The 115,343-nt window shown below is 43.5% G+C and carries 113 protein-coding genes, 1 pseudogene, 1 riboswitch and 1 other annotated feature (2 of these 116 cut by a window edge); of the genes and pseudogenes, 97 read left to right on the forward strand and 17 right to left on the reverse strand.

Going from position 1 to position 115,343, the window contains the following annotated elements:
* The 3 genes in view from MHB50_RS00285 to MHB50_RS00295 are tightly spaced (at most 5 nt apart) and all read left to right on the forward strand, a layout consistent with a single transcriptional unit that may run on beyond the window.
* Positions 1-297 carry the 3' portion of a molybdenum cofactor biosynthesis protein MoaE gene (locus tag MHB50_RS00285; RefSeq protein WP_077109680.1) on the forward strand. It extends 168 nt beyond the left edge of the window, so the window shows 297 of its 465 coding nt (coding positions 169-465); the start codon falls outside the window, past its left edge; its stop codon occupies positions 295-297.
* Complete coding sequence (moaD, locus tag MHB50_RS00290; protein WP_077109679.1) at positions 290-523, forward strand: molybdopterin converting factor subunit 1; 234 nt, start codon at positions 290-292, stop codon at positions 521-523. Before MHB50_RS00285 ends, moaD begins: the two co-directional genes overlap by 8 nt.
* A gap of 5 nt (positions 524-528) precedes the next feature.
* Entirely contained in the window at positions 529-1,557 is a 1,029-nt protein-coding gene (locus tag MHB50_RS00295; RefSeq protein WP_077109678.1) for a ThiF family adenylyltransferase, read from the forward strand.
* A 423-nt stretch (positions 1,558-1,980) separates the two neighbouring features.
* Here MHB50_RS00295 and MHB50_RS00300 read toward each other — a convergent pair whose 3' ends face one another.
* Complete coding sequence (locus tag MHB50_RS00300; protein WP_077109736.1) at positions 1,981-2,301, reverse strand: general stress protein; 321 nt, start codon at positions 2,299-2,301, stop codon at positions 1,981-1,983.
* 152 nt (positions 2,302-2,453) lie between these two features.
* Between MHB50_RS00300 and MHB50_RS00305 the strand changes: the two genes are divergently transcribed.
* The 3 genes from MHB50_RS00305 to MHB50_RS00315 all read left to right on the forward strand — a co-directional run bounded on the left by MHB50_RS00305 (position 2,454) and on the right by MHB50_RS00315 (position 3,862).
* On the forward strand, positions 2,454-3,134 hold the full coding sequence (locus MHB50_RS00305; RefSeq protein ID WP_077109677.1) for a uracil-DNA glycosylase: 681 nt from the start codon (positions 2,454-2,456) through the stop codon (positions 3,132-3,134).
* An 80-nt stretch (positions 3,135-3,214) separates the two neighbouring features.
* Complete coding sequence (locus MHB50_RS00310; RefSeq protein WP_077109676.1) at positions 3,215-3,472, forward strand: YwdI family protein; 258 nt, start codon at positions 3,215-3,217, stop codon at positions 3,470-3,472.
* 18 nt (positions 3,473-3,490) lie between these two features.
* Positions 3,491-3,862: a DUF423 domain-containing protein gene (locus MHB50_RS00315; protein ID WP_077109675.1), complete on the forward strand. Its 372-nt coding sequence runs from the start codon at positions 3,491-3,493 to the stop codon at positions 3,860-3,862.
* A gap of 44 nt (positions 3,863-3,906) precedes the next feature.
* Here the strand turns inward: MHB50_RS00315 and gerQ are convergent, their stop codons facing one another.
* The gene (gene gerQ, locus MHB50_RS00320) at positions 3,907-4,338 is read right to left on the reverse strand and encodes a spore coat protein GerQ (protein WP_339161022.1); all 432 of its coding nucleotides are present in this window, start codon (positions 4,336-4,338) and stop codon (positions 3,907-3,909) included.
* Positions 4,339-4,461: 123 nt separating this feature from the next.
* Positions 4,462-5,214: a hydrogen peroxide-dependent heme synthase gene (gene hemQ / locus MHB50_RS00325; RefSeq protein WP_339161024.1), complete on the reverse strand. Its 753-nt coding sequence runs from the start codon at positions 5,212-5,214 to the stop codon at positions 4,462-4,464.
* A 166-nt stretch (positions 5,215-5,380) separates the two neighbouring features.
* Between hemQ and pta the strand changes: the two genes are divergently transcribed.
* Positions 5,381-6,361, forward strand: coding sequence for a phosphate acetyltransferase (pta, locus tag MHB50_RS00330; RefSeq protein ID WP_339161027.1), 981 nt, complete (start codon positions 5,381-5,383; stop codon positions 6,359-6,361).
* A 31-nt stretch (positions 6,362-6,392) separates the two neighbouring features.
* Positions 6,393-7,232 carry a lipoate--protein ligase family protein gene (locus tag MHB50_RS00335; protein ID WP_339161030.1) on the forward strand — a complete coding sequence of 280 codons (840 nt, stop codon included), beginning with the start codon at positions 6,393-6,395 and terminating at the stop codon, positions 7,230-7,232.
* Positions 7,233-7,623: 391 nt separating this feature from the next.
* Here MHB50_RS00335 and MHB50_RS00340 read toward each other — a convergent pair whose 3' ends face one another.
* A complete protein-coding gene (locus tag MHB50_RS00340) occupies positions 7,624-8,343 on the reverse strand; it encodes an RsfA family transcriptional regulator (protein ID WP_339161032.1) in 720 nt (239 codons plus the stop codon).
* A 1,069-nt stretch (positions 8,344-9,412) separates the two neighbouring features.
* Between MHB50_RS00340 and MHB50_RS00345 the strand changes: the two genes are divergently transcribed.
* Both MHB50_RS00345 and MHB50_RS00350 read left to right on the forward strand, forming a co-directional pair.
* Complete coding sequence (locus MHB50_RS00345; protein ID WP_339165551.1) at positions 9,413-10,714, forward strand: HD domain-containing protein; 1,302 nt, start codon at positions 9,413-9,415, stop codon at positions 10,712-10,714.
* A gap of 60 nt (positions 10,715-10,774) precedes the next feature.
* Complete coding sequence (locus MHB50_RS00350; protein WP_205178882.1) at positions 10,775-11,284, forward strand: YwgA family protein; 510 nt, start codon at positions 10,775-10,777, stop codon at positions 11,282-11,284.
* Between the two features lie 88 nt (positions 11,285-11,372).
* Here the strand turns inward: MHB50_RS00350 and MHB50_RS00355 are convergent, their stop codons facing one another.
* Complete coding sequence (locus MHB50_RS00355; protein WP_077109666.1) at positions 11,373-11,558, reverse strand: 2-hydroxymuconate tautomerase; 186 nt, start codon at positions 11,556-11,558, stop codon at positions 11,373-11,375.
* Positions 11,559-11,703: 145 nt separating this feature from the next.
* Between MHB50_RS00355 and MHB50_RS00360 the strand changes: the two genes are divergently transcribed.
* Positions 11,704-12,357: a site-2 protease family protein gene (locus tag MHB50_RS00360; RefSeq protein ID WP_205178884.1), complete on the forward strand. Its 654-nt coding sequence runs from the start codon at positions 11,704-11,706 to the stop codon at positions 12,355-12,357.
* Positions 12,358-12,380: 23 nt separating this feature from the next.
* Positions 12,381-12,890: a YwhD family protein gene (locus tag MHB50_RS00365; RefSeq protein WP_077109664.1), complete on the forward strand. Its 510-nt coding sequence runs from the start codon at positions 12,381-12,383 to the stop codon at positions 12,888-12,890.
* A 763-nt stretch (positions 12,891-13,653) separates the two neighbouring features.
* Here MHB50_RS00365 and MHB50_RS00370 read toward each other — a convergent pair.
* Positions 13,654-14,064, reverse strand: a complete 411-nt coding sequence (locus MHB50_RS00370) for a VOC family protein (RefSeq protein WP_077109663.1) — start codon at positions 14,062-14,064, stop codon at positions 13,654-13,656.
* Between the two features lie 100 nt (positions 14,065-14,164).
* On the opposite strand from MHB50_RS00370, the gene MHB50_RS00375 reads away from it, so the two are divergent.
* Both MHB50_RS00375 and MHB50_RS00380 read left to right on the forward strand, forming a co-directional pair.
* The gene (locus MHB50_RS00375; protein ID WP_077109662.1) at positions 14,165-15,892 is read left to right on the forward strand and encodes an ABC transporter ATP-binding protein; all 1,728 of its coding nucleotides are present in this window, start codon (positions 14,165-14,167) and stop codon (positions 15,890-15,892) included.
* A 56-nt stretch (positions 15,893-15,948) separates the two neighbouring features.
* Positions 15,949-17,715, forward strand: coding sequence for an ABC transporter ATP-binding protein (locus MHB50_RS00380; protein WP_077109734.1), 1,767 nt, complete (start codon positions 15,949-15,951; stop codon positions 17,713-17,715).
* A gap of 308 nt (positions 17,716-18,023) precedes the next feature.
* Here the strand turns inward: MHB50_RS00380 and MHB50_RS00385 are convergent, their stop codons facing one another.
* Positions 18,024-20,078, reverse strand: a complete 2,055-nt coding sequence (locus MHB50_RS00385) for a PBP1A family penicillin-binding protein (protein ID WP_077109661.1) — start codon at positions 20,076-20,078, stop codon at positions 18,024-18,026.
* Between the two features lie 326 nt (positions 20,079-20,404).
* Here MHB50_RS00385 and MHB50_RS00390 point away from each other — a divergent pair, with 326 nt between their 5' ends.
* From MHB50_RS00390 to MHB50_RS00415, 6 genes are all read left to right on the forward strand, one after another.
* The gene (locus MHB50_RS00390) at positions 20,405-20,836 is read left to right on the forward strand and encodes a DUF1934 domain-containing protein (RefSeq protein WP_083717229.1); all 432 of its coding nucleotides are present in this window, start codon (positions 20,405-20,407) and stop codon (positions 20,834-20,836) included.
* Positions 20,837-20,844: 8 nt separating this feature from the next.
* Entirely contained in the window at positions 20,845-22,515 is a 1,671-nt protein-coding gene (argS, locus tag MHB50_RS00395; RefSeq protein WP_077109659.1) for an arginine--tRNA ligase, read from the forward strand.
* Between the two features lie 1,278 nt (positions 22,516-23,793).
* On the forward strand, positions 23,794-24,912 hold the full coding sequence (locus MHB50_RS00400; RefSeq protein ID WP_340084686.1) for an HBL/NHE enterotoxin family protein: 1,119 nt from the start codon (positions 23,794-23,796) through the stop codon (positions 24,910-24,912).
* A gap of 27 nt (positions 24,913-24,939) precedes the next feature.
* A complete protein-coding gene (locus MHB50_RS00405) occupies positions 24,940-26,130 on the forward strand; it encodes an HBL/NHE enterotoxin family protein (protein ID WP_321189651.1) in 1,191 nt (396 codons plus the stop codon).
* Positions 26,131-26,383: 253 nt separating this feature from the next.
* Positions 26,384-27,463 carry an HBL/NHE enterotoxin family protein gene (locus MHB50_RS00410; RefSeq protein WP_339161050.1) on the forward strand — a complete coding sequence of 360 codons (1,080 nt, stop codon included), beginning with the start codon at positions 26,384-26,386 and terminating at the stop codon, positions 27,461-27,463.
* 425 nt (positions 27,464-27,888) lie between these two features.
* Entirely contained in the window at positions 27,889-28,038 is a 150-nt protein-coding gene (locus MHB50_RS00415; protein WP_171973787.1) for a hypothetical protein, read from the forward strand.
* Between the two features lie 478 nt (positions 28,039-28,516).
* Here MHB50_RS00415 and cls read toward each other — a convergent pair whose 3' ends face one another.
* Positions 28,517-29,719 (reverse strand): cardiolipin synthase, encoded by a 1,203-nt coding sequence (gene cls, locus MHB50_RS00420; RefSeq protein WP_236017005.1) that lies wholly within the window; start codon positions 29,717-29,719, stop codon positions 28,517-28,519.
* Between the two features lie 108 nt (positions 29,720-29,827).
* A riboswitch (cobalamin riboswitch) is annotated at positions 29,828-30,036 on the forward strand.
* A gap of 130 nt (positions 30,037-30,166) precedes the next feature.
* Between cls and MHB50_RS00425 the strand changes: the two genes are divergently transcribed.
* From MHB50_RS00425 to MHB50_RS00500, 16 genes are all read left to right on the forward strand, one after another.
* Positions 30,167-31,135, forward strand: coding sequence for an ABC transporter substrate-binding protein (locus MHB50_RS00425; protein WP_077109730.1), 969 nt, complete (start codon positions 30,167-30,169; stop codon positions 31,133-31,135).
* Positions 31,098-32,159 (forward strand): iron chelate uptake ABC transporter family permease subunit, encoded by a 1,062-nt coding sequence (locus MHB50_RS00430; protein WP_077109656.1) that lies wholly within the window; start codon positions 31,098-31,100, stop codon positions 32,157-32,159. The genes MHB50_RS00425 and MHB50_RS00430 overlap by 38 nt, the downstream gene beginning before the upstream one ends.
* A 380-nt stretch (positions 32,160-32,539) precedes the next feature.
* Positions 32,540-34,651, forward strand: a complete 2,112-nt coding sequence (locus MHB50_RS00435) for a 4Fe-4S dicluster domain-containing protein (protein ID WP_205178888.1) — start codon at positions 32,540-32,542, stop codon at positions 34,649-34,651.
* 241 nt (positions 34,652-34,892) lie between these two features.
* Positions 34,893-35,066 carry a hypothetical protein gene (locus tag MHB50_RS00440; RefSeq protein WP_339161055.1) on the forward strand — a complete coding sequence of 58 codons (174 nt, stop codon included), beginning with the start codon at positions 34,893-34,895 and terminating at the stop codon, positions 35,064-35,066.
* Positions 35,067-35,728: 662 nt separating this feature from the next.
* Entirely contained in the window at positions 35,729-36,919 is a 1,191-nt protein-coding gene (locus tag MHB50_RS00445; RefSeq protein WP_077109653.1) for an acetyl-CoA C-acetyltransferase, read from the forward strand.
* A gap of 13 nt (positions 36,920-36,932) precedes the next feature.
* Positions 36,933-37,784: a 3-hydroxybutyryl-CoA dehydrogenase gene (locus tag MHB50_RS00450; RefSeq protein WP_077109652.1), complete on the forward strand. Its 852-nt coding sequence runs from the start codon at positions 36,933-36,935 to the stop codon at positions 37,782-37,784.
* Between the two features lie 32 nt (positions 37,785-37,816).
* Entirely contained in the window at positions 37,817-38,953 is a 1,137-nt protein-coding gene (locus tag MHB50_RS00455; RefSeq protein WP_340084687.1) for an acyl-CoA dehydrogenase, read from the forward strand.
* A gap of 13 nt (positions 38,954-38,966) precedes the next feature.
* The gene (locus MHB50_RS00460; protein WP_077109650.1) at positions 38,967-40,103 is read left to right on the forward strand and encodes an acyl-CoA dehydrogenase; all 1,137 of its coding nucleotides are present in this window, start codon (positions 38,967-38,969) and stop codon (positions 40,101-40,103) included.
* A gap of 24 nt (positions 40,104-40,127) precedes the next feature.
* Complete coding sequence (locus tag MHB50_RS00465) at positions 40,128-40,778, forward strand: TetR/AcrR family transcriptional regulator (RefSeq protein WP_171973785.1); 651 nt, start codon at positions 40,128-40,130, stop codon at positions 40,776-40,778.
* Complete coding sequence (icmF, locus tag MHB50_RS00470; protein ID WP_340084688.1) at positions 40,775-44,041, forward strand: fused isobutyryl-CoA mutase/GTPase IcmF; 3,267 nt, start codon at positions 40,775-40,777, stop codon at positions 44,039-44,041. Before MHB50_RS00465 ends, icmF begins: the two co-directional genes overlap by 4 nt.
* A 75-nt stretch (positions 44,042-44,116) precedes the next feature.
* On the forward strand, positions 44,117-44,314 hold the full coding sequence (locus MHB50_RS00475; RefSeq protein WP_077109647.1) for a hypothetical protein: 198 nt from the start codon (positions 44,117-44,119) through the stop codon (positions 44,312-44,314).
* A 162-nt stretch (positions 44,315-44,476) separates the two neighbouring features.
* A complete protein-coding gene (locus tag MHB50_RS00480; RefSeq protein WP_205178894.1) occupies positions 44,477-45,553 on the forward strand; it encodes a Fe(3+) ABC transporter substrate-binding protein in 1,077 nt (358 codons plus the stop codon).
* Between the two features lie 64 nt (positions 45,554-45,617).
* Positions 45,618-47,246, forward strand: coding sequence for an iron ABC transporter permease (locus tag MHB50_RS00485; protein WP_328799780.1), 1,629 nt, complete (start codon positions 45,618-45,620; stop codon positions 47,244-47,246).
* A complete protein-coding gene (locus MHB50_RS00490) occupies positions 47,247-47,984 on the forward strand; it encodes an ABC transporter ATP-binding protein (protein ID WP_205178896.1) in 738 nt (245 codons plus the stop codon).
* Between the two features lie 202 nt (positions 47,985-48,186).
* Entirely contained in the window at positions 48,187-48,726 is a 540-nt protein-coding gene (gene rpoE, locus MHB50_RS00495; RefSeq protein WP_205178898.1) for a DNA-directed RNA polymerase subunit delta, read from the forward strand.
* Positions 48,727-48,885: 159 nt separating this feature from the next.
* Complete coding sequence (locus MHB50_RS00500) at positions 48,886-50,487, forward strand: CTP synthase (protein ID WP_205178900.1); 1,602 nt, start codon at positions 48,886-48,888, stop codon at positions 50,485-50,487.
* A gap of 39 nt (positions 50,488-50,526) precedes the next feature.
* Here the strand turns inward: MHB50_RS00500 and MHB50_RS00505 are convergent, their stop codons facing one another.
* Complete coding sequence (locus tag MHB50_RS00505) at positions 50,527-51,048, reverse strand: DUF2529 domain-containing protein (RefSeq protein ID WP_205178902.1); 522 nt, start codon at positions 51,046-51,048, stop codon at positions 50,527-50,529.
* A gap of 221 nt (positions 51,049-51,269) precedes the next feature.
* On the opposite strand from MHB50_RS00505, the gene MHB50_RS00510 reads away from it, so the two are divergent.
* The 41 genes from MHB50_RS00510 (at position 51,270) to MHB50_RS00710 (ending at position 88,300) form a co-directional block, all read left to right on the forward strand.
* Positions 51,270-51,629, forward strand: a complete 360-nt coding sequence (locus MHB50_RS00510) for a response regulator (protein WP_077109640.1) — start codon at positions 51,270-51,272, stop codon at positions 51,627-51,629.
* A gap of 150 nt (positions 51,630-51,779) precedes the next feature.
* Entirely contained in the window at positions 51,780-52,643 is an 864-nt protein-coding gene (gene fba, locus MHB50_RS00515; RefSeq protein WP_340084689.1) for a class II fructose-1,6-bisphosphate aldolase, read from the forward strand.
* A gap of 117 nt (positions 52,644-52,760) precedes the next feature.
* Positions 52,761-53,414: a fructose-6-phosphate aldolase gene (fsa, locus tag MHB50_RS00520; protein ID WP_205178904.1), complete on the forward strand. Its 654-nt coding sequence runs from the start codon at positions 52,761-52,763 to the stop codon at positions 53,412-53,414.
* Positions 53,415-53,527: 113 nt separating this feature from the next.
* Positions 53,528-54,814 carry a UDP-N-acetylglucosamine 1-carboxyvinyltransferase gene (locus MHB50_RS00525; protein ID WP_205178912.1) on the forward strand — a complete coding sequence of 429 codons (1,287 nt, stop codon included), beginning with the start codon at positions 53,528-53,530 and terminating at the stop codon, positions 54,812-54,814.
* A 122-nt stretch (positions 54,815-54,936) separates the two neighbouring features.
* A complete protein-coding gene (glpX, locus tag MHB50_RS00530) occupies positions 54,937-55,902 on the forward strand; it encodes a class II fructose-bisphosphatase (protein ID WP_205178914.1) in 966 nt (321 codons plus the stop codon).
* Between the two features lie 245 nt (positions 55,903-56,147).
* Positions 56,148-57,398, forward strand: a complete 1,251-nt coding sequence (gene rho, locus MHB50_RS00535) for a transcription termination factor Rho (RefSeq protein WP_077109728.1) — start codon at positions 56,148-56,150, stop codon at positions 57,396-57,398.
* Between the two features lie 139 nt (positions 57,399-57,537).
* On the forward strand, positions 57,538-57,738 hold the full coding sequence (rpmE, locus tag MHB50_RS00540) for a 50S ribosomal protein L31 (protein ID WP_205178925.1): 201 nt from the start codon (positions 57,538-57,540) through the stop codon (positions 57,736-57,738).
* Positions 57,739-57,812: 74 nt separating this feature from the next.
* Positions 57,813-58,412, forward strand: coding sequence for a thymidine kinase (locus tag MHB50_RS00545; RefSeq protein WP_205178927.1), 600 nt, complete (start codon positions 57,813-57,815; stop codon positions 58,410-58,412).
* Between the two features lie 126 nt (positions 58,413-58,538).
* Entirely contained in the window at positions 58,539-59,606 is a 1,068-nt protein-coding gene (prfA, locus tag MHB50_RS00550) for a peptide chain release factor 1 (protein ID WP_339161080.1), read from the forward strand.
* A gap of 3 nt (positions 59,607-59,609) precedes the next feature.
* The gene (prmC, locus tag MHB50_RS00555) at positions 59,610-60,476 is read left to right on the forward strand and encodes a peptide chain release factor N(5)-glutamine methyltransferase (protein WP_340084690.1); all 867 of its coding nucleotides are present in this window, start codon (positions 59,610-59,612) and stop codon (positions 60,474-60,476) included.
* Between the two features lie 70 nt (positions 60,477-60,546).
* Complete coding sequence (gene spoIIR / locus MHB50_RS00560; RefSeq protein WP_339161084.1) at positions 60,547-61,605, forward strand: stage II sporulation protein R; 1,059 nt, start codon at positions 60,547-60,549, stop codon at positions 61,603-61,605.
* A gap of 504 nt (positions 61,606-62,109) precedes the next feature.
* Positions 62,110-63,171, forward strand: coding sequence for an L-threonylcarbamoyladenylate synthase (locus tag MHB50_RS00565; protein ID WP_340084691.1), 1,062 nt, complete (start codon positions 62,110-62,112; stop codon positions 63,169-63,171).
* A 71-nt stretch (positions 63,172-63,242) separates the two neighbouring features.
* Positions 63,243-63,788 (forward strand): manganese efflux pump MntP family protein, encoded by a 546-nt coding sequence (locus tag MHB50_RS00570; protein WP_205178946.1) that lies wholly within the window; start codon positions 63,243-63,245, stop codon positions 63,786-63,788.
* A gap of 244 nt (positions 63,789-64,032) precedes the next feature.
* A complete protein-coding gene (locus MHB50_RS00575) occupies positions 64,033-64,467 on the forward strand; it encodes a low molecular weight protein arginine phosphatase (RefSeq protein WP_077109725.1) in 435 nt (144 codons plus the stop codon).
* A 58-nt stretch (positions 64,468-64,525) separates the two neighbouring features.
* Positions 64,526-64,966, forward strand: a complete 441-nt coding sequence (gene rpiB / locus MHB50_RS00580) for a ribose 5-phosphate isomerase B (protein ID WP_339161089.1) — start codon at positions 64,526-64,528, stop codon at positions 64,964-64,966.
* 14 nt (positions 64,967-64,980) lie between these two features.
* Positions 64,981-65,553, forward strand: coding sequence for a TIGR01440 family protein (locus MHB50_RS00585; protein WP_340084692.1), 573 nt, complete (start codon positions 64,981-64,983; stop codon positions 65,551-65,553).
* Positions 65,554-65,676: 123 nt separating this feature from the next.
* Entirely contained in the window at positions 65,677-66,939 is a 1,263-nt protein-coding gene (gene glyA, locus MHB50_RS00590) for a serine hydroxymethyltransferase (RefSeq protein WP_340084693.1), read from the forward strand.
* Positions 66,940-67,309: 370 nt separating this feature from the next.
* Positions 67,310-67,939 carry a uracil phosphoribosyltransferase gene (upp, locus tag MHB50_RS00595; RefSeq protein WP_077109629.1) on the forward strand — a complete coding sequence of 210 codons (630 nt, stop codon included), beginning with the start codon at positions 67,310-67,312 and terminating at the stop codon, positions 67,937-67,939.
* 14 nt (positions 67,940-67,953) lie between these two features.
* A complete protein-coding gene (gene wecB / locus MHB50_RS00600; protein WP_340084694.1) occupies positions 67,954-69,102 on the forward strand; it encodes a UDP-N-acetylglucosamine 2-epimerase (non-hydrolyzing) in 1,149 nt (382 codons plus the stop codon).
* Positions 69,103-69,387: 285 nt separating this feature from the next.
* The gene (locus MHB50_RS00605) at positions 69,388-69,609 is read left to right on the forward strand and encodes an AtpZ/AtpI family protein (protein WP_339161097.1); all 222 of its coding nucleotides are present in this window, start codon (positions 69,388-69,390) and stop codon (positions 69,607-69,609) included.
* 4 nt (positions 69,610-69,613) lie between these two features.
* Positions 69,614-70,021, forward strand: coding sequence for an ATP synthase subunit I (locus MHB50_RS00610; RefSeq protein ID WP_339161099.1), 408 nt, complete (start codon positions 69,614-69,616; stop codon positions 70,019-70,021).
* A complete protein-coding gene (gene atpB / locus MHB50_RS00615; protein ID WP_339161100.1) occupies positions 70,011-70,724 on the forward strand; it encodes a F0F1 ATP synthase subunit A in 714 nt (237 codons plus the stop codon). Before MHB50_RS00610 ends, atpB begins: the two co-directional genes overlap by 11 nt.
* Positions 70,725-70,793: 69 nt before the next feature.
* A complete protein-coding gene (atpE, locus tag MHB50_RS00620) occupies positions 70,794-71,006 on the forward strand; it encodes a F0F1 ATP synthase subunit C (RefSeq protein ID WP_077109624.1) in 213 nt (70 codons plus the stop codon).
* A gap of 286 nt (positions 71,007-71,292) precedes the next feature.
* Positions 71,293-71,820 carry a F0F1 ATP synthase subunit B gene (gene atpF / locus MHB50_RS00625; RefSeq protein WP_340084695.1) on the forward strand — a complete coding sequence of 176 codons (528 nt, stop codon included), beginning with the start codon at positions 71,293-71,295 and terminating at the stop codon, positions 71,818-71,820.
* Entirely contained in the window at positions 71,817-72,353 is a 537-nt protein-coding gene (locus MHB50_RS00630; protein ID WP_340084696.1) for a F0F1 ATP synthase subunit delta, read from the forward strand. Before atpF ends, MHB50_RS00630 begins: the two co-directional genes overlap by 4 nt.
* A 30-nt stretch (positions 72,354-72,383) precedes the next feature.
* Positions 72,384-73,892 (forward strand): F0F1 ATP synthase subunit alpha, encoded by a 1,509-nt coding sequence (atpA, locus tag MHB50_RS00635; protein WP_339161106.1) that lies wholly within the window; start codon positions 72,384-72,386, stop codon positions 73,890-73,892.
* Positions 73,893-73,985: 93 nt separating this feature from the next.
* Complete coding sequence (atpG, locus tag MHB50_RS00640) at positions 73,986-74,843, forward strand: ATP synthase F1 subunit gamma (protein ID WP_339161107.1); 858 nt, start codon at positions 73,986-73,988, stop codon at positions 74,841-74,843.
* A 216-nt stretch (positions 74,844-75,059) separates the two neighbouring features.
* Positions 75,060-76,481: a F0F1 ATP synthase subunit beta gene (gene atpD, locus MHB50_RS00645; protein WP_077109619.1), complete on the forward strand. Its 1,422-nt coding sequence runs from the start codon at positions 75,060-75,062 to the stop codon at positions 76,479-76,481.
* Between the two features lie 22 nt (positions 76,482-76,503).
* Positions 76,504-76,905, forward strand: a complete 402-nt coding sequence (locus MHB50_RS00650) for a F0F1 ATP synthase subunit epsilon (RefSeq protein WP_339161109.1) — start codon at positions 76,504-76,506, stop codon at positions 76,903-76,905.
* Positions 76,906-77,001: 96 nt separating this feature from the next.
* The gene (locus MHB50_RS00655) at positions 77,002-77,241 is read left to right on the forward strand and encodes a DUF1146 family protein (protein WP_077109617.1); all 240 of its coding nucleotides are present in this window, start codon (positions 77,002-77,004) and stop codon (positions 77,239-77,241) included.
* A gap of 174 nt (positions 77,242-77,415) precedes the next feature.
* Positions 77,416-78,135, forward strand: a complete 720-nt coding sequence (locus MHB50_RS00660; protein ID WP_339161111.1) for a YwmB family TATA-box binding protein — start codon at positions 77,416-77,418, stop codon at positions 78,133-78,135.
* Between the two features lie 32 nt (positions 78,136-78,167).
* Complete coding sequence (gene murA / locus MHB50_RS00665) at positions 78,168-79,484, forward strand: UDP-N-acetylglucosamine 1-carboxyvinyltransferase (protein WP_339161112.1); 1,317 nt, start codon at positions 78,168-78,170, stop codon at positions 79,482-79,484.
* 549 nt (positions 79,485-80,033) lie between these two features.
* Positions 80,034-81,056, forward strand: coding sequence for a stage II sporulation protein D (gene spoIID, locus MHB50_RS00670; RefSeq protein WP_339161113.1), 1,023 nt, complete (start codon positions 80,034-80,036; stop codon positions 81,054-81,056).
* A gap of 159 nt (positions 81,057-81,215) precedes the next feature.
* Positions 81,216-82,175, forward strand: coding sequence for a peptidoglycan DD-metalloendopeptidase family protein (locus MHB50_RS00675; protein WP_339161115.1), 960 nt, complete (start codon positions 81,216-81,218; stop codon positions 82,173-82,175).
* A gap of 876 nt (positions 82,176-83,051) precedes the next feature.
* Positions 83,052-83,312 carry a sporulation transcriptional regulator SpoIIID gene (gene spoIIID / locus MHB50_RS00680; protein WP_077109611.1) on the forward strand — a complete coding sequence of 87 codons (261 nt, stop codon included), beginning with the start codon at positions 83,052-83,054 and terminating at the stop codon, positions 83,310-83,312.
* Positions 83,313-83,995: 683 nt separating this feature from the next.
* Positions 83,996-84,997 carry a rod shape-determining protein gene (locus tag MHB50_RS00685; protein WP_339161116.1) on the forward strand — a complete coding sequence of 334 codons (1,002 nt, stop codon included), beginning with the start codon at positions 83,996-83,998 and terminating at the stop codon, positions 84,995-84,997.
* Positions 84,998-85,012: 15 nt separating this feature from the next.
* On the forward strand, positions 85,013-85,792 hold the full coding sequence (locus MHB50_RS00690) for a flagellar hook-basal body protein (RefSeq protein ID WP_340084697.1): 780 nt from the start codon (positions 85,013-85,015) through the stop codon (positions 85,790-85,792).
* Positions 85,793-85,810: 18 nt separating this feature from the next.
* Complete coding sequence (locus tag MHB50_RS00695) at positions 85,811-86,641, forward strand: flagellar hook-basal body protein (protein WP_340084698.1); 831 nt, start codon at positions 85,811-85,813, stop codon at positions 86,639-86,641.
* A gap of 32 nt (positions 86,642-86,673) precedes the next feature.
* On the forward strand, positions 86,674-86,949 hold the full coding sequence (locus MHB50_RS00700) for a DNA-directed RNA polymerase subunit beta (protein ID WP_340084699.1): 276 nt from the start codon (positions 86,674-86,676) through the stop codon (positions 86,947-86,949).
* A 447-nt stretch (positions 86,950-87,396) separates the two neighbouring features.
* Positions 87,397-87,822 carry a 3-hydroxyacyl-ACP dehydratase FabZ gene (gene fabZ, locus MHB50_RS00705; protein ID WP_340084700.1) on the forward strand — a complete coding sequence of 142 codons (426 nt, stop codon included), beginning with the start codon at positions 87,397-87,399 and terminating at the stop codon, positions 87,820-87,822.
* A gap of 190 nt (positions 87,823-88,012) precedes the next feature.
* On the forward strand, positions 88,013-88,300 hold the full coding sequence (locus MHB50_RS00710) for a hypothetical protein (protein ID WP_339161123.1): 288 nt from the start codon (positions 88,013-88,015) through the stop codon (positions 88,298-88,300).
* 27 nt (positions 88,301-88,327) lie between these two features.
* Here the strand turns inward: MHB50_RS00710 and MHB50_RS00715 are convergent, their stop codons facing one another.
* Positions 88,328-88,768, reverse strand: coding sequence for a YwpF family protein (locus tag MHB50_RS00715; RefSeq protein ID WP_339161124.1), 441 nt, complete (start codon positions 88,766-88,768; stop codon positions 88,328-88,330).
* Between the two features lie 270 nt (positions 88,769-89,038).
* Here MHB50_RS00715 and ssb point away from each other — a divergent pair, with 270 nt between their 5' ends.
* Entirely contained in the window at positions 89,039-89,422 is a 384-nt protein-coding gene (ssb, locus tag MHB50_RS00720) for a single-stranded DNA-binding protein (RefSeq protein ID WP_340084701.1), read from the forward strand.
* Positions 89,419-89,604 (forward strand): hypothetical protein, encoded by a 186-nt coding sequence (locus MHB50_RS00725; protein ID WP_339161127.1) that lies wholly within the window; start codon positions 89,419-89,421, stop codon positions 89,602-89,604. Before ssb ends, MHB50_RS00725 begins: the two co-directional genes overlap by 4 nt.
* Before the next feature lie 198 nt (positions 89,605-89,802).
* Here MHB50_RS00725 and MHB50_RS00730 read toward each other — a convergent pair whose 3' ends face one another.
* Both MHB50_RS00730 and MHB50_RS00735 read right to left on the reverse strand, forming a co-directional pair.
* On the reverse strand, positions 89,803-91,329 hold the full coding sequence (locus tag MHB50_RS00730) for an alkaline phosphatase (protein WP_339161129.1): 1,527 nt from the start codon (positions 91,327-91,329) through the stop codon (positions 89,803-89,805).
* A gap of 131 nt (positions 91,330-91,460) precedes the next feature.
* On the reverse strand, positions 91,461-92,534 hold the full coding sequence (locus MHB50_RS00735; RefSeq protein WP_340084702.1) for a LysM peptidoglycan-binding domain-containing protein: 1,074 nt from the start codon (positions 92,532-92,534) through the stop codon (positions 91,461-91,463).
* A 199-nt stretch (positions 92,535-92,733) separates the two neighbouring features.
* Here MHB50_RS00735 and megL point away from each other — a divergent pair, with 199 nt between their 5' ends.
* The gene (gene megL / locus MHB50_RS00740) at positions 92,734-93,921 is read left to right on the forward strand and encodes a methionine gamma-lyase (protein ID WP_340084703.1); all 1,188 of its coding nucleotides are present in this window, start codon (positions 92,734-92,736) and stop codon (positions 93,919-93,921) included.
* Positions 93,922-94,166: 245 nt separating this feature from the next.
* Positions 94,167-94,874, forward strand: coding sequence for a glucosamine-6-phosphate deaminase (gene nagB / locus MHB50_RS00745; RefSeq protein ID WP_339161137.1), 708 nt, complete (start codon positions 94,167-94,169; stop codon positions 94,872-94,874).
* 233 nt (positions 94,875-95,107) lie between these two features.
* Here nagB and MHB50_RS00750 read toward each other — a convergent pair whose 3' ends face one another.
* Entirely contained in the window at positions 95,108-95,512 is a 405-nt protein-coding gene (locus MHB50_RS00750) for a helix-turn-helix transcriptional regulator (RefSeq protein WP_339161140.1), read from the reverse strand.
* A gap of 187 nt (positions 95,513-95,699) precedes the next feature.
* On the opposite strand from MHB50_RS00750, the gene MHB50_RS00755 reads away from it, so the two are divergent.
* The 16 genes from MHB50_RS00755 to MHB50_RS00830 all read left to right on the forward strand — a co-directional run bounded on the left by MHB50_RS00755 (position 95,700) and on the right by MHB50_RS00830 (position 112,201).
* Positions 95,700-96,197 (forward strand): hypothetical protein, encoded by a 498-nt coding sequence (locus MHB50_RS00755; RefSeq protein WP_339161144.1) that lies wholly within the window; start codon positions 95,700-95,702, stop codon positions 96,195-96,197.
* Between the two features lie 240 nt (positions 96,198-96,437).
* A complete protein-coding gene (ilvE, locus tag MHB50_RS00760) occupies positions 96,438-97,337 on the forward strand; it encodes a branched-chain-amino-acid transaminase (RefSeq protein WP_339165552.1) in 900 nt (299 codons plus the stop codon).
* A 32-nt stretch (positions 97,338-97,369) separates the two neighbouring features.
* The gene (ilvD, locus tag MHB50_RS00765) at positions 97,370-99,034 is read left to right on the forward strand and encodes a dihydroxy-acid dehydratase (protein ID WP_340084704.1); all 1,665 of its coding nucleotides are present in this window, start codon (positions 97,370-97,372) and stop codon (positions 99,032-99,034) included.
* A gap of 3 nt (positions 99,035-99,037) precedes the next feature.
* Positions 99,038-99,285 (forward strand) — a binding site (T-box leader).
* 155 nt (positions 99,286-99,440) lie between these two features.
* Positions 99,441-101,162 (forward strand): acetolactate synthase large subunit, encoded by a 1,722-nt coding sequence (ilvB, locus tag MHB50_RS00770; RefSeq protein WP_077109594.1) that lies wholly within the window; start codon positions 99,441-99,443, stop codon positions 101,160-101,162.
* Positions 101,159-101,677, forward strand: a complete 519-nt coding sequence (gene ilvN, locus MHB50_RS00775; protein WP_077109593.1) for an acetolactate synthase small subunit — start codon at positions 101,159-101,161, stop codon at positions 101,675-101,677. The genes ilvB and ilvN overlap by 4 nt, the downstream gene beginning before the upstream one ends.
* Before the next feature lie 17 nt (positions 101,678-101,694).
* Entirely contained in the window at positions 101,695-102,729 is a 1,035-nt protein-coding gene (ilvC, locus tag MHB50_RS00780) for a ketol-acid reductoisomerase (RefSeq protein ID WP_077109592.1), read from the forward strand.
* A complete protein-coding gene (locus MHB50_RS00785) occupies positions 102,716-104,263 on the forward strand; it encodes a 2-isopropylmalate synthase (protein WP_339161149.1) in 1,548 nt (515 codons plus the stop codon). Before ilvC ends, MHB50_RS00785 begins: the two co-directional genes overlap by 14 nt.
* A 26-nt stretch (positions 104,264-104,289) precedes the next feature.
* Positions 104,290-105,390 carry a 3-isopropylmalate dehydrogenase gene (leuB, locus tag MHB50_RS00790; protein ID WP_339161150.1) on the forward strand — a complete coding sequence of 367 codons (1,101 nt, stop codon included), beginning with the start codon at positions 104,290-104,292 and terminating at the stop codon, positions 105,388-105,390.
* Between the two features lie 10 nt (positions 105,391-105,400).
* Complete coding sequence (leuC, locus tag MHB50_RS00795; protein WP_339161152.1) at positions 105,401-106,816, forward strand: 3-isopropylmalate dehydratase large subunit; 1,416 nt, start codon at positions 105,401-105,403, stop codon at positions 106,814-106,816.
* On the forward strand, positions 106,813-107,400 hold the full coding sequence (gene leuD / locus MHB50_RS00800) for a 3-isopropylmalate dehydratase small subunit (protein ID WP_339161155.1): 588 nt from the start codon (positions 106,813-106,815) through the stop codon (positions 107,398-107,400). Before leuC ends, leuD begins: the two co-directional genes overlap by 4 nt.
* Positions 107,401-107,798: 398 nt before the next feature.
* Positions 107,799-108,236 (forward strand): MarR family transcriptional regulator, encoded by a 438-nt coding sequence (locus MHB50_RS00805; protein ID WP_339161158.1) that lies wholly within the window; start codon positions 107,799-107,801, stop codon positions 108,234-108,236.
* A gap of 22 nt (positions 108,237-108,258) precedes the next feature.
* Positions 108,259-109,419 (forward strand): bis-aminopropyl spermidine synthase family protein, encoded by a 1,161-nt coding sequence (locus tag MHB50_RS00810; RefSeq protein WP_339161161.1) that lies wholly within the window; start codon positions 108,259-108,261, stop codon positions 109,417-109,419.
* 58 nt (positions 109,420-109,477) lie between these two features.
* Entirely contained in the window at positions 109,478-109,894 is a 417-nt protein-coding gene (gene speD / locus MHB50_RS00815; RefSeq protein WP_339161163.1) for an adenosylmethionine decarboxylase, read from the forward strand.
* Entirely contained in the window at positions 109,891-110,100 is a 210-nt protein-coding gene (locus tag MHB50_RS00820) for a flavin reductase family protein (RefSeq protein WP_339161165.1), read from the forward strand. Before speD ends, MHB50_RS00820 begins: the two co-directional genes overlap by 4 nt.
* Before the next feature lie 221 nt (positions 110,101-110,321).
* Positions 110,322-110,885 (forward strand): TetR/AcrR family transcriptional regulator, encoded by a 564-nt coding sequence (locus MHB50_RS00825; protein WP_339161167.1) that lies wholly within the window; start codon positions 110,322-110,324, stop codon positions 110,883-110,885.
* An 89-nt stretch (positions 110,886-110,974) separates the two neighbouring features.
* Positions 110,975-112,201: an MFS transporter gene (locus tag MHB50_RS00830; RefSeq protein ID WP_339161169.1), complete on the forward strand. Its 1,227-nt coding sequence runs from the start codon at positions 110,975-110,977 to the stop codon at positions 112,199-112,201.
* Between the two features lie 197 nt (positions 112,202-112,398).
* Here the strand turns inward: MHB50_RS00830 and MHB50_RS00835 are convergent, their stop codons facing one another.
* The 4 genes and pseudogenes from MHB50_RS00835 to MHB50_RS00850 form a co-directional block, all read right to left on the reverse strand.
* Positions 112,399-113,082 (reverse strand): hypothetical protein, encoded by a 684-nt coding sequence (locus MHB50_RS00835; RefSeq protein ID WP_339161172.1) that lies wholly within the window; start codon positions 113,080-113,082, stop codon positions 112,399-112,401.
* Positions 113,079-113,976 (reverse strand): annotated as a pseudogene (locus MHB50_RS00840) (ABC transporter ATP-binding protein). The gene MHB50_RS00835 and the pseudogene MHB50_RS00840 overlap by 4 nt, the downstream one beginning before the upstream one ends.
* A complete protein-coding gene (locus tag MHB50_RS00845) occupies positions 113,976-114,344 on the reverse strand; it encodes a GntR family transcriptional regulator (protein ID WP_339161175.1) in 369 nt (122 codons plus the stop codon). Before MHB50_RS00845 ends, MHB50_RS00840 begins: the two are co-directional and overlap by 1 nt.
* 166 nt (positions 114,345-114,510) lie before the next feature.
* Positions 114,511-115,343, reverse strand: the 3' portion of a protein-coding gene (locus MHB50_RS00850) for a YheC/YheD family protein (RefSeq protein ID WP_339161178.1). Its footprint extends 7 nt past the window's final position; the window shows 833 of its 840 coding nt (coding positions 8-840); the start codon falls outside the window, past its right edge — the gene reads right to left on this strand; it ends in the stop codon at positions 114,511-114,513.

Raw genomic sequence — 115,343 nt, forward strand, 5'->3', positions numbered from 1 at the left:
AAAAAGATGGAACAAATTGTCAAGGAAATGAAGGAAAAATGGCCTGTTGTCGAGGTGGCCATGGTCCATCGAATCGGCCGGCTTGAAATAACCGATATCGCCATTGCCATCGCTGTTTCCTCTCCCCATCGCCCGGAAGCATATGAGGCAAACAGATATGCAATTGAAAGAGTAAAGGAAATGGTTCCGATTTGGAAGAAAGAGCATTGGGAAGATGGGGAGGAATGGATCGGCAACCAACAAGGAACGAAAGAATATGCGACAGGGAAACCGAAGGAAGGTGATTTGGTTGAATAAAGTACTGTTGTTTGCCCAACTTAAGGAAAATGCCGGTAAAAGTTTCATAGAAATCAATGCGGCCGGCAAAACAGTCGGGGAATTGCGTGCTTACCTTGAAAAAAAAGCGTCATTGGGTAGTTTGGACGGTATTATGATTGCCGTCAATGAAGAATTTGCCAAAGATGAAAAGGTCATCGGGGAACATGACGAAATCGCGTTAATTCCTCCTGTCAGCGGAGGGTGATGATAATGACCACCCCAGCAGGCCGTTATTCTCGTCAGGAGTTATTTAAGCCGATTGGACCCACCGGGCAAAAAGAAATTCGGAACAAAAGCGCGATTATTGTCGGCGTCGGAGCGCTCGGAACAAACACGTCCGAACTTTTGACAAGGGCCGGAGTCGGAAAGCTGATTTTGATTGACAGGGATTATGTAGAAATGAGTAATTTGCAGCGCCAGCATTTGTTTACAGAGGAAGACGCCAGGAAAAAGTGGCCAAAAGCGGAGGCGGCAAAAGAGAAGTTGGCGCTTATTAATAAAGAAGTGGATATAACCGCGATTGTTGCCCAGGCAGATGCTCCTTTGTTAGAAAATGTGATAGATGGCGCGGATTTATTAATAGATGGAACGGATAATTTTGAAACAAGATTTATCATGAATGATTTGGCACAAAAATACCGGATTCCTTATTTATTCGGCTCCTGCCTTGGCAGCTTTGGCATGGCCTTTTCCATCATGCCGGATGTGACACCATGCCTTCAATGCTTGATAAAAAAAATCCCATTACAGGGACAGACATGTGACACCGTTGGCATTATCGCGCCAGCGGTTCAAATGGTAACAGCCCACCAGGGGGCGGAAGCGTTAAAAATTTTATCTGGCAATGTAGCGGCGGTTAATCAGGCGTACGTTTCCTTCGATTTGTGGGAAAACAACTACTTATCACTAAAGACGGATGCTTTAAAAGAAAGTGGCTGTCGTTCATGCGGAGAAGAGCCGGCATACCCGTTTTTGGACCCGGCCCATGAAATGAAGGTGGCTGTTTTATGTGGCCGTGATACGGTGCAAATCAGGCCGGCAGACCAGAGAGATTTTCCTTTGGAGAAAATGGTCAGGCAATGGCGTTCAGCGGGATATGAGGTAGGCGGCAACCCTTTTCTTGTTTCCGTTCGCAAGGGAGGAGCGAGAGCTGTCTTTTTTCGCGATGGCCGTGCGCTTATTCATGGCACAAGCAACCCAGATACAGCCCGCAAAATTTACCATTCTTTAGTAGGGTAGTAATAGGGCCGGTTTTTCGCCTCTGCGAGTGCGTGGATTGAAATACCATGGTTTAAGTCAAACCGCTCAGCCACTCTACATGGCGCGTGGATTGAAATCGTTTCAATGTCAATGTCTAGCGTCTGGCCTCGTACGTCACACTCTACCTGAGTGCGTGAATTGAAATTTGGCCAAAGCGCTTGTATTCGGCGCGCACTCTACATGAGTACGTGAATTGAAATAGCGATAGCCAAAGGTATTCCTATATCGAAGTCGTCTCACTCTATATGAGCGCGTGAATGGAGCATAAGCATTTTTTGATAATAAGTCGCACTTTAAAAGAGGTGACGGCTTCATCATTCTTATGGAGAGAAGACACCCTTTTCATCTCAAGAACTGCAAAAGCAGGTGAAGTGGTTCACCTGCTTTTAGCCAATCGATCTATTATTTTTTTGCTACCAATACGATTTCTCCGCCGTCCAATACTTTTTCATATTTCTCGGCTTCTATTTCGGTTAGCCCAACTGCTTCCAATTCGGAACGAAGCTCATCTCCTCTTTCGCGGAATACGTTTGTTACCGTGTTTACTAAGCCTTGTTCAGATATTCCGACTTTTCCCGTTTCCAAAGCATCCGCCAAATCCTTTTCCCGTTCCTCGCCGTGGGCAAATACATATATATTTTCCCGATCGTAGCCTTCGGCTGTTAACTGGTTAATGATTCCTTTTGCCTGTAACCCATTTTCACATACTTTTACTGTATTCATAAAAGACACCTCCGAAGTCTTTTTGGGGAACGAATGGATCCACCAGTATGTATATATCCGGGGACGTTTCACATCAAACATCATCATACGCATTTCAATTTCCTTCTCTTTGAAAATATGCAAGAATAAATGGGGATAAAGGAGGAGTTAGCGTGTCAAAAAAAATTTTGAAAAACGATTGGTGGCCGCTTTTAAAAGAAGAGTTTCAGAAACCTTATTATTTGAATTTGCGGTCGTTTTTGATTGAAGAATATAGAGAAAAAGTGATTTATCCATCCATGCATGATATTTTTAATGCTCTGCATTTTACCGCTTACAACGATGTGAAAATAGTTTTGCTGGGTCAGGACCCTTACCATGGACCGGGACAGGCGCATGGCCTTAGTTTTTCCGTAAAGCCGGATGTCCGCATTCCTCCATCTTTGCAAAATATTTTCAAAGAATTAGAGAATGATCTGGGCTGTTATATTCCGAATAACGGCTATTTGGTGAAGTGGGCCAAACAAGGAATCTTGTTATTAAATACGGTCTTGACAGTAAGGGCCGGACAGGCCCATTCTCATCGCGACAAAGGCTGGGAAATATTTACGGATAAAGTTATTTCGTTAGTGAATGAACGTCAAAAGCCGGTCATTTTTATCCTTTGGGGGAGACCCGCGCGAGAAAAGCTTCGTTTGATTGATACAAAAAAACACAAAATCATTCAGTCTCCCCATCCGAGCCCTTTGTCAGCAAGCCGCGGGTTTTTCGGAAGCCGGCCCTTTTCCAAAGCGAACGCATTTTTACAAGAATTGGGCGAAGAACCGATTGATTGGCAAATTCCCAATTTGTAACGCTTTTGATTTTTTGGCGAAATGTCCTTATGCTTGTAAGGGAGAAAAACCAATAGTGAGCATGTAAAGGGGATGTGTCCGTGTACGTTACATATAAAGCATTTATTGATAAAATGGAACAAGAGTTGTCAAAGGCGAAACAAGCAGAAAGCGCAAAAGAAATCCGCAGCCGCATGTCCGCTGTCAAGGCTCTTGCTGAATTGGTCCTCGAAGCTGGCGGCCAGGAAGTAAGCCAAGAGCAGAAATGTCAACAAGTTTCGCCGCAACCAATGAATGACCTTGGTGCCAAAGTTTTGGAAGATGAAGAAGCAAATGGAGAATCCATTTTTGATTTTTAAGGATAGGAGCGTAGGCGGATGAAGACATTCATTATTTTAGGAGCAATCAATGCATTTCTTTCTGTTGCACTCGGGGCTTTCGGTGCACACGGACTAGAAAATAAGCTTGAACCCAAATATTTGGAAATATGGAAAACGGGTGTTCAATACCAAATGTTCCATGCTATGGGTCTCATTGCGATCGGTATCATTTCCGGGAAGATTGGGGCAAGCTCTTTGCTTTCATGGTCGGGCTGGCTGATGCTGATTGGCATCATTTTGTTTTCCGGCAGCCTATACGTCCTCAGTACTTCGGGGATTAAGGTGCTTGGGGCGATTACACCGTTTGGCGGGGTCGCATTTCTTGTTTCCTGGGTTTTGCTCATCGTGTTTTCAATAAAATATGTATGACAAAAAAATCTCGGATCTGTACAGGTCCGAGATTTTTGTGCGTTTTAACGTGCCGTACCTGCCCCGAAAGGATATTCGTACTCAATTGGTTCGTCAAACGTGACATAATCAACGTACACCATCGGGATTAAATATCTTTTTCCTGTTTCCGGGTCACTAATAATGAGGTGATCACGACCGGCCGCCTCAATCAGTCCCCGAAAAATCATCGCGTTCCATTCCTTATTATTTTCAAATGTAGCGTGCACTTCAACAAGTTTCCCTTTGTTTATGCGAAGTATATTTTCAATGTATGACTGTTCTATTGGAAGCATACCGGGAACATCGATGCCACCTTTAGTCCCTGTTACAGGTGTTGGAACTTGGAGCGGCTGCGGCGCTTGAGGCGGCATCATTCCATAATAAGGCTGTTGGCGGTACAGCATTTGACCATGCGGGTAATATCCGGCCACTTGCGGTTGGTTTGGTTTAGCCAAAAGGACTCCCTCCTCCAAAAAAAGTGAATCATTCCTGAATGAAATGCTCTTTCATATGTATGCAAAGTGGAGGGGGAGCATGCCAATAAAAAACCCCCATCCAAGCAAATGGGGGGGATAGGTTCATTTTACATGTAAAAACTGATCTATTTGACTGTCTTCAAGCAGATGTCCAACAAAAAATGAACCGAATTCGCCATAGCGCGCACTTACTTCATCGAAGCGCATTTCGTATACAAGCTTTTTAAATTGCAACACATCGTTGGAAAAGAGGGTAACGCCCCACTCGTAATCGTCAAACCCGACAGAACCGGTAATAATTTGCTTTACCTTCCCGGCGTATTGGCGACCGATCATTCCGTGGCTGTACATGAGGTCTTTCCGTTCTTCCATTGAAAGCATGTACCAGTTGTCATTGCCCTCTCGACGCTTGTCCATCGGATAAAACGAAACGTATTTCGTTTTGGGCAAGATCGGATATAAACGGGAACGGACATACGGGTTTTCGTATGGGTCTTCATCAGAGTCGCCCGCCAGATAACTGCTTAATTCAACGACGGAAAAATAGGAATAAGCCGGCCTTGTGTATTCCGCGATTGTCAGTTTATTAAATTCGTTTTCAAGATTATTCAGTTCTTCCATAGTCGGACGTAAAATCATTAGCATGAAATCCGCTTTTTGACCTATAATCGTATACAAGGCATGGCTGCCTTCTTTGCGTTCCTGTACATGGTCAAGTTTGTCGAGGAATAATTTAAACTCGTGGATGGCGGCTTGCCGTTCATTATTTGATAATAATTTCCAAGCCGCCCAATCGATCGTCCGAAAATCATGAAGTGTATACCAACCGTCCAGTGTTTGTGCCGGTTCACTCACATTGATCACTCCTATACTTTATAATCCATTATTACTATAGCACAGTTTATCCATTTCCTGAATGCACATCCCTTTCACTCAAAAGGGAAGTTGGACAGGAATGGCTTTGTTGAAAGAGTGTAAAATAAATATGTGATCTTCGGATGATTCTCTTGGAGGGATAAATATGGAATCTTTATTTAATGAATTACGATTGAAAGCGGCCGGATGGGATAAAAAAATTGTTTTTCCGGAATCAACGGATCCGCGAATTTTGGCTGCGGCTGGTCGATTGGCAAGGGATAAGCTGCTTACACCTGTGTTAATCGGCGATAGGGAAGAGATTGCAAGCTGTGCCCAAAAATTAGATGTTTCCCTGCGGGAAATGGAAATATACGAACCACAAAACGCTGCCGACATGGATGAAATGATCGGCGCACTGGTGGAACGCAGAAAAGGAAAGTTGACGGAATCAGAGGCAGCGGATGTTTTGCTCAATGTGAACTATTTTGGAACGATGCTCGTTTATTTAAATAAAGCCCATGGCTTAGTGAGCGGCGCAACACATTCTACCGCCGACACGGTTCGGCCCGCACTTCAAATCATTAAAACAAGAGAAGGGGTCGGCAAGGTTTCCGGAGCATTTCTCATGATGAGGGATGAAGAAAAATATATCTTTGCCGATTGTGCGATCAATATTGACCCAACCAGCCGGGAGCTGGCGGAAATAGCAGTAGAAAGTGCCAAAACGGCCCAAATGTTTGATGTAGATCCCCGTGTCGCCGTCCTCAGCTTCTCAACGAAAGGATCGGCTCACTCCGAAGAAACCGAAAAAGCGGCAGAGGCGGTTCGTCTGGCTAAAAGCATGGACCCCGATCTTGTCATCGACGGTGAATTTCAATTCGATGCCGCTTTCGTACCGGCTGTAGCGGCTAAAAAAGCACCAGATTCGGTTATTCAAGGGGATGCGAACGTTTTTATTTTTCCGAGCCTGGAGGCGGGGAATATTGGCTACAAAATGGCGGAACGGCTTGGAGGCTTTGCGGCAGTTGGTCCAATCCTCCAAGGACTAAATGCCCCCGTGAACGACCTTTCCCGAGGATGCAGCGAAGAGGACGTATTTAGACTTGCGCTCATAACAGCCGCCCAATCAGCAGGGCAAACGTAATGGCATCAAGAGAGACAAGAGGAGAGAACTGATGGGAGAACATAAGTCTTTATTATACCAAGATCAATGGCGTTTCATTGATCAATCGGGGCTCGCCCCCCATTTTAACGCATTGGATTCGTTTGCGATTGATGATACCCTTTGCCAGTCGGTAGGTAGCGGAAATTCTCCGCCAGTTGTCAGAACATGGGTACATGATGATACAGTCGTGTTGGGGATTCAAGATACGAAGCTTCCACATCTTGAAGAGGGGCTGCGGTTTTTGCAAGAAAAAAATATAAAATGGATCGTGCGTAATTCAGGCGGATTGGCTGTGTTACTTGATGAGGGGGTACTGAATATATCTCTCATTATTCCGGATACAGAACGCGGCATTGACATTAATCGCGGATATGATGCCATGTGGGAGCTTGTTAAAATGATGTTCCACGAGTATTCATGCCGGATTGAGACAGGGGAAATCGTCGGCTCTTATTGTCCGGGAAGCTACGATTTAAGTATACGGGGGAAAAAATTTGCCGGTATTTCCCAGCGGAGAATCCGAAATGGTGTCGCTGTTCAAGTGTATTTGTGTGTTTCGGGCAGCGGCTCGAAACGGGCGCAGTTATTACAGGAGTTTTATACGCATGCAAAATTCAATGAATCAATGAAATATACGTTTCCGGCGGTTGAGCCAAGTGTCATGGCTTCTTTGTCCGAGTTGTTGAATCAGAGGCTTACAATAACAGACGCTATGCAACTGTTATTAACCACGTTAAAGAGGACGAGCGGTCAAATTTTTATGAGCAGCCTTCAAGGGAAAGAGCTGGAGTGGTATCCTCATTATTTTGAGCGGATGCAAGACAGAAACAAGAAATTTATGGGGGCATAAAGAGAAGGAGTTTACGATTGCCTAAAATGCGCTTTTAGGCAAGGTAAGTAAAGTTTAAAAGGAGACGACAATTTCCAATCCTGCGGGACAATCGAGAGTACGAATAGAGATGGATAGTGGCCATCTACCGCTTCAATAACGACCATGTGCTGTTTCTTCAAACTCTATGTCGCTCATTAAAATAAAAAGCTTCTCTTTTTCCTGCAAGCTAAAGAGACTGGTACATAAGCAAATACGAAATAGCAAAAACCGAACAATTCATTTAAAATTGTTCGGTTTATTTGTGTTAAAAAAAACCCTATCACCGCTACGTCAACATATTTCGCTTTCCGCGGTATCACTTCAGTTCAACTTGTACGTAAATGGAGCAAGGTATTTGCTTATGCGAGTATTACTCTGCTAGTTTCTCCAGATTGCCGTTTCGGTCCATTTTAAAGGTAGTGGCCGAGCGATCATCCTCGTCAAACAGGACAAGCTTCCTTGCGCGGTTCAAAATTTTCATCAATGTCTCATAATCTTCCTGCATTGTTACAGATGTGTTCTCCAGTTCTTCCACTTTTTGTGCCAGCTCTTTATTTTCGGCCTTTAGATCGTTCAATTCTCTTTTTAATCTCTCATTCTCACTTCTTACAATTTCAACATGAAATTCCGAATGATGGAGTTGCTGTAAATAGGCGATCACGTTGCCGAGATTTAATTCATTGCCCAGTGGGGTTGTCTGATCGTTTGATATCGTTTGGTCCTTAGTAACTTTTGATGCAGGTGTACCGATTATCTCCGTTCCTGCGCTTTGATCCGTCACCGGAGCTTGGATATCTTCCAAAGAAGGAACCGGCGGCTGATACAAAAGCTTTTTCTTTCCTCCCTGCTCTTTTCCTAACAGTCTTTGTCGTTGTTTTCGTTGTTTTTTGGCCAAATCAAGTGCTTTTTCATATTGTTGGCGGACAACAGCATTCCACCGGAATCCGCAGGCCGCGGATGTTCGATTTAATTTGTCCCCAACTTCTTCAAAAGCATTTAATTGTGTACTGCCTTCACGGACATGTCGAAGAACGGTCTCAGCCAAAAGCAAATCATTTTCTTCTGTCCAGGCATCTTGACGTGTTTTCATTATAACCAACTCCCTTTGAACTTTTTTGGTTAGTTAAAGCATGTACAAGAAAAATGGTTTTTATACCAAAATCGCAAAATAATAATAGTTTTTGATGAGACGTTCCAATTTAATCTTGCTTTCTTGTATAGAAGAAAAAATACGTTGCTTGGGAAAAAGCGCCTTTTTGGCGTCCGTAGGAAAGGACGTCTGGAAGGGCAAGGGGAAGCGACATGAAAATCGCCATTTAAGCTGGTCGAGGGAAAGGAAGTCTAAAAAAGGCAAGCGGTAGGGAAGTCGCCAGCTTGATTCTGCTGCGGGTAAAGAAGTCCGAGTGCAGGTGAAAAGAGAAGGAAGCCGCGCTTGAGTCAGCCGCTGGAAAGGACGTTTCGAGTGCAGGTGAAAAGAGAAGGAAGTCGTACTTAAGCCTGCCGCGGGAAAGGAAGTCCGAGTGCAGGTGAAAAGAGAAGGAAGTCGTACTTAAGCCTGCCGCGGGAAAGGAAGTCCGAGTGCAGGTGAAAAGAGAAAGAAGTCGTACTTAAGCCTGCCGCTGGAAAGGACGTTTCGAGTACCAGTAAAAAACAAGGAGGTTCCCGCTTAAGCCTGCCAAGTACAAGGCAAGCCGCCACCACAAGAAAGGATTCGTCAGCATCTCATCGCAGGAAGAACAAGCGCTGGTTTCGAGGACGTCGCCTAGTGCCTGCTATTCAGGGAAGTGCAAAGCGCTCGGGACAATTAGCATGATTACGCACAAAGAATGAACGCAGGCTTCGAGAAGGATGTGACGAAGAAATGATAGCCCCGGTTCCCATGGCTGACTTATCTTTATGCCCTGAGTATCACTGATCCCATCATGAAATAGTGTTAACCCGCTGAAGAAACTGCACGAGTTTCACACCCACTTTCCTGTTTTAGACTTGCCTTGGTGCGGGGATTGATAAGTGTGGCTTAGTCCAGAGGTGAATGTGGAAGGAGCTTGCGCTTGGCTATTCTTTTATAAAAAGGTGAATTTTTCGGTAGCCGGGTGTTCTTTCTTTACTTGTCGAAAACCGCTATAATAAAAACATGATAGATAGGAAGAGGAGAGCCGATAGTGGATTCCAGCATTAAATTAAGCGAGGAAAAAGTGTTTAAAGATCCCGTTCACGGATACATACATGTCAGGGATAAGCTCATCTGGGATCTGATTGGAACTAGGGAATTTCAGCGGCTGCGCCGTATTAAGCAGCTTGGCACGACTTATCTCACCTTTCACGGGGCTGAGCATAGCCGGTTCAGCCATTCGCTTGGGGTGTATGAAATTGTCAGAAAAATTATTGATGAAGTTTTTGAAGGACGGCCGGAATGGAATGCGGATGAACGTTTGCTGTCACTTTGTGCCGCCTTGCTCCATGATTTAGGACATGGACCTTTTTCTCATTCATTTGAAAAAGTGTTTCGCCTTGATCATGAGAATTTTACAAAACAAATTATCCTCGGAGATACAGAAGTTAACGAGGTACTTACATTTATTAGTGACGACTTCCCGCAAAAAGTAGCTGAAGTTATTCAAAAAACGTATCATGATAAGCTTGTGATCAGTTTGATTTCCAGCCAAATCGATGCAGACCGGATGGATTATTTGCAAAGGGATGCTTATTTTACCGGCGTAAGCTACGGCCACTTTGATATGCAGAGAATCATGCGTGTCATGCGCCCTCGCGAGGATCATGTCGTGTTTAAATGGAGCGGCATGCATGCGGTTGAAGATTATATTATGAGCCGGTACCAAATGTACTGGCAAGTTTACTTTCATCCGGTGACCCGAAGTGCCGAAGTGATTTTAACAAAAATACTCCAAAGGGTAAAAGCACTGTACAAATTGGGGTATTCCTTTAAGAAAGAGCCCTTACACTTTCAATCTTTATTTGAAGAAAAAGTGACACTCGCCGATTACTTAAAGTTGGATGAACCGGTCATCTTGTATTATTTCCACATGTGGGAAGAAGAGGACGACCCTATATTATGTGATTTATGTCACCGCTTTATGAACAGAAATTTGTTTAAATATGTAGAGTTTGATCCGGCCCAACAATATAAGGTGCTACGTGAACTGGAGGATTTATTTCGGGATGCGGGCATTGATCCGGAATATTATTTGGCGATTGATTCATCATCAGATTTGCCTTATGATTTTTACCGTCCGGGAGAGGAAGAAGAGCGCTTGCCGATTCATTTATTGATGCCTAATGGCGAACTTTCCGAGCTTTCCAGGGAATCGGCGATTGTCCAAGCGATTTCGGGAAAAAGGCGGACCGATCATAAATTGTATTATCCCAAAGATTTGCTCCAACGCATGTCTGGGGAAAATAAAAGTGCTGAGCGCATTCTTTCTATCCTGCATAGATTTTAGAATGCAGACAGATACGAATGAACGTATTGGAAAAACTGTAGCGGGGGTTGAACGATATTTATGCTTCACGATCATCAAAAATTAATGGCGGTTTTTGCTAAGGCCGGTGAAATTGTCGGCAGAAAAAAACTGCAAAAAATGATATTTATCGCAAAAAAAATGAATTTTCCCTTTGAAGAAAAGTTTGAGTTTCATTTTTACGGGCCTTATTCTGAAGAATTGACGCTGAGGGTTGAAGAACTTTGCAATTTTGGCTTTATTGAAGAAAAGAAAGAGGATAAGGGAGGATACAGCCAATATCGTTATATGATCACGTCATCGGGTCGTGAATTTTTGGAATCCGAATCGGTCAATATCCCCCTTCTTGAAGAATGTTTGACCGATATGAACGAACAAAGCGCCCGATTCCTCGAGCTTGTTTCGACTATATTATACTTCGAACATCTTCCTAAAAATAAAGTCGCAGAAAAAATTGCCGAGCTAAAAGGAAAACAAAATTACTCCTTGGAAGAGATTGACGAGGCTTATGATTATATACAATCATTGAAAAAGACAGTTTATCCGAATTAACATTCGGAAAGACTGTCTTTTTTTTAGCGTTGGAGGTTACATAAGCAAATAACAAGTACATCTGGGCAGACACTTTCCATTTAAACGATTAAAGGTCGCTGTATCTTTTGCCTCCAACGGCATAATGGTTTTTCGTCATTTCTTCTATTACAATCGTTACGGAATCAGCCGAAGCTCCCGTTGTTTCCGAAATGGCTTCCGTTACTTTTTCCACCAATGCTTTTTTCTGTTCTTCTGTCCGTCCTTCAAACATTTTGATGGTTACCAATGGCATTGTTTGTTCCTCCCCGAAAATATGATTCTTATGAAAAAGTGTATGCTTTTCACTCGCTCCTTTCAAGCAAAGAAACACAATGAATGAGTAAAGTTCATTTATTTTGTATAATATGAACAATAGACTTTAAAAAGGGGCTGGATACGTGGAAAGATTTTTAAGGTTTCCGCTGGAACAAATTCCGATCGTGGCGGCGGTATTGCTCATAGCTTTTACGGTACATGAATTCGCGCATGCCTATACCGCATATAAATTTGGAGATCCGACGGCAAAACAACAGGGCAGACTTACATTGAATCCTATGCACCATCTTGATCCGATAGGGACATTACTTATCTTTATTGCCGGGTTTGGCTGGGCGCGCCCAGTGCCAGTCAACCGCTATTATTTTAAGAATCCCCGGCTTGCGGGCATTATTGTTTCATTGATGGGACCGGTGAGTAATTTTGCCCTTGCTGTTCTCGGGTCTGCCATATTTTTCATATTGATGGTGACGGGTGTTTCTGCGCAACTGCCCATCTTTGTAATCCAATTTTTCAACCTGTTTATTTGGATGAACGTCTTGCTGTTTGTGTTTAATTTACTGCCCCTTCCGCCGCTTGATGGGTATCGTATTGTGCAAGACCTTGTTTCACCGGGCGCAAGAGCAAAAATGACGCAATATGAGCAATACGGTTCAATCATATTTTTAATTTTAGTCATTACTCCACTGTCACATTATACAATTCACCCCATTTTAAACACGGTCGTCCCTTTTTTTGTGAACAGCATACATAATGTATTTGCGCTGTTTTTGTGATAGGGAAAAGGAGGAGTTATGAAATGGAGAAAAAGAGAAAAGTTGAGTTCAATATCATTAAAGATGATCCTACCATGGGACATAAAGGCTTCGGAATCGGTTCGCTCAGCCTGGAAAATATTACACCGATTATGATTGATGTCGAGGAAGAAGAAGTCTGGATTGAGGAGCAGGCAATGCATGCCCGCAGTAAAACGGAACGCGGTGTTAAGTATTTGAAAGACAAAAGCGAGTTCCCCCAAGAGGGAGCAAAGAAATACTGGGTCGTATGGGTCGCCGTGGACATTAAAGAAGAAGGCCCGTATTATGCGGGAGTTACTGCTTGTGAACTGTGGATCAACCGTCCCGCCCGCCGCGGCTATAAATCAATGCCGGAGCATGTCAATCATTTAGATAAAGCAATGAAGGGGAGGGTGATCGTCCACAACATGGATCAACGATCAAGAAAAGTCCTCGCCGACTTTTTGAAAAATCACGATGAGAAAATGTGGCTGAACTCTAGTGAAGAACTAAGAAAAGAATTTGCTAAATAAATGGTCCAATCTTCTATCTTTTTGAACAATCTATGACAGTTAAAAAAAAATGTTATAAGCCAGCTTGCCGATTCATGGGAAAGCAAGTAAACTTAAAGATAGTTTGCACATGGCAAACTGGGACAAAAAAAAGCGCTGGCTAGCGCTTAAAAAAGCTTGGGGCCGCACACCCCAAGCACTTTTTGTTTCAAAATGATAAAAAATGTTCTTTTATATATCTCATTATCTAAAAAACCTAACCGTGACCGAATCTGCCGGACAGGAAGTCCAAGTGCAGGCAAAGCGACAGGACGCGGCCATTTGAGCCAGAGCCGCGAGACAGGACGTCGCCGCCTGAGCCTGCTGCCGGCCTAGGCGCCCTGGTGCGGGCGTGGCAAGCAAGGACAAGAAGAGCTTTGTAAGGTCTTATCATAGTACTAGGGACAGAGAGAGTGGTGAAGATTCGACTAGTATCTGTCCACTCCCGGCTTCACTTTGTACTCTCCGGCAAAGATTATGGGGATGTTTACCTTTTCGGGATAGCTTCACGGAGCTTGCTCGAAGGTAGGTGTGAGAGGATTCAACAATATTCCCGCTATACGCATTCTTTGTCGCGACGTTTCCTTTATCCTTGTGGGAGCAATGCTCGGTCTTTCATACCTATCTCCTCGTTAACATAAGCCAATCCCAGTAGCTGAAAAAACTTCGCTTACGGATTGTCCATGTTTTCGAAGAACTGCTCAAGTCGGTTCAGTATACATCGATAAAAAACAGGGATACATGTTTATGCCTTCGTATAATGGAGATCCCAAATAATGCCGAATGGGTCTTTTACTTTTGCAAATTTCGCTCCCCAAAAAGTGTCCTGCAGTTTCATGGAAATGGATCCTTTTTCAATCAACCGCTGATAAATCGTTTCGATCTCTTTCTCACTTTGTAATTCGAGTGTTAACGAAACTTGGTTGCCAGAGATTATATGATTTTCCGGCAAAGTATCCGATACCATCAAAATAAGATTGCCTTTTTGAAACTTCGCATGAATGACTCTTTCCTCAGCTTCTGGAGGGGACGGAAAATCTGCTTCGCCAAAGGTCATGATTTCTACTATCTCACCATCGAAAACATCCTTATAATATTCCAGTGCTTCTTTCGCATTTCCACCAAATGTAAAATAAGGAGTTGCCTGATACTTCACTTTTCTTCACTCCAATCAAAGTTTTGATTCTCAGTCTTTTTCATTATAAACTGAAAAAGTCTCATTACTAGCATCTTTTCATCTTGAACAGGAATAGGGAGTGATCACCTTGCTAGCTCATATAAAAAAGTATTATGTACAAATTTCCTTAGTCGTACTGCTTACACTTGGAGCTATTATGTTGGAGCTTCTGCTGCCGACACTCATGGCTAATGTCGTCGATATTGGAATTGTAAAAGGTGATATTCCTTACATCTTAAAAACCGGGGGCCTTATGGTCATTTGTGCATTGGCAGCTGTTTTGCTCATGACGGGGGTTTCATTTTTTGCATCACGGACAGCCCTTGGTTTTGCAAGAGATGTCAGGCGGGACTTGTTTGTCACCGTCGAAAATTTTTCTGTCCAGACGTTTGAAAAAATCGGAACAGCTTCCTTAATTACAAGATCAACGAACGATGTGAAGCAAGTTCAAGATGTATTAAATATGGTTTTGCGCATGATGACACGCGCTCCTCTTATGCTCGTTGGAGGAATTGTTTTGGCGGTTGCGAGGGAGCCGGGCCTTTCGGTTGTTTTTCTCGGTTCACTGCCGATTTTGGCGTTGCTGATTTTTTTCATATCCAGAAAAGCCATTCCGTTATTTGCAGCGTTGCAAAAAAAGACAGATAAACTGAATCTCGTTGTCAGACAAAGCCTGACGGGGGTCAGGGTCATCCGGGCTTTTAACAATGTTGAACATGAGAAGCAGCGGTTTCATGCCGCGAATGAAGATTTTCGAGATACCGGGATTCGAGTCAATAAAATGATGGCCGTTCTTTTTCCGGTCATGATGATTGTTATGAATTTCACGAGCATCGCGATCGTCTGGTTCGGTGCTGTCAGGATTGACCAGGGCCTCATGCAAGTTGGAAATTTAATGGCCTTTTTACAGTACGCCATGATGATTTTAATGTCATTAATTATGCTTTCTTTTGGCTTCATCATGATTCCCCGGGCGCAAGCTTCTTTAAAGAGGATCAATGAAGTACTCCTTATGGAAAATGATATTTTGGACCCGGAAACACCGAGAACCAGGAGAAACCTAAACGGAGTCATCACATGTAAAGACGTCTCGTTTCGGTACGCCGGAGCCGAAAAACCCGTATTAAAAAATGTATCATTTGAGGCCAAGCCCGGTGAAACGACGGCAATTATTGGAAGCACGGGTTCGGGAAAATCAACACTTCTGAAACTCATACCAAGACTTTATGATGTTGAAGAAGGCACTGTCTCGATTGATGGGGAGGATGTCCGGAACATCTCCCAGCAAGAGTTGAGGAAGAGGATCGGTTATGTGCCCCAAAAAGCGATGTTATTCAGCGGCACAGTGGCAGACAATTTGCGCTATGGGAAGGAAGATGCGACCGATCAGGAAATGTGGGAAGCGCTAGATATCGCGCAAGCTTCCGGATTTATAAAAGAAAAAAATGAAGGATTACATTTGTATGTCGAGCAGGGGGGAGCGAATTTTTCAGGTGGACAAAAGCAGCGGCTTTCGATTGCGCGGGCCATTGTTAGAAGACCTGACATTTATTTATTTGATGATAGCTTTTCAGCACTAGATTTTAAAACGGATGCAAAATTGCGGAGTGAACTTTTCAACATTGCGAAAGAGGCTACGATCATCATTGTCGCCCAGCGTGTCAATACGATCATCCATGCAGATCAAATCATTGTGTTAAATGAAGGGGAAATAGCAGGCATTGGAACACATAAGGAGCTGTTTGCAGAAAATCAAGTTTATCAGGAAATTGTATTATCCCAACAAGCCGGGGAGGAAGGGGCATGAGTAAACAAAGCAGGCGCCCGAGCTTCCGTCCAGGGCCGGGTGGCCCGCGACATGGGATGGCCCCGGGTGAAAAACCTAAGGAATTTAAAAAAACATTGAAAAGGTTGCTGTTTTATTTAAAACCAAGAAAGGTTCAACTGACTTTCGTAACTATAGCAGCCATTTTTTCAACATTGTTTAACGTCATTACACCAAAGTTGTTGGGGGATGCGACGACTTCCATTTTTGCGAGTGTTACAGGCGGTACGGGAATTGACTTTCCTTTCTTAAAGCAATTGCTCATGCTGTTGCTTGGTTTATATGTTATTTCTTCCCTCTTTACTTATTTACAGCAATATTTAATGGCTGGGGTCTCCCAGAAAACGACGGCTGATCTCAGAAAAGCCGTAAATGAAAAGCTCACCCGCTTGCCGCTCCGTTACTATGACCGGCATCCGCATGGTGATATTTTAAGCCGTGCTATCAATGATATTGACAATATTAACAACGCCATTCAACAGGCGCTTTCGCAAATGATTACCTCGTTCATCAGCATTGCGGGAATCATGATCATGATGTTGGTGATTAGTCCGACATTGACCCTTGTGATTTTGATTACTTTTCCATTGAGTGTCCTTGTCATCAGGTTGATTGCCTCCTTCTCCCAGAAGCATTTCGTTGGGCAGCAGATGGAACTGGGAAAAATCAACGGGCACATTGAAGAAATGTTCTCAGGCCACCAGGTGGTTAAGGCGTTTGGACATGAAAAAAGAGCGATAAAAGAATTTGATGAAGTGAATGAACGGCTTTACGAGTCCGGCTGGCGCGCTCAGTTTATAAGCGGGATCATGATGCCGATGATGTCATTTGTCGGGAACTTGGGATTTGTCTTTGTAAGTATTTGTGGAGGTCTTCTTGTTTTGAACGGGAGCATTCGCATCGGGGATGTGCAAGCTTTTATTCAATATTCACAGCAACTTTCGCATCCGATGACACAGGCTGCGGGAATCGCCAATATGGTGCAAACGGCAGTCGCTTCGGCAGAACGGATTTTTATATTGTTGGATGAACCGGAGGAAAAACAGGAAGTGCCGGTGAATAAGGATCTTGGTAAAGTTCAAGGTAAAATTACTTTTGAGCATGTTCGCTTTGGTTATGAAGAAGGGGAACCGATTATCAAAGATTTAAACCTGGAAGTGGAACCTGGCCAAAAGATTGCCATCGTTGGACCTACAGGTGCCGGCAAAACAACAATTATCAATTTGTTAATGAGATTTTATGAGGTTGATAGCGGAAGCATCTGGATAGATGATATGGATATTCGCGATCTTACGCGTGAACAAGTCCGATCGCTGTTTGGCATGGTGCTTCAGGATACGTGGCTTTTTAACGGAACAATCCGGGACAATATTGCATATGGGCGTAATGGCGCGGCAGATCGAGACATTATCCAGGCTGCCAAGAGCGCTTATGCCGACGACTTTATCCGGACATTGCCCGATGGGTATGATACGGTTCTGGAGGAGGATGCCTCGAATATTTCACAGGGCCAGCGCCAGCTCATTACGATTGCGCGGGCCATTTTGGCCGACCCGAAAATGTTGATTCTCGATGAGGCGACAAGCAGTGTCGATACGAGGACAGAAATGAATATTCAGCGGGCGATGAATCAATTGATGTCAGGCCGCACAAGCTTCATCATCGCCCACAGGCTGTCAACGATACGTGACGCTGATGTAATCCTCGTGATGAATCGGGGCGACATTATCGAAAAAGGGACACATACAGAACTGATGGAACAAAACGGATTTTATACGGATCTGTATAAAAGCCAATTTGCATAGCCGATTTCTGATGCCAACATGAGAAAGCGGAATGCCTAAGGGATAAATTGGCCGAGCCGCTCCCCATTTTCGGTTGAGCGGGCCCGTCCAGGGAGGAAACCGCAAATCTGATCATGACTCCGGGCAGATCGTGCCCGTTTACCAGAGAGAACGAAAAAACGGTCATCAGTACTTTGAAATAGAGGGAGTCCGATCAGTCGAGCTTTCGGCTTTTGGACACCCTCTTCTTCTATTTAAAAACATGGTGAGATCAACATTTGTACATTTTACCTTTTAAAGGAGCATTCTTTGCTGACTGTTCCACTCTGTCACTCGAATATTTTTTCCCACCACCGCTTTTTCGCTTCTTTTTTCCGTGGAGATGTTTCCAAAGGTTCATCTTCCAAGTGGATGATGCAATGTTCGGCCGGCTCCGTTCCTTTTACAAAGTAAGTGTTGCGAAATACTGGGCAGGAGGTAGTGGCGATCTTTCCGCTTGTCGGGTCAATCGGGACAGCTACAGTATTGGCCGGAGGCAAGAAGGCATGATCTTTTTCATCCTGTCCTTCCAGAGCCTCTTCCATAAAGCGAATCCATATATTTTTGGCGTACAACTTGTCTGCGGTTGACGTCATTTCTTTTCCTTGATCGTATCCGGTCCAAACTACGGACGCCAGTTTTGGGGTAAATCCCGCCATCCAGCTGTCAGCATTTGTTGAACCGGACTTGCCGGCATATTCGCGGGACATTTGATTGACAACCGATGCACCTGTTACAGAGGCATAGCCGCTTAGCTTCGGATCAAACATCCCTGTCATCATATGGCTTAATACAAATGTGAGTTCCGGCTTTAACACCTTCTCTTTAAAAGCGGGTGCTTCGTAGATGACCTTCCCGCGGTAATCTTCCACTCGTGTGATAAACACGGGTTCAACCTGTGTCCCGCCGTTGGCAATCATGCTGTATGCATTGAGCAGTTCAATTACTTTCACCCCCGATGCTCCCAGTGCCAGGGAAGGAACTTTTTTTAATTCGGATTGAATACCCATTTTTTTGGCTGTTTCGATCAGTGCCTCTTGTCCCAGGAACAAGTGAGTTTTGACGGCGTACACGTTGTCTGATACGGCAAGCGCCTGGGCCATCGTTACTTCTTCATTCGCATATTGGTTGTTAAAATTATGCGGAGTATATTCTTGATGCATCCCGTCTAATCTGAACGTTGTCGGTTCGCTGCGCAGCATTGTGGATGGTGTAAATCCGCGTTCCAATGCCGCGTAGTAAAGGATCGGCTTGATCGTTGATCCCGGCTGCCTGACTGCTTGCACCGCCCTGTTAAACGGGCTTTCATTGTAGTCTCTTCCACCGACAAGCGCTTTGACATATCCAGTGTCAGGTTCCATCGCAGCAAATCCAACCTGTATTTCCGATTGATCGGATATGGTTTTCTGAACAATTTCTTCGGCAATTTTCTGATAATGTACATCCAATGTCGTAAACACTTTTAAGCCGCCGAGTTCAACAATCCGATTATCCAAGCCTGCTTTTGATGACAATTCTTTTTTTACAACATCATAAAAATAGGGCGCGAAATCTGTTTTATGGTGCGGATGTTTTCCGATGAAATGAAGCTTTTCCCTTTTCGCAGTCTCTTTTTCTGCAGCAGAGATTTTCCCCGTTTTCTCCATGGCCGTTAAAATCAGATGCTGTCTTTCTTTTGCCTTTTTAGGTGAGACAAGGGGAGAGTAAATCCCCGGTCCTTTCGGAATCCCAGCAAGCATGGCGGATTCCGCCAGAGAAAGCTCATTCGCGCTTTTTCCAAAGTAAAATTGACTGGCGGCTTCAATGCCATAGGCACCATGACCGTACGAAATTGTATTCAAATAGCCTTCAAGAATATCATCCTTGCTGTAATTAAACTCTAGGCGTATCGTATAAAATGCTTCCAGCAGCTTTCTCGTCCATGTTTTCTCCAACGTTAAAAATAAATTGCGGGCGTATTGCTGGGTAATCGTACTTGCTCCTTGGACTTTGCCCATGGATTTGATGTTGGCAAGCATGGCTCCGCCTATTCTTTTTACATCGAAACCTTTATGTTCATAAAATGTCCGATCCTCAATCGCAATGATGGAATCAATGGCATCGGGAGAGACATCCTCGAGCGAGACCCAATACCTTTTCTGCCCGCTGTTGCTTTCCCCGATAACCGCTCCATCCGCCGCATAATATAAAGTCGATTGTGGGATGGAGAGCGGAGGGGGACCCAGCACCTTTATCCACAAGAAAAAAGATAGAAGCAAAATGCCAACAGCAGTTGCCCCCATTAAAAATAAAAAGAAAAAAATGCGTACCGTTCTCCATGTCTTTTCCTTTGTTACTGCCTCCATCCCTTTCACCCCCGAAAATTCTAGTAATCTTCTTTCAACAGTATGAGAGAAAACGGCCAAATTTATTCATCAAGCGCGTAATTTGGTAAAAAATAAGGCCGATTTTTAAAAAGGGGGTGGCATCTTACAATAAAAGAAGGGCTTACAACATTATAAGAACGGACCTTCAATGAACTGATTTTAGCAAGCGGGACGACTGGATTGTTTCGAAACAAAATACGCAAAAAAATGAACCTTTTGCAAATAACATTGTCGTTCCATGGACTTTCTGCCGGGTTTTTCCTATAATATAAAGGTTATATTAAGCATAAAAGGAAGTGATGGCATTGACGGCTGAAGCAGAAATACCAGTCAAAATCCATCTCATAACAAAAATCCGGCTTGATGATGAAGAGGAAACGTACGAATTGGTCGTTTTTGGACATTATTTTAAAAAAAATAATAAAGTCTATTTAACATATGATGAAGTCCAAGAAGAAGGGACAGTTCGTTCAGTTGTAAAAGTGGATGAGGATGAGGCCACGATCTTAAGAAAAGGCGTCATAGACATGCGCCTCAAATTTTGTTTGAATGAACAAAAAAGCGGGTCCCACATGAGCGAATTTGGAAGCCTTTTGTTATCGACCAATACGAGGGGCATCTTCTTTGAAGAAAGCGCCGAGAAATGTGAAGGCACTGTAAAGCTGCATTACGATTTGTTTATGCAGGGTGCCCATGCGGGTGAATATGATATGGAGATCAATTATAAGGAGGAATAGGTGACTATATGAATGTTGTTGAGAAGATTCAGGAAAGTTTAAAGCAGGAAATTGCAAACGCCGTCTTAAAAGCGGGTTTGGCTGCAAGAGAGCAATTGCCTGAAGTAATCTTGGAAACACCTAAAGACAAATCGCATGGAGATTATTCTACAAATATGGCCATGCAACTGGCTAGAGTGGCGAAAAAAGCCCCTCGTCAAATCGCTGAAGAAATCAAAGATCATTTCGATGGAACGAAGGCATCTATCAAGAAAATTGATATCGCGGGACCAGGCTTTATTAATTTTTACATGGATAATAGTTACTTAACAGATTTGGTGCCTGCTATTTTGGAACAAGGCGATCAATATGGCCGATCCAATGCGGGAAAACGAGAGAAAATTCAGGTTGAGTTTGTTTCGGCCAACCCGACCGGAGATTTGCATCTGGGCCATGCCCGCGGAGCAGCTGTAGGGGATTCCCTTTGCAATATTTTGGATATGGCGGGTTACGATGTATCAAGGGAATATTATATTAATGATGCCGGTAACCAAGTACATAATCTTGCGTTGTCGGTGGAAGCCCGTTATTTTCAGGCGCTCGGAATGGATAAAGCAATGCCGGAAGACGGTTATCATGGCCAGGATGTCATTGAAATCGGGAAAGAATTGGCAGAACGGTACGGAGATGAATTTGTCCATAAAAGCGAGGAAGAGCGGATTGGCTTTTTCCGCAAATACGGCCTGGACTTTGAACTGAAAAAATTGAAAGACGTACTGGAACAATTTCGGGTTACGTTTGATGTGTGGTATTCCGAAACGTCTTTGTACGAAAGTGGAAAAATAAAGGACACGTTGGAACTGCTTGAGGAGAAAGGTCATCTGTACACGAAAGACGGGGCGACATGGTTTCGCTCTACAGATTTTGGCGATGATAAAGACCGTGTATTAATCAAAAAAGACGGTACTTATACGTACATCACGCCGGATATTGCTTACCATTTGGATAAACTGAACCGTGGTTTCGATAAGCTGATCAACATTTGGGGGGCGGACCACCATGGTTATATTCCCCGGATGAAAGCGGCGATTGAAGCATTGGGATTTGATCCTGGGCGCCTAGAGGTGGAAATCATTCAGCTCGTTCACTTATATCGTAACGGAGAAAGAGTGAAAATGAGCAAGCGTTCTGGAAAATCTGTCACAATGAGTGATTTGATTGAAGAAGTAGGCCTAGATGCTGTCCGATACTTTTTTGCGATGAGAAGCGCGGATACACATATGGACTTTGACCTCGACCTGGCCGTGGCGGAATCGAATGATAATCCCGTTTTCTATGCCCAGTATGCCCACGCCCGGATTTGCAGCATATTGCGCTCGGCTGAAGAGAAAGGCCTGTCTATTGAGAGTGACATTGACTTCTCAAATCTGAAAAGCGAAAAGGCTGTGGAACTGCTCAAAAAGCTTGGTGAATTTCCGCAAGAAGTAGCAGAAGCGGCTGCCAAACGCATCCCGCATCGCATCACAAATTATATTTTTGATTTGGCGTCGGCTTTCCACAGCTATTACAACGCTGAAAAAGTATTGAATGAAGATAAGCCGGAAGAAACAAAGGCAAGGCTCGCTTTAGTAAAAGCTGTGCAAATTACGATGAAAAATTCCCTTACCCTTGTCGGAGTAGCAGCGCCGGAAAAAATGTAAACCAAATGAGGAGCGGAAACGCTCCTAAGCTTGTAGAGAAAGTAAGTAATATTTTTTCTACAAGCTTTCTTTATACTAAGTATATAGAAGATGCATCTGCTTCATTTATTTTTTAAGAAAACGACTTTCACCCACCTAGACTTGCCTGTCTAGCTGGGTGGCAATCTTCTAGGAGCAGAAATGCTCCTTTTTTGTTACATTCGATTACTGACAACTCGCCTGTTCATTCGCATATTTCTAGAATGATATGGTCGGTCAAGCTGACTAATGTTCTCGAAAATATCGGCTGAAAAAAGGCGGTATTTTTTACATAAAGTAGGAAAAATTGGTTGAGCTACATCAACCGATCTGTGTTACCTCAAAAAAGATTTTGGCTGTTTTGCCGAATGTAAGTTTGTCTTCATGGAAATCTACTGGATCTTTGTAATCTTATGTATGATGCAAAAATCAATATACACCTGGCACTATATAACCATATAATCAATCATTTGATTAGTTCCTTTCCCCTCTCAAAAGCTCGCCCCCAATAAATGGAGGAAAAATACCAACAATATCCAGTTGACTGTCTCAATCTAGGCATTTTATATTAAAGTAAAGCCTAAGTAAGGGAAGTGCTATCAACAACGATTATACTGTTAGGATTTACTTTGGTGTCATGCTTGGCGCAAAAGCCGCCATGTCACTATTGAAAACGCTTAGCCTACCTTGTAGCCTACGACTATGATTTTGTACCGGTAAAGAAATCAAAAGCTAGATGATTAACCAGGAAAAAGCCAAAGCTAGATGATCATTAACCAGGAAAAAGCCAAAGATACGCGTGTTATTGCACAGCTCGTGAAGGGTGGTCGATACTCTGTACATAATCTTGAGGGCCTAATACTGAATGATAAATAAAAGTGCAATGAAATGTAGGTCATTCATTATTTTTCAATTTCTGTCTATTTGCTTTTGAAACATTCATATTGATTACAGAGGCTATGTCATTCAAGTGCAAGCCCGTTAATCTTTTCCACAAGCTGAAAAGCCCGTTTAACTCCAACACTACTACGTTGCAAGCATTTCTTCGGAACATTTCACGAATATCAAAAGGAAGTGGAAATCAACTCAAAGATGCGCCAAGCTGCTTTTCCATTACAACTCTTAAACTCGTAACTCATTTACCATTCGTTATTTAGTTAGTTGATCTCTTAGGATCAGACCTTCTACTTGCTCGATTTATAAATAGGTGTTTAAAAGCATTTGGAAGATATTTTAATGATATAGAGGGGGGCTTTTTCCATGATAAAAAAACTATTAACAGGTGTCATGATTTTAGCTATCATACTAAGTCCAATTGCGCCAAAAAATGTGTTAGCTCAACCAAAAGAAGATTTAACATCTATTACATTTTCAAATTGGATCAGAACATTGGGCTCTCAATATCCGTTATTACAATCATACGGGTTAGTTATCCTAAAACAACCAAACATAAATATAAAAAACATGAGCAGTTTAAATAATCATCAACAAATCGCAAGGTCGAATGTGCGTGAATGGCTTGATTATTACAGCCCCAAGTTAATCTACTTAAACGAGTCCTTGAATAGTTTAAGTCAAAGGACAGATCAGTATTATAACCGTTTATATCAATTAGCAGGACAAATTGATAATGAACAAGAAAAAAAAGAATTTTTAAATCGCTTTAATCGACTACAAGATACTGTGGAAGATATTCAAATCAGTATGCAAAACACATCTACTGATTTGAATACATACAAAGGGTTATTGATTTCGGACAATCAAGCCTTGGCGGAAAGAGCTGAAAAAGCGATTCATGAACTAAGTGGAGACAACGGCGAAGCTGTAAAACTAGGAGAACAAATTAAAAAGCTCTTGGCAGAAATCCAAGAAGAATTATTAAAAATATTAAACAATCCCGAAGAAGTATCAGAATTTTCATTTAATTTCGGTAAGCAAATTTACGACTTAGTTAAAACGAGTGGTAATACAAAGACCATTGATGTTGCGTCCTTAGAAGCTCTGGGGAAAGTATTGGTGAACGCTAAAAGCTTTGAAACAAAACAATATGCTAGATCTATCCAGCAAAAACACGAAGAGCTGCTAGTGCTTATGAAAAAGCTATCAGAAGTTGAAATGCAAATCACAGAAGTTACTGTCATGGAAGACCAAATAGTTGGTTTTGAAGCAATGGTTAAACGCGAAGTAACTATTTTAGATAAAGTTGCTAATGAATTTACTGCTTTAAATAATGTTATGAATAGCCTGGCAGAGGATGTAGAATCAGGATCTATAACTCCTGCCGAATTACAAAAACAATTGAAATACCTCAAAGCTATTATTCGTGACATTGACGAACAGACGAAACAATTTGAAGGTTTCACCACAAATATCAAATAAATTAGCTCTTTCAAGGAGGTGCCAAAAGTGGCCAAAAAAATGTATAAGCCTATTATGGTAATTGTCACGGCGGGAACAGTTGCATTTAGTATGATTGCGCCTTCTTATGCTAGTGCAGAAGCGGCGAAACAAGAAGCTGTACAAGTGAGCCAGACTGACAGTTATAAGAAATTTCAATTAGGACCGGACGGCCTTCGCGAAGCCATAAAAACAACAGGCTCTAATGCACTTGTTATGGATCTGTATGCACTGACCATCATTAAACAGCCAGATATCAACTTTAAAAATGTTAGTGTCATAGCCATACCTTTGCAAACAAAAATAGTGGAGGATCAAAGTAATGCGAGAGAAAATGCCAAGACATGGCTTGATCAGTTAAAACCACAATTAATACAAACCAATGAAAATATCATTAACTATGACAATAAGTTTGAAGGCTATTATGAAAAACTATTAGAAGCGGCAGATCAAAAAGATCCAGCAGCTTTAACCGCAAGGTTAACCAGACTATCCGACAGTGTTATGGAAAACAAGCAGGCGGTAGATAAACTAATTGTTGATCTAAAAAAATTCAGAGAAAAATTAGAATCGGACACAAAAAATTTAAAGGCCCATACCAATGAGATAACCACTATTTTAGCGAGTCAAGAAACAGGTATCCCGCTTCTTAAGAATCAAATAGAAACATACTATGACGCTATAAATAAATATAACAATATTCTAATTGGCTCTGCGGTAGCAACTGCCGTCGGTCCACTTGCAATAGTTGGTGGAGTAGTTGTATTAGTCACAGGTTACGGAACGCCACTAGGTGTTGGGTTAATAGCCGGAGGAATCGGATTAACCGGTGGCGGAACAGCAGGAATTGTATTAGCTAAAAAAGGTATAGATGAAGCAGAGGCACAGATTAAAGCTCTCACAGGAGAGGTTACAAATGCTGAAATCCAATTAGCCGGTGTAACCGCCATAAAACAACAAATGCAATATTTAACGGATACCATCGACATTGCGATCGATTCATTACAAAACATGTCTACACAGTGGAACACAATGGGCGCGAAATATAAAAGTCTAATTCGTAATATCGATGTCTTAAGCCCACAAGAATTTGATCTTTTAAAAGAAGACCTGCAAATTGCCAAGGCAAGCTGGAAAAATATTAAAGGCTATGCCGAAAATTTATACGTGGAAGAGATTAAAGTAGTCGATAATCAATAGCTTCAAAAGCCAAACACCCGATTAACATTGAAAAAGCGATAAATGAAATGAAATCTTTTTAAGGAAAACTTCTCTTCTTGCAGGAGCAGAGATGCTCAGTCTTTTTAGACGGGGTTCAGCTGGCACTGCTTATGCAAGAAGCCTTTCCTTGAAAATGGAATGTATTCCTTTAGAGCTTGTCTCAGCAGATGTTTATTTTTGATATAACTAAAATATTGGAAATATTATTTCCAACTCCAAATGGGTGATAGACATGAATAGGAAATGTTTTAGAAAAACTTTGGTTATCATGATAATCACTATTTTTACAATAGCCTGTATAACACCAAAAAGTGTGGTATTTGCCCAACAACAAACTGAAAATAAACTCGGACCTGACAATTTTCAGGAAGCGTTGAAAGATGCAGGTTCAAATGTAGCGATATTGGATTCCTATGCTCAAACAATCTTGGATAAAGAACTGCCAACTTTAAATGGTATAACCTCCATCAATGATGAATTAAGAGGCAATATCACAAAAAATCTGACGAGCGCACAAGCAAACGCCAATGATTGGTTAAATGATATAAAACCTAATATGAGACAGTCGATCAAGACGGTCGTCAACTTCAATGATGTGTTTCAAAACCATTACGATAGCATGTTAGAGGCTATTGAACAAAAAAACAACCAAAAATTAGAAGCCGAAATATCCCAATTATATCAGAGTATACTGGAATATAACCAAAAAGTGGATGTAATGGTGGAAGATTTAATGAAGTTTCGAGACAGGTTAAGTAACGATGTCAGGAGCTTGAAAGGAAACGTGAACGAGCTGCAAACCAGTCTTTCCACATCAAATGCGGATATCCCATTAATGAGAAAACAAATTGAGTATTACAACAGTGTTATTAGTAGTGCGAACGGAAAAATAGCTGGTGGTGCCATACTATGCTTAGCTTTAATTACTTGTATAGCTGGTGGACCAATGATTGATAGCGCTGTTAAAGAAAAAAATCATGCGGATGAGGAAATAGCTAAACTAGAAGAGAAAATAGCTGGAATAGAAAAGGAACTGATTCTTGTAACAGATATACAAAGCAAACTAAATTATATGGCAGACACTACTGATAAAGCCATTAACTCACTCCAAAGTATATCCAACCTCTGGAATGTAATAGGGGCAAAATATCGTAACCTGTTAGATAATGTAGATAATTTTGACTCAAAAGATTTTGAGTTATTAAAAGAAGATTTGCAAATATCAAAAGCCAGCTGGGAACAATTAAAACAAGTAGCGGATAATCTGTATACTGGACTAGAAAATAATAATATTATAGAAGAGGTTCAATAGGGTCTCCTTAATAACTAAGGTTTCCCTTTTTTTTTGTCAAAGTTATATGCAAGAGTAGGCGGAAATCTATACGAACACATTACTGATCAACTTGTATTATGATAAAGATTTTTTTCATTTGGCGGCAAGTTAAATGGTCGAAGCCAAAATAAATCTATCCAGTGGGGAGATGCGATTCAGCGGAACAAGGCTTTTCCCCTCGAGCGCTGATCATCCACGGAACACCTGAATGTAAGTGAGCAAGAGACAGTAGAAGACAAATTTCAGAAAATCCGTATCTTCCACTCTTCATTCGCTTGTCATCTTTTTTTTGAAAATGAGCCATTTGGCGCACTTCCGAAACGGCTAGGCCTCCATCAACAACCAAGCAACCAATGAGTCGTAAAAACACAGATAAAAAACCTCTCCGGAAGATCAGGGGGAGGATGATTCTTCCGATAGATGACCAAGACCAAACAGGCTGTTCAGGTTCGGGTAGCGCTGGCGAACAAGGGAATTGCCGGATCAATCAAGGAAACTTGCTGCTGGATGCCATTTGCGCCCTAGAGGACACCCAGGAGATTTCCGTTTACTGAACGAAAGGGTGAAAAGCTGGAAGGAATGACCGATACAGTCCATGGGTTTATTGTTCTATTTGGCAAGTGAAAAAATGTATGAACTGGCAATGTAACATCCATGCGACTTGCCAACAGTCTTGCGAATGCAATAAAGATTTTCGATAACAGAAGGTCGGTCAAAAGCAATAAGTGAGCATGATGACGAACCGGTCGCTTCCAGCTTTCGTTAAAACCGGGTCTCCAAAGCTTTCGATCCAAATAGGTATCCAAGACCGAGAAAAGAAGAAAAGCATAAGTGTGAACCAATCCATGAACCAGAGCATCAGCTGTATTTATTTGGCATACCACTAGAAATCTATAAGCGTGGTTAGTGAGTGTGGTTTTTAAAGATGATAAAGCACCAACAGCTCTGCCCATGTTTTCTGGTACACATTGTGGAGCGGAAATGCATCTTGGGCACTATAAAGGGCTGGCCCTGGAAAAAACAGTTTATGCGCTATAACAACCCTTTTATCAAACCTCCAATCCATTCTATTATCCGGAAACGGATGTTCACCGCTTGAAGGTCGCGGTGACTTAATTGTGTCGATTGCATGATGTCTTCGGCAATTATTTTTTTGACATGGGCAATAAATTCATGGTCGTATATAAAGCAATTGATTTCCTTATTTAACAATAAGCTTCGATAGTCGAAATTGGCTGTGCCGATGTCACAAACAGCATCATCAAACAAGAGAACTTTCGCATGGAAAAATCCTTCTTTGTATTGATATACGGTGCCTCCTTTGGCCAGTATCTTCCGCAGGTAGGGAAATGATGCTTCTTTGACGATGGGATGGTCGGACATTCTTGGTACAAGAATCGTCACTTTTACATTGTTTTCCAAAGCTTTTTCAAGAGAAGCCATGACTTTTTTCGGTGGAATGAAGTAAGGGGTGCCAATGAAAATGCTGTTAGTAGCCTTTTCAATATGGCGGATGATTTCCTCTTCTGCACCAACCCCTTCTGTTGGGAAAAAGCGATGGGTAATAGGCCCTTCAGCGAGCGAAGGGAATAAAGCTTGTTCATCGAAATCTGTTACCCCCGTCGCTCGTTTCCAATCCCGCAAAAAAACGCTCTGTAAATCGGCTGTCCCCGTTCCTTCAATGCGCAAGTGATAGTCCCGCCAAGGAGAAAGAAGTGAATCAAGGTCAATGTACTCTTCTCCAATATTATAGCCCCCCACATAACCGATCTTTCCATCAATCACAGTGATTTTCCGGTGGTTGCGGCGTTGGAGGGTAAAAAAGAGAAACGGCAGGCGAGGGGTGTTGCAATAATGCACTTCGACCCCGTTCCTCCGGGCTTTTTGGATGAGTTGTTTGGACACCGTTCTTGATCCAAACCAATCGAGCAGCAGCCGGACTTTGACACCACTTTTTGCACGGTCCATCAAAATGTCGAAAAACAGCTTGCCAAACGAGTCGTTTCTTACTATGTAAAATAATACGTGAATGCTTGATCGGGCGTTATAGAGGTCATCAAAATACTGGATAAACAAGTCAGTTCCCCGGACAAGCAGTGTGATGTCGCTTTTTCTCAAGGGGGATTGCGGCGGTTTGCCTCTTTTTCGGGCAATAAAGCGGCCGATATAATAGTCGGTCATGCAAAATGAGACTAAAATGATAACAATTGCTGTAAAGCAGGCAAGCCACTTCAATGAGAACCCCCCTCCTGTCCATGAATATATGCCCGTTTAGTATTCCCATTTTGGAAAAGGAAAAAGCTGTGAAACGAAAGTTTTTCATGTATAATATCTGTATAACTCCATATGTTTAGGCAATCGGTGGCTTTTTGTTGAAAATCTGTTTCGGAACATTCAGTAAAAAGCTGAAAAGGGAAGTTGGTGCAAATCCAACGCGGTCCCGCCACTGTAAAATGGGAGCGTCCTGAGATAACCCACTGTGTTTTGGTACGGGAAGGGGCAGGAAGCGATGATCATAAGCCAGGAGACCTGCCGATTTCACCTCTACAAGTCAACCTGCGAGGATGGGGAGATGAAGCTCGGATAAATAAAGTATGATTTTATCTGGCACTGGTTGTGTTTTCCTGAACATCTCTGCATGGAGGTGTTTTTTATTTTTAAAAAGAAATGGGGATGGATTTGGTGAAAAGAATACATATGTTATTAGCCGCGCTTTTCCTTGTGGCCGGGCTGTTGGCTGGCTGCGGAAGCAAAGATGAACCAAAGAATGAAAGCGTGGAACCTAAGACGACGGATGAAGCCAAGGAAACGGGTTTTCCGATAACGATTAAAGATGGAGTGGACAAAGAAGTCACGATTGAAAAGAAACCGGAAAGAATCGTTTCGCTGATTCCGAGCAATACGGAAATTGTGTATGCAATCGGTGCAGGCAATGAAGTGGTGGGTGTTAATGAGAACGACGATTATCCTGAGGAAGCGGCGAAAAAAGAAAAGGTTGCCGGAATGGAGTTAAATGTGGAAAAAATCATTTCTCTCGAACCGGATCTTGTTCTTGCCCATGGATCAGGAATGGACGTATGGGAAGGCGGATTAAAGCAGCTTGAGGAAAGCGGTGTGACAGTTCTTGTTGTACATAACGCGCAGAGCTTTAGTGATACGTATGAAACGATTGAGATGATTGGGAAAGCCACGGGACATGAAAAAGAAGCAGAAGAAGTCGTACAAGAAATGAAATCCAAACTGGAAGAAATCAAGGAAAAAGCAGAGAAGATTCAAGAAGAAGAGAAGAAGTCGGTTTTTGTCGAGCTCTCCCCTCCTCCCGAAATGTATGCAGCCGGGAAAAACACCTTTATGGATGAAATGCTGGCTATTATTAACGCGAAAAACGCTGTGGAAGAAGAAGGGTGGCCAAAAATGAATGAAGAGGCCATTATTGCGATGAATCCCGATGTGATCATCGTCAATTATAGTTATGTGGAAAATGCTACCGATGCAGTAATGGCACGCACTGGCTGGCAAGATATGAACGCGGTAAAGGAAGAACGGGTCATTGCGGTCAACGAAGATTTGGTGAGCCGATCCGGCCCACGTTTGGCTGAAGGAGTAGAGGAGCTTGCAAAGGCTGTTTATCCGGATGTTTTCAAAGAATAATCCTTTTTTTCCCTATATCATTGCGATCGGGCTGTTGATTGCCGTAATGCTTGTCAGTATCTCGACGGGTTCCGTAAAGGTGCCCATACTGGATGTTGCACGCATTATTGGCAGTGAAGCTTTTTACCTTCCGATCGAATTTCCCTCTGATCCCATGTATACGAATATTGTCATGAATATTCGTTTGCCCCGCGTCGTGCTTGCCGGACTGGTGGGAGCGGCTTTGGCGATTGCCGGAGCTGCTTTTCAAGGGCTGTTGCGCAATCCACTGGCGGACCCTTATACGCTCGGTGTTTCATCGGGCGCTTCAGTTGGCGCGGTCATTACACTTTTTTATCAATTGTCCCTGCCTTTGGTTGGAATGTATACACTGCCGCTATTAAGCATTGTTTGCGCATTTATTACCGTCATTTTGGTACTTTCTTTTGCGCGCAGCATTGACAGAACGATGAAAGTGGAAACGATCATATTGACGGGGATTATTTTTAGCTCTTTCCTTGGCGCCTTTATCTCGTTGATGATTGCTTTATCCGGAGAGGAGCTGCGCCAAATCATCGGCTGGCTTTTGGGAAGCGTCTCGATGAGGGGCTGGAGCTTTGTGAAAATTATTTTGCCGTTTTTACTGGTCGGCAGCCTTATTCTTTTTTGGAACGCGCGTGAACTGAATGCGATCGCTTTTGGAGAAGAACGGGCCAAACATCTTGGCGTCAACGTAGGCCCAAGAAAGGTGGCCGTCTTGGCGTCCAGCTCTGTCCTGACAGGGGCGGCTGTCGCAGTGTCGGGAACGATCGGTTTTGTGGGTCTTGTCATTCCCCATCTGGTGAGAATTGTCTGGGGGCCGGACCATAAACACTTGCTTCCGCTTTCTGTTTTGGCGGGAGCGTCTTTCCTCATCTTGGCAGATCTTGTGGCTAGAACGATCATCGATCCTGCCGAGCTTCCGATCGGAGTGATTACCGCATTGATCGGGGCCCCGGTGTTTGCCGTCATTTTAATACGAAGAAAATTAGGGAAAAGAAGCTGAAGGCTGTCCGGTTTGGGCAGCCTTCCTTTATTGTGTAAAGGAAAACCATAGGATGGGCGTGTGGTTCCGAATAGTTTATTGCGAGGGTTAAAAAAAGCTTCGCTTTTACAGGTAGAAGCAAAGAGAAAAAATAAAAAGGATAGGGCATTTTGGGGTTAGCCGGAAGAGTAGGACGGTTGGCGAACTTTCAGCAATAGAGGCTTTCATCCCTAAAGTAAACCACCCGTTTACATGAACGAATTTTGATGAATCATAATAGAATTTCTCGAATCCATAGCAGGTTCCATCTTGACTGAATGCTCATTCATTATATAATGGTAGTAACAAGATTCGGAAAAGTGCCGGTTTTAAAAATAGATGAGAAGGGGGCACCAACTGTTATGGATGGATTGCTATTGCTGAATTGGCTTGCTTTTGTATTCGTAACCGCTTACGGCGTTTACTTGTTTGTGTATGTGGTAAGAACACGGATTCAATTTATTAAACTGGGAAAAAAAGAAGAGTTTGATCGCAATGTGAAAGAAAGGCTTAAAAATATTTGGACGTATGTGTTTGGGCAGAAAAAGCTTTTAAAGGATAAAAAAAGCGGCATTATCCATGTGATGTTTTTTTATGGTTTCATTCTCGTGCAATTTGGGGCAATTGATTTTATTTGGAAAGGGCTTGCACCGGGATCCCATCTTCCGCTTGGCCCTCTTTATCCGGGATTTACTTTTTTCCAGGAGCTTGTCACGCTTGTCATTTTAGTGGCGGTGGCCTGGGCGTTTTACCGCCGTTACATTGAAAAGCTTGTGCGCTTAAAGCGGGGATTTTATGCTGGGCTCGTATTGCTTTTTATTGGCGGACTGATGGCTTCCGTCCTTCTGGGGAACGGAATGGCCCTCATCTGGGAAGGGGAAAATCTTACATGGACGGAGCCTGTTGCGTCAGGCATTGCGGCACTGTTTGGCTGGATGAGCCCGTTCGCAGCGGCGGTTGTGTTTTACGTCGCGTGGTGGGTGCATCTGCTTCTATTACTCGCTTTCTTAGTATATGTGCCTCAATCGAAGCACGCCCATTTAATTGCCGGTCCGGCTAATGTGTACCTGGAGCCGCTTGACAACGACGCGAAGTTGAAGCCGATTGATTTTGAGGATGAGTCCGCCGAGACATTCGGTGTAGGAAAAATTGATGAATTTACAGATCTTCAGCTTCTTGACTTATACGCGTGTGTGGAATGCGGCCGCTGTACAAATATGTGTCCTGCGACAGGTACAGGAAAAATGCTGTCGCCGATGGATATTATGATTAAGCTGCGTGACCATTTGACGAATTACGGGGCAGCTGTTACAAGAAAGCAGCCTTGGGTGCCGGCATATGCATTTGCCAATACGCTTGGAAACAGAATCGCAAAAGCGGGCAGCACAGAAGGAGCCGAGGAAGCCGCAGCGGCATTGGAGTATCAGCCGAGCATGATCGGGGATATCATTACAGAAGAGGAGCTGTGGGCGTGCACAACATGCCGGAACTGTGAAGACCAGTGCCCGGTTATGAACAAACACGTAAGCCACATTATAGATATGCGGCGTTATCTCGTTTTAACAGAAGGAAAAATGGACCCTGATGCACAAAGAGCGATGCAAAATATTGAAAGACAAGGAAACCCGTGGGGATTGAATCGAAAAGAGAAAGAAAATTGGCGAGATTTGCGTGATGATGTTCATGTTCCGACGGTGAAAGAAATGAAGAAATCCGGCGAAGAATTTGAATACTTGCTTTGGGTTGGTGCAATGGGGGCTTTTGACAACAGAAGCCAGAAAATTGCTCTCTCTTTCGCCAAACTGTTGAATGAAGCCGGCGTTAAGTTCGCGATTCTCGGAAACAAAGAGAAAAACTCCGGAGATACGCCGCGCCGCCTTGGAAATGAGTTTCTATTTCAGGAATTGGCTGCGGCCAATATTAAAGAATTTGAGAAAAACAATGTGCGAAAAATTGTAACAATTGACCCGCATGCATATAATATTTTTAAAAATGAATATCCCGACTTTGGTTTGGAAGCGGAAGTATATCACCATACAGAATTGCTTGCGCAATTGGTGGCGGAAGGACGCTTACAGCCAAAGTATGAGGTGAATGAAAAAATCACTTTCCATGATTCTTGTTATCTTGGAAGATATAACGAAGTGTATGATCCGCCGCGTGACATTTTAAAATCAATTCCCGGGGTAACCCTTGTGGAAATGGAGCGCACCCGGGAAAACGGGATGTGCTGTGGAGCTGGCGGCGGATTGATGTGGATGGAAGAAGATACAGGCCAGCGGATTAACGTGGCCAGGACAGAGCAGGCTCTTGTAACAGACCCTTCCGTTATTAGTTCTGGTTGTCCATATTGCTTGACGATGTTGTCAGATGGCACGAAGGCAAAGGAAGTGGAAGACACTGTACAGACATATGATGTGGCAGAGCTTCTTGAAAAAGCCGTCTGTGGGGAAGAGAAAAAGGAGGCTTCATAATGGTCAAGGTGCTTCAACAGAAGCGCCTTCCCGTTGGCTCTTAAGTTGAGCGAGCGTTCAGTCAATTTAATGTAAACGGTTTATCAGCTGGCAGTGAGGTTCCGCCCTTGGCATAAACGCGCTAAAACGATTGGAGGATAAGCTTGTAAGTTCCAATAATACACTTTTTTCAGATTATCAATCTACCGGCATGAACATGAAAATCTAACGATTGACATTATGAAAGGGAGGGATTGAATTTGTGAACAAGTTGATGTTGTTTATAAAAATAATAATTACTGTTTTAGGTCTGATATTAATCTTCACCGGTTTAGGGAATGACAGTATTTGGTTTGCAGTTTTTGTGGCACTTGTTATCATTTTTATCATTTTTGATTCTGCTTTGGATTTTTTTAAAAAAAGAAATCCTAAATGAATCTGTAGAAAAGTCATAGCATGGCAGAGCATATACTCAGTGGATGCAAGAGGAAGAAAGTGAACGTGGCGGGTGTCTCTCATGGCTTGGAGTGGTAGCGGGAGCAGAAAAACGTTGGTAACTTTGCAGCACTCGAACCCTCTTTAGCACAGAGTTGAATCCAGTTGCCAATAACCGCCGAACAAGTAAAAACTTCGGTAGCGACACATCGAGGGATTCCGGTCACAAAAGGATGGCGGCGTACAGGATGTACGAATGTAAGTGAAGCGCTAATCAGCCGTATCGTCAGCGCATGAAGGATAAGCGGAAGGTCGTCACTGGTTGAGTTTACAACAGGACGCTTTCAATCTGGGCCTTTGTTTCATTTTTTATCACTGGGCGGATTGCGTTTCGCAAACTAAGAATACCACATCGAGAAGCAATATCTGCATGCCCCCCTGTGGGCTTAACCTCATTTATCCCGCATGTCAGGTGCCATATACACCGCTTCAAGACCTGAGTTGATACAAAAGAGTCTAAGTGGGAGAAAACAGCACCTCAATGCCTGATTGGTTCAACTAACATTCAGCAGCAGATGGAAGAAAACTTCTACTGACTGAAATTTAGCTTTATTGAAAAAATTTTCATAGATGAAAAGATGTTAATAAAAAGGAGTGGGATTGATGACAAGGTCAGTAATGGTAGCCGGAGCACGTACGCCATTTGGAAAATTCGGAGGGGCACTCGGTTCTTTAACAGCATCCGATCTTGGAGGAATTGCTGTAAAGGAAGCTTTGCGGCGTGCGAACGTACAGCCTGGAGAAGTCGAAGAAGTGATTTTGGGAACGGTCTTGCAGGGTGGACAGGGGCAGATTCCATCGAGACAGGCGGCAAGGAAAGCCGGTGTCCCTTGGGAAGTTAAGACGGAAACGATCAATAAAGTGTGTGCGTCCGGAATGAGGGCCATTACGCTTGCGGATCAAATCATCCGAGCTGGTGATGAAGAAGTAATTGTCGCTGGAGGAATGGAGTCGATGTCCAATGCACCCTATGTTCTGCCAAAGGCACGATGGGGGTATAAAATGGGTGATGCTCATTTGGTCGACTTAATGATTTACGACGGATTGACGTGTGCCTTTTCCGGGGTTCACATGGGGAATTACGGAAATCGTACGGCCAGAGAGTTTGAGATTACAAGAGAAGCCCAGGATGAATGGGCGCTTAGAAGCCATGAACGGGCGCTTGCCGCAATGGAAAAAGGAGTGCTGGCCGAAGAAATCGTTCCGGTCGAAGTCCCGCGGCGAAAAGGAGAGCCACTCATTGTGACGGAAGACGAAGCGCCGAGAAAAGATACTACTTTGGAGAAACTTGCGAAACTAAAGCCGGCCTTTGATGGGGACGGAACGATTACGGCAGGAAATGCACCGGGTGTCAACGATGGTGCGGCGGCGGTTGTATTAATGAACGAAGAGCGGGCGAAACGAGAAGGGAAGGAACTGCTCGCATACATCATCGGTCACGCAGAAGTCGCAGTTGAAGCAAAAGACTTTCCTCAGACACCGGGACTCGTGATTCATAAGCTGCTTGAAAAAACGGGTAAGATCTTGGAGGAGATCGACTTATTTGAAATTAACGAGGCATTTGCAGCTGTCGCTTTGACGAGTGGCAAAATTGCCCATCTTGATCATGAAAAAGTGAATGTAAATGGCGGGGCGGTAGCTTTGGGACATCCAATCGGCGCAAGCGGCGCCCGAATTTTGATAACGCTCGCATACGAATTAAAGCGACGCGGCGGCGGACTGGGCATCGCCTCAATATGTTCCGGCGGAGGCCAGGGAGATGCTGTCATGATTGAAGTGCCCAAAACAAACTGAGGGAGGAAAAACGATGGAAATTCAAAACGTATTCGTTGTAGGAGCGGGACAAATGGGTTCAGGGATTGCCCAAGTATGCGCGCAGGCTGGTTATCAAGTTTTTTTAAATGATCTGCAAACAGATATTGTTGATAAAGGACTAAGCGTTATTGAGAAAAATCTGGATCGGCAAGTGCAAAAAGAGAGAATAACAGAAAACGAGAAATATAACATTATCGGCAGGATCACCACATCGACCGATGTAAAGGATGCGGAGAAAGCCGATGTCGTCATCGAAGCAGCTATTGAAAATATGGAAGTCAAGACACGGATTTTTGAAACACTTGATAAGCATGCTCCTGCCCATGCTATCTTGGCGTCAAATACATCTTCACTCCCGATTACGGAAATAGCAGCTGCAACAAAGCGGCCGGGGAAAGTAATCGGCATGCACTTTATGAACCCCGTCCCGGTCATGCAACTCGTTGAAATTATCCGGGGGCTCGCCACGGAAGATGAAGTGTACCAGTCGATCGAAAGCATGACGAAAAGTTTGAAAAAGGTCCCTGTTGCAGTGAATGATTTTCCGGGATTTGTTTCAAACCGGGTACTCATGCCCATGATCAATGAAGCCATTTACACATTGTATGAAGGGGTGGCCACAGAAGAAGCGATCGATGAAGTGATGAAGCTTGGAATGAATCATCCGATGGGACCGCTCACTCTTGCAGATTTTATCGGACTGGATACCTGTCTATACATTATGGAAACCCTTCATGAAGGGTTCGGCGACGATAAATACCGCCCATGCCCACTATTGAGGAAATATGTGAAAGCGGGTTGGCTCGGCAAAAAGGCGGGACGCGGTTTTTACAAGTATGAATAACCGCGCCGGGATACATCAGGGAGGGAATGAGCATGGACCTTCGGTTGACGGAAGAACAATTGATGATGAGGAAAATGGTTCGCGAGTTTGCTAAAAGCGAGATAGAACCGTTTGTAGAAGAAATGGAAAATGGAAAGTTCCCGCGACAGATTTTAAATAAAATGGGAGAGCTCGGCTTGATGGGAATTACTGTTCCGGAACACTATGGCGGATCCGGCATGGACTTTATCTCCTACATTATTGCCATAAATGAGCTTTCCAAAGTAAGTGCTACAGTAGGAGTTATCTTATCCGTCCATACATCTGTTGGTACAAACCCGATATTAAAATTTGGAACGGAAGCGCAAAAGAAGAAGTATGTTAGAAAATTGGCCACGGGCAAGGCGCTGGCCGCATTCTGTTTGACAGAGCCGGGGGCAGGATCGGATGCCGGCGCGATCAAAACGAGCGTGGTCCGTAAAGGAAATGACTTCATGATTAACGGCTCTAAAGTCTTTATTACAAACGGCGGCGAAGCAGATATTTATATTGTTTTTGCCGTAACAGATCCGAGCCGGGGAAAACGGGGCGTTTCAGCTTTTATCGTTGAAAAAGGCACGCCCGGGCTTGTGATCGGCAAAGATGAGAAAAAAATGGGACTCAATGGATCAAGAACCGTTGCCATCACGTTTGAGGACATGAAAGTTCCGGCAGACAATCTGCTCGGTGAAGAAGGAAATGGTTTTAAAATCGCTCTGTCGAATTTAAATACCGGCCGTATCGGCATTGCGGCCCAGGCGCTTGGCATCGCAGAAGCGGCGTTAGAAGCCGCGACGAAATATGCTACGGAAAGAAAACAGTTTGGAAAGCCGATATCAGAACAACAGGGAATTGCTTTTAAACTGGCGGACATGGCGACAAATGTGGAAAGCGCCAGGCTTCTTGTGTACCGGGCTGCGGCGATGTGTTCTTCTAGCGAACAGTGTGTCAAAGAAGTATCAATGGCCAAATTGTTCGCTTCCAAAACAGCGGTGGAGACGGCCATTGAGGCAGTTCAGGTGTTCGGGGGCTACGGTTATACGAAAGAGTATCCCGTTGAAAGGTTTTTCAGGGATGCCAAAGTGACAGAAATATATGAAGGTACGAGTGAAATCCAGAGAATGGTGATTAGCAAACATTTGTTGAACTAAAGGAGTGGTTGGGATGAATTTTAAATTGAGTGAAGAGCATGAAATGATTCGAAAAATGGTGCGGGACTTTGCGGTAAACGAAGTGGAACCAACAGCAGCGATACGTGATGAAGAAGAACGCTTTGACATGGATATATTCAAACAAATGGCTGATCTCGGACTGACAGGCATCCCCTGGCCGGAACAATATGGCGGGATTGGCAGTGATTATTTAGCTTATTGTATCGCAGTAGAAGAATTATCACGTGTTTGCGCTTCCATTGGCGTGACGCTTTCGGCTCATACTTCTTTGGCGGGCTGGCCGGTATATAAGTTCGGTACAGAGGAGCAAAAACAAACATATTTGAAGCCAATGGCTGAAGGAACAAAAATGGGCGCATACGGATTGACAGAGCCGGGGTCAGGATCAGACGCGGGGGCTATGAAAACGACAGCGCGCGATGACGGGGATCACTTTGTCTTGAACGGATCGAAAATATTTATTACAAACGGAGGAATTGCGGATATATACATTGTTTTTGCATTAACGGACCCGAACGATAAACGGAGCTCCACCGCTTTTATTATTGAAAAAGACTTCGAAGGCTTCTCTGTGGGCAAAAAAGAGAAAAAACTCGGGATTCGCTCTTCACCGACGACCGAAATCATTTTTGATGAGTGTAAAGTGCCGAAGAAAAATATGCTGGGGGAAGTAGGGCAAGGATTCAAAATAGCGATGATGACGCTGGATGGCGGCAGAAATGGAATCGCCGCCCAAGCAGTCGGCATTGCACAGGGGGCACTTGACGCGGCGCTGGCTTATGCGAAGGACCGAAAACAGTTCGGAAGGCCGATAGCCGATAACCAGGCCATTTCTTTCAAACTTGCCGATATGGCCACGGCCATTGAAGCTTCCCGTCTATTAACATACCAGGCTGCTTGGCTGGAGTCTGAAGGTTTGCCTTACGGAAAAGAATCAGCCATGTCAAAGCTGATGGCGGGAGACACCGCGATGAAAGTAACAACGGAAGCGGTGCAAATTTTCGGCGGGTACGGCTATACGAAGGACTATCCGGTCGAACGATACATGCGCGATGCGAAAATCACCCAAATATATGAGGGAACACAAGAAATTCAAAGGCTTGTCATTTCTAGAATGCTGACAAATTAAATGAGAAAGAAGGTGAATATACCGTTGACAGTAAAACGGACAATAAAAGCCTCTGTCAAAGATGAGCGGTTGATCGAAAAAAGAAGAAACCAGATGATCCGCGGTGCTGTTTCTCTTTTTAAGAAAAAAGGATTTCACCGAACGACAACGAGGGAAATTGCCAAGGCTGCCGGCTTCAGCATCGGTACGCTCTATGAATATATTAGAACGAAGGAAGATGTCCTGTTTCTCGTCTGTGACAGCATTTATGAGCAGGTAAAAGAGCGTTTTTACAGCATTGACCTGAAAGCGGGAACATTGGAAAGCCTGAAACTGGGAATTGACCATTATTTCCGAATCGTGGACGAAATGCAGGATGAAGTGCTTGTCATGTATCAGGAAGCAAAAGCTTTAACAAATGGAGCTTTGGCATATGTATTAAAGAAAGAGTTGGAAATGGTCGGGATGTTTGAGGAATTGATCCGGCGCTGTGTTGAAAATGGGGAGCTGGAGATCAATAATGAGCAGCAGCAATTATTGGCGCACAATATTTTTGTCCAAGGACAAATGTGGGGATTCAGGCGCTGGGCATTGCAAAAAACATGTACGATTGATGAATATATTCAACTCCAAACCGATTTGCTTTTTTCAGGGATAAAAGGATTCAAGAAACAAGTAGAAGTGGGAGGAGAATGACGAATATGGTAACTGATGTATACAGGCCGAAAAACCACATCCGATTTGTAACGGCATCCAGCTTGTTTGACGGGCATGACGCTTCCATTAATATTATGCGGAGAATCTTACAGTCAAGCGGTGCAGAAGTCATCCATCTGGGACATAACCGTTCGGTCGAAGAAGTTGTTCATGCTGCTATTCAGGAGGATGTTCAAGGGATTGCAGTATCTTCTTATCAGGGGGGGCATGTTGAATATTTTAAATATATGCATGATTTATTAAAAGAAAAAGAAGCGCCCCATATTCGGATATTCGGAGGGGGAGGCGGCGTGATCATTCCCCGTGAAATAAGGGAATTACATGATTACGGGATAGCGCGGATTTTTTCTCCCGATGATGGCAGGGAACTTGGCCTGCAGGGGATGATCAACTTGATGTTGCGGGAATGTGATTTTCCGACAATTCCCCAATCTCTGCCCGAAGAAGTGGAAAAACTGCAAACGGGGGACATATCGGCGGTCTCCAAACTGATTTCCATCGCTGAACAGAAGGTGCTGGACCCTGACTTGGACGCATACGGGGAAATATTTTCAGAAATAAAACAGCTGGCCCGGGATGTTCCAGTGCTTGGAATAACAGGGACGGGCGGCGCCGGTAAAAGTTCATTGACGGATGAGCTGATCCGCCGATTTCTTCATGAGCTGCCAGAGAAAAAAGCGGCTATTCTATCAGTAGATCCGACGAAACAGAAAACCGGCGGCGCGCTTCTGGGCGACCGAATTCGAATGAACGCCATCTTCTCACCAAGAATATACATGAGAAGTCTTGCTACAAGAGGATCGAAAAATGAATTGTCACAAGCGATCAAAGATGCGATCAACGTTGTAAAAGCATCCGGGATGGACCTTGTGATTGTCGAAACGAGCGGGATCGGGCAGGGGGATGCGGAGATTCGGGAGATAAGCGACGTATCGATGTATGTCATGACAAGTGAATTCGGGGCGCCAACCCAACTGGAAAAAATTGATATGATCGACTTTGCCGACCTTGTCGTTATCAACAAATTTGAGAAAAAGGGTTCAGAGGATGCGTTAAATCAGGTACGTAAGCAATATCAACGCAGCCATATGTTATTTGACCGGGATTTGGAAGAAATGCCTGTATATGGCACGATAGCGAGCCAGTTTAATGATCCGGGTACGAATGCCTTATTTGCCGCACTAATGGAAAAAATCAATGAAAAAGCCGGAACGGATTGGCAAACAACTTTTTCCACTTCGGAAAAAGTTGAAAAGAAGGATGTCATTATTCCGGTCAGCAGGCAGCATTATTTACGGGAGATTGCCGATACAGTCCACCGGTACCATAAAGCGGCAGAAAAACAGGTCCGTATTGCCCGGAAGCTGTTCCAATTGGAAGGTGTAATCGCCGCTTTAAAAGAGGAAGAGGCAAATGGTGAAGCGCTGGAGGCTCTTCAAACTTTAAAAGAAGAGACCGCCAAGCAGCTTACCCCGGAATCAAAGGAAGTACTAGAATCATGGGAAAAGAAAAAAGAAGTATACGCCGGGGAAAAATATGTGACAAAAATCCGCGATCGGGAAATTGTTACGGAGTTGACTGTAAAAAGCCTTTCAGGTCTCTCCATACCAAAGGTCGTTCTTCCAAAATATGAAGATTACGGAGAAATTTTAAAATGGGTATATAAGGAAAACGTGCCCGGCTCCTTCCCTTACACAGCAGGAGTGTTCCCATTTAAACGCCAAGGAGAAGATCCGAAACGCCAGTTTGCCGGAGAAGGAACGCCGGAAAGAACGAATCGCCGTTTCCATTATTTATCAAAAGACGATCCGGCCAAGCGGTTAAGTACCGCTTTTGATTCAGTCACGTTATATGGGGAAGATCCGGATTACCGCCCGGATATTTACGGCAAAGTCGGTGAGAGCGGCGTGAGCATTTGTACACTTGAAGATATGAAAAAGCTGTATGCCGGCTTTGATTTATGCGCTCCCACTACATCCGTTTCCATGACAATTAACGGTCCTGCGCCGATTATTTTGGCCATGTTTATGAATACGGCGATCTTTCAACAAGTTGAAAAAAGAAAAGAGGAGCTTGGCAGGGAATTGACGCCAAGTGAACAAGAAGAAGTAAAGGCATGGACCTTGCAAACTGTTCGCGGTACGGTTCAGGCCGATATTTTAAAAGAAGACCAGGGGCAAAATACATGCATTTTCTCAACGGAGTTTGCCTTGCGCATGATGGGCGATATTCAGCAATATTTTATTGACCATAAAGTAAGAAATTACTACTCCGTGTCCATTTCCGGATATCATATTGCCGAAGCTGGAGCCAATCCAATTTCCCAACTGGCTTTTACGCTTGCCAACGGTTTTACGTATGTCGAGTATTATTTGAGCCGCGGCATGCATATTGATGATTTTGCACCGAATCTGTCCTTCTTTTTCTCAAATGGGCTTGACCCTGAATATACAGTGATCGGGAGAGTGGCGAGACGGATTTGGGCGGTTGTCATGCGAGAAAAATATGGAGCGAATGAGCGAAGTCAAAAGTTGAAATATCACGTGCAGACATCGGGCAGATCGCTGCATGCCCAGGAAATTGACTTTAATGATATCCGCACAACGCTTCAAGCTCTCATGGCCTTGCAGGACAACTGCAATTCCCTTCATACAAATGCGTATGACGAAGCCATTACGACACCGACGGAAGAATCTGTCCGCAGGGCAATGGCGATTCAAATGATTATTACAAAGGAACACGGTCTTTCCAAAAATGAAAATCCGCTTCAAGGTTCGTTTATCATTGAGGAATTGACGGATCTTGTCGAGGAAGCTGTATTGAAAGAGTTCGAGAAGTTAAATGACCGCGGAGGCGTTCTTGGCGCGATGGAAACACAATACCAGCGCAGTAAAATTCAGGAAGAATCGATGTATTACGAAATGCTCAAGCACTCTGGGCAGTTGCCGATTATCGGTGTGAACACGTATCTGAATCCAAATCCCCCATCTGAGCAAGAATTGGACAATATGGAGTTGGCCCGTGCTACAAAAGAGGAAAAAGAAACACAAATCCAAAACCTGCGGCAATTCCAGGAGAAACATGAAGACCAAGTAGAAACAGCACTGAAAAAATTGAAAGAAACGGCCATGAAGGGCGGCAATATTTTTGCCGAACTAATGGAGACAGTTAAAGTGGCCAGTTTGGGACAAATTACCAATGCGCTGTACGAAGTTGGCGGCCAGTACCGAAGAAATATGTAGTCGCGTATATGGATTTTTATCGTATAACAGGATAAAATTATAACTATAAATTGTTCCATGACTGGATGTGGGTGCATGAAGTTCGGGGTCAAGGTGTTAGGATATTCGATTGCAGTTGCCGTAAGTTATTATTTGTACCAAAGCCGTCTTGGGGCCATTCCTTTTCTAGCAGCCTCCGCAGTCATGTTTTATTTAGGGTACCGACTATCAAGCCCCATATTCAAGAATGAGAAAACCCGTCCTAAAGAACAACCGCCCGAGACGGGGAAGTAGCATCCATGGCTTCGTTTAAGGCCACGGATGTTTTTCTTTTGTGCAGCCATGTCTAATTTGTCATAAATTTATCTAAAAATAAATTGACAAGAAGGCGGGAATCTATATAATTGAAATTGAGAATCGTTATCAATTCTTATTCAGTCAAGGAGTTGTTCACTAGTGAGAAAAATAGTAGCTTTTGTACTTTGTGTCTTTATGATGACACTTGCAGCGTGTGGAAATCAAAATTCGGCTCCAAAAGATAATGAGTCGGATAAGCAGAATAAAAAAGAAGAAACAAAAGAAAAGGTTGTTAACTTATATTCAAGCAGGCATTACGATGTCGACGATGAATTATACGGAAAGTTTGAAGAAAAGACAGGCATTAAGGTAAACGTTATCAAAGGTGAAGCAGATGAGCTGCTTGAGCGTATTAAGCGGGAAGGCGATGCAACCCAGGCCGATTTGTTTTTGACGGCGGATGCCGGCAGGCTGTTCCGTGCGAAAGATGCTGATGTTCTGGAGTCTGTCGAAAGCGATACGCTTGACAAGCAAGTTCCCAAGAAATTCAGAGATAATGACAAAACTTGGTACGGTTTGACAAAAAGAGCGCGAATTTTAGTGTATAATAAAGATAAAGTAAAAGAAGACGAGCTTTCCACATACGAAGATTTAGTGGATGAAAAATGGAAAGGGCGCATTCTTGTTCGTTCCTCCGAAAATATTTACAATCAGTCATTATTGGCTTCCTTTATTGAAATTGACGGCGAAGAAAAAGCGAAAGAATGGGCTGAAGGTATTGTGAAAAATATGGCGAGAAAACCGGAAGGCGGAGACCGTGACCAGGCTAAAGCAATTGCTGCTGGTGTGGGTGACGTCGCCATTATGAACACATACTATTTTGGCCAGATGCTCAATTCCGAAGATCCGGAAGAAGTGAAAGTGGCTGAGCAGCTCGGCGTTTTCTTCCCTAACCAGGAAACAACGGGAACACATGTGAACATCAGTGGAGCCGGCGTTGTCAAAGGGTCAAAAAATAAAGAAAATGCCATTGCCCTCCTTGAATACTTAACAAGCGAAGAGGCGCAAGGAAAATTTGCGGAAGCAAACTATGAATATCCAGTAAATGAAAAAGTTGAACCATCCGAGTTATTAAAGTCATGGGGAGAGTTTAAAGAACAAGATATTCCTCTTTCAGTACTTGGCGATAACAATGCCAAGGCACTCATGGTCTTTAATGAAGTAGGCTGGCAATAAGGAATATGACCCTTGCCGTTTGGTGCGGCAAGGGGCGTTGCTATATTAATGGGGTGTAAGTTTCGTGCGAAAGTTGGTTAATGTAAACGGTTGGACGGTCGCTGCCGCCATCATTATCATATTGTTGTTTTTGCCGAATTTGGCGATCGTTTCAGGCTTGTTTACGCCGTCAAATGAAAACTGGGAGCATATTAAGGAATTTGTGCTGTATAAATATCTGCAGACATCTCTCATTCTTGTACTCTCAACCGCTTTTTTGACAATTGCCATTGGGTTGAGTCTCGCTTGGCTCATTGCCCAGTACAACTTTCCGCTGCGGAACTTTTTAAAGTGGGCGCTCATTTTGCCCCTTTCGATTCCGCCATTTATCGGTGCTTACACCTATCATGGCATTCTCAATTATACGGGTATTATTCAAAAAACACTCCGGAACCAATTTGATATGTCCTTGGATCCGAATTATTTTAACATCATGAATATACCAGGGGCTATTTTTATCTATACACTTTTTTTATATCCATATGTATATACCATTACGAGGATTTTTCTGTCACAGCAGACGGCTTCCCTCATTGAAAGCGCGAGAGTGCTAGGGAAAGGGCCATGGCAAATTTTTTTCCAGGTTGTGCTTCCCATTTCGAGAGCAGCCGTCGTTGGCGGTGCCAGCTTAGTCATATTGGAAGTACTGAATGATTACGGTGTGGTCAAATATTACGGTATTCAAACGTTCAGCACAGCCATTTTTCAAGCTTGGTTTGGGCTTGGTGATGTCGGAACTTCAATCAAACTCGCCGGTACATTGATGGTCCTTGTCATTTTGATTCTTATTGTGGAGAAGCTATTGCGTGGCAGGAAGCAATTCAGCTTTTCTACAACGAAAATCAGGCCGCTTCCGCTTGTCCAATTGACCGGCATGAAAGCCAAATTGGCTTCCATATACGGTATGACCGTTTTAAGCTTTGGTTTTTTCATACCGGTTTTGCAATTAGTCGATTGGCTTGTGCTCACATGGGGGAAAATCCCATTCCAGGAATTTTTCACATATGTGAAAAATTCAGTCTTTGTGGCGGGAACCAGCGCCGCCATCATTATCGCTTTCGCGCTCGTTGTCGGCAATTTCAGCAGGCTTGTTCACGGAAAAGTGGCGAAAACAATGCCAAAGGTAACGGTGCTGGGCTACTCCATCCCTGGGGCGGTGATTGCCGTAGCGGTCGTTACGACCTTTATTGCCATTGATCAGATGCTTGCTCCCATTTATCAAAGAATGGGCCTGCAAACGACGCTTGTGTTAAGTGTTAGCATTGTGATGCTCATCACCGCCTACATTATTCGGTTTTTTGCGATTGGCTTTCATTCGATTGAATCTGGTTATGATAAAATAGGAACAGATTTTCGCGATGCTTCACGCCTGCTTGGCATGGGGCTGACAAAAACATTCATCAAAGTGGATGTTCCTTTGATGAAAGGCGCCATTATTAGCGGATTTATTCTTGTTTTTATTGATATATTAAAGGAAATACCGTTGACATTAATCCTTCGGCCGTTTAATTTTGATACCTTGTCCACAAAAGCGTTTCAGTACGCGAGTGATGAAAAAATCATGGAAGCGTCCCAGGCTTCCCTGGTGATTGTTGCTCTTAGCGCTTTGTCTATCTTTGTCTTTCACAAGCTACTTGAAAAGGAGCCGCGATAAATGTTTATTTCGATAGAAAACGTATGCTTTTGTTATGACCCGAAAGAAAGAGCAGTGGATGGATTTTCAATGAAAATTGAAAAAGGTGAAGTAGTTTCCATACTGGGGCCGAGCGGGAGCGGAAAAAGTACCTTGCTTCGTTTATTTGCCGGATTGGAAGTGCCTTGTGAAGGTTCTTTTACAATCGAGGATGTAGTTATATTCAATGATAAATCATTCATTCAGCCCGAAAAGCGCGGGATCGGCATGGTGTTTCAGGATTATGCCCTCTTTCCTCATATGACCGTCGAGGAAAACATCGCGTTTGGCCTGAATAAAATGAAGAAAGCGGAGAAAAAAGCAAGAGTGGCCGAAGTGCTTGAGATCGTCGAATTAACGGGATATGAAAAAAGATACCCGCACCAGCTGAGCGGGGGCCAGCAGCAGCGGGTGGCCATCGCCAGAGCGATTGCTCCGAATCCCAACCTTCTTTTGCTTGATGAACCGTTTAGTAATTTAGATGCCGAGTTGCAAGTGAAAATCAGAAAGGACTTGCGCAACATCTTAAAGGCTGCCGGCATTACCGCCATCTTTGTCACCCATGACGAGAATGACGCCTTGGCAATTGCCGACCGGATTGTTCAATTAAAAGATGGAAAAATTGTCCATAGCGGGAGGCCGTGCGATATTCTTGGCGCCCAATCCTGGTCTGGAAAAAACGTGCAACACCTTGAGAAAGAAGATCTCATTGAAGTTTAAAAAACTTTTCCAAACTCTTCGGAGTTTGGATTTTTTTTTGCTGTTTTTTTGAATTCGGGCTTTTTTTCATCTTAATAGAGAAATAAACATGAAAAGAGTAGCATAAACGAAAGATATTTGTTTATAATGTTGAGTATGGATTTTTAACTATAAGGCTATTGAGAGCCATTTAAATACATATAGCGGAAAGGTTGTGCGATGATTGAACTTGCAAAATTTAACGTTGGAAGAACGGGAAGAAATGTCACTTATTGAAATTGCACAGTATTTGTTGGAAGAAAAAAAGGAGGCTTTACCATTTCAGGAATTGGTTGCTCAAATTGCCAACTATTTGGAGCTTTCGGATGAGGAAATGTCTTCGCGAATGCTACAATTTTATACGGATTTAAACGTGGACGGACGCTTTTTGACATTGGGTGAAAACCGCTGGGGCCTGAAAGAGTGGTATCCGTTTGATCAAGTAGACGAAGAAATCATCGCTCCCGTCAAACCGAAGAAGAAAAAGAAAGCAAAACGGGCCTTTGAAGAAGATGAGGAGTTGCTCGAACTGGAAGAAGAAGATCTTGAATACGACATGGATCTTGAAGATGAAGACGTAGAAGAAGATGAAAGCCTGGAGGCGCTTCGAGAGGAAGAAGAAGCGGAATATGAAGAAGAAGAATTGTTGGATGACGAGGATTATGAACTGGAAGAAGAAGAGGAGGAAGACGTCGATTTAGAAGAAGAAGAAGAGGAAGAATAAAATCTTGACTTCTCTTCTCCTAATCTGTAGTATTTTATTTGGGCTCCTTGAAAAAGGACATACAGATAATATGTAACGCTCCCGTACAGCAATTTGTGGCGGGGCGTTTTTTATTTTAGTAACTTTGGGAAACATGAGGAAGGATAAGGAGGAAAAGTTGTGTCTAAATATATATTTGTAACAGGTGGTGTCGTTTCCTCACTCGGAAAAGGGATTACGGCTGCCTCACTCGGGCGCCTTTTAAAAAATCGCGGATTGAATGTGACGATTCAAAAATTCGATCCTTATTTAAACGTGGATCCTGGCACGATGAGTCCTTACCAGCACGGAGAGGTTTTTGTGACAGAAGACGGGGCGGAAACCGACCTGGATTTGGGACATTATGAAAGATTTATTGATATTAACTTAAATAGATACAGCAATGTTACAACGGGAAAAATCTACTCGGAAGTAATCAGAAAAGAGCGGCGGGGGGATTATAACGGAGGAACGGTTCAAGTGATCCCGCATATTACAAATGAGATAAAAGACCGCATCTTCCGGGCAGCCGAAAAGACCAAAGCAGATGTGGTCATTACGGAAATTGGCGGCACAGTCGGAGATATTGAATCTTTGCCGTTTTTAGAAGCGATCAGGCAAATGAAAAATGATGTTGGCCGGGAAAATGTCATGTATATTCATTGCACACTTGTTCCTTATATTAAAGCAGCCGGCGAAATGAAGACAAAACCGACACAGCACAGTGTAAAGGAACTCCGGAGTCTCGGTATTCAGCCAAACGTCATCGTCGTACGGACAGAAATGCCGATCTCCCAGGACATGAAGGACAAAATCGCCTTGTTCTGTGATATTGAAAAAGAGGCGGTTATCGAAGCACATGACGCAAGCACGCTTTATTCCGTACCGCTTTCATTGCAGGAGCAGCATTTGGATCAAATCGTTTGTGATCATTTAAAAATTGTTTGCCACGAAGCGGATATGGCAGGCTGGAAACTCCTTGTTGAAAAAGTACAAAACTTGTCCAAGACGACAAGGATTGCTCTTGTTGGAAAATATGTGGAGCTCCAAGATGCCTATATTTCGGTTGTTGAAGCATTAAAACATGCTGGTTATGCATTTGATGCAGATATAGACATCAAATGGTTGAATGCTGAATTCGTTACGAAAGAAAACGCGGCGGAAGTGCTTGCTGATTGCGATGGGATTCTTGTTCCAGGCGGTTTTGGCGACAGGGGTATCGACGGCAAGCTTGCGGCGATTCAATATGCCCGTGAAAACCACGTTCCATTTTTTGGCATTTGCCTCGGAATGCAATTAGCTTCTATTGAATATGCGAGGAATGTATTGGGGCTTGAAACGGCTCACTCTTCCGAGATTAATCCAGCTACGGAACATCCGATTATCCACTTGCTTCCGGACCAAGATAGGCTGGGAGATTTGGGCGGAACACTCCGGCTTGGGTTGTACCCATGTAAATTGCAAGATGGGACAAAAGCCCGTGAAATGTATCAAGAAGAATTGATTTATGAACGTCATCGCCACCGTTATGAATTTAACAACGAATACAGGGAGCAGATGGAAAAAGCCGGTTTCGTATTCTCGGGAACAAGCCCTGATGGAAAATTGGTGGAAATTATTGAAGTTGCTGATCACCCATGGTTTGTGGCAAGCCAATTCCATCCAGAGTTTACATCTCGCCCAACGAGGCCGCAACCACTCTTTCACGGCTTTATCCAAGCAGCATTAACAGTAAAAAAATAGTCGATGTATGAAAAAGCTGCCTTCATCACAAGGGCAGCTTTATTTATATTCTTCCAGCATATCGTCTATGTTGAATTTGAGACCATAATAAATATACAAAGCGGACATTAAGGAAGGAATACAAACGCGGTTCCCGTCTTCAGCAGGAAGAATGGGCTTGATTACGTGAGTATTGATATGTATATCAGCTAATTGTGATAAACATTCCGCACCATCTTTTACCGTACCGGCAACAGATACAAATGGAATGCCTTTTTCTGCAAGAGTTTTCCCAAGAGAAAGCGCATCTTGATCATCGGATAGGCGTGTGAAAACAATCACTCTGTCCGTGTGGGACAATTGTGATGATTGTTCAAGCTTTTTCGTTTTTTTCATCGGCTCGGGTCCATTCAAGGCATTCATGACGACTCCTTCCATTTCGCCATACCCTTTTATAAAGATAGAACCTTCCCCGACAGCTGCTTGGGCCAAAAGCCGGGCTCCGTCTTCTAATGGAAATTCTTCTTTCTCTCTAACGCTGGAAAATACGCCGATCAGTTGCGTGGATAGCATTTTCAACATATATGTTGCTCCTTTTTGGAAAAATATACATATATTATAGGCACATTTATGGAATAGCAAAAGAAATATGATCGGGTTGAATACTTTAGAAGGAAAAAATGTAACTCATATCGAACTTAACATACTATAGAAAAAATATTAAAAATAAATATATAATGCTAGTATTTTATACTTAATGGAGGGGTTTATTGAGGAATATAAACAATAGGGGGATGAATATATTGAAACAAAAAGTGTTAATAGTCGATGACCAATTCGGAATAAGAACATTACTGAATGAAGTGTTGCAAAAAGAAGGTTATGAAATATATCAGGCTGCCAATGGTCTTCAGGCATTGCATGTTATGAAACAACATGCTCCCGACCTTGTTCTTCTTGATATCAAAATCCCTGGGATGGACGGGCTTGAAATATTGAAAAAAATGAAGGAAATAAATCCCGAGATCCGCGTCATCATCATGACGGCGTACGGGGAACTGGATATGATAGAAAAAACAAAAAAGCTCGGAGCCCTTGCCCATTTTTCCAAGCCGTTTGATATTGAAGAAATCCGTACTGCAGTCAAACAATACGTATCCTAACAAATAAAAAACCACATAAATCTTTTCTCCTTTCGGTCTCCGCTCTTCATTGGTATTCAACCAAATAATCTGTTATGATGAAACTGCGAAAATTGGGTACAGTTTCATGTGGTTGTGCAGGCAGTCCCAATGTAAAAGGAGGAAAAAGTTGTGCCATTAGTATCGATGACAGAAATGCTCAAGCGAGCAAATAAAGAAAAATACGCAGTCGGCCAATTTAACCTGAATAATTTGGAGTTTACCCAAGCGATACTTCAAGCTGCTCAAGAAGAAAAATCACCCGTTATTTTAGGAGTATCCGAGGGAGCTGCTCGTTATATGGGTGGATTTAAATTGGTCGTACAGATGGTAAAAGCGCTTATGGAAGAATATGGAATTACGGTCCCTGTTGCTATTCATCTTGACCATGGTTCCAGCTTTGAAAAATGCGCCAAGGCGATTCATGCCGGTTTTACATCTGTCATGATCGACGGCTCACACTTGCCGCTTGACGAAAATATTGCATTGACGAAAAAGGTGGTTGAACTTGCCCATCTGTTTGGCGTTTCAGTGGAAGCGGAATTGGGGCGGATCGGCGGACAAGAAGACGATCTATCTGTCGATGATGCAGAAGCTTCGTATGCCATTCCTGCCGAGTGTGACCAACTCGTTCGTGAAACCGGAGTAGATTGTTTTGCGCCGGCTCTTGGATCGGTACACGGTCCTTATAAAGGAGAACCTAAGCTCGGATTTGACCGTATGGAAGAAGTGATGAAATTAACGGGAGTGCCACTTGTGGTTCATGGCGGTACAGGCATTCCGCTGAAGGATATTCAAAAAGCCATTTCCTTGGGAACGGCAAAAATTAACGTAAATACAGAAAACCAAATGTCTTCCGCGAAACGCGTACGGGAAGTATTGCGCGACAATCCGGAAATGTACGATCCGAGAAAATATCTCGGCCCTGCCAGAGAAGCGATCAAAGATACCGTAAAGGGCAAAATGCGTGACTTTGGCTCAGCCGGTAAAGCGTAATGGATTCTGCGGCAACATAATGGTTGCTGTCGTCAGCCATTCGGTAAGACCGAAACCGCCAGTGAGAGTATGGCGGTTTCCCTTTATTCTATTATAAATGTGAAGGAGTTGTGTAGCTTGAAGTTTTTTCTCGACACAGCCAACATCGACGAGATCAAAAAAGCCAATGAATTCGGCATCATAGATGGAGTCACAACAAACCCTTCCTTGGTTGCCAAGGAGAATATTTCGTTTCACGACAGGCTCAGAGAAATTACATCTATCATTCCCGGGTCTGTCAGTGCCGAAGTAATCGCGCTTGATACGGAAGGTATGGTAAAAGAAGGCCGGGAGCTGGCAAAAATCGCTCCCAATATTACCGTCAAAATACCGATGACGCCGGATGGTATGAAGGCTGTTAGTATACTATCTAAAGAACAGATCAAAACGAACGTCACTTTAATTTTTAACGCCAATCAGGCGCTCGTTGCCGCACGGGCAGGAGCGACTTATGTTTCTCCGTTTATCGGGCGCTTGGATGATATCGGCCATAGCGGGGCGAGTGTAATCGGAGAAATTGCGGACATCTTCTCCATTCATGGCCTCGATACGAAAATCATCGCCGCTTCCATCCGCCATCCGCAACATATTACCGAAGCCGCTTTAAATGGAGCGCACATCGCCACACTGCCCTATAAAGTATTGGTCCAGCTTTTTAAACATCCGTTAACAGATTGGGGCATTGAAGCCTTTTTACGGGATTGGGAAGCTAGAGAAAAAGGTGATTCATAATTACTTTTTTTACACGTGCGCTACATGTTTCTCCGTAAATTGTTTATAATAATGGGTATGATGCCTTTTTTTTCAAAAAAAGTTGGCCAACCAGGAGCGAAAGGAAGACTAAAATGGAAAAGCTTAAGATTGCCGGCGGGTACCCTTTAAAAGGAACAATTAAAGTGAGTGGGGCAAAAAACAGCGCAGTCGCCCTCATACCGGCCACAATCCTTGCTGAATCACCGGTAAAAATTGAAGGCCTACCCAACATATCAGATGTCGATACATTGAGAATTTTATTAGAAGAAATAGGCGGGGTTGTCTCTTTGCGGGATGATGTGATGCATGTCGATCCACGCAATATGTTATCTATGCCGCTTCCGAACGGGAAAGTGAAAAAGCTGCGTGCATCGTATTATTTAATGGGTGCTATGCTCGGCAGGTTTAAAAAGGCAGTCGTTGGACTTCCAGGCGGTTGCCACCTTGGACCGCGTCCAATTGACCAGCATATCAAGGGCTTTGAAGCGCTGGGGGCAAAAGTGACAAATGAGCAAGGGGCGTTGTATCTTCGTGCCGATGAATTGACCGGAGCCAGGATCTATTTGGACGTTGTCAGTGTGGGCGCCACAATCAACATCATGTTGGCGGCTGTAAAAGCCAAGGGTCAGACAATTATCGAAAACGCGGCAAAGGAACCGGAAATTATTGATGTGGCAACACTTTTGACAAATATGGGTGCCAAGATCAAAGGAGCGGGAACAGACGTTATCCGGATTGAAGGTGTGGATAGGCTGGATGGCTGCCAACATACTATTATCCCTGACCGCATTGAAGCAGGCACTTATATGATCTTAGGTGCGGCTATCGGCGAGGGAGTTCTCATTGATAATGTGATACCGCATCATTTGGAATCATTGATCGCTAAGCTTCGTGAAATGGGCGTGCCGGTTGAGACAGGGGACGAGCAAGTTTTCATCGGCCAGTATGAACGGCTAACGCCTGTAGATGTAAAAACGCTTGTCTATCCCGGATTTCCAACTGATTTACAGCAACCGATCACGGTCCTGTTAACGAAAGCAGAAGGATCGTCAATCGTTACCGACACGATCTATTCCGCAAGGTTCAAACATATCGATGAACTGCGAAGAATGAATGCGGACATTAAAGTGGAGGGCGGTTCCGCGATCATCAACGGTGCTACAACCTTGCAGGGGGCAAAAGTAAAAGCTTCCGACCTTCGGGCAGGTGCCGCGCTTGTCATCGCCGGATTAATTGCTGAAGGAATTACTGAATTAACGGGTCTTGAGCATATTGACAGGGGATATAGCGGGCTTGTTGACAAGTTAAATGGTCTGGGAGCGACCATTTGGCGTGAAAGAATGACGGAGCAGGAAATTGAACAATTGAAAAGTTCTTGAATTTTTTTCCAGCAATCGATGATCCTGTTAATTTTTTCATAGGGGCTATCACATTTAGCATAATGTGTTATACTATTAAACGGTTATGATGTTTAATTGCCAAAACGACGGGAGGAAAGTCGATGGAAAGAAGTTTATCTATGGAACTTGTACGAGTGACTGAGGCCGCTGCGCTTAAATCGGCTAGATGGATGGGGCGCGGAAAAAAGAATGAAGCAGACGATGCAGCAACAACGGCGATGCGTGCTGTTTTCGATACGATCCCAATGAGAGGTACTGTTGTCATTGGAGAAGGCGAAATGGACGAGGCTCCCATGCTTTATATTGGCGAAAAACTTGGTACGGGCGAGGGGCCGCTAGTCGATGTCGCGGTTGACCCGCTGGAAGGAACGGATATTGTAGCTTCCGGGGGATGGAATGCTTTATCTGTCATTGCCATTGCCGATGGAGGAAACTTGCTGCACGCGCCTGACATGTATATGCAAAAAATTGCCGTCGGACCTGAAGCAGTTGGACAAATTGATATAAATGCCCCTATTCTGGATAACTTAAAAGCTGTAGCAAAAGCTAAAAATAAAGATATCGAAGATATGGTGGCGATTGTGCTTGACCGCCCCCGACATGAAGCTATTATCACAGAGTTGCGGGAAGCCGGAGCTAGAATCAAGCTAATTGGCGACGGTGACGTTGCTGGAGCCATTAACACGGCCTTTGACACAACTGGGGTCGACATTTTATTTGGAATGGGCGGTGCCCCCGAGGGCGTTATTGCCGCAGTCGCATTGAAATGTCTTGGCGGCGAATTACAAGGCAAACTCATGCCTCAAAATGATGCGGAATTAGCACGTTGTAAAAAAATGGGTATCGATGTAAATCAAGTTCTAACAATGGAAGACTTGGTCCGTGGTGACGATGCAATATTTGCCGCTACCGGAGTCACTGATGGGGAACTTTTGAAAGGCGTCCAATTTAAAGGAGCCTACGGCTCCACCCATTCTGTCGTTATGAGGGCAAAATCGGGAACCGTGCGCTTTGTAGAAGGCCGCCACAGCCTCCGTAAAAAACCAAATATGGTCATGGGAAGTTAATATAATGGAGGGTTTTTTCCCTCCTTCCTGATTTTTTCATGTTTTTATAAATCTCATAGCCTTATATCTTATTCTTCTTACCCTCTGTAATTACCAAAGTCATTCCTTCCATTTATTCTCTTGTAACATCACTTGCACCTTAGATTTCATGTAATGTCGTATGTATCTTGACTTGAGGACGCGGAAAATGTAGCAGATTATGATGGAAGCAGAAAATGAAAAAATTGAAAAAGCGTGGTGTAGAAATGGCCGAATTAACCATCTCTCTGCTGGAAGATATGAAACTGAAAGAACTTTATGAGTTGGCACGTGAATATAAAGTTTCATATTACAGCAAACTGACGAAGAAAGAATTAATTTTTGCAATATTAAAAGCACGGGCTGAACAAGAAGGTTTCTTTTTTATGGAAGGCGTTTTGGAAATTATCCAATCCGAAGGCTTTGGATTTTTAAGACCGATCAACTATACGGCAAGTTCTGAAGACATTTATATTTCAGCATCGCAAATTCGCCGTTTTGATTTGCGCAATGGCGATAAAGTGTCAGGTAAAGTGCGCCCACCGAAGGAAAATGAACGCTATTACGGGCTGCTCCATGTTGAAGCGGTGAACGGAGATGATCCGGAAAGCGCCAAGGAACGTGTTCACTTCCCGGCATTGACACCTCTTTACCCAGATAGACAAATGAAGCTGGAAACCACTCCTTCCAACTTATCTACAAGGATTATGGATTTGATATCCCCGGTTGGGTTTGGCCAGCGCGGCTTGATCGTTGCACCTCCAAAAGCCGGTAAAACAATGCTTTTAAAATCCATCGCCAATTCTATTACAACGAACCATCCTGAAGCGGAATTGATCGTGTTGCTCATAGATGAGCGACCTGAAGAGGTGACGGACATCGAGCGTTCGGTAGCTGGAGAAGTTGTCAGCTCGACGTTTGACGAAGTGCCGGAAAATCACATCAAAGTGGCTGAGCTTGTTCTTGAAAGGGCGATGCGCCTTGTTGAGCATAAGCGGGATGTTATCATTTTAATGGATAGCATTACGCGGCTTGCCAGAGCATATAACCTTGTTATTCCACCAAGCGGGAGAACCTTGTCCGGAGGAATTGACCCGGCGGCATTTCACCGTCCGAAGAGATTTTTCGGGGCAGCCAGAAACATTGAGGAAGGCGGCAGCTTGACTATATTGGCCACTGCTCTTGTCGATACAGGTTCACGCATGGATGATGTGATATACGAGGAATTTAAGGGAACGGGAAATTTGGAGCTTCATTTGGACCGGTCTCTTGCGGAAAGAAGAATTTTTCCTGCCATCGATATCCGGCGCTCAGGTACGAGGAAGGAAGAGCTGTTGTTACCAAAAGACCAGCTTGAAAAAATCTGGAAATTGCGTAAAGCGATGTCGGATATGCCCGATTTTGCGGAAAAGTTTTTGCGCAAGCTGAAGCAAACCGAAACCAATGAAGAATTCTTTGAATTATTAACAACAAAATAAAATAGTGCAATTGCAATTTTTGTCTGTCCCTGTTATAATAAAAAATGTGTTTTTTTCAAACATCTGCGAAGCCAAGCTTCGGTTGGAATATAGAACTCTGTTTCAGCAAATGATTCAGGGCGTAAGGAGATGAAGGAAAATGAAAGCAGGAATCCATCCTGAATACAAAAAAGCAATTGTAAAATGCGCTTGCGGCAATGAATTTGAAAGCGGGTCTGTAAAAGAAAGTATTCGAGTTGAAATTTGCTCCGAATGTCATCCATTTTACACTGGCCGTCAAAAATTTGCTTCCGCTGCAGGACGCGTTGACCGCTTTAACAAGAAATACGGACTCAAATAAGCTAGTGAAAACGGGCAAGAAGGCTTGCCTGTTTTTTTATTGGGATAAAGGCATTACAGCAGGAAGGAGCGAGTATGATGAATCCGGGAATGCAAGGTGTTGTCGAAGTTATATGCGGCTGCATGTTCTCCGGTAAAACGGAAGAATTGATCCGCCGGGCTAAAGAGGCCCATTACGCCCAAAAAAAGGTCTTGTTATTTAAACCTCTGTTGGATAACCGTTATAGCAAACATGAAATCGTTTCACATAATGGTCTTTCCATTAAAGCGCATGTGATAAAATCTGCGGATGAACTATTAAAAAATGTTCCTGCCGAAGTAGATGTGATAGGGATTGACGAAGTGCAATTTTTTGATGATGACGTCATACTGGCAGTTAGCCGCCTTGCAGATGCGGGGCATAGGATAGTGGTTGCCGGATTGGATCAAGACTTTCGGGGCGAGCCATTTGGCCCGATGCCAAAACTGCTGGCGCTCGCAGAGCATGTGACCAAACTGCATGCCATATGTACAGTTTGCGGGGAGCCTGCCACTAGAACGCAGCGCCTGATTGATGGAGAAGCCGCTTTTTATGATGATCCAGTCATCCTGGTGGGGGCAGCGGATTCTTACGAAGCAAGGTGCCGGAATCATCATGAAGTTCCTGTAAGATCGATGAAAGAGCATTTGAGCTGATCACAAACACTGCTTTTACATATATTAATGATCAGAAGCGGATTCTTTTTCTTTAAAATGTTTGCTTGCATAAAGTGGGCGGTGTACTATAAAAAAAGATATGCAAAAACGTTGAGGTGAAGGCTTGTGTTTGATAGACTCCAATCCGTGGAAGACCGCTACGAAAAGCTGAATGAGCTGTTGAGCGATCCAGATATTGTCAGTGATCCCGAAAAGCTGAAAGAATACTCGAAGGAACAATCGGCGATTGCTGAAACGGTGGAAACGTACCGGGAATATAAGGAAGCGAAAAAAGAATATGATGATGCCAAGGAAATGCTTGATGATAAATTGGATCCGGAAATGCGGGAAATGGTCAAGGAAGAGATCGATGAACTGGCAGAACGGATCGAGGTGCTGGAAGAGCGCCTAAAGATATTGCTTATCCCTAAAGACCCAAATGATGAGAAAAACGTTATTATGGAAATCCGCGGAGCCGCGGGCGGAGACGAAGCAGCATTGTTTGCCGGTGATCTGTACCGTATGTACAGCCGCTATGCCGAAACAAAAGGCTGGAAAACCGAAGTTATTGAAGAACACTCTACTGGATTGGGCGGATTTAAGGAAATTATTTTTATGATCAACGGAACCGGAGCCTTTTCCAGGTTAAAATATGAAAATGGAGCGCACCGTGTCCAGCGCGTTCCGGAAACGGAGTCAGGCGGGCGGATTCATACGTCGACCGCTACAGTAGCCGTCTTGCCGGAAGCCGAGGAAGTGGAAGTCGATATCCATGAGAAAGATATCCGTGTGGATACGTTTGCATCAAGCGGGCCTGGAGGACAGAGTGTTAACACGACAATGTCTGCTGTTAGGCTTACTCATATCCCCACGGGCATTGTGGTCTCTTGTCAGGATGAAAAGTCCCAAATCAAGAATAAAGAAAAAGCGATGAAAGTTTTACGCGCCCGCATTTACGATAAATTCCAGCAAGAAGCTCAAGAAGAATACGATGCGAATCGAAAATCAGCAGTTGGAACGGGTGATCGGTCGGAACGAATTCGCACATATAATTTTCCACAAAACAGGGTAACGGACCACCGGATCGGACTAACGATTCAAAAGCTCGACCAAATTTTGGAGGGCAAACTGGATGAAATCATAGATGCCCTCATAGTGGAAGACCAATCCAAGAAATTAGAGAGCGTGGAATAGCGAATGTCTGATAAACAAACGATCTTCAAAGCCCTTCAATGGGCTTCTTCTTTTTTAAAGGAGCATGGCCGTGACCAAAATGCGGGAGAAATATTGCTTATGAACCAATTGAAATATACTCGTTCCCGGCTGCTTGCCGAGTTTCGGACGGAACTTTCCGAGAAGGATTGGGAACAATTCAGTCGGAACGTAAAGGAGCATGCTGCTGGCAGACCTGTGCAGTATATCATGGGCCATGAAGTGTTTTTAGGCAGGGAGTTTGTCGTAAATCCCCATGTTCTGATCCCGCGTCCAGAAACAGAGGAATTGGTTATCGCGGTTTTGAAAAAAATGGACAGGCTTTTTGGTGCTTCTAAACAGGGATTGCGGGTAGCAGATGTTGGAACGGGGAGCGGGGCAATTGCTGTAACATTAAAACTGGAGCGGCCCGGCCTCGCAGTATACGGAACTGATATTTCCGCGAGTGCGATTGACATAGCGAAAAAAAATGCCGACCGGCTTGGAGCGGCCGTACGGTTTGCGCAAGGGGACTTGCTTCAGCCCTTGATGGAGATCGGGCATAAATTCCATGTGATCGTCTCCAATCCACCATATATTCCACAGGGCGAAAAAGAGTGTTTGCCCGATGTTGTTAAGGATTATGAACCGGCATGCGCCTTATTTGGCGGGGAAGACGGTCTTGATGTGTACCGGCGATTCACCGAACAGCTTCCACATGTACTTGAAGATCGGGCGATCGTAGCTTTTGAAGTTGGTGCAGGGCAAGGAGACGCAGTCAGCCAAATGATGAGAGAACAATTTTCTGAAGGGGTAACAGAAGTGCTTTATGATATAAACGGTAAGGACCGGATTGTTTTAACCTCTTTATAATATTTCCGCATGATGTTTATAGCCTCCAAAATTTGTCCATACTGTCTCGTGAAGGGATGGGGTGGAACAGATGAGAAAGTATATGAATCAAAAATTCTATCAAAAAAATATGGCATGGCTCTATATGGTGGTCTTATCTTTGGCAACGGTTGCCAATCTTGCAATACCAATTCCGCCAGAAGAAAGGGCAGAGGCCGAAGAAATACAAGTCATTCCGCAAGAAGCGATCCGGCTGAGAATATTGGCAAACAGCGACGGCCACCAAGATCAAGAGGTGAAACGCTCCATCAGAGATGCTGTTAATCAAGAAATTACGACGTGGGTGGAGCATTTGACATCGATTGAAGAGGCGCGCAGATTAATCCAATCCCGCTTGCCGGAGATCGAACAAATTGCAAATCGTGAGCTTGAAAAAAGCTCCATTGATTATGGTGCCGAAGTAGAATTTGGCAACATTCAATTTCCAACTAAGCTATATGGAAACTATCTTTATCCCGCCGGAAATTATGAGGCGATTTTAATTACATTGGGAGAAGGAAAAGGAGCAAACTGGTGGTGTGTTCTATTTCCGCCGCTTTGTTTTCTGGACTTTTCCACAGGAGCGGCTGTTAATACCAACACGGATGAATCTGCGGATAAATCAGTCCAAGATGTTGAAAACGGGCAAAACAATGCTTTGATCGCTGAACAAGAGAAAGCGGAAAATGCAGAAAGTGCCGACTTCGCCGAACAAGAGAAAGTGGGAAAAAAAGAAAGTGGCGCTTTCGCTGAACAAGAGGAAGCAGGAAATGCAGAAAGTGCCGACTTCGCCGAACAAGAGGAAACAGGAAAAAAAGAAAGTTCTGCTTTCGTTGAAGAAGGGGAAGCGGGAAAGAAAGAAAATGGCGCTTTCGCTGAGCAAGAGAAAGCAGGGAAAAAAGAAAGTACCGCTTATATCGCTGAACAAGAGGAAACAGGAAAAAAAGAAAGTTCTGCTTTCGTTGAAGAAGGGGAAGCGGGGAAAAAAGAAAGTGGCACTTTCGCTGAACAGGAGAAAGCAGGGAAAAAAGAAAGTGCCGCTTATATCGCTGAACAAGAGGAAGAAACAGAGGTAAAGTTTTTCCTGAAAGAATTGTTCGATCGCTTTTGAATCTGAATCTCTCGAGTCGCTTGAGAGATTTTTTTTTTTTACAAATTAGAAATATATTTTTGCATGTATGATTCATATGAAGTAAACTGGCGTTGTCCAGCTTCGGTGCTTAGCGATTAGCAAACATCGAGCTTTTCCTGAGATCATCGCTTATTCGGGAAGTTTTGTTCAGCTCGTCTTAAAGTCGCGCGAAGCTATTCTAATGAAGCGAATGTGCAAAGCTTTGAAGCATGTGCTTTGTTCCTTGCATGACGGTGTGTTCTTGAATTCGTCAGAAGCTCTCCAGTTTACTTGTTGATGACGGGCTTTGTTTATGTTTGTTGTGTATCGTTTGCCCGGTTATGCACAGCCTTTATCCACAAAAAAGGATTAACTATCCACAATTTGTGAATAACTTACTTTTCAATCACTTGTTATGCTAGTTTTATATTCATAAATGATTCTTAAACTAGCAATAATAAACGGTAAAGCATTAATCAAACGTTATAAATTGAGGTGGCCTCATTGAAAACAACCTATTGGTCTGTGGATAATGATGTGAACAGTAAAAAAAACTATCCACAAATAGTAAAAGCAGCAGAGCTCATCAAAAAGAATGAAGTGGTGGCCTTTCCAACCGAAACAGTATACGGACTGGGCGCCAATGCTACATCTGATGAGGCAGTGGCAAAAATTTTTGCGGCAAAAGGAAGACCGGCAGATAACCCGCTTATCGTTCATATTGCAACTTTTCAGCAACTGAAGCAAATTGCTGTGGATATTTCCGATACAGCCATGAAGCTTATGCATACATTTTGGCCCGGTCCGCTCACACTCATATTCAACAAAAAGCCTGGAACCGTGTCCCGCTTAGTGACCGCCGGGCTGAATACTGTCGCGGTTCGGATGCCGGACCATCCACTTGCAATGGCCCTTATTCGCGAATCAGGGCATCCAATTGCCGCGCCAAGTGCCAATAAATCCGGTAAGCCAAGTCCAACGACAGCTAAACACGTGCAAGATGACTTAGATGGTATTGTAGCCGGAATTGTCGATGGCGGACCCGCAGGGGTTGGAGTTGAATCAACAGTCGTTGACTGCACTGGAAGTCCCCCGGTGATTCTACGTCCAGGCGGTATTTCAAAAGAAGATATCGAAGCAGTCATTGGGCCAGTGGAAGAAGATCCTTCGATCGCCAGCTCAGTGTCCAAACCGAAGTCTCCAGGAATGAAGTACCGGCATTATGCTCCGGATGCACCGCTCTATCTTGCCGACGGTGAACAGCAGTGGATTCAACAGTTAATTGATGAAAAAATGGCCGCAGGGTTGAAAGTGGGTATACTGGCTCCGCAGGAAACCGCTTCGTTTTATAAGGCTGATGTTGTGGTACCCTGTGGCAGTAAAGCCGATCCAAAAAGTTCAGCCCAGACGCTTTATCAAGCTTTGAGGTCCTTTGAGAATTCAGGAGTGGATATCATATTTTCGGAAGTCTTTCCCCGTACAGGCGTGGGGGCAGCTATTATGAACCGTCTGGAAAAAGCGGCCTCCCATCGGTGGATGAAACAGCATATGAAAGATCAGGACTGAAAGACAATTCTACTCTTTCGTTTCCGTGCATAAGCTCTTATAGGCACGTCCGAAGCGAAAGGGGTATTTTGATGATACTTCCAGAAATCATTACTTTAGTCATCATGGCTTTTGCGGTAGGAATGGACGCATTTTCCGTTTCACTCGGCATGGGAATTTTCAAACTGAGATTTCGCCAAGTTTTTTATATTGGAATGACAACGGGTCTTTTCCACATGTTTATGCCATTGTTTGGCATATTAACCGGGCATTTACTTTCAGAAACATTTGGCAAAATTACCGGTTACGTTGGAGGGGGCTTGTTAATGGTTTTGGGAGTACAAATGATACTATCCAGTTTTAAAAGCGAGGAACAAATGGCGATCGTCCCTCAAGGTTGGGGACTATTCATTTTCAGTTTCCTCGTCAGTCTGGACAGCTTTTCCGCCGGTCTCAGTCTCGGGATGTTCGGTGCCCGGGCAATGGCTGCCATGATCTGTTTTGGTATCGTGGCGGCATGTTTGACATGGAGTGGACTGATTATGGGGCGGAAAGTGCAAAGTTTGCTCGGGGTGTATGGAGAGATGTTTGGCGGATTCACTTTAATTTTGTTTGGGATAAAGTTGATTTTTTCATGAGATTATAAGTTATGAAGGCCAGCATTATCGTGCTTAGCTTGGTAGGCAATAGTACCTCGACTTACACTAAAAACGATTATATCGTTTTTTTTGTTTTTACTGACGGTTTTTTGCATTTCATATGTTAATCAATAGATGACACGCTGACTGGCCGGACTTTTTCATAAGGTTGATGAAAAAGCACTCTACATTTGTACGCAAAAAAGTGAATGGTTATAATAAGGTAAAAGAGGTAGGAGAAGATATGAATATTTTATTCGTTTGTACCGGGAATACATGCAGAAGCCCAATGGCTGAGGCCATTTTTCACCATATATGGAACGGAAAAGCAGATGCCAGATCTGCCGGACTGTTCGCTGCTGAAGGGAGCAAGGCTGCGGACCATGCGCTAAAGGTATTGAAAGAAAATAACATGAAGCTGGAGCACCGTTCAAAGCAATTGCAAGAAGAAGATATCCATTGGGCTAAATATGTGTTCACGATGACAGAGGGGCATAAACAAATGTTGATGGACATGTTTCCGGCGGCAGCGGACAAAATTTTTACTCTAAAAGAATATGTGAATGGGCGCAATGGAGATCTTGATGTGATAGATCCTTTTGGAGGAGACCTGGAAGTCTACCGTTCAACGTTCCAGGAACTTCGCGGGTTGATTGCCAGGTTGTCTATTGATTGTTGAATCTGTCAACTTGTGTAAACAAAGAAGAATCAAACAAATGAAAGGGGAATGTTACACGATGAAAGTGGCAATTGCATCCGACCATGGGGGAATATTGATTCGCAAAGAAATCATTAAAGTAATGGAAGAATTGAATATAGAATATGAGGATTTTGGTTGTGGAGACGAAAGCTCGGTCGACTACCCCGACTTTGCCGTTCCTGTAGCGGAAAAAGTGGCAAGCGGTGAATTTGACCGGGGCATTTTAGTTTGTGGAACAGGCATTGGCATGAGCATCGCCGCGAATAAAGTAAAAGGAATCCGCTGTGCTTTGGTGCACGATGTATTTAGTGCCAGGATGACACGTCTTCATAATGATACAAATGTACTTGCTATGGGAGAACGTGTGATCGGACCCGGTCTTGCCCGCGAGATTGCAAAGGTTTGGTTGGAAACGGAGTTTGAAGGCGGCCGCCATACAAGGCGTATCCAAAAGATTTCCGATTACGAAAATAGATAAGGGGAGAGATATGCATGGAAATAGAACAATGGCGGAACGAGCTGCGGTTGATTCTCAAGCAATGCGCCGAGGAATTGCCGATTAGGCCTGGACAGATATTCGTCGTTGGCTGTTCCACATCTGAAGTGGCGGGAAAAAGAATCGGAACATCGGGAACGTTTGAAGTGGCAGCCATGATCTTTGAGCAATTGCAGGCTTTCGCTCGGGAAAAGAACATCCATTTGGCCTTCCAATGTTGTGAACATTTAAATCGCGCACTTGTTATCGAAAGGGAAACAGCCGAACTATTTCATTTCGATCAGGTAACGGTTGTTCCCGTTCGTGAAGCAGGCGGTGCCATGGCAGCACACGCCTATTCTCGCTTTCAAGATCCGGCCGTTGTCGAGTTTATAAAAGCGGATGCCGGTATTGATATAGGAGACACGTTTATTGGCATGCATTTAAAACACGTCGCAGTTCCGGTCAGAATCGGCCAAAGGTCACTCGGAAATGCCCATGTCACAGTGGCGGCGACTCGTCCAAAGCTAATTGGCGGTGCGAGAGCTGTTTATAATCGCGAAAAGCTGAACAATCAATGCAATTACTAATAGAAATGTTCCGTTTTCGTCTCCAAAAAGTCAAAAATCCATTTGGCTCGGACATTACTTCATGTTAAAATGTAAACAAGAACGAAACCATGGATTATTATTACCGATACAAGGGGGAGCACAATGAGCAAGGTAAGCGAAAATAGGGCGGAAAGCGCTATAGCCAAACAGGATCCCGAGATATACGAGGCGATTCAAAAAGAATTGAAAAGGCAACAATCCAAAATTGAATTAATTGCATCCGAGAACTTTGTGAGTGAAGCGGTCATGGAAGCTCAAGGATCTGTTTTGACAAACAAGTATGCAGAAGGCTATCCGAGTCGCCGTTATTATGGCGGTTGTGAATATGTTGATATTGTGGAGGACTTGGCGCGGGACCGCATTAAGAAATTGTTTAGCGCGGACCATGCGAATGTGCAGCCTCATTCCGGGGCACAAGCTAATATGGCCGTCTATTTTACTATTTTGAAACATGGCGATACGGTCCTTGGCATGAATTTATCCCACGGTGGCCACTTGACACATGGTAGCCCCGTCAATTTCAGCGGTATGCAATATCATTTTGTTGAATATGGGGTAGATGAAAAAAATCACCGTATCAATTATGAAGACGTGCGGCAAAAAGCATTGGAACATAAACCGAAGCTGATTGTTGCCGGAGCAAGTGCTTATCCCCGGGTTATCGACTTTGAAAAGTTCCGGGAAATTGCTGATGAAGTCGGCGCATACTTGATGGTCGACATGGCGCATATTGCCGGATTGGTTGCCGCCGGCCTTCATCCGAACCCGGTTCCTTATGCAGATTTTGTCACATCTACAACGCATAAAACTTTGCGGGGGCCTCGAGGCGGATTAATCCTATGCAAAGAACAATATGCCAAAGCAATCGACAAGTCTGTATTTCCGGGCATTCAAGGCGGTCCTCTTATGCATGTCATCGCCGCAAAAGCGGTTGCCTTCGGCGAAGCGTTGACAGACGATTTTAAAGCGTACAGCCAACTGATTGTTGAAAATGCAAAACAATTAGGCGAAAGCTTAAAGAAAGAAGGCATTGACCTCATTTCTGGCGGAACGGACAACCATTTGCTTCTCCTTGATGTGCGCTCTCTTGGTTTAACGGGCAAAGTGGCGGAAAAAGTCCTGGATGATGTCGGGATAACCGTTAATAAAAACACCATCCCTTATGATCCGGAAGGTCCTTTCATCACGAGTGGCATTAGGATTGGAACAGCGGCAGTCACTTCACGGGGCTTTGGAAAAAGCGAAATGGAAGAAATAGCTTCGCTTATTGCATTTGTCCTTAAAAACCATGACAAGGAAACAAAATTAAATGAAGCGCGTACTCGGGTAGAAACACTGACGGCCCGCTTTCCGCTTTACGTATAAAGTGAAACTTCATTTCTTGGTATGCCTTTTCCAAGAAATGTTAGTTGAACGAATCGGTCAATTAGGTGCGGTTTTCTCCCACTTGGACCTTTTGTGTCACCCTCACGTTTTGAAGTGGGAATCTTACGGCACCTTACATGCGGGATAAACTGTAAAAAGCTTCAAGCCTCCGGTGTTTTGGAGGCTTTTTCATATGTCGGTTTTTTGCCCATTATATGATCTTTATTTTCCTTGCCGAAAGAGAGCCTTTTATGTAAAATTAGCAGGGATATGCTGGCCAGAGCCGGGAAGCAGGTTCGATTGATCATCATGATAGAAGTTCGTATACTGCTCCGCTTCTGTTCCAACCAAAAAGCAAAGGAGAGATTTTATGGGCAGAGTGCATGTGATCGACCATCCTCTCATTCAACACAAATTAACTTATATTCGCGATAAGAACACGGGAACGAAAGAGTTTCGTGAACTTGTTGATGAAGTCGCCACGTTGATGGCGTTTGAAATTACGAGGGATATGCCTTTGAAAGAAATCGAAGTGGATACCCCTGTATGCAAAGCAAAATCTAAAATATTGGCAGGGAAAAAAATAGGCATTGTTCCGATTTTACGGGCCGGGATCGGCATGGTCGATGGTATTTTAAAGCTGATTCCCGCGGCGAAAGTAGGACACGTCGGATTGTACCGCGACCCGGAAACTTTAATGCCTGTCGAGTATTACTTAAAACTGCCGAGTGATGTGGAAGAAAGGTTTTTTATCGTTGTAGATCCAATGCTTGCTACTGGAGGAACTGCGGTTGAAGCAATTCGTTCTCTGAAAAAAAGAGGAGCGAAACAAATTAAGCTGATGACTCTTATCGCCGCACCGGAAGGAGTAAGTGCGATCGAAAAAGCCCATCCCGACGTAGACATATACGTTGCCGGACTTGATGAAAGACTGAATGAAAAAGGATATATCATCCCTGGATTGGGAGATGCCGGTGATCGTTTGTTCGGCACGAAATAGGGAGGCATATTCCAGTGGATAAGCGTGTGAAAGTATTATCCATTTTTGGGACGAGGCCGGAAGCGATTAAAATGGCTCCGCTTGTCAAGGAGCTTCAAGCGAGAAAAGAAGAATTTGAGGCAGTTACGGCAGTTACGGCCCAACATCGGCAAATGCTTGACCAGGTGCTGAATATATTTAAGATTAGGCCTGACTATGATTTGAATATGATGATGGATAGGCAAACATTGGTTGATGTCACAACGCGCTGCCTGACAGGGCTCGACAGCGTCATCAAGGAAGCTCGGCCCGATATTGTTCTTGTGCATGGCGATACGTCAACAGCGTTTGTAGCGAGCCTTGCAGCCTATTATAATCGAATTTTGGTCGGACATGTAGAAGCCGGGCTCAGAACATGGAATAAATACGCCCCTTTTCCGGAAGAAATGAACCGTCAGCTAACAGGCGTCATAGCAGACTTGCATTTTTCCCCGACGGAAACATCGGCGCGTAACCTTTTAAATGAGGGGAAAAGAGATGAGTCCGTCTTCATAACCGGAAATACGGTCATTGATGCCCTGAAAACGACCGTTCAATCGGACTATCGGCATCGTACCCTTGATTTCATAGGCGGTGATCGGCTTATATTGCTGACGGCTCATAGAAGGGAAAACGTAGGGCAGCCGATGAGGAATATGTTCCAGGCAATACGGACAATGGTTATGAAGCATCCTGATATTCAAGTTGTTTATCCTGTTCATATGAATCCGGCTATCCGGGGAATTGCGGATGAGATCCTGGGGAATGACCCAAGGATCCACTTGACAGAACCGCTTGACGTTATTGATTTCCACAATTTTGCGAGCAGGGCTTACTTCATTATGACCGATTCGGGAGGAGTGCAAGAAGAAGCGCCATCGCTGGGTGTTCCGGTATTGATTTTGCGTGAGACAACTGAAAGACCGGAAGGAATTGAAGCCGGAGCGTTAAAGTTGGCTGGAACGGATGAAGAAACGATTTACCGGAGTGCGGAGGAACTGCTGACAGACAAAAGAGCTTATGAAAAAATGGCAAAGGCGAATAATCCATTTGGAGATGGAAAGGCTTCTGCCAGAATTGCTGATGCCTTAGCCTATCACTTCCATTTGAAAAAGCATCGGCCACAACCATTTACAACAGGTTAAAGCAGGAGACAAAGAGCCCATTCTTGTAAATGCCTCGGTGGTTGTTGTTACGATGCTTTATTTGCCAATAATGACGTCTAAACCCATATTTTAGTTGAATTTTGATGATTTTGTGACAAAGCCCTAAAGGAAAAATAGTTTGTTTTGAAATTCACACTAAACTCGTTGACATTGACATATGCCTATTGTATGCTAACAAAGGATATGAAGGGAGATTGTGATATATCTTTTTTCATGGGTTGTCAATTAGCGAAAAAGCACCTGAACAATAGGTGGGGATGCTGTATGAATAGGAAGAATCGTCATCCGCTTTATGGGATGGCCCTTTATTCTGCGATTCTCGCACAATTGGCAGGGTCGACCCTGGTAGGTGTATTTGCAGGGAATTGGCTTGATGACATAACCGGGAAGGAGCCGCTATTTTTAGTGGTCGGCCTCTTTTTGGGTCTAGCTGCCGGAGTTATGGCGCTTATATACACAATCCGACAATTTTTTTCGGAGGATTAGCATAATGGATGACCTCCAGCAGTTATTTAATAGACATCGGAAGTACATAATGTACTTGTTAGCAATTTTTGTATTGGGTTGGGGATTCACGAAACACCAATCTATTTTTATGGGATTGATCCTTGGTACAATTCTCAGTTTTTTTAATCTATGGTCGATGGTTCGCAGAACAAATCAGGTTGGAGAAGCCGTTTCAAAGGGGAAAACCGTACGTTCTTTAGGCACATTGTCGCGGATGGCTGCAGCAGTGCTTGCGGTTTTGATTGCGACGAATTATCCGGAAAGGTTCCATTTGATCAGCGTAGTGATAGGATTAATGACATCTTATGTTGTCATTATGATAGATGCTATAATTTCCCTCAGCTTTAGAAAAGACAAGCAGCGGAAGAGAGGTGAATCGGATGAATCATGAAGCGCCAATCAAAGAAATATTTGGATTATATTTTAATATGGGAAATGTCTTAATGATTAGCGTTGCCTCGGTTATTGTGTTTCTTCTCGCCTTCATTGGAACGCGCAGGCTTGCCATGAAACCGACAGGCATGCAAAACGTTATGGAATGGGTTTTTGATTTCGTTAGGGGAATCGTGAAAAGTACCATGGACTGGAAAACAGGTGGTCATTTTCATGTGTTGGGTGTTACCTTGATTTTATATGTATTTGTTTCCAACATGCTTGGTTTGCCTTTCGCGATCACGATTGATCATGAATTATGGTGGAAATCTCCAACGGCCGACCCCCTCATTACATTAACGTTGGCAACAATGGTTGTCGCGCTGTCCCATTATTATGGAATCAAACAAAGAGGACTTGGCAGTTACCTCAAAGGTTATGTACAACCGGTGTGGTTCTTGCTTCCGCTTAAAATTATCGAAGAATTTGCCAACACATTAACGTTGGGGCTTCGTCTTTACGGGAATATTTTTGCCGGTGAAATTCTCTTGGGCCTTCTTGCCGGAGGTCTTGCAGCACATGGTGTTGTTGGCTGGATTGCAGCAGCTGTCCCAACACTGGCTTGGATGGGATTCTCTATTTTTATCGGAGCGATACAAGCATTTATTTTTACAATGTTAACGATGGTCTATCTTGCTCATAAAGTAAGTGCGGATCATTAATATATATTGTTCATAACTATGGACATCCGAAATCTTCATTTTTTATATATTTTAAGGAGGAATTTTATCATGGGTATGTTAGCAGCAGCAATTGCAATTGGTTTAGCCGCTCTTGGGGCAGGTATTGGTAACGGATGGATCGTATCTCGTACAGTCGAAGGTATTGCACGTCAGCCAGAAGCACGTGGTGTGCTCCAAACAACCATGTTTATCGGGGTTGCGTTGGTTGAGGCCATTCCAATCATGGCGGTTGTTATCGCGTTTATGGTTCAAGGAAGATAAGGTTTTATTTATAGACAAGCATTTCGAAATGGCGAAGAAATACACTTCGCCATTTTTTAAGAAAAGCAAGGAGAAAGACCGGTTAAAGCCGCCTATCAGCCCCGAGACAAAGGAATCTAAGGGGACGGGGGCCAAGGCTGGTCTAACATATGCGCAGGAGGTTTATGGGGACAGTGGAAATAACTTCCCGGAAGCCTTTTGCGCGCTGATTTTTACCATTGACCTTTCATCGGCAAAAAGCCGGTTTAAAGTTTAATATCAGGAGCTTGGAAGGAGTGGAGCGGGCTTGTTAAAGAGTAGCTTTGTATTGGGAACACAAATTGGAGGAGTCCATTTTAACGGCGGCGATATTTTGTTCCAGCTTTTCATGATGCTTATTTTGTTGGCGCTTTTGAAAAAGTTTGCCTGGGGACCTTTAATGGGTGTCATGAGACAAAGGGAAGAACATATTGCCAATGAGATCGACTCGGCTGAAAAGAGCCGTGAAGAAGCGCATAAATTGCTTGAAGAACAGAAAGCATTACTGAAAGAAGCGCGCCAGGAAGCGCAAAACATGATTGAAAATGCTAAGCAACTAGCTGAAAACCAGCGCCAGGAGATTATGGATACAGCCCGCCAGGAAGCGGAACGTATGAAAGAGACTGCGCGTTTGGAAATTGAACAGCAAAAAGACAATGCAATGTCTGCGCTTCGTGAACAAGTTGCTTCATTGTCTGTCATGATTGCATCAAAAGTGATTGAAAAAGAATTGGATGCCGAAGCCCAAGGGAAACTGATCAATGAATATATTGAAAGAGCAGGCGAGGATCGATGAGTAATCCTGTCGTTGCCCAGCGGTATGCATTGGCTCTTTTTCAATTGGCTAAAGAACAAAATATGTCAGACCAAATCGTTGAAGAGCTGCGCACTGTAAAAAAGGTGCTTGTCCAAAATCCGGGTTTTATCCACCTTTTGCAGTCACCAAAGCTTTCTGTCAATAAAAAAAGAAACCTTATAAAAGAAGTTTTTCAAAATGCGTCACAACCTGTCATCAATACGATGATGCTGTTGACCGATCGGCATAGGGAGAATATCATTCTCGAAGTTGCCGAAATTTTTATCAAGTTGCTGAATGAAGAGCGCGGAATTGCGGAAACAGTCGTGTATTCTGTACGACCGCTGACTGCGGAGGAAACAAAGGCCATTTCTGAAACATTCGCGCCAAAAGTGGGGAAAACCGCATTAAACATTGAAAATATCATTGACTCCGAATTACTAGGAGGCGTTAAGGTCCGCATCGGAAACAGAGTTTTTGACGGAAGCCTTAAAGGAAAACTTGACCGACTTGAACGCACGTTAGTCAGTTAATATCAACTTGAAAAATGAGGGGTGAAATCCATGAGCATCAATGCTGAAGAAATCAGTGCGCTGATCAAGCAGCAAATTGAAAACTATGAAGCAGATTTGGAAGTAAGCGATGTAGGCACAGTTATACAAGTTGGGGATGGTATTGCCCGTGCCTACGGACTTGACAATGTAATGGCAGGGGAACTTGTGGAGTTCTCTAATGGTGTCATGGGAATGGCGCAAAACCTTGAGGAGAGCAACGTCGGTATCGTTATTCTCGGACCTTATACGGAGATTCGTGAAGGTGACGAGGTTCGCCGTACAGGGCGCATCATGGAAGTGCCTGTCGGAGAAGAACTAATTGGCCGTGTTGTAAACCCGCTCGGACAGCCAGTCGATGGCATGGGTCCAGTCAACACTGTGAAAACTCGTCCGATCGAAAGCCCCGCGCCAGGGGTTATGGATCGAAAATCAGTCCATGAGCCTCTCCAAACAGGGATCAAAGCGATTGATGCGCTTGTGCCGATTGGACGTGGGCAGCGTGAGCTCATCATTGGTGACCGTCAAACAGGTAAAACGACCGTTGCCATTGACACGATTTTAAATCAGCGCGATGAAAACATGATTTGTGTGTATGTTGCGATCGGACAAAAAGAATCTACTGTCCGTAATGCGGTTGAAACACTTCGTAAATATGGTGCGATGGATTACACCATCGTTGTGACAGCTTCTGCATCACAGCCCGCACCACTCTTATTCCTCGCTCCGTATGCGGGTGTAACAATGGGAGAAGAGTTCATGTATAACGGCAAGCACGTGCTTGTTGTATATGATGACCTTTCCAAACAAGCAGCGGCATACCGTGAACTTTCCTTGCTTTTACGCAGGCCTCCTGGCCGGGAAGCTTATCCGGGGGACGTATTCTATTTACACTCCCGTCTTTTGGAACGTGCTGCGAAGTTAAGTGACGCAAAAGGCAGCGGATCATTGACCGCTCTTCCATTCGTTGAAACACAGGCGGGAGATATTTCGGCTTATATTCCGACAAACGTGATTTCGATCACGGATGGACAAATCTTCCTGCAATCAGACTTGTTTTTCTCAGGGGTGCGCCCTGCGATTAATGCGGGTCTTTCCGTTTCACGTGTTGGAGGATCAGCACAAATTAGCGCCATGAAAAAAGTTGCCGGTACACTTCGCCTTGACCTTGCGGCATACCGTGAGTTGGAATCATTTGCCCAATTCGGTTCAGACTTGGATAAAACGACTCAGGCAAAGTTGGCACGCGGTCAGCGAACAGTGGAAGTACTTAAGCAAGACTTGAATAAGCCAATCAGGGTAGAAAAGCAAGTCATGATCTTATATGCTCTTACAAGAGGATTCTTGGATGACATTCCAGTTCAAGATGTACGGAGATTTGAAGAAGAATTGTACTCTTGGCTTGACCACAATCGCGCGGAATTGCTCGAAAGCATTCGCTCTACCGGGAAGCTTCCTGCTGACGAAGACATGGCTGATGCTTTGAACACATTCAAAAAAACATTCGCTAAAAGCGAATAATAGATATAATAGTGGGAAAATGGCGCCCAGTTTTCCGGCGGATGGAAGCTGCGGGCGTCTCCCTTAGAATGAAATGGCAGGGTGGTGAATCAAGTGGCATCATTACGTGATATCCAATCTCGTATTAATTCAAACAAAAAATCGAGTCAAATTACCAAGGCGATGCAAATGGTCTCGGCAGCCAAGTTGAATCGTGCCGAAACAAATGCGAAATCGTTTGTTCCCTATATGGAAAAAATTCAAGAGGTCGTAGCCAGTATAGCTCTTGGAAGTCAAGACGTCGAGCACCCCATGCTTGTATCCCGACCGGTTAAAACAACCGGATATTTGGTTATTACAACGGACCGAGGTTTGGCTGGCCCCTATAATAGCAACGTTTTGCGGGCTGTCCAGTCAAAAATTCAAGAAAGGCATAAAAACAATGATGAATATGCCATCATCGCGATTGGTCGTATGGGTCGGGACTTTTTCCTAAAAAGGAAGATGAATGTGGTATCTGAAATCATAGGTCTTCCTGATCAACCTTCATTTTCCGATATTATGGAGATTACGAAAAATACAGTGGCAATGTTCTCGGATGGTACGTTTGATGAGTTATATATGTACTACAATCACTATGTCAGTGCGCTCACCCAAGAAGTGACCGAGAAAAAAGTATTGCCTCTTACCGACTTGGGGTCTACTACAAAATTAATGTCCTATGAATATGAACCTTCCGCTGATGCCATATTGGAAGTGTTGTTACCGCAGTATGCGGAAAGTTTAATATACGGTGCCCTTCTTGACGGAAAAGCGAGTGAACACGCTGCCCGCATGACAGCAATGAAGAGCGCAACGGACAATGCGATCGAAATAATAGACAATCTTACTTTAACCTATAACCGTGCCCGCCAGGCAGCCATCACCCAAGAGATTACAGAAATTGTCGGCGGTGTGGCAGCACTTGAATAAGCTTGACGGGCTGTTAACAGTATTCATACTGGAATCCTCTGTTTTCAAGTATGATGTCAGCAAAGAGATCACTTTTGTTGAATACTGTTAAGCATTTCGAGGAATGTCACGGAATTTGAAAGAAAGCAAATTGTGCAAGCAAAATTCTAAAGCCGGACTGAATTGACGCCGAGCCGTCATTGATTAAAAATCACAACCCAGGTAGGAGGGGAAGTAATGAACAAAGGACAGGTTTTGCAAGTAATGGGACCGGTAGTCGACGTGAAATTTGCCGATGGCCATCTCCCTGAAATTTACAATGCGCTAAAGATAACATATGATGCAAAATCAGACACAGAAGTAAATATTGACCTGACACTGGAAGTCGCCCTTCATCTTGGTGACGATACAGTTCGTACAATCGCCATGGCATCTACCGATGGTGTTCAACGGGGCATGGAAGTTATTGATACAGGTGCATCCATTTCCGTACCTGTAGGTGACATTACCCTTGGGCGTGTTTTCAACGTTTTGGGTGACCCAATTGATTTAAACGAGGATATTGATGCAAGTGCAAGGCGCGATTCCATCCATCGTGACGCTCCAAAATATGAGCAGCTTTCCACTGAAGTGGAAATTTTGGAAACAGGCATCAAAGTTGTTGACTTGCTTGCTCCATACATTAAGGGTGGAAAGATCGGCCTGTTCGGTGGTGCCGGTGTAGGTAAAACGGTACTCATTCAGGAACTTATCAATAATATTGCCCAAGAACACGGTGGTATCTCGGTTTTCGCCGGTGTTGGAGAGCGGACCCGTGAAGGGAACGACCTTTACTTTGAAATGAAAGATTCAGGCGTTATTGATAAGACAGCGATGGTATTTGGTCAAATGAACGAGCCGCCTGGCGCCCGTATGCGTGTTGCTCTAACGGGTCTAACGATGGCTGAATATTTCCGTGATGAACAAGGACAGGACGTTCTATTCTTTATCGACAACATTTTCCGCTTTACACAAGCAGGTTCTGAAGTTTCCGCCCTTTTAGGCCGGATGCCTTCTGCAGTTGGATACCAGCCTACACTCGCTACGGAAATGGGTCAACTTCAAGAACGTATTACTTCTACAAACGTAGGATCAGTAACATCTATCCAAGCGATATATGTTCCCGCTGATGACTATACGGACCCGGCTCCGGCAACAACGTTTGCCCACTTGGATGCTACAACCAACCTGGAGCGTAAATTGTCCGAGATGGGTATTTATCCTGCGGTAGATCCGTTGGCATCAACATCAAGGGCTCTTTCGCCGGAAATCGTCGGAGAGGAACATTATGAAGTTGCCCGTAAAGTGCAACAAACCCTTCAAAGATACAAAGAGTTGCAAGACATTATTGCGATTCTTGGTATGGATGAGCTTTCTGATGAAGACAAATTGGTCGTTCACCGTGCGCGCAGGATCCAATTCTTCCTGTCGCAAAACTTCCACGTCGCTGAACAGTTTACAGGACAGCCGGGTTCTTACGTTCCTGTACAAGAAACAGTCAAAGGCTTTAAAGAAATCCTTGAAGGAAAATATGACCATTTACCTGAAGATGCATTCCGTCTCGTTGGACCAATCGAAGATGTGCTGAAAAAAGCCGAAGAAATGGGCGTTGAAGTTTAACTAGGGACGAGGAGGCGATAACATGAACGTTTTAAAAGTGAGCATTGTTACTCCGGACGGTCCCGTTTATGAATCTGAAGCTGAAATGGTCAGTACGAGAGCTGAAACAGGTGAGCTGGGTATTCTCCCAGGGCATATCCCTTTAGTTGCGCCGCTTGAAATTGGTGCAGTTCGCTTAAAAAAAGCGGATAAAACCGAATATGTTGCGGTCAGCGGCGGCTTTCTTGAAGTTCGTCCGGAAAAAGTGACGATTCTTGCCCAATCCGCTGAAAGAGCTGAAAGCATAGATCTTGCCCGTGCTCAGGCTGCTAAAGCAAGAGCAGAGAAATATTTACAAGCAAAGCGTGATAATGTAGACTTTAAACGGGCAGAACTGGCATTAAAACGAGCCATGAATCGAATAGCTATTTATCAGAATAAGTAAAAGTGACACATGTTTTTACAACACCTTCTGGTCAGACAGATCGGAAGGTGTTGTTGTGAACGATCTTTATATATGACAAGTAGGGAGGAAGGATCTATGATCGACGGGTTGGAAATTGGACAACAGGCCCTCGTGAGCATCATTTCCCATCTTGTATTTATTGGCATTACATTTTGGGCTTTACAAGCACTCCATTTTGACAAACTACTAAGCGCTAATCGTGTCTTCCAAGCAAGATTGTTGTACATCATTTTAACAATCGCCATCGGTTCTTCTGTCAGCAATTTTTTTCTTGATTATCTCAACTGGTCCAGACAACTTCAATTCCTTTTATAATATAGCCCTTTTTGCCTATTTAAAATTTTTGATTTGTTGTTATGATTTGAAACAGGTGAAGAAAATTGTCGAAATAGGATATACTATAAAGTAGTATTTGTCTTTTTTTGATGCTTTTCTCTCAGTATGACATCCTTCTTGGTGGCAACACTGGTATCAGGGAGGGGAAATACGATGAGAAAAGAATATTTCTTTCTTTTTTTGCAAATGATGGTTATGATCAGTTTGATTGCCTCTTTTATCGGGAATAACACCAATGCGGCCAATTATGGAAATATGGACATGGATCACTTGGCACGTGGGGTTTCCCAAAATTCAGGTGCGATCATTGAATGGTCTCTACATACAAGAGAAACGATTGATCTTTCGGAAAAGGATCGGTTCATACATAATTTGAAAAGTCAGTTTCCCGGATGGGTTTGGACTGTTTCTTCAGAGAACGGTTTAGACAACGTGACGGGGCGTATGGAACATGACGACTTTCGAGAAACGATCAAAGTAGTCACCATGGAAGACGGAGGTTCATCTTATAGTTTATACGAAGTGACGGGGAAGGTGTGGAACACCCGCATTTCCAAGAAAATAGAAAAAATCCTCCAGTCCAGAACAGACCAATTATTTGAAAATAATGTACTTGTTTTCTCTTGTATCAAAGGCGTATTCAATGAAGATACCGGAAATTTGGCAAACGATTTGCTGCTATTTTTCCAGGCTGAGGAAAAAGAGGCGCTAAAAGAAAAAGATTTTTACTCTATTTCTGCTAACTCCTCTCTTTTTTCACAATCAATTTCGCTAACTGAACATGAAATGAATCTGCAGATCGGACTGCGCAATAACGAGACGGGAAGCACATCCTTCGTGATAGGCACACCCATCTTAACAAATGAATATTAATATTAAGAAAATGGACGCGGAGGGGAACACTCTTGGAAAAAATCATCGTCCGCGGCGGAAAAAGGCTCAGCGGCACCGTAGTTGTAGAAGGCGCCAAGAATGCTGTCTTGCCTGTTATCGCTGCATCCCTATTGGCTAGCGAAGGAAAAAGTATCATACGAAATGTACCGACTCTCTCCGATGTATTTACAATTGGTGAAGTGTTGCGTCATTTAAATGCAAAAGTACATTTTGAGAATAAAACGGTATATGTCGATGCTTCGGATGAATTGCAACATGAAGCGCCTTTTGAATATGTTCGTAAAATGAGAGCTTCCGTTCTTGTCATGGGTTCTCTCTTGGCCAGACAAGGAAAGGCACGGGTTGCACTTCCAGGAGGATGTGCGATCGGATCTCGTCCCATTAACCTTCATTTAAAAGGATTTGAAGCGTTGGGAGCCTCTGTTGAAGTCGGTAATGGCTTCATTGAAGCATCAGCAACCCAGTTAAAAGGTGCAAAAATTTACCTGGATTTTCCCAGTGTCGGTGCAACTCAAAATATCATGATGGCCGCCGTTTTGGCCAAAGGCACAACCATTATGGAAAATTGCGCGAAGGAGCCGGAAATTGTTGACCTCGCCAATTATCTAAATAAAATGGGAGCCGTTGTAAAAGGCGCCGGAACAGCAACGATTAAAATTGAGGGAGTCGAAAAGCTTTATGGAGCCGACCATACGATCATTCCAGATCGGATAGAGGCCGGGACTTTCATGGTGGCCGGAGCCATAACCGGAGGCAATATTGTTGTAAATGGAGCAGTTCCAGAGCATCTTGCTTCTCTTATCTCCAAACTTCAAGAAATGAATGTAGAAATAGTCGAAGAAAAAGATGGGCTTCGGGTGATAGGTCCGGATAAACTAAAGGCTGTCGATCTTAAAACGATGCCTTACCCGGGCTTTCCGACAGACATGCAATCTCAAATGATGGCGCTATTGCTTTGTGCACAGGGTACAAGTGTCATTACGGAAACTGTATTTGAGAACCGTTTTATGCATGTGGAAGAATTCCGCAGAATGAACAGCAATATCAAAATAGAGGGGCGTTCGGTCATCATTGAAGGACCGAGCAACTTGCAAGGTGCAGAAGTCGCGGCAACCGATTTGCGGGCAGCCGCCGCACTCATCATTGCCGGACTTAAGGCCGAAGGCTATACACGCGTAACAGAATTAAAGCACTTAGACCGTGGCTACTTGGATTTTCATAAAAAGCTGCAAATGCTCGGAGCCGATATTGAACGTGTTCAAGTTGAAGCAGATGAGTTTGGTTTGGAAGAACAACACTTCCAGCCCAACATAAGCTTAAACCCCTAATGAATCGATTGATCATAAGGGGCTGGGACATAAGCAAATACGAAATAGCAAAAACCGAACAATTCATTTATAATTGTTCGGTTTATTTGTGTTAAAAAAATCCCTATCATCGCTACGTCAACATATTTCGCTTTCCGCAGGTCTCTTCAGCTTCCTCGGAAAGCAAAGGTCGCTTTCCTTCGGAATCTTCAGCTCGAGCTATTCCCGCATGAGTCTACCTATTTTGACTACGCTATAAGCTTGCGTATGATACCTAGGACAATTTATCCGGCATGTAAGGTGCCGTAAGAGACTCCCCCTTCAAAATCTTGAGTAAATACAAAAGGTCTAAGTGTGAGAAAACGGCACCTAAATGCCCGATTGGTTCAACTAACATTCAGTAGGAGCCCTATTGAATGAAGTTTTACTTTATTCTTCGTTTTTTCATCAGCTGATTTAGTTGTGTCCAGACTCTCTGTCGTACATAAGCATAAATGCTTGTCCTCTTGAATAAGTTGAATTAAGGCGGTCAATCCGGGCCGCTCTAATTTCATATTGGAGGCATCGGGCATGAAATCACTGAAAACAGCTTTAGTCATTTCCTTTCTTGTATTAGTAGTTTCTTTCTTAATTCCTTCTTTACTTGTCTTGCCTTATTCCAATGAAAGAGCAGGGGCCAAACTGGATGAAGAAAAAAGTTCTACCGAGCAAAGCGTTGATAAAGCCAATCCGGCTGCAGAAGTCGCTGTTTTGCGTACAGCGACGAATACAGTGGAAAAGCTCCAGCTGGAAGAATATGTAGAAGGGGTGGTCGCATCGGAAATGCCTGCGGAATTTGAAGAAGAGGCCCTAAAAGCACAAGCTTTAACCGCAAGAACGTACATCGTCAATCATCTTCTAAGTTCAAAAGACGATCGTATTCCGCAAAATGCCGATGTTTCGGACACTGTCAACCATCAAGTGTATAAAAATAAACAAGAATTAAAACAGCTTTGGGGAAAAGAATTTGATTGGAAAATGAAAAAGATTAAAGAAGCCGTCGAGGCGACTAAAGGAAAAATACTTACGTATCAAGACAAACCGATTAATGCCTCCTTTTTTTCAACCAGCAACGGTTACACAGAAAATGCGGAAGAATATTGGAGCAATTCCGTTCCTTATTTAAAAAGTGTAGAAAGTCCCTGGGATGCCGACTCACCGAAGTTTCAGGACAGAAAAGTGTTTAGTGTTCAAGAGTTTCAACAAAAGTTGAACATTCGTCTTGAGAACAGCAATGATGTGGGCACGGTCACAAAGCGAACATCGGGAAAAAAAGTGGCGGAAGTGTCCATTGCGGGAAAAACATTTACCGGCAGGGAAATTCGTGAAAAACTCGGTCTTCAGTCAACTGATTTTAGTTGGAAAAGGAAAGGAGACACGATCATTGTCTCAACAAAAGGCTATGGACATGGAGTGGGGATGAGTCAATACGGTGCCAATGGAATGGCTAAAGAAGGAAAAAAATATGAGGAAATTGTCCGCCACTATTATCAAGGAATTTCCATTTCAAATGCCAACAGCTACTTTGATAAAATCATGGCAAGCAGTCAATAACGAGCCGGCCTCGACATGAGGCCGGATTTTTTGTACCTTTGATAAAATTACATGTTCCATTCGATGAATAAATTTTTAGTATTTCGGAAAAATAAGATGTTAATTTCTCATTTTTGAGTATATAATTCTGCCTTTTTGTTCACAATGATGGCAGAGGTGATGAAAATGAGAGAGGAAGAAAAGAAACGATCTTCTCTAAAAAACTTTTTTAAAAAGCGGTGGGTGTTTCCGGCCATTTATCTTGCAAGTGCTGCATTGCTCATTTCGGTGCTGTTTTGGTATCAAACGGCAGGAAATAAAACAACGGATGATCAAAACCTGGCTAAAGACAGCCAAGATTTAACGGGAATGTCAGGCGAGGATTCAGCCATTGAAGTGAACCAGGCTTTTGAAAATGTCGCAATGCCTGTCAAAAACGAAGATGAAGCTCAAATTGTCACGCAATTTTTCGATACAAATGCATCCATGGAAGAGCAAGAAGCTGCACTCGTCGTTGATGGAAGCACATACCGTCCAAACATGGGTGTTGACATTGCCATGAAAGATGGGAAAGAATTTGAAGTGGTTGCTTCACTTAGCGGAAAAGTGGTTTCCGCAAGACAAGACTCCCTGCTTGGAAATGTCATCGAAATCGAGCATGACAATGCCGTCAAAACCATTTATCAATCTGTAAAAGACATGAAAGTGAAGTCCGGAGATAATGTAAAACAAGGAGATGTCCTTGGAACTTCTGGAACGAGCCAGCTTAATAAAGAAGCGAAAAATCATGTTCATTTTGAGATTAGAAAAGACAATACGGCACTCAACCCGATTGATTTCTTTGGCCAGCCATTTACCGCTTTTGAAAAAGTAGAAAAACCGGCTGATACGTCCGGTGAAAAAAATAACGAGGTTGAAGAAAGTACCGGTGGTTCAGAAGAAGAAAAAGTGAATGAAAGTACCGGTGATTCAGAAGAAGAAAAAGCGAATGAAAGCACCGGTGGTTCAGAAGAAGAAAAAGCGAATGAAAGCACCGGTGGTTCAGACGATGAAAAAATGAATGAAAGCACCGGTGGTTCAGATGATGAACAAACAGAAACCGGAAAAGAATTACAACCAGAAAAAGAAACGGAAGAATAATATAATCAAAATAGGAGGCAAGCAGATGCGCTTGTCTTTTTTATTTTTCATAAAGAAATCAAGGTGAAGTGATCGTTGCAAATGGGGCTCAACTGCCCAAACGCCCGATTTGTTCGGAACTGCAAAAGAAAAAACGATGGCAGCGACACATCGCAGTTTTTGAAAGGGGCGATCACAAAGGTGTTGCGGCGTACAGGTCGTATGAGTGCACCGAAAAGGAAGTTTCGGCATCGTAAATCGCACCAAGAAAAAGCGTAAGCTTTCTAGCACGTTCCCGCTTCATCTTGCCAACAGGACGCTTTGATCTTAGCCTTTGTTGCGCTTTTGATCTAGGGTTTAGAGTTTTGCAGGTTAGGAATGCTTCGTCGTGTAGCGGCGCCTGCACGCTCCATATCTGATGGGCTTCTTTCGGCTGATTGCAGTCATTGGGTACGTTGCTAAACGGGCGCTTCTGCTTTTCTGCTACTTCTGAGCGTGGAAGAATGAACCCGGAGACCTAAGACGCGACATCACATACCCCTCTTCATTGCAATTTCACTTTGTTTTTTACGTAAGTGTTTGCAAGCGCTTATTATTTGAATGAATTTTCTCCTATCCTTGTCCTTATTGGCTATTTCGAGCATATATCACGTGCAGGACAAATAAGATGATACAAACACCAACAAAAAATAGAGAGTGCTTGAGGTGAGTAATCGTTAATATGGATCCCACATTCTGTTAAATATTTGTTTAATTCCTGTAAAAGTAATTTTCTTGTAAAAAGTGATTCTCCAGCCGCGCAGTATGCTTGTTTCCGAAAAAGCAGACCCAGCAACTTTTTGATAAAACGAGTCTCATTTCACACTCCTCACATCCAATTCAGGGAGGGCGAGTGGTGTGCACGATTACATCAAAGAACGTACAATCAAGATTGGAAGGTATATCGTGGAGACGAGAAAAACAGTTCGCATGATTGCGAAGGAGTTTGGCGTATCCAAAAGTACTGTCCACAAAGATTTAACCGAGCGGCTGCCGGAAATCAATCCGGAATTAGCCGTTCAAGTCAAAAGTATATTAGAGTACCATAAATCAATCAGGCATTTACGAGGAGGAGAAGCGACAAAGCAAAAATATAAAAAGGCAGAATTGCAAAAATAATTTGAAATAAGGCAAAATGCCTTCTCAGCTTGTAGTGAAAATAAGTATTTTTTCTCTACAAGCTTTCTTTATATCTAAGTATATAGAATGCATCTATTTGAAAACGACTTCCGCCCACCTATACTTGCGCGTCTGGATGGATGGCAATCTTCTTCATGTCAGAAGGCAAGGCTAACTATATAAAGTCAATACTGTTATTGGTATATTCCATCCATTTTCTCAGTGAAAATTAGGCATGACAAAAAAGCTTGATGATTCAAAATTGTAAATTTGGATCATCAAGCTTCTTTATAATCCTCATCAGTTTTCATTAGATAAAATATGACTCATTAACTTCTTTGCTATGTGGCTAATCTGGGACAAAACCCTGTAAAAATGAAGTAAACCGCATGGAATCAAGTTTAAAACCTTGATTTCACGCGGGTTTTTCTCACGATTTTTACGAATATGAATCAGCTTTCAACTTATGTCCCAGCCCCTTTTCTCTATTTCGGATTTGCTTATGTCCCAGTCCTTTTTGCACTTGTCATTTTGTGTAAGAAAATCAAAAAACTTGTCAAGTTTTTTGTAAACGATCTCCTTTTCATTTCAAAGGTATGATAAAATATTACATTAGGGAAATCTAACATAGGACGAATTACATACATAACTTTTTTATTTAAATATTGAAGGTAGGGATTCGAATGTTCGCAAAAGATATCGGCATTGACTTGGGGACGGCAAACGTTTTAATACATGTAAAGGGACAGGGCATTGTATTAAATGAACCGTCTGTAGTGGCTATAGACCGCAATTTAAACAGGGTACTCGCGGTCGGAGAAGAAGCTAGACGCATGGTTGGCCGCACACCCGGAAACATTGTCGCAATCCGTCCTTTAAAAGATGGAGTCATTGCCGATTTTGATGTTACTGAAACCATGTTAAAGCACTTTATCAACAAGTTAAATGTCAAGGGCTTTTTATCCAAGCCACGCATTCTGATTTGCTGTCCAACAAATATTACGAGTGTGGAACAAAAAGCAATCAGGCAAGCTGCTGAAAAAAGCGGTGGAAAAAAAGTGTATTTGGAAGAAGAACCGAAGGTAGCCGCGATTGGAGCAGGAATGGATATTTTCCAGCCAAGCGGAAATATGGTCATTGACATCGGCGGAGGAACAACGGATGTGGCGGTTCTGTCCATGGGTGATATTGTTACATCCGCATCGATTAAAATGGCCGGAGACAATTTTGACAATGACATATTGAATTACATAAAGAAAGAGTACAAGCTCTTAATTGGTGAAAGAACAGCAGAAAACATCAAAGTGGAGATCGGAACGGTATTTCCGGGGTCCAGAGATGAAAAAATGGAAATACGCGGCCGTGATATGGTAACAGGACTGCCAAGGACGATTACTGTACGTTCTGGTGAAATCGAATGTGCATTAAAAGAATCCGTGGATGTCATTGTTCAGGCTGCAAAAAATGTGCTTGAAAAAACACCGCCCGAGCTTTCTGCTGACATTATCGACAGAGGGGTCATTCTTACTGGCGGGGGAGCCCTTTTACATGGAATCGACCAGTTGCTTGCTGAAGAGCTCCGGGTCCCGGTTCTAATTGCAGAGCATCCGATGGATGCTGTTGCGGCAGGTACTGGGATCATGCTTGAAAGTATAGACAGAATTGCCAAGAGAAGTTTCGTTTAACAAGGAGGCGTATTTATGTTAAGAGGCTTATATACTGCCGCATCAGGCATGTATGCTTCACAGCGGAAAACAGAGTTGTTGTCCAATAATATGGGGAATGCGCAAACACCAGGCTATAAAGCCGACCATGCATACTCCCGGGCCTTTCCAGAAATGTTGTTGGACAGGATTGATTCGTCGGGCATGACACGGAACCAGCGGGTGGGATCACTAAATACCGGAGTATATGTTCAAGAAATCATTCCCCGTTTTATACAGGGGGATTTGCGGCAGACAGACCGCACAACCGATTTAGCTTTGTCGGACCGCGGGATGGGGAACGTCCTGTTTTCGATTGAGCAAGACGGCCAAGTAAAATATACAAGAAATGGCCGTTTCACTGTTGATTCATCCGGGTACTTAACGACAGAAAGCGGGTATTATGTCTTGGATGAAAACTCAAATCGGATTCTCTTGAACAGCGATCAATTTCAAGTCGACGGAGAAGGCCGAATTATTGAAAATGGAGCTCAGGTCGCACGGCTCCGTCTGGCTGTATCTGAAAATCCGGAAACCCTTCTTAAAGAGGGAGACGGAATGTATAGAACAGAGAACGGGGAGCTTCTGCCGCTGGCGGCAAACCAAACATATGAGGTTTCCCAAGGCTTCATTGAAGGATCGAATGTTGATCTAACAAGATCCATGACTGACATGCTGACCGCATATCGCGCTTTTGAAGCCAATCAAAAAGTGCTGCAAGCTTATGACAAAAGCCTGGACAAAGCAGTCAATGAAATTGGAAGGCTCAATGGATAATAAGAAGGTGAATGTACAGTGAATAGAACAATGATTACAGCAGTAAACACATTAAATCAGTTGCAACAGCAAGTTGAATTGGTTAGCAATAACATCGCCAATTCAAGCACCACCGGTTATAAAAGACGAGAAGCTTCTTTCGCTGACTTAATAGCCCAGCAAATAAACAATCAGCCCAATACAGCAGCTGAAGTCGGAAGAACATCTGCTTTCGGAATACGTCAATCAGTCGGTGCCAGATTATCACAAACAGCCATGATTGCTGCACAAGGGCCTTTAAAATCAACCGAGCGCCAGTTGGATATTGCTTTTACAAAAGAGAATCAATATTTAAAAGTGCGTGCCCAAGATGGCTCCATCCAGTTTACCAGAGATGGCGAACTTGGATTTCAATTGAATGGGAACGGCGAGTATATCTTGACGACGAAAGAAGGAAATCCCGTTCTTACGGAAGACAATCAGACCATCACTGTTCCGGCTAAAGTGGAACAGTGGACGATGATACAGCCGGGCTTGTTTGAAGCCCGGTTGGCAAACGGACAGCAAATGAACTTCCGTTTGGGCGTTATTTCGTTAAACAATCCACAATTTATGGAGCAAAAAGGCAATTCGCTTATTGGGATTCCGGCTGATTTGGAAGGGGCAGTAAACCCGAATATAATATATACGGAATTAAATGGGGCAAGAAACAATGAAATTTCCATGCAATCGGGCGCACTGGAGTTATCCAATGTTGATATCGGAAAAGAAATGACTGACTTAATGACTGCACAACGTTCAATGCAATTTCAATCAAGAACTGTAACGCTTGCCGACCAAATGATGGGACTAGTGAATGGGATCAGGTAACTCTCGATCGGCCGATACGAAGGGGTTCTACTATGTCAGCTAAATTTTTACGTAAAGAAGAAGCAAAAGCGATCCATAAAAAAGAAAAGCGGCATGAAGAGAAAAAAAAGGAACGTTCCCCGGAAAAAATTAAAGTACGTCTCATTCCCATTTGGTTGCGGACGATCATTGTCCTTCTTTCCATTTTCATCTGCTTGATAACTGGGGTAGTCGTCGGATACAGTGTCATTGGAGATGGAAAGCCGCAGGATGCCTTGAAAAAATCAACTTGGACCCATATTATTGATTTAGTAAATAAAGATCGTTGATGAGACTGGGACACAACTAAATCAGCTGATGAAAAAACGAACAATAAAGTGAAACCATTCATTGCTAGTTGAACCAATCGGGCATTTAGGTGCCGTTATCTCCTACTTAGCCCTTTTGTATTCACTCAAGATTTTGAAGTGGGAGTCATACGGCACCTTACATGCCGGATAAATTGTCCCAGTGTATCATATACGCAAGCTTTTAGCGTAGTCAACATATGTAGACTCCTGCGGGAATAGCTCGAGCTGAAGATCCCGCAGGAAAGCGATCTTTGCTTTCCGAGGAAGCTGAAGCCGTGCCCGCGGAAAGCAAAATATGTTGACGTAGCGATGATAGGGATTTTTTTAACACAACTAAACCGAACAATTATAAATGAATTGTTCGGCTTTTGCTATTTCGTATTTGCTTATGTCCCAGCTTTTTTTAATATGAGGAGGAGTCGAAATATGCTTGATATTAACCAAATAAAAGAAATTATTCCTCACCGTTATCCATTTTTACTTATTGACCAAATTTTGGAAGTGGCAGAAGGAAAACGGGCTGTTGGCATAAAAAATGTAACGGCGAATGAGGATTTTTTTAACGGGCATTTCCCGGACTATCCTGTTATGCCCGGAGTCCTTATCGTAGAAGCATTGGCGCAGGTAGGGGCTGTTGCGATGCTTAAAAAGGAGGAAAACAGGGGAAAACTTGCTTTTTTTGGCGGAATTGACAAATGCCGTTTCAAACGGCAAGTAAAACCTGGAGATCGGTTAAGACTGGAAGTGGAGATGATCCGTGTCAAAGGGCCGGTCGGCAAAGGAAAAGGGATTGCCACCGTCAATAATGAAGTCGTTTGTGAAACGGAAATCATGTTTGCCCTAGGAGAATAACGGCTATAAAAAAGCAGAGAGGGTATTTTTTTGTGAATTATTCCTTTCTAACATATTTTTTTGAAGTATTTTGGGGATTTTGGGAAAGCTAATGTCAGGCCTAAAAGGGTCCAACAGAAAACGGAAAATCGGCAATGCCGATCTGCCCGGAATTATGCGGGACGAATAAAATCTGAAAGGAGCTTACCAAATGAGTCCAAAAGTGTCAAAAATGATTGGAGGAGCAGTACTTGCGTCATTGCTGTTAGTTGGATGCGCAAATAATGACAATGACAAGGAGCCGAACGATAATAACAACGGGGTAGTCGAGGATAATAACGGAACGAACGACACCAACAATGGTGTAAATGACGGAGACAACAATAACAACAACGACAACAATGACGGTAACAACCTCGATGACAACGGCAAGATGAATGATGCGGATAATGATTTAAATAACGATCCGAACATGGATGACAACGAAAACAATCAATAAAAAAGCGGGGTCAATGCCCTGCTTTTTTTATTTTGACTTTTTGATGCTGCCAACAGGTTTTTTCCCTATCTTCATTCTTACTTTAAATTCGGCCAGCAGTTCTTCACCTTCCAAGCCTTCTTTAATCAAATCGTCGAGGAGAAGTTCCAAATACTCATTGCGCCTTTTACTCAAGCGACCGGAGAAGAGCACACTAATATGTTCCTCCATATCCACGATCTGGTGTATTTTTACAGTGAATGGGGCCGGATCATTGGCTGCATGGGTAATGATAACCCGGATTTCAAGCGGCATATTTTGTTCACGCAACTTTTCGAAATACGGTTTATATTGTGCATCGATAAATGCTTCAATCACCCAGCTCCCATCTTCATTTTCTTTATTGATGATTAAACCATCCTTCAACGGTATGTTTTTGGCATGTTTTTCCTCTAAAACTTGCAGGGCAACGATTTTAAAGGTTTTCAAATCGCGTCTCCTCCATACGTTTCTTTTATAAAATTATAACACTTAACCCATCCGTTGTATTGTGATATCCGGTTTTTGCCTATGAAAAGAAACATGTAAATTGATTTATTTTTATTGTTTGGCATCCAAAATCCGGAGTAAAGCGATCAGTTCTAAGAAGATTTTCTAGTTTTCGGAGGGAGTTTTCACGAAAAAATGAATTTTTCCTATTTTACAACAGGTAATTGGACCTTATATACTAAGTATGAAAATAATGAAAGGGGTGATTGATTGATTAACCAAGTAACGTTGGTAGGCAGGCTGACAAAGGATCCCGAGCTGCGGTATACAATGGAGGGGAGGGCTGTGCTCAACATTATGCTCGCTTTAAACCGCCATTATAAAAATGCCAATGGTGAATATGACGCAGACTTCGTTCTATGTACTTTATGGAATAAGACCGCAGAAAACACTGCCAAATATTGCAGTAAAGGGTCCGTCATTGGTGTAATCGGTAAAATTCAAACGAGATATTATGAGGACCAAGATGGGAAAAGAGTATATGTGACCGAGGTAATGGCGGATTCTGTCAAGTTTATGGGCGGAAAGCCGGCACGTGAAAGTCCTTCAAAATCGCCTGCTGAAACGCTTGAGTTTAAGGAGGTGAATGTTTGAAGCAGGTCCCCACGTATCAATCGCTGGAAATACTGATCAGCGACCTCATTTTTATGCTGGGCAAAGCCAACGAAAAAATCCATTCTCTCACTGATCGGGTTTACCAGCTTGAGCTTTTGCATGAACATTTTCCCGGCCATCCCACTCTTTCCAAACAACATATTTCCCTCGAGAAAAAATAACAATAATGGTTGATTCTATCCTTTCTATATCAACTCTCCGCATCATATCCTCATTTTGGCAGACCAGCAGGTAAAAGCTGGTCTTTTTTCTCATGGAACCATTCATGTTGTGGTATGATAAAGACATCCAGGCTGAGTGCTTGCCGCCTGGATGCATTGAGTTCGATCCATTTACTTTTCTTCCGTAACATAGTGGTTTCATTTAGGGATCCAAAAGGTGTGCCCGTTAAAAACGACAATGCCGGGCAATGTTTCTTCACGGCCATTTACTTTTCTTTTATTTTGATTAGCAGGGTATTCGACAACAGTAGTTCCTTTCCTGGCAATAAATACGTCGCCGCTATTCGCTTTTCTTTCACTCCTCGTTTCATATCCTTTATTTTCGTAATATTGTTGGGCAGGGATGAATCTTTTTTTCGTGAACTCAGAAAGGGAGCCAAGCTCCAGATGTGCCACTACTTTGGCGGGAAGGTCGGTATTATTAATGAGCCCGGTAGGCTTTTTGGGCCCGTATGCGTATAGAAAAACGTCCTCTCCAGAGTGGCCGCGAGTGGTGAATCCAAGATGTGCCCGTTCTGCCATCAGGGTGACAAGTTCCTTTTCAATGTCTTTGCTTTCCTTGATCTTCTTGATGTTACTTTGGGCTAGATTGTCCAAACCATAAAGATGGAGGACTTCTTCTAAATTGGAGCGGTCATGTTTCAATTGCGAAACAGCTCCCGTGACAGTTAATGAGGCTTTTTTTAAGGGGGCGACAAACTTTTCCGCCGGCGTCTCGGCATATGTTTCGTCTGTTTGCTCATTTCCCATCGTTAAACCGCTGTTCCCATGATCGGCAACTGCGATTAAAAGCGTGTTCCGATGTTTCTTGGCAAATGCCAGCGCTTCCTTTACTGCTGCATCAAAAGCCAGTACCTCGCTTATCATGCCTACTGGATCGTTTTTATGTGCTGCATAATCCACTTTGCTTCCTTCAATAAATAGAAAAAAACCTTCCGGATGATTGGATAGCGCGCCTAAAGCTTTTTTTGTCATATCAACGAGGGATGGTTGTTCCGGATTCAGCGTTGGCCGATCGAGGTCGTACGCCAAGTCTTCTTCGGCAAAAAAGCCGTATAGCTCGTTTTCTTTTGCTTTTTGCAATTCGGATTTTGTCTGGACCATACGAACATCCCTGTTTTCATTAACAAATGCATATTTTTTGCCGCCGCCCAGCAGGATGTCGATGTTTTGGTGTGCTTGCTGTTGGCCGATTTCATGCATGTTATCACGGCTCATTGTGTGGGATGAAAAAGCGGCCGGAGTGGCATGCTGGACAGGGGAAGTAGCTACAATGCCAGTTGCAAGTCCTTTCGCTTTCGCTGCTTCCAGTATGGTTGCTACTGGACGTCCTCTTATTTTTCCATCAGTGTCTTGATAGGGCACCATCCCTATATAATCTTTTAGCGTTTTATGACCGGTGGCCATGGCGGAGGCTGCTGCGGCCGAATCTGTAATCGCGGATTGGTAGGAATATGTTTGTACGCCGCCAGTTAAGATGGAATCGAGTGCGAGCGGCTCTCCTTTATAATGTCTCGCCAATGTGATCACGTCGGCGTTTGTACCATCCATCACCATAAAGATGACATTCTTTTGCTTCTTGCTCGCTTCGTTATCTTCTTCTTTCCAAGGAGTGGAAAAGGGTAGCCCGAATAATAGCAACATCATCAATATTTTTCTGACCATTTAAACACTCCCCCAGAGTTATAAATGATGTTTATTATTCGGGTAAAAACGGTATTTTATTCGTAAAAAAGAATTCTACGGAATGATCACAACAAAAAACCGCAGCTTATCAATTGCTGCGGGAAAAGTGATTAATAAAACTTTTTATAACTGTCAAATTTGCTCTTCCAATAAGAATTGTTTACATTTGAAATTTCTACGCCATTGCTGCCGGCGTGGACGAATTGTCCGCCGCCAATATAAATCCCAAGATGGGAAATACCACTTTTATATGTATTTTTGAAAAAAACCAAATCCCCTGGCTGTGGGTTGTTTATAAAATAAGAACGGTTATAATATCCTTCTGCGCTTGTTCTGCTAATGCTTTTTCCTGACTGTTTAAATACGTAGTGAATAAAGCCGCTGCAGTCAAATCCGGCAGGTGAAGATCCTCCCCAAGCATATTTCGTTCCAACCAAACTCTTTGCGGTATCAATGACGCCCGATCCGGTTTGTTTAACAGGCTGCGGCTTGGTTGGGGCCGGGCTGGCTTGTTGCGGGGGTTGGCTGCTTCCTGGTGATGTCCCACCGCTTACTTTCAGTGTTTGTCCGGCAAAAATCAAGTCAGATCTCAGCCCGTTTATCTGTTTAAGACGGTTAACGGTTGTCCCATAACGGGCGGCAATTTTGCTTAATGTATCTCCAGCCACAATTTTATATGTTCCACCGCTGTTACCGGAACCCGAGCTTGGTGCTGGTGTTGGTGCCGGTGAGTTTTGAGCAGGTGATCCATTTGCGCTTCCAGACACTTTCAAAACTTGCCCGACTCGAATAAGATCCGAACGTAAGCCGTTCAAAGATTTTAATTGAGCGACGCTCGTATTGTGCATGTTTGCTATTTTAATTAAATAATCTCCGGACTTGACGGTATATGTAGCGCTTGATCCGGAAGAACTTCCAGTACTGGAAGAAGATGGTCTTGCGGCGGGTGCTGCCGATTGGTTTGATGTAGATGTGGCGTCAATTTTCAATACTTGCTTTGGGAATATAATATCGGTATTTAATTTGTTTATTTCCTTGAGACGGGATACGCTAGTTTTAAACTGATTAGCTATTTTCCAAAGACTGTCCCCCGGCTTAACCTCGTAAGATGATGCAGAGGCTTTTCCAGCAAAAGTAGTCGCCATAATAGCTACCGTAGCAGCGCCTACCAGCTTTTTCCTCATATTTGTATTCCCCCTAAGTTTTGAATGGCTTTTCAGCCAGTTTAACATAAAAAATCCACATTTCATGAAAATAATACAAAATGTTACATTATTTTAATAAAGAAACCATATATTTCCAATAGCTACGAAATGTAATTCTTTTCATCCTGAGGGTGATATCATAAAATGAAAGAAGAGATGTATTCCAGGAGGTTATAAAGTGAAAAAGAATAACAATATTGAGACACAAGTAATACACGCGGGGTATAACCCGTTAGAGCATTCAGGCAGCCTGACCCCGCCTTTATTCCAAACATCAACGTTCTCTTTCCCGACAGCGGAAGAAGGGGAGTCCCGTTTTGCCGGTGAATCAGAAGGGCATATTTATTCACGGTTTGGCAATCCGACCATTGCCATACTGGAAGAAAGAATGGCGGCGCTGGAAAATGGGGCAGCCGCACTCGCTTTTACTTCAGGAATGGCTGCAGTAAGCGCCACATTATTTCATTTAACGAAATCCCATGACCACATTTTATGTTCGGATGGCATTTATGGTTGTACGTTTGGGCTTTTACAACTGTTAAAGCAAAAGTATGAAATAGACCATGACTTGATCAATATGGATGACGAAGAAACGTTGCGTAATGCAATTCGCCCAGAAACTGCGGTTATTTATGTTGAAACGCCGATTAACCCGACCATGAAGCTTGTCGATCTCGAAATGATTGTAAAAGTGGCGAAAGAACATGGTATTCGAGTGGTTGTGGACAACACGTTCTGCTCCCCGTATTTACAGCAGCCGCTAACACTTGGTTGTGACTATGTTGTGCACAGTGCCACCAAATATATTGGAGGCCACGGGGATGTCATTGCCGGAATTATCGTTGGGGCCGACAAGGAAGAGATGGCGGAAATGGCCGCGTCTGTCAGAAAAGATATCGGAGGGATTATTTCTCCATTTGACGCATGGTTGCTCATACGTGGTTTAAAAACGCTGGCAGTCAGATTAGACCGCCACTGCGACAATGCTAAAAAAATTGCTGAAACATTAAAATCACATCCAAAAGTCGGAAAAATGTTTTATCCCGGGGATGAGGAGTTTCCACAATATCAATTAGCCCAAAAGCAGATGAGACGTTCGGGCGGCATGATCAGCTTTGAAGTGAAAGGTACGAAGGAAGAGGCGCAGGCTATTTTAAACCGCGTACAGCTCATCAAGCTCGCGGTCAGTCTGGGAGACACCGAAACGCTTATTCAACATCCCGCATCGATGACCCATGCCGGAATATCGAAGGATGAGCGTGAAAAGATGGGCATTTCCGACACATTGATCCGGCTGTCCGTCGGTTTAGAAGCTTGGGAAGATATTTGGGCTGATTTGAAACAGGCACTTGATGGAATAAAATAAAATTTGAAGACAGCTTGTCTGTATACAGGGCAAGCTTTTTTTCTGATCATGATGAGCTTTCATGACGATGTGTTACGTGCTGGTTGATTTTCTCATTGTCATAAAAAAAGAGGGACTGCTATAATAAAAAAATGTCATACTGAGTTTTAAGGAAGGATAAATGTCTGGGTGCTGACAGATATGCGCCACCCTTTAAAACCTCAGGACTTCAATGAGAAGATCGGCATGTAAAGGAGGAAGCTTGAATGAACGTGTTAATATGTAAAACCGCTGTAGAGGCAACAGAACAGGCATATGATATTTTTAAAAGAAGCTTCGGAAATGGGCTGAAGACACTTGGTTTGGCAACGGGAAGCACGCCCCTAAAATTGTATGAGAAGATTCGTACTTCAGGATGGGATGTTTCCCATGTCACGACAGTAAATCTGGATGAATATATCGGGCTCTCGCCGGATAGTCCTCAAAGTTACAATTATTACATGCAAGAAGAATTGTTTAAATACATGAACTTTAAAAATACGTATCTACCAAATGGAATGGCAGAAGACCCGCAGGAAGAATGTGAGCGATACGAGCAAATCCTCAAAGAAAATCCCGTTGATTTGCAAATATTGGGAATCGGCCCCAACGGCCATATCGGCTTCAACGAACCGGGAACATCCTTCCATTCTCTTACTCATGTTGCCGAACTGACCCCTTCTACACGTGAAGCAAACAAACGATTCTTTGAAAAGGACGAAGAAGTCCCCACTAAGGCCATTACAATGGGCATCTCATCAATCATGGCTGCCAAGGAAATTATCATGCTTGCGTTTGGAGAAGGAAAAGCAGATGCTGTGCGCAAGATGGTAGAAGGTCCCGTATCGGTCGATTGTCCAGCGTCTGTTTTGCAAAAGCATGAACACGCTTGGGTCATCTTGGATGAGGGTGCTGCCGAAAAATTGAAAAGATAAATATAAAACCGAACCCCGGCCCGATATGCTCTCCTTTAAGCAGACAGGTAAAAAATTGAAAACCTGGATGCTAAAAGGGGAGCAGTTCAGCCAAAGCAGAGGTTCGGTTTTTATCGTTCGTCGCAGCTTCTTTTTCTGTTTGTTTCCGTGATCTTGCGTTGTGAAACCGCATCCTGTTCGTAAATATAGCTTCCCTAAAAAAAGACTTGGGTCTTAAAAAGCTGAGAAACCTTCTATTGATTTTCATTAAATTTTAGCAGGTGAGGAAGGAGCTCAGTGAGCGCTTTTTGGGTTTTCTCGGATGCATACGACAAATTGACAAGAGCGCTTAGCAATTTCGGATTTTTTTGAAGCATTTCAATGACGCGCTGCATATCGGCATCTCGGGAATGTTCCCGCAAAACAAGGGGCGGGTATTCTTTTCCTGTCGGATCACCAAACATCATCCGCATCAATTGCTCATCGGGAATGGAATAGGCACGTTTAAAATCTTTTAACATGTCTATTGTAATTTGTCTTTTTCCTGTCTCATAAAAAGAAAGGGCGGTTTGGCTGATATGAAGACGGCGTATGGCCTCTTCCTGGCTTAATTTTAATATTTCCACGCGATATTTCCTTAACTCTTCATGAAAAGCCATCGTCATCCCCCGTTAACTTTTTTGTCTAAACATAACGGGTTTTTTCTTCTCGAAAGCTTGATATTCAATTTTGTAATAAAATTTCCTATTTCATTTTAAAATAATGAGAATTATACAATAAAAGTCTGTTTTCTTTATGGGTACTTTTAACTATGATAAAGGTAACGGGAGAAGGGGGTGAATGGTAGTGTCTGCGTTTGTCAAAATAAAAAAGGTAATTGCGAAAGGCGGTTTGATAGGAAAAAATATGGCATTGGTTTGTAAGGGGACGAGGGTTGAGGGTACACATATATTTCTAATGAAGCCAAAGTTTCATTTCTATGACTCACTCATTAGCAACACTCCTCTGGACCCTCATCATTCGGAGTCCTTCCGTTTATCTCCCCTCCACGTTGAAACAACCATCATGATTGAAATAAAGGCCGATGTTCACAAATGGCGAGCGGCAATATCCATAGATTTGAACAAATGGAAATTTTTTGTGGACCCCTATTTGGACGAGACCGGCTTCTTTCCGCAGAGAATGGCCTACATGCTGCTTGCGTCTTTCGGATTGAAAAACAACCGCCATGAACTAAGCTTCGCAACATTGGCCACGATGAGAAATTCCTACGTAAGATACATAAGAAGTCCTCATCTCCATCGGGATCAAGGCGGTAAAGAAGGGCCGGAATCAAAAAGCTGAGGTACTCCTTTCACCCAATGAATGTTCAGAAGCATTTTCCAATCATTATTCAAAAATAATTCAAAAATACAGATCATTGATACGATCATATTTGTAAACGGATACATTATTTTATTACCTTTCAAACAGCTACAAGATTCTGAAAAATGGTTGACGAAACCCCGAAACCACGGTATTATTTAGAACAATGTATCCCACTAAAGTATAGTAAATGGGTAAGTTTGAGAGGGGCGAAAAATGGTGAGTGAGCAATGGATTTTCCTCGACGGCGAATTAGTAACGAAAGAAGATGCCGTTGTTTCGGTATATGATCACGGATTCCTGTATGGGGACGGTGTTTTCGAAGGTGTTCGATCATACAATGGAAACATATTTCGACTGAACGAACACTTAACCAGATTATACGAATCTGCAAAATCAGTGATGATAGATATACCGTATACGAAAGAGGAAATGACTCAGGTTCTAATAGAAACTCTCCGGAAAAACAATCTGAAAGATGCCTATATTCGTCTCGTTGTTTCCCGTGGAGTCGGGGATTTAGGGTTGGATCCAGCAAACTGCAGAAAACCTTCTGTCATTGTCATTGCTGAACCGCTCCGTATTTTCCCGAAGGAAATGTATGAATCGGGAATAGAAATCGTAACGGCCTCGACACGGAGAAACCGTTCAGATGTCTTAAGCCCGATGGTAAAATCCTTAAACTACTTAAATAATATTCTTGTAAAAATAGAGGCGAATCTTGCCGGAGCACATGAAGCTCTTATGTTAAATGATCAGGGATATGTGGCGGAAGGTTCAGCTGATAACATCTTTCTCGTAAAAGATCAGAAGCTGTATACGCCCCCTGGACATATTGGAGCGCTCGTAGGAGTTACGAGAAATGTCATTATCGAAGTTGCTCGTGAAAAAGGCTATGAAGTATTGGAGTCTGTTTTTACATTACACGATGTTTACACAGCAGATGAAGTATTTTTGACCGGTACAGCCGCGGAAGTCATCGCAGCCGTAAAAATTGATGGCCGCGTGGTCGGAGACGGAAAACCTGGCCCGGTTACAAACGACTTGCTTGAAAGTTTCAGAAAAATAACAACAACAGACGGAGTCAAAGTTTACGACGAGGCTCTACATGTAAGCTAAGACAGATAAAAGAGAAGGAAGCGGGGATTGACATGCGGAGCGACATGATAAAAAAGGGGATAGACCGAGCCCCGCACCGGAGCTTGCTTTACGCAACGGGTGTAAAAACAAAAGATTTGGATAAACCGTTTATCGGTGTTTGTAATTCATATATTGACATCATTCCAGGGCATAAGCATTTACGGGAATTTGCCGAAGTGGTGAAGGAAGCCATTTGGGAAGCCGGAGGCGTTCCGTTTGAATTCAACACAATCGGCGTCGACGATGGCATTGCCATGGGACATATTGGAATGCGTTATTCACTGCCCAGCCGGGAACTGATCGCGGATGCTGCGGAAACGGTTATCAACGCACACTGGTTTGACGGTGTATTTTATATTCCCAACTGTGACAAAATCACACCGGGAATGCTCATGGCGGCTTTCCGGACAAATGTCCCGTCGATATTTGTCTCGGGCGGTCCGATGGAAGGCGGGATGTCTTCAGATGGTGATCCGTTGACTTTAACTTCTGTTTTTGAAGGAGTCGGAGCCTATCACGCCGGAAAAATGACAGCGGAGAAATTGCTAGACATTGAACAGAATGCATGTCCGACATGCGGCTCTTGTTCCGGAATGTTCACAGCAAACTCCATGAATTCCTTAATGGAAATGCTGGGGGTTACCATTCCCGGAAACGGAACAATTGTCGCCACATCAAATGAGCGTCACCGTTTAATCAAAGAAGCCGCCAAAAATTTGATCCGCATGGTCAAGGAAGATGTCAAGCCAAGAGACCTTGTGACCGAACGGACCATTGATGATGCATTTGCACTTGATATGGCCATGGGCGGCTCAACAAATACGGTTCTCCACACATTGGCTATTGCACACGAGGCAGAAATAGATTACGATTTATCTAGAATTAACGAAGTAGCCAAACGTGTTCCTTATTTGTCAAAAATCGCTCCAGCATCTAACTACACGATGCAGGACGTCCACGAAGCCGGTGGAATCAGTGCCATCATTCGCGAATTATGCGAGATGGGCGCTGTTGAGCGTGATCGTTTGACCGTTACTGGCAAAACCGTTTATGAAAATGTGAAAGACAGCGTCATTACCAATCCTGAAGTCATACGGCCAAGGGAGAAGGCATATAGTCCAGTTGGAGGATTATCCATCCTTTACGGAAACATCGCTCCAAATGGCGGGGTCATTAAAGTTGGCGCGGTGGACCCGTCGATTACAACATTCCGGGGTAAAGCGATTGTATTTAACTCTCAGGAAGATGCGCAAAAAGGAATTAACGACGGTACTGTACAATCGGGACATGTCGTAGTCATTCGTTACGAAGGGCCAAAAGGCGGACCCGGAATGCCGGAAATGCTCGCGCCTACGTCAGCCATTGCCGGCCGGGGACTGGACAAAGAAGTCGCTCTGATAACAGATGGGCGTTTCTCCGGGGCATCAAGAGGAATCTCGATAGGACATATTTCTCCTGAAGCTGCTGAAGGCGGACCAATCGCATTAGTGGAAAATGACGATGAAATTTTTATTGATTTGGAAAATCGGACTATTCAACTGCTGGTAGATGATGTTATACTTGCCGAAAGGCAGAAGAACTTAAAACCGTTTGAACCGAAGATCAAGAAAGGTTACTTGGCAAGATACTCAAAGCTGGTCACGTCCGCAAGTACAGGCGGCGTCATGAAAATATAAACCTTAAAGGCAATGATGAGGAAAAAGTGGATGAAGCCCTGCATTTACAGAGAGCCGGAACTGCTGGAAACCGGCAATGCAGTCATTCGCGACATCACCTTAGAGCCGGAATCCTGAAAGCGAAAGCGATTATGGATTCACGGGGATTACCCAAAGTTCCCGTTATCAATGAACAGCTTACCTGCTGTTCATAAGTCAGTGATTGTCACTGTAAAGTAGGGTGGTACCATGAAAGTTTTTTCATCCCTGCATAAAAGGTTCTCCTTTTGTGTGGGCTGAAAAAACTTTTTTTATTATAAAAAAATGACAAGATGAGTTGCTGCCGCACTGGTAAAAGTTCTTATTAAAAATAATCATTCAATTCAAAATGAAAGGAAGGCGCTAAGAGGTGAGTATAGGTTTCCCGATGAAGACAGGCAACCAAAAACAAGACACGGAAACGCAAGAGCAAGTTAAGACTGGAGCAGACTTGTTCATAGAAGCACTGCAAAAGGAAAACGTCGAAATCATTTTCGGATATCCGGGAGGAGCTGTACTCCCGATTTACGATGCTTTATATAAAAACCCGATCAGGCATATTCTGACAAGGCACGAACAAGGAGCCATCCATGCCGCGGAAGGATATGCAAGGGTAACCGGAAAACCGGGTGTTGTCATTGCTACTTCCGGCCCGGGGGCTACAAACCTTGTGACGGGTATTGCCGATGCCATGATGGATTCCCTTCCACTCGTTATTTTTACCGGACAGGTCGGCAGTTCCGTGCTAGGAACAGATGCATTCCAAGAGTCGGACATTGTCGGAATCACGATGCCGATTACAAAACACAACTATCAGGTGAAAAAGCTGGAAGACCTTGGCCGGATTATTAAAGAAGCATTTTACATTGCGTCGACCGGAAGGCCCGGCCCTGTACTCATCGATATTCCGAAAGACATCGCGACGCAAACGGCAGGCGTTTATCCGGAAAAGCCAATTCATCTGCCGGGGTATCAGCCGACCACACGGCCAAACTATTTGCAAATTCAAAAGCTGGTCAATGCCATGGCCAGTGCGAAAAAACCACTTATACTTGCAGGGGCGGGTGTCCTGTTTGCAAAGGCCGCGGAAGCATTCCAGGCTTTTGTTGAAAACACAAGGTTCCCGGTGACGAATACATTACTCGGGCTTGGCAGCATCCCTGGCGACCATCCTCAATTCCTGGGAATGGCGGGTATGCACGGAACTTACGCATCCAACATGGCAATTACCGAATGTGATTTGCTCATCAACTTTGGAGCCCGGTTTGATGATCGCTTGACTGGAAACTTGGAACACTTTGCACCGAACGCAACAATCGCCCATATCGATATTGACCCGGCCGAAATCGGGAAGAACGTTCCCACGGAGATTCCGATTGTGGCTGATGCAAAAGCGGTATTGGAAGAGCTCAACAAAACGGATTTCCATGTTCCGGATATTTCCGAATGGACAGAGCACTTGGATGAGTACCAAACAAAATATCCGTATAAAACGCCGGAATCAAAGGAGAATGAGTTGTCTTCACCGCATGTGATCGAAATGATTCACGAAATCACTAACGGAGAGGCCATTATCACAACAGATGTCGGACAGCACCAAATGTGGACCGCCCAATACTATCGCTTTAAAGGTCCACACAAATGGGTTACCTCCGGAGGACTGGGATCGATGGGCTTTGGTTTTCCATCAGCGATCGGCGCGCAAGTTGCCGACCCTGAAAGGACGGTTGTTTCCATTTCAGGAGATGCGGGCTTCCAAATGTGTCTTCAAGAGTTGTCAGTCGTAAAGGAACTTGGGTTGCCGATCAAGATCGTTATTTTAAACAATAAATGTCTTGGAATGGTTCGCCAATGGCAGGAAAAGTTCTACGAGGAGCGTTATTCCCAGTCGTTGATTCCCGAGCAGCCTGACTTTATCAAACTTGGCGAAGCATATGGGATTAAAGGCTATAAAGTGGAAAACGCCGAGGAAGCGAAAGCCATTTTTGAAAAAACATTTAATACTCCGGAGCCGGTTATCATTGATTGCCGTGTCATCCAGGAAGAGAATGTCTATCCAATGGTTGCCCCAGGCACAGGACTACATGAAATGATTGGGGTGGGACAATGAAACGTGTTGTAACATTAACAGTCAACAATAATAGTGGTGTCCTTAACAGGATTACCGGACTGTTTTCCAAAAGACAGTTTAACATCGAAAGCATCACCGTCGGACCAACGATGAACCCGGGGATTTCCAAAATGACATTAATCGTTCCGATTGAAGATCCGGCGAAGATGGAACAGCTTTTAAAACAACTGCAAAAACAGATAGATGTTTTAAAAGTGACAGACATTACAGATAAGAGAATGGTCACAAGGGAACTGGCATTAATCAAAGTCACTTGCCCGCCGGCAATTCGCAGCGAAGTATACAGCATCATCGAACCGTTCAGGGCAACCGTCATTGATATGGGCAAGAACATTATTACCGTCCAAGTCACCGGCGAACCTTCAAAGGTTGAAGCATTTATCGACCTGTTGAAGCCGTATGGCATTAAGGATATTTCTCGAACAGGCGCTACGGCGTTTGTTCGGGAACATCAAATACAAGAAACATCAGAACAATCAATTTTACAATTATAAAAGAGGAGATGGAAATTATGGCAAAAGTATATTACAACAACGAAATCAACGAGGCAGTACTACAAGGAAAGAAGATTGCGATCATGGGTTACGGTTCTCAAGGGCATGCCCATGCAAGCAACTTAAAAGATAACGGATTTGACGTTATTGTAGGTGTAAGACCAGGAAAATCTTTTGAGCAAGCAAAAGAAGACGGACATGAAGTATATCCGGTAAAAGAAGCGGCTGCCCAGGCAGATATCATCATGATCCTCCTGCCGGATGAAAGACAAACAGCTGTATATGAAAATGAAATCAAACCTGAATTGACTGAAGGAAAAGCATTGGCATTCGCCCACGGATTCAACGTGCACTTTAACCAAATTGTTCCTCCTTCAAACGTTGACGTATTTCTTGCAGCACCAAAAGGACCTGGCCATTTGGTAAGACGTACATTCCAAGAAGGTGCGGGTGTACCGGCTCTATTCGCTATTTATCAAGATGCCACAGGCAAAGCAAGAGATATTGCATTGGCATATACAAAAGGAATTGGAAGTGCCCGTGCCGGCGTATTGGAAACAACTTTCAAAGAGGAAACAGAAACAGATCTTTTCGGAGAACAAGCAGTTCTTTGCGGTGGAACAACAGCGCTTGTAAAAGCTGGTTTCGAAACGCTTGTCGAGGCTGGATATCAGCCGGAATTGGCATACTTTGAGTGCTTGCACGAATTGAAATTAATCGTTGACCTTATGTATGAAGACGGATTGGCAGGTATGCGCTACTCCATCTCCGATACAGCACAATGGGGAGACTTCGTATCCGGTCCGCGTGTTATTGATGAAGGTACAAAAGAGCGCATGAAAGAGATCTTGAACGATATTCAAACAGGGAAGTTTGCAAAAGGCTGGCTGTTAGAAAACCAGTTGAACAGACCGGAATTTAATGCAATCAACCAACGGGAAAGTGAACATCTCATTGAAAAAGTAGGCCAAGAGCTTCGCGAAATGATGCCATTTGTCAAGGCCGGCAAAAAGAAAGCCGACAAGGAAGTGGTGACCAGTGCGAAAAATTGACATCTTTGATACAACACTTCGCGATGGAGAGCAGTCGGCTGGCATTAATTTAAATACAGCCGAGAAGCTTGAAATTGCCAAGCAATTGGAACGCTTTGGAGTAGATGTAATGGAGGCGGGCTTTCCCGCCGCCTCTCCAGGCGATTTGGATGCGGTGCGGCAAATTGCTTCCACCATCAAACATTCATCTGTTACAGGATTGGCCCGTTCAGTAAAATCTGACATCGATGCAGCCTGGGAAGCCCTCAAAGTGGCTGAATGTCCAAGACTTCACGTCTTTATTGCCACTTCACCGATCCATATGACTTATAAGTTAAAGCAAACTCCTGAACAGGTCGTTGAAACGGCAGTTGAATCGATTAAATATGCGAAGCAATTTTTCCCGATTGTGCAATGGTCAGCAGAAGACGCATTTCGCTCTGATCCGGCGTTTCTTGCCCATATCGTGGAACAGGCCATCAAGGCTGGCGCTTCAGTCATCAACTTGCCCGACACGGTTGGTTATGCGACTCCGCATGAATATGGAGTGATGTTCAAATATATGAAAGAGAATGTTCCAAACGTTGAGCAGGTTAAATTGTCTTCCCATTGCCACAACGATCTCGGCATGGCAGTAGCAAACACGCTTGCCGCAATTGAAAACGGCGCTGATCAAGTTGAGGGTACGATTAATGGAATCGGGGAAAGAGCCGGTAACGCGGCCCTTGAGGAAGTAGGAGTCGCTCTTTATACGAGAAAAGATGCTTACAATGTTGAAACAAACTTGACGCTGAACGAAATCAAACGCACGAGTCAGCTTGTCAGCCAATTGACCGGAATGGTCATCCAGGCGAACAAAGCTGTTGTTGGAAAAAATGCGTTTGCCCATGAATCAGGCATCCATCAAGACGGCGTGTTAAAAGAGCCGACCACATATGAAATTATTACTCCGGAGCTTATAGGCGAAACATCCAACAACTTGGTGCTCGGAAAACATTCCGGCCGCCACGCGTTCCATGAGCGCGCGAAAGAAATGGGTTTCCTCCTTGATAAAGAAGCTTTAAACGAAGCATTCAAAGAATTTAAACAATTGGCTGACCGCAAAAAAGAAATTACGAAAGAAGATTTGTGGACTATTTTGACGCACCAGCAGTTGAAAGCCGAAGAGGCAGCTATTTATGAACTTGAGTCTATTCAAGTTCAATACGGTACAGAACATATCCCCACAGCTACAGTACAGGTAAAAATTCCAGAAGGAACGGTCGTAGAAGATGCCTGCACCGGAGCCGGCAGCGTAGAAGCGATTTTTAACGCGCTCGAACGGATTGTAGATGGAAAAGTAAACTTGCTTGACTACAGGGTTTCTTCTATTGGCAAAGGAAGAGACGCGCTTGGAGAAGCCGTCGTTAACTTGACTTTTAATCATACTGAAGAACTAACAGGCAGAGGTACGGCGCAAGATGTATTGGAAGCATCGGCCAAAGCGTATTTGAACGCTATCAACCGTTCGTTGCTGCAAAAGCAAATGGAAGAGCTCGTAAAGTCATCGGTGTAATATAAATATGAAGGAGGAAACACGGGATGAAAAAACGGGTAGCTGTACTCTCTGGAGACGGTATTGGTAAAGAAGTAACGGAAGCGGCAGTTGCCGTGTTAGATTCAATTGGCCGCCGCTTTCACCATAAGTTTGAGTGGGTGTATGGTTTACTAGGAGGGGCAGCCCTAGACGAAGCCGGCCATCCCATTCCGGAAGAAACAATCAAGATTTGTGATGAAAGCGACGCTATTTTACTTGGTGCGATCGGCGGCCCAAAATGGGATCACTTTCCGAAAGAACTGCGGCCGGAAAAAGGACTTCTCCAAATTCGAAAACACTTTGAGCTAAGTGTGAACTTGAGACCCGTGCAAGCATACAAAACGCTTCTAGCCTTCTCCCCATTAAAAGAAGAAGTAGCCGAAGGTGTGGACCTTGTATTCGTAAGGGAACTAACGGGAGGCCTTTATTTTGGAGAACCGAGCTACCATACAGACGATCAAGCCGTCGATACGTTAGTTTACGGCCGTGAAGAAATCGAACGTGTCGTCAGATTCGCATTTGAGTTGGCAAAACAACGGAGAAACAAGGTTTCTTCGATCGATAAAGCGAATGTATTGGAGTCGAGCAGATTATGGCGAAAAATTGTGGAAGAAGTGGCTGCCGAATATCCAGAAGTAGAATATGAACATATGTTAGTAGACTCTGCATCTATGAAGCTAATCACTTCTCCCGCTTCATTCGATGTCATTGTCACCGAGAATATGTTTGGCGATATTTTAAGTGATGAAGCATCCGTTATTGCAGGCTCGCTCGGAATGCTGCCATCCGCAAGCCTTCGCGCAGATGGTTTCGGCTTGTACGAACCTGTACATGGATCTGCGCCCGACATCGCTGGACAAAATAAAGCAAACCCGGTTGGAGCCATCTTATCCGGTGCCATGATGCTTCGCAGTACATTCGGCATGAACCAGGAAGCAGCGGCAATTGAAGAAGCGGTCAGAAACGTTTTTGAAGACGGTTATTTTACGGGTGAGTTTAAAGTTGACGGCAGCAATGTATTAACAACAACAGAAATGACTGAAAAAATCATTGAAGAAATAGAAAAGGAACTTATTTCAGACCATATTTTAGCGGCTTATTCGTGAGGTGTGACAGTTGGGCAAAACAATTATTGAAAAAATATGGGAAAAACATGTAGTACACAGAGAAGAAGGTAAACCTGACCTTCTATATATCGACCTTCATCTTGTTCATGAAGTAACTTCTCCGCAAGCGTTTGAAGGATTGCGGTTAAATAATCGCAAAGTGCGCAGGCCTGATCTCACATTCGCGACGATGGATCATAACGTTCCAACACGCTTGAATGAAGAAGTAACGGACCCAATCGCCCAGAAACAAATGACTACGCTGGAGAAAAATTGCTTAGAATTTGATGTTCCACTTGCTGGAATTGGACATCCGAACCAGGGCATTGTTCATGTTATCGGGCCGGAACTCGGGCTAACACAGCCTGGAAAGACAATCGTTTGCGGCGACAGCCATACATCGACACATGGAGCATTTGGCGCTCTTGCTTTCGGTATTGGAACAAGCGAGGTTGAACACGTACTGTCCACACAAACATTGTGGCAGTCAAAGCCAAAAACAATGAAAGTCGAAGTAAAAGGAGATCTTGGGCCGGGCGTAACGGCAAAAGACTTGATCTTGGCCATCATCGCCAAATATGGTGTGAACATCGGAACAGGCCACATTATTGAATATACCGGGGAAGCGATCCGCAAGCTGACAATGGAACAACGAATGACAGTATGCAACATGTCTATTGAAGCCGGTGCAAGGGCAGGCTTGATCAGCCCGGATGAAACGACCTTTGAATATTTAAGAGGCCGTGAACATGTCCCCGCAGGTGATGCGTTTGATAGATTAGTTGAAGAATGGAAAGGACTCGTGTCTGACCCGGATGCACAATATGATTCAGTCATTGATATTGATGCCTCCGAGATCGAACCCTTTGTTACATGGGGAACAAATCCTTCCATGGGCGTCGCGATTTCAGAACCAATTCCAAAGCCTGAAGATGCCAAAAATGAAGCTGAAAGAGAATCCATTGAGCAAGCGCTCGAATATATGGGTCTTGAAGGCGGAGTAAAAATGACCGATGTGGATATTCAATATGTATTTATCGGATCATGTACGAACTCCAGAATGGAAGATTTACGTTCGGCGGCTAAAGTATTGAAAGGCAGAAAAGTAAAAGGCGGCGTAAACGCCATCGTTGTTCCCGGATCACGAACAGTCAAAGCCCAGGCGGAAAAAGAAGGTTTAGATAAAATCTTCCTTGATGCCGGATTTGAATGGCGCGAGACAGGATGCAGCATGTGTCTCGCCATGAATGCGGATCAAGTGCCTCCCGGCATGCGCTGTGCTTCGACGTCCAACCGGAACTTTGAGGGACGTCAGGGGAACGGCTCCCGTACACATCTCGTCAGCCCGGAAATGGCTGCCGCTGCGGCGGTTGAAGGCCGATTCGTTGACGTGAGAAACTTATTGAAAGGGGAGGTGCTCACATGAAACCCATTAAAGAAGTAACGAGTGTCATCACCCCGCTGGACCGTTCCAACGTAGATACAGACCAAATTATCCCGAAGCAATTTTTAAAGCGGATTGAACGTACCGGATTTGGGAAATACTTATTCTATCATTGGCGTTTTCACGATGACGGTACGGAAAAGCCGGATTTCGTATTAAACAAACCTGAATATAAACATAGCGAGATTCTGGTTGCGCGGGAAAACTTCGGCTGTGGTTCTTCGCGTGAGCATGCTCCTTGGGCATTGGGCGACTATGGATTCCGTGTCGTCATCGCACCAAGCTTTGCCGATATTTTTCACAGCAATTGCTTTAAAAATGGCATTTTGCCTATTCAATTGGAAGAATCAAAAATCGAAGAACTGCTGCAAGCAGGGAAGGAAAAGCCGTTGCAAGTCACAGTCAATCTTGAGACTGAAACAATCAACACAGCGGATGGGAACACCTATTCATTCTCCATTGATCCGTACCGCCGCCAAATGTTGTTGAACGGCTGGGATGAAATCGCCTTGACATTGCAGTTGGAAGATAAAATTGCGGCTTATGAAAAATCAATCGCTAAATAAGTAAGGAAGACTTGACGCTGGCTTGGAGACCAGCGGGCAAGTCTTTTTTTATGTGAGCGCATGGATTGAAATGTTTTATAGTTAAGGTCTCCGGCGGAAAAGAAGTAGTTGCACTCTATATGAGTGAGTGGATTGAAATTTCCAATTGTCTATGAACTGGATAAGCGGTATGAGTGTTGCACTCTATATGGAGTGAGTGGATTGAAATTTGCCGGGGAAGAAGGGGGAAACTTGGACGACGTCGCACTCTATATGAGAAAAAGCACATCTTGGTCATCTTGAAAAAATAGAACCTTCGAGCGGGCAGATGCGGAATAATGTCTTGACTTATTATGATAAAACCATATAATTAAGTATACTAAACACTTTAGGTTACTAACAGGAGATTTTTAAACGAAATGTTAAATGAATACATTCGACATGTCAAAGAACTGCATCAGGCAGAAGAAAATTGTAATTTGGCCATTGTGAATGAATATCGACCGCTCATGAAATATGATTTAACCTCGAAGCAGGAAATGCTATTGAAAATGGTGAGAAAATATAATGGTTTAACAGTGAGTGAGCTAGCCAAGCATATGAAGGTAACTTCCAGTGCAGTTAGCCAGATTATGTCAAAGCTGGAAAAAGATCATTATATTAAAAGGTCCATCAATCCTGCCAACAGGAGAGAAATCATTGTGTCCCTCGCCCAAAAAGGAAAAGAGTACTTTGCGGAAAGGGACCATATTGAAATCAAGATCATTCAAAAATATTATTCAAAGCTCAGTTTGGAAGAAATCATTACATTGAAAAACATTACTATTAAGCTCGAGAAGCTAATGAGCGGGAATTGATCAAAAAGGTGGGAAAAATCCGATGAATTATATTGATAGGGCCTGCCAAAAGATCCAAGTGGAGGAAGGCAGGCAAGCAGTTGAACGATTGCTGATTGAGTGCTATGTAAAGCCCGGAATTTCAACAAAAGAACTTTCCCGCTCTTTACAGATTCCTGTTCCGATCACGGTTGCTATTAGGAATGAACTGGTAAAAGCGGGAGCGCTGACATCCCAACGAGGAACTCGCTGTACTTTCCATGGCAAAAGATTTGTTGAAACGGAGTTGGGATATACCAGTTTTCATAGGGAGTTATGGAACAAAATCAGCAGCAGTCCTTCTTTCCCAACAGATCTCTTTGTAAAAAAATATCGACATATATATGATTCCAGACCACAGATCAACGCTGTAATTGATCAATCAAAATGTACGCCCGAAACAAGTTTTAAGCGGGCCATACATGCTATACGTTCCCACTCCGTGATCGGTAAAAAAGTACTTTGTGTCGGAGATGATGATTTAGTCAGTGTTTCACTTGCACTCATTTTGAAAAAGCTTTTACCAAACAGGAATATACACACAAACATACAGGTCATAGATATCGACAATAAGATGTTGGAACATATCGAAAATATCTCGCGGCAATACAACTTAGAGATTGACTGCCTGCAATGGGATGTAAGAAATCCACTGCCTAAAGAATGGGCGGATCAGTTTGATTGTGTTTTTACAGACCCGCCATATACATCATCTGGTCTTTCATTGTTTCTTTCCAGGGGAATTGAAGCCCTAAAAAACCAAATAGGATTGAAAATATATTTATCCTATGCGCATAAACACCCAAATTTCATGTTACGTATTCAAGAAGAGATAACCAAATTAGGTTTGTCTGCAACAGAAATCATGCCGAATTTTAATGAATATGAAGGAGCGCAAATTCTCGGTGGCAGCGGGCAACTAATGACATTGACAACAACTTGCAAAACAACCCCGCTGTACACAGACACATTTGAAAAACCTTTATATACAGGGGAAATCAAACAAACGCTTCGCCAGTACAGTTGCAAAAAATGCCGAACAACTTATCATGTCGGTTTCGATCAACATTATAAAACAATCGAACAACTGAAAAAGGCAGGGTGCAGTGCCTGCTATTATAAAACATTTGACCTCATCAAACGTGAGGTAAAAAATGTCGAGTGATTGTTTAGATGTCTAAATAATAAAGGTGATTAAAATTAAGGAGGGTTTGAGTGCCTATATGAAATATACAACAGAAGGAATCCATATAACCGCCGATTTATGGTCCATTGACCCATCCATTATCAAAAACAATGTATTGTTGGCCGCTTTGGCGAAAAATGCAGCCAAGATGTCCGGAGCCACGATCGTATCCGCTCAGTGTAAAGAGTTTCAACCGTATGGAATGACTGCTGTTATTTTGTTGTCGGAAAGTCATTTATCCATTCATAGCTATCCGGAAAAATCGTTCATTGCCATTGATTGTTATACGTGTGGAGAAAAAACCGATCCAGAACTTGCCATTCACCATTTCATTTCCAGCCTGAAACCGCTAAAAGCATATGTGCGAAAACTGAAAAGAGGAGCAGGTATGATTCGTGATATGCCTATCAAGATAAAATTAGACCCCGCGGGTTGTGTTAAAAGCCTTACATGAAAAATCAGCAAAAAGAACATGGGCTCCCGATTATGAAAGGTGCGCTTTCAGTTCTGCAATGTGAGGTTTACCAAACAGTTGTAGCAGGAGACCATACGATTTTAATTGGAAAAGTCATTGATATACGTGTAGAGAAGCGGGACCCCATGTTATATCACCGAAGAAATTTTGGTTCAATTCCCGCAACGTTTTATACAAATCAGTGATGCTGTCCCCGAGTAATGGATAATACATCTGTTGCTTGGGGGTTTTTTGTGGTAAGGCATTAGCATCAGAAATGCATTCGATGAGTAAAAACCTTTATAAACGGGCGCTCAGTAATGTTTTTATGGATCTTGCCGCAACGTGTTTTTACCTGTATAATAGACAGTATCAAAAAACCATTAAAACTATTATAGTTTAAATGGTTTTTGTGGAGGGGTATAGGTTGAAAGAAAGAATCATGCAAGCCTTTGTGGATGAAATGAAGGATAAAGGGATTAAATTTACGATGAACGACTTGGCGGGCCGGTTGGGGATCAGTAAACGGACATTGTATGAACATTTCCCGGCAAAAGCGGATATTTTAGATGCCCTGATAGAGTTGACAATCAGCGAATTTGATGAAAGAACAGAGACGATTATTCAAGATAACAGCCTAACCCTGCTGGAAAAAATAAAAGCGGCCATTAAGGTTGTTCCGAAATATGATGAATTCTATGATCTGCACATATTGGAACAGATGAAAAAGTACTATCCAAAGCAATGGGAAAGAATGCACAACTCTTTAAATGAGTGGGAGCCTTTAAAAAAGCTGCTTGAACAGGGGATTGAGGACGGGGTCATTAAAGATCAAAATATTGATTTGCTCATGCGACTCGTTATAGATGCAACGAATCTTACATTGGACCGCCACTTCATTTGGGAAAATAGGATCACTGTGGAAGAGGCTATGAGTGGTATTGTTAATGTTTTATTGTTTGGAATGGTTGCAGAACAGGGTGAACGTTAATCACCGCTGCAACCATTATGTTATTTTTTTGCGTGAGAAAACTTTAAAAACCAAAATGGTTTTCACATTTTTGTAGAGGTGCTAGCTATATGAGTTTTTTGAAACAAATGAGTAGAAGAAAAAAGATCGGCTTAACTTTTGTTGTGATCATTCTATTTTTGGATATGCTGTTATACAGTGTGATCATTCCTTTAACTCCCTATTATGAAGAGACATTTGCCGCTTCACCCACGATGATCGGCGTTTTATTTAGCAGCTATTCTATTACATTACTGATTACGACAACGTATTTTGGAAAGTTGACAGATCGGATCGGCAGAAAAAAACCGATTGTTGGCGGCTTGATTGGATTAAGTCTCTCTACGATCCTTTTTTCCAACCCGATGCAGTTTGAAGTGTTAATTATTGCCAGGGCATTACAAGGCATTGCTGCCGCGGCAACTTGGACGGCGGCGCTTTCTTTGCTTGCCGATTTATTCGTTAAAAAAGAACGGGCTGTTGCCATGGGGCTGGCGATGACCAGTCTGTCTGCGGGCACATTATTGGGAGCGCCAGTTGGGGGCTTGCTTATTGAAGTTGGCAGTTATCAAACACCCTTTTATACGATATCAGCCATCCTCATCGTAGTTGTCATTCTTGCAGCCATCTATTTAAAAGAGGCGAAGCGGAGCAATGTGCAGGAACCAAAAAAAATAACGGAGCTGTTAAAACAACGTCCCGTCATCTGGATATTGACAATTATGTTCATCAGTGAAGGAACATTGACGATGTTAGAGCCTATCCTGCCGATGTATTTATCCAGTACGTTCAGCGGTAATTCCCTCTTTATCGGCTTAATGTTTGGGGTGTTAACATTGGCTTATGGCGTTATGGCGCCCATTTCCGGCTTGTTAATAAACAAATACACACCGAGTCGTGTCGTTTTATTTGGCTTGCTTCTTGTGGGGGTATTTTTGCCGTTCATTGTCTTTGCCAAATCCGGTTTGCAAATGGTCATTGCTTTGTTGCTTGTGGGGGCGAGCATGGGATTGGCGGTTTCACCGACTTTGACAATGCTGGGCAATACCCAAGGCGAAAGTGAACAAAATTCTTATGGGGCTCTATATGGTTTATTTAATATCTTTTTCGCCGTATCGGCCATCGTTGGTCCTTTTTTGGGCGGTGTTCTCGCAGACGCATTTACTTCAAAAATAACGATACTCATCGCAAGCGGGGCTGTTTTCATTTCCACTCTCGGGCTCGCATTATTAAGGAAAAAAAGTATGTGTGACAACGAATATGCGCCCTCGGCAAGCGCTGTTCGAAGAGTGGATTAAAAGGGAAAATATAGATGATAAAAAAGCTTGCTCTTGAATAAAAACAGGGGCAAGCTTTTTGTAATGTGCTGTAAGACTCCTACTTCAAAACGTGAGGGTGATCCAAAAGGTCTAAGTGTGAGAAAACGGCACCTAAATGCCCCGATTGGTTCAACTAACATTCAGTGGATCCCTACTGAATGAAGTTTCACTTATTATTAAACGGACGCTTTTCGAAGTAAGAAAAATGAGCTGGCTATACTGAATAAAATCAGTGGCAAAAGCCAATAGGAAACCCCGGCCGCCGTTTGGGACAAAAACCAGTGAAAGATATCGGTCCACACACGGAAATGATGAAATAAAAATACCGCGATACTACTGGCCAATAACAGGGATAACAATAACAGCAGCAATCCTTTGCCACCAAAACGCTTGGCAAAGCTCATAATCAGAAATCCAAGAAAAAATAAAAAGGTAAACAGAATCATGTACATCACCAATTGTTCCATAAAAATCCCTTCATTTAAATAAGGAAGATGGAAAAAGTATAATCTGTTTCCCCAGCTGTTTAACATGTTTTCAAAGAAGGCAAAAATACTCACGAAAAGGGCGATGATAAAGTTTGCCGTAAGACCCATCAAAGCTGTGCCCCAGAAATAATCTTTGCGCGTGACGGACATCCCGATTGCAAAGGAAAAGGACTGGGCAACGACGATCATCCCCAATGTAAGCACATAGGCAAAGATGGAAATGACACCGCCCGAGTAAATGTTTTCATCATTATTAATCAGTAAGCTGACAATCAGATTGACAAAAAAGCTAAAAGAGAGAATGATTAACGGAATATAGAGCCAAATCCATTTATCTTTCCGGTGAATGCTGAAAACAGCTTTCATGTTCATTTGGTCATCGCTCCTTTTTGTTCACGGCTCTTTGTTGTCAGATATATGCTTAACTGCTGCAGCGAAACAGGGGTTATTTCCAGGCCGATTGTTTCTGCTTGTTTTAGCTCATGGCCATGATGATCCCGAATAACCGTGGCTGATAGCAATCCTCCGAACGGTTCCCGATGGATCACTTCTTTCCCGGAAATGAAACCTTCAACTTCAGGTGCCCGGCCGGTAACCGTAAAGGCCATTCCCCTGAGGTCCTCAGCATCTTGATCGATGATCAGCTCACCGTCCGCCATCATGAATATATGCTCAAGCAAATTGCTCACTTCATCAATCAAATGTGTAGAAAGAATCACTGTACGTGGATGTTCCGCATAATCATCCATCAGCCGATCGTAAAAAACATTTCGGGATACGGCATCAAGACCCAAATAGGGTTCATCAAATATCGTTAAGGAAGCCCGGCTCGCCAGTCCAATGACAATTCCAACCGCTGAATGCATGCCGCGGGGAGAGCTTTTTAATCCGACGCTTGGAAGGGAGGCGAAATTCATCTATTAGCGAAAGAGCAAAATCCTCATCCCAATTCGGGAAAATAGATTTGGAAACAGCAATGGCATCACCTACCGTATAATGATCCGGGTATTTTTGACTCTCCTTTATAAAACAAATTTGCTTCAACACATTCCTGTTTTCATACGGATTTTCGCCAAATACCTTAATGTTGCCTCCAGTTGGAAAAATTTGCGCAGTAATCAGTTTCATTAATGTCGTTTTGCCGGCTCCATTTCTCCCGAGCAAGCCATATATTTTGTCTTTTTCTATGGAAAAGTTAACATCATTTACAGCTTTAAAGCTGCCAAACGCTTTTTCCAATCCATTCGCTTCGACGATATAGCCCATTACTTTTCAGCTCCTTTCCGAATAAGTTCAATCAACTGTTCTGACGTAATTCCCAGTTTCTTTGCCTCTCGGATCACCGTTGCGACATGTTGTTCATAAAATAACTTTTTCCGTTTTTCTTTTAGCTTCGAACGTGCGCCTTTCGCCACAAACATTCCAATCCCCCGCTTTTTATAAAGAATTCCATCATCTACCAACAAGTTGACGCCTTTAGCGGCAGTAGCAGGATTGATCTTGTAAAAGGCCGCGAATTGATTGGTTGACGGGACCTGAGATTCTTCCGACAAACTGCCTGAAATAATGTCATCCTCGATTCGCTCGGCAATTTGTATAAAAATGGGGCGTCCGTCATCTACTAAATGTTTCACCGCTTCACCACCACATTGGTTAGTTACTTATGTAATTAACCATATAACGAAAAGGTGTTCAATTCAACATTTTTTAGATTTGTAGCATCTAAAATAAAAAAAGACTTGCTTCGCTATGATGGACAGCAAGTCTTTCTTCATAAAGGTGGGCACTGGGAAAGGAGTGCTATACCCGTTCATTTTTATTCTTTTTAACGTATTCCTCGAAGTACGCAAAAAGCTCTTTAACTAATTGCTCATTTACTCTTGTTAGTCTGGTCATAATATCATTATAGTATGTCTGATCGGGCAGCCGCTTAAACAATGCCCTGTCTGGAGCTCCTTGTGAATCGTTTGTATTCACTTCAATCAACCACAGTTCTCCTTTGCCATCAACACCGAAATCGATTCCAGCTTCCATGAAAATATCATGTTCATCTAGCAAATGACAAATGTGCATGGCTGATTTGGCGACATTTTCCATAATTTGGGCAGCTCGCTCTTCGCTTTTAAATAAGGTAGATAATACTTTCTTTGTAGGTTCAACAGTTCCATTGCTTTCAAAGTTTGACACAATCGACTCGGGTCCTCCTACACGGACTAAATCTCCGGCATAAACCCATTTCTCATCAAGATCCCGCTGTAAATGGGCCCGAATGTCGATGGGACGTTCTTTGTACATCAACAAAGGTGCCCCTTCCTGTACAATACAAAGCTCATCATTATAAACGCCGGACAGTTCAGCAAACAGTGGTTCGATTTGATCAAAGCCCTTGCCAGGATGTCCCTGCAGTTTCCAAACGAGCTGCCCGTTCTCCTTCGTAATTTTGCTGATTTTTTCACCGCCAAAAGTAAAAACAGACTTTATAAAAATGCATTCATACTCACTTATAAACTGTTCAAAAGATTGCCGAGAAAAAACACCTGTATGAGGTATGCGAAAGTACGGTGCGGGTTTTTCTTTCACAATTTTGTACATTTCCCATTTATTAAAAAAACCACGGACTGGATCCAACTTCG

The sequence above is a fragment of the Siminovitchia sp. FSL H7-0308 genome (assembly GCF_037980985.1).
GTDB lineage: Bacteria > Bacillota > Bacilli > Bacillales > Bacillaceae_C > Siminovitchia > Siminovitchia thermophila.

Coding starts and splice junctions, on each gene's coding strand:
- MHB50_RS00450 (WP_077109652.1), top strand. CDS start 36,933: ATGGAAATTCAAAACGTATTCGTTGTAGGAGCGGGACAAATGGGTTCA.
- MHB50_RS00820 (WP_339161165.1), top strand. CDS start 109,891: ATGAAAAATCAGCAAAAAGAACATGGGCTCCCGATTATGAAAGGTGCG.
- MHB50_RS00700 (WP_340084699.1), top strand. CDS start 86,674: ATGTCAGCTAAATTTTTACGTAAAGAAGAAGCAAAAGCGATCCATAAA.
- MHB50_RS00750 (WP_339161140.1), bottom strand. CDS start 95,512: ATGGCTTTTCATGAAGAGTTAAGGAAATATCGCGTGGAAATATTAAAA.
- MHB50_RS00585 (WP_340084692.1), top strand. CDS start 64,981: ATGGAAATAGAACAATGGCGGAACGAGCTGCGGTTGATTCTCAAGCAA.
- MHB50_RS00460 (WP_077109650.1), top strand. CDS start 38,967: ATGAATTTTAAATTGAGTGAAGAGCATGAAATGATTCGAAAAATGGTG.
- atpD (WP_077109619.1), top strand. CDS start 75,060: ATGAACAAAGGACAGGTTTTGCAAGTAATGGGACCGGTAGTCGACGTG.
- MHB50_RS00660 (WP_339161111.1), top strand. CDS start 77,416: ATGAGAAAAGAATATTTCTTTCTTTTTTTGCAAATGATGGTTATGATC.
- spoIID (WP_339161113.1), top strand. CDS start 80,034: ATGAAATCACTGAAAACAGCTTTAGTCATTTCCTTTCTTGTATTAGTA.
- rpiB (WP_339161089.1), top strand. CDS start 64,526: ATGAAAGTGGCAATTGCATCCGACCATGGGGGAATATTGATTCGCAAA.
- speD (WP_339161163.1), top strand. CDS start 109,478: ATGAAATATACAACAGAAGGAATCCATATAACCGCCGATTTATGGTCC.
- argS (WP_077109659.1), top strand. CDS start 20,845: ATGAATGTTGTTGAGAAGATTCAGGAAAGTTTAAAGCAGGAAATTGCA.
- rpmE (WP_205178925.1), top strand. CDS start 57,538: ATGAAAGCAGGAATCCATCCTGAATACAAAAAAGCAATTGTAAAATGC.
- upp (WP_077109629.1), top strand. CDS start 67,310: ATGGGCAGAGTGCATGTGATCGACCATCCTCTCATTCAACACAAATTA.
- MHB50_RS00400 (WP_340084686.1), top strand. CDS start 23,794: ATGATAAAAAAACTATTAACAGGTGTCATGATTTTAGCTATCATACTA.
- atpA (WP_339161106.1), top strand. CDS start 72,384: ATGAGCATCAATGCTGAAGAAATCAGTGCGCTGATCAAGCAGCAAATT.
- MHB50_RS00415 (WP_171973787.1), top strand. CDS start 27,889: ATGATTCTTCCGATAGATGACCAAGACCAAACAGGCTGTTCAGGTTCG.
- leuB (WP_339161150.1), top strand. CDS start 104,290: ATGAAAAAACGGGTAGCTGTACTCTCTGGAGACGGTATTGGTAAAGAA.
- nagB (WP_339161137.1), top strand. CDS start 94,167: ATGAACGTGTTAATATGTAAAACCGCTGTAGAGGCAACAGAACAGGCA.
- MHB50_RS00570 (WP_205178946.1), top strand. CDS start 63,243: ATGATACTTCCAGAAATCATTACTTTAGTCATCATGGCTTTTGCGGTA.
- atpE (WP_077109624.1), top strand. CDS start 70,794: ATGGGTATGTTAGCAGCAGCAATTGCAATTGGTTTAGCCGCTCTTGGG.
- MHB50_RS00830 (WP_339161169.1), top strand. CDS start 110,975: ATGAGTTTTTTGAAACAAATGAGTAGAAGAAAAAAGATCGGCTTAACT.
- MHB50_RS00685 (WP_339161116.1), top strand. CDS start 83,996: ATGTTCGCAAAAGATATCGGCATTGACTTGGGGACGGCAAACGTTTTA.
- pta (WP_339161027.1), top strand. CDS start 5,381: ATGGAATCTTTATTTAATGAATTACGATTGAAAGCGGCCGGATGGGAT.
- MHB50_RS00710 (WP_339161123.1), top strand. CDS start 88,013: ATGAGTCCAAAAGTGTCAAAAATGATTGGAGGAGCAGTACTTGCGTCA.
- atpB (WP_339161100.1), top strand. CDS start 70,011: ATGAATCATGAAGCGCCAATCAAAGAAATATTTGGATTATATTTTAAT.
- MHB50_RS00630 (WP_340084696.1), top strand. CDS start 71,817: ATGAGTAATCCTGTCGTTGCCCAGCGGTATGCATTGGCTCTTTTTCAA.
- MHB50_RS00350 (WP_205178882.1), top strand. CDS start 10,775: ATGCTTCACGATCATCAAAAATTAATGGCGGTTTTTGCTAAGGCCGGT.
- MHB50_RS00455 (WP_340084687.1), top strand. CDS start 37,817: ATGGACCTTCGGTTGACGGAAGAACAATTGATGATGAGGAAAATGGTT.
- MHB50_RS00675 (WP_339161115.1), top strand. CDS start 81,216: ATGAAAATGAGAGAGGAAGAAAAGAAACGATCTTCTCTAAAAAACTTT.
- MHB50_RS00690 (WP_340084697.1), top strand. CDS start 85,013: ATGTTAAGAGGCTTATATACTGCCGCATCAGGCATGTATGCTTCACAG.
- MHB50_RS00835 (WP_339161172.1), bottom strand. CDS start 113,082: ATGAACATGAAAGCTGTTTTCAGCATTCACCGGAAAGATAAATGGATT.
- MHB50_RS00335 (WP_339161030.1), top strand. CDS start 6,393: ATGGGAGAACATAAGTCTTTATTATACCAAGATCAATGGCGTTTCATT.
- icmF (WP_340084688.1), top strand. CDS start 40,775: ATGACGAATATGGTAACTGATGTATACAGGCCGAAAAACCACATCCGA.
- MHB50_RS00475 (WP_077109647.1), top strand. CDS start 44,117: ATGAAGTTCGGGGTCAAGGTGTTAGGATATTCGATTGCAGTTGCCGTA.
- glpX (WP_205178914.1), top strand. CDS start 54,937: ATGGAAAGAAGTTTATCTATGGAACTTGTACGAGTGACTGAGGCCGCT.
- ilvB (WP_077109594.1), top strand. CDS start 99,441: ATGAAGACAGGCAACCAAAAACAAGACACGGAAACGCAAGAGCAAGTT.
- MHB50_RS00730 (WP_339161129.1), bottom strand. CDS start 91,329: ATGGTCAGAAAAATATTGATGATGTTGCTATTATTCGGGCTACCCTTT.
- MHB50_RS00380 (WP_077109734.1), top strand. CDS start 15,949: ATGGCCCCGGGTGAAAAACCTAAGGAATTTAAAAAAACATTGAAAAGG.
- ilvC (WP_077109592.1), top strand. CDS start 101,695: ATGGCAAAAGTATATTACAACAACGAAATCAACGAGGCAGTACTACAA.
- MHB50_RS00365 (WP_077109664.1), top strand. CDS start 12,381: ATGGAGAAAAAGAGAAAAGTTGAGTTCAATATCATTAAAGATGATCCT.
- spoIIR (WP_339161084.1), top strand. CDS start 60,547: ATGAGAAAGTATATGAATCAAAAATTCTATCAAAAAAATATGGCATGG.
- MHB50_RS00650 (WP_339161109.1), top strand. CDS start 76,504: ATGAACGTTTTAAAAGTGAGCATTGTTACTCCGGACGGTCCCGTTTAT.
- MHB50_RS00525 (WP_205178912.1), top strand. CDS start 53,528: ATGGAAAAGCTTAAGATTGCCGGCGGGTACCCTTTAAAAGGAACAATT.
- ilvD (WP_340084704.1), top strand. CDS start 97,370: ATGCGGAGCGACATGATAAAAAAGGGGATAGACCGAGCCCCGCACCGG.
- fabZ (WP_340084700.1), top strand. CDS start 87,397: ATGCTTGATATTAACCAAATAAAAGAAATTATTCCTCACCGTTATCCA.
- MHB50_RS00490 (WP_205178896.1), top strand. CDS start 47,247: ATGTTTATTTCGATAGAAAACGTATGCTTTTGTTATGACCCGAAAGAA.
- MHB50_RS00445 (WP_077109653.1), top strand. CDS start 35,729: ATGACAAGGTCAGTAATGGTAGCCGGAGCACGTACGCCATTTGGAAAA.
- MHB50_RS00805 (WP_339161158.1), top strand. CDS start 107,799: ATGTTAAATGAATACATTCGACATGTCAAAGAACTGCATCAGGCAGAA.
- rho (WP_077109728.1), top strand. CDS start 56,148: ATGGCCGAATTAACCATCTCTCTGCTGGAAGATATGAAACTGAAAGAA.
- MHB50_RS00575 (WP_077109725.1), top strand. CDS start 64,033: ATGAATATTTTATTCGTTTGTACCGGGAATACATGCAGAAGCCCAATG.
- leuD (WP_339161155.1), top strand. CDS start 106,813: ATGAAACCCATTAAAGAAGTAACGAGTGTCATCACCCCGCTGGACCGT.
- MHB50_RS00435 (WP_205178888.1), top strand. CDS start 32,540: ATGGATGGATTGCTATTGCTGAATTGGCTTGCTTTTGTATTCGTAACC.
- MHB50_RS00810 (WP_339161161.1), top strand. CDS start 108,259: ATGAATTATATTGATAGGGCCTGCCAAAAGATCCAAGTGGAGGAAGGC.
- MHB50_RS00735 (WP_340084702.1), bottom strand. CDS start 92,534: ATGAGGAAAAAGCTGGTAGGCGCTGCTACGGTAGCTATTATGGCGACT.
- MHB50_RS00300 (WP_077109736.1), bottom strand. CDS start 2,301: ATGAATACAGTAAAAGTATGTGAAAATGGGTTACAGGCAAAAGGAATC.
- MHB50_RS00605 (WP_339161097.1), top strand. CDS start 69,388: ATGAATAGGAAGAATCGTCATCCGCTTTATGGGATGGCCCTTTATTCT.
- MHB50_RS00385 (WP_077109661.1), bottom strand. CDS start 20,078: ATGGAGGCAGTAACAAAGGAAAAGACATGGAGAACGGTACGCATTTTT.
- MHB50_RS00655 (WP_077109617.1), top strand. CDS start 77,002: ATGATCGACGGGTTGGAAATTGGACAACAGGCCCTCGTGAGCATCATT.
- MHB50_RS00545 (WP_205178927.1), top strand. CDS start 57,813: ATGATGAATCCGGGAATGCAAGGTGTTGTCGAAGTTATATGCGGCTGC.
- MHB50_RS00505 (WP_205178902.1), bottom strand. CDS start 51,048: ATGTTGAAAATGCTATCCACGCAACTGATCGGCGTATTTTCCAGCGTT.
- prmC (WP_340084690.1), top strand. CDS start 59,610: ATGTCTGATAAACAAACGATCTTCAAAGCCCTTCAATGGGCTTCTTCT.
- ilvN (WP_077109593.1), top strand. CDS start 101,159: ATGAAACGTGTTGTAACATTAACAGTCAACAATAATAGTGGTGTCCTT.
- MHB50_RS00315 (WP_077109675.1), top strand. CDS start 3,491: ATGAAGACATTCATTATTTTAGGAGCAATCAATGCATTTCTTTCTGTT.
- MHB50_RS00610 (WP_339161099.1), top strand. CDS start 69,614: ATGGATGACCTCCAGCAGTTATTTAATAGACATCGGAAGTACATAATG.
- MHB50_RS00355 (WP_077109666.1), bottom strand. CDS start 11,558: ATGCCATTGGTAACCATCAAAATGTTTGAAGGACGGACAGAAGAACAG.
- MHB50_RS00340 (WP_339161032.1), bottom strand. CDS start 8,343: ATGAAAACACGTCAAGATGCCTGGACAGAAGAAAATGATTTGCTTTTG.
- glyA (WP_340084693.1), top strand. CDS start 65,677: ATGAGCAAGGTAAGCGAAAATAGGGCGGAAAGCGCTATAGCCAAACAG.
- MHB50_RS00410 (WP_339161050.1), top strand. CDS start 26,384: ATGAATAGGAAATGTTTTAGAAAAACTTTGGTTATCATGATAATCACT.
- MHB50_RS00295 (WP_077109678.1), top strand. CDS start 529: ATGACCACCCCAGCAGGCCGTTATTCTCGTCAGGAGTTATTTAAGCCG.